The organism is Pseudooceanicola aestuarii (assembly GCF_010614805.1).
Lineage (GTDB): Bacteria > Pseudomonadota > Alphaproteobacteria > Rhodobacterales > Rhodobacteraceae > Pseudooceanicola > Pseudooceanicola aestuarii.
In genome coordinates this window covers 57,672-169,982 of the sequence record NZ_JAAFZC010000001.1, presented here as the reverse complement: position 1 = coordinate 169,982, position 112,311 = coordinate 57,672, and the positions used below count along the sequence as shown (strand labels likewise).

Genomic DNA, 112,311 nt, shown 5'->3' with positions numbered 1-112,311 from the left:
TCCCGCTGCTCTACGTGCTGTTGGGCGGCGCGGGCACTATGATCGGGCCGTTCCTGGGGACATTGTTCATGTTCTACCTGATCGACATCGGCACCGGCATCACCCAGGCCTACATGCTGCTGGCGGGCGTCGCGCTGGTGCTGCTGACCCTCTTTGCGCCGCAGGGCATCGCCGGAGAACTGCGCCGCCGGATCTGGAGCCGATTGCCATGAGCGTGATCCTCAGGACCGAGGGGCTGACCCGCGATTTCGACGGTCTGCGCGCGGTGGATCATGTCGATCTGGCGCTGGAAACCGGCGAGGTGCGTGCCCTGATCGGCCCCAATGGGGCCGGCAAGACGACGCTGGTGTCGATGCTGATCGGGCGGCTGGCTCCCGGCCAGGGGCGCATCCTGTTCGACGGCCGCGACATTACCGGCCTGCCCGCGCATCGGCGCGTGGGCCTGGGCATGGCCTACACGTTTCAGATCACCTCGGTCTTCGGGCGTCTGCCGGTGGCGGAGAACGTCGCCCTGGCGGCGCCGCCCAAGGCACCCGCCCGCGCCGTGCTCGACGCGCTGGAGCGGGTCGGCCTGGCCGATCAGGCGGAGCAGCTGGCCGGTGACTTGTCCTACGGGCACCAGCGCCTGCTGGAGATCGCCATGGGCCTGGTGCAGCGGCCACGCCTGCTGATCCTGGACGAGCCGACGCAAGGCCTGTCGGATGGGGAGATCGCCCGCTTCGGCGCGCTGGTCCGGGCGCTGCGGGAGGAGACCACGATCCTGCTGATCGAACATAACATGGCCGTGGTGATGGACCTGGCCACCCGCATCACCGTGCTGGAGGCCGGCGCCGTCCTGGCCGAGGGCACACCACGGGAGATCCGCGCCGATCCGGGGGTCCAGGCGGCCTACCTGGGTCGCCCGGCTCCGGGACCGACGGGGGGCGCGAATGCTCGGGATTGACGGATTGACCGCCGGCTACGGCCCCGCCCCGGTGCTGCGCGACATCGCGCTGGAGGCCGAACCGGGCCGCATCACCGCGATCATGGGGCGCAATGGCGCGGGCAAGACGACGCTGATGAAATCGGTGATCGGGCTGGTCCGGGCCAGTGCCGGGCGGATCGTGCTGGATGGCACCGACCTGGCCGCGCTGCCCGCCAACCGGGTGCCGGGGCAGGGGGTCGGCTACGTCCCGCAGGGGCGGCGGCTGTTCGGCGAACTCAGCGTGGCGCAGAACCTGAAAATCGGGTTGATGGCCGGCCCCGCCAAGGGCCGTGCTGCTGCGCGGGAGGACGCGCTGCGTCTGTTTCCACGCCTGCGCGAACGCCTGTCGCAGCGCGCCGGAACCCTGTCGGGCGGAGAGCAGCAGATGCTGGCCACCGCCCGCGCCCTGTGTCTGCGGCCCCGGCTGCTGTTGCTGGATGAACCGACGGAGGGGCTGCAACCCTCGATGATCGCGGCGATCCGGGAGGTGATGGAGAAAATGCGCGATCAGGGGCTGATCGTGCTGCTGGTCGAACAGCGCGTCGACGCGGTCACCGCCCTGGCCGACCGCGTCTTTGTCATGGAGAACGGCCGTATGGTGGACCGGATCGACCGCGCCGACCTGCCCGGTGCCGAGGCCCGCCTGATGTCCCGGCTGGGTATCTGAGCCGGCCCCACCTTGGGCTCAGGGGCGCACGACGTCCGCCCTTGGATGGGACATGCCGCCGCGTGGCGCGCCGCCTGGCACGGGCGGTCCCTTTGTCGGGCCACGACCGATGCGGTCCGCCGTTGCCGCCGCGAAGACCAGCCGGTGCATTTTCGGTCGCGGATCATTCCGCCAGGTCGCGGGTCTCCTGGATGGAGCGAAGGATCGCGGTCGCCAGTTCCAGGTCGGGGCAGGGCACGTCATGGGCGCGGGCCACGGCAATGGCGGCGCCAAAGATCGGTTCGATCTCCATCGGGCGGCCCTTTTCAAGGTCTTGCAAGGTCGAGGGTTTGAACCCGGTGTCGCGCATCCCCCATTTCAACCGCTCCTGCGTGGTCATGCGGATAGTGGCGCCGGTGGCGGCGGCGATGGCGCGGATCTCCTCCATGATGCCCCCGGCAAGACGGTAGAGCGGCGGATGTTGCAACGCCCGCGCCGTAGGAGCCTGGGCGATGGCAGCCACGGAGTTCATCGCGCAATTGCCCAGCATCTTGGACCAGAGCGCGTCCTGAAACGGCTCCGTTTCCCGGATCGTCCAGCCGCCATGGCGGAACAGATCGGCCACGCGGGTCACATCCGTGCGGTCCTCGCCGGGCAGGCGCCCCAGGTCCAGGTAGCCGTCGATCTGGATCGCGATATGTCCCGGCGCCGACACCGAGGCCCCGTAATAGGCGATGGCCCCGATGGCGCGCCGCGGCCCGATCTCGCGCCACAGGACGCCGTCGGGATCGACCTCCTGCGCACCGCGCATCTGCCCGTCCGCGCCGCGCAGCGGGTACCACCAGGGTACGCCGTTCACGATGGGCACCATTCGGCCATGCGGCGCCAGCAGGCGGGCCAGGGTCGCGGCCATGGGCGGGATCTGGTGACCCTTGAGCGCGGTGACCACGATGTCCTGCGGCGGCAGGCTGTCGGGGTCGTCGGTGGCGTCGATGCGCACGGTCTGCCCCTCCGGGTCGTCCGGAGTTGTCAGGCGCAGCCCGTCGCGGCGGATCGCTTCCAGGTGGGGCCCCCGCGCGATCAGCGTCACCTTGCCCAGCCCGGCGGGCGCGGACAGCGCCAGCCGCGCCGCGACGGACCCGCCGATGGCCCCGGCGCCGACGATGCAGATGTTCAGCGGACGATCGGGCAGGGCGGGCAATTCGGTGGTCGTCATGGCATGTCCTCGGGCGGTGTCGGGAAGGAGAGATCGCGCGCAACCTAGGCGCGGGGCCGGATGGGGGCAAGGCGGGGCGCCGCGCCCGCTGCCCCGGTGAGGCGCGAAAGCGGGGTTGACACCGGGGCGCAACCTGCCGACTTTACCCGCGCCGAGGTGCCCGACAGGCCGCGCCCGGCGGATAGGTTTCGGGGACGCGGCAGATGACCGGCAAGCGATGGCGCGAATGGCACTTGGGATGGCGATGGTGACGCTCACCGTCGCGTGACCCCTGTTCCGACCCTTCCCGACATGAGGCCGGCCCTACCGGCCCGATCCTGAAGAGACCTGACATGACCGATCTGACTTTCCTGACGCGGGGGGGCGTGACCGTCTCCCGCCGTTCGCGTTCCGCCGAATACCTGACCTCCTCCGAAGCATTGGCCGAACGGCTCGATTCCCAACGCGGGGTCCTGCTGTCGTCGAATTACGAATATCCCGGCCGCTATACCCGCTGGGAATTCGGATTTGCAGAACCGCCTCTGATGATCGAGGCGCAGGGCCGCGAAATGCGTCTGCGCGCGCTGAACGGCCGCGGAGAGGTGCTGTTGCAGATCATCGCCCCGGCATTGGCCGGGTTGGATGCCGTGGCCCGGATCGACTCGCAGGCGCAGGCCATTGCCCTGACGATCAAGGCCCCCGACCGGGTCTACAACGAAGAGGAACGCTCGCGCGCGCCCTCGGTCTTTTCCATTCTTCGGGCGATCGTGGATCTCTTCTTTTCTGAAGAGGACAGCCAATTGGGCCTGTATGGCGCCTTCGGATATGATCTGGCCTTTCAGTTCGAACCGATCGACCTGAAACTGGACCGTCCCGACGACCAGCGCGACCTGGTACTGTTCCTGGCCGACGAAATCCTGGTCTCGGACCATTATTCCGCCGCCGCGCAGGTGATTTCCTACGAATTCGAAAAGGACGGGCTTTCCACTGCCGGCATCACGGGCGGAACGGAGGCGGCGCCGTTTCAGGCCGGTCCCACGGATGTTCCGCGCGGCGATCACGCGCCCGGCGAATATGCCGAATTGGTGCGCAAGGCCAAGGACAGCTTTCGCCGGGGCGATCTGTTCGAAGTGGTGCCGGGCCAGGTATTCTACGAGCCCTGCCACGACAGCCCCTCGGCCATTTTCAAACGGCTGAAGAAGATCAATCCGGCGCCTTTCGGTTTCATCATGAACCTTGGCGACCAGGAATACCTGGTTGGCGCCAGCCCGGAAATGTTTGTCCGCGTCACTGGCCGCCGGGTGGAAACCTGTCCGATTTCCGGCACCATCAAACGCGGCCGCGATGCGCTGGAGGATAGTGAACAGATCCTGAAATTGCTGCAATCCAAGAAGGATGAAAGCGAATTGACGATGTGTTCCGATGTGGATCGCAATGACAAGAGCCGGGTGTGCGATCCCGGTTCGGTCCGGGTGATCGGCCGGCGGCAGATCGAGATGTATTCCCGTCTGATCCACACCGTCGATCATATCGAGGGACGTCTGCGTGCCGGGATGGATGCCTTTGACGCGTTCCTGTCGCACGCCTGGGCTGTGACCGTCACCGGGGCGCCGAAACTCTGGGCCATGCGGTTCATCGAAAATCACGAGAAATCAACCCGGTTCTGGTATGGTGGGGCCGTGGGGGCCATCGGGTTCGACGGCGACATGAACACCGGCCTGACCTTGCGCACCATTCGGATCAAGAACGGCGTGGCCGAAGTCCGGGCCGGGGCGACCCTGCTGAACGACAGCGATCCCGAGGACGAAGAAGCGGAAACGGAGTTGAAGGCCAGCGCCATGCGCGCGGCCATTCGCGGCGACGTGCGGATGAACGAGGATGGCGGCGATGAATGGCGTTTGCCAAGGGGGCAGGGCCGCCGCATTCTGCTTGTCGATCACGAAGACAGTTTCGTGCATACCCTGGCCAATTATTTCCGCCAGACCGGGGCCGAGGTTCTGACCACCCGCACCCCGGTGGCCGATGCCGTTCTGGACGAATTCGCACCTGACCTGGTGGTATTGTCGCCGGGCCCGGGCAATCCTTCGGATTTCGATTGCAGGGGAACGATCGGCAAGGTTCTCGGGCGGGAATTGCCATTGTTTGGCGTCTGCCTCGGGCTTCAGGCGATCGCCGATTTCCACGGCGCGCAATTGTTGCAGCTGGACGAACCGATGCATGGCAAACCCTCGCGGATTTCCATGGCGCCAGGTTCGCTGGTTTTCGCAGGGCTTGAGGATCCGATTACCATCGGGCGCTACCATTCCCTGCATGCGGATCGCGCGACCTTGCCCGATGATCTGGTGGTCACGGCCAGTACCGAGGACGGCGTGGTGATGGGATTGGAGCATACCAAGTTGCCGATCGCTGCGGTTCAATTCCATCCCGAATCAATAATGTCTCTGGGTCAGGATGCCGGGATGCGGATGATCGAAAACGTGGTCGAGAAGCTTCTCCGCCCACAGAAGTAGCGAATGTTCTCCGGATGACAGACACGTTATTCGGAAAGGCTGTGCCAAATTCCAGAGCGGGCCCGGTTAATGCCGGGCCCGTTTTGTCATGAAATACAGGGGTAAATCGGTTTCGCCGATCTGGATCTTTCCGGGTGTTTCGCCTATCGGAACGTGTCGAATTCACGATGACACAACTTTGCAGTTGAATCCCAGGCGCGTCATCCCACCTTTGGGGCGTGTTGTTGTGTCTGAAATATGGAAAATGAAAATGGTAACCCTTCTGGAAAGGAGTGACATGGCGGATATGGAACTCGACAATATGTCGCTTGCAGAACTCAAGAAGCTGCACGCGCAAGTCGGCACTGCAATCAAGACCTACGAGGATCGCAAGAAGAAGACCGCGCTTGCCGAATTGGAGGTGAAGGCGCAGGAAATGGGCTTCAGCCTGTCGGAACTGACCGGTGCCACCAGCCGCAAGGGCAAGGTGAACCCGCCGAAATACCGCAACCCGCAGGATTCCTCCATGACGTGGAGCGGCCGGGGCCGTCAGCCCGCCTGGATCAAGGAAGCGATCGAACGTGGCGACAATCTGGACGACTACCTGATCGCACGCTGAGGCGCTGCCGACCCAGTGCCCTGCCACTCCTGAACCGCGTCTGCCAACGCCGTGGGGGTGGCAGGAGACCGGCCCGTTTGCGCCGATACGGCCGGCAACGGGCGCCGCCCACGCAGGGCGGAACAGGCGCGAGTGTCAGGCAATGCTCCGGATCGGCCATCCCGTTCCGGACAGGGCCGTTTCCTTCCTGACAGGGCCTGTGGCGCCCGCATCGTCGGGGCGCCGCTTTGAGGGGATCCTCAGCTGCGCCAGCTGAGGAAATGTTTCTCCGCCCGGCCGATGACGAAATTCACCAACAGGCCCAGCATCGACAGCATCGCCACACCGGCGATCAGCTGATCGGTGGACATCAGGTTGCCCGCCAGCAGGACGTAGGCGCCGATGCCGTATTCCGCACCGATCATTTCGGCCGCGACCAGCAGGATGATGGAAATGGAGGCCGAAATCCGCATCCCCGACAGGATCGCGGGCAGGGCGGCGGGCAGCACGATCTTGCGGATGATGTCACTGCGCGACAGGCCGAAACTCTGGCCCATGCGGATCAGGGTCCGGTCCACGCTGTCGATGCCGCCATAGGTGGCGATCACGGTGGGAAAGAAGCTGCCGAACAGGATGGTGGCGACTTTCGATCCCTCGCCGATGCCGAACCAGATGATAAACAACGGCAGCAGCGCGATTTTCGGGATCGGGAAGATGGCAGAGACCAGAGGTGCCAGCCCCGCCCGCGCAAAAGAGCTGAGCCCGATGGCCGTGCCCACGATCAGCCCCAGCGTTGTGCCGGCGGCAAAGCCCAGGACCAGCCGTTGCAGCGATGCCTGGAGGTGCAGCACCAGGTTGCCGGAGCGGGCCAGGTCCATGAACGCCTCCAACGCCTCGGATGGGGCGGGCAGGACCAGCGCGGGGATGATCCCGGCGCGTGCGCCCAGTTCCCAGAAGGTGATCAGCACGACAAAGACCAGCGGCCCGACGAACCGGCGCGGACGCGGGCTGAAGCCGCCACCGCGGAACCGGACGGGACGGGCGGGTCCGCCCTCGGGCGTCGCGGATGTTGGGGATGTGGGGGCGGGATGGGCGGAAATATCGGTCATTTTGGGTTCCCCGGTTGGGCGGGCGCGGCGGGTCAGCCGGCGGCAAGTTCCATATCGGCGGTCTGCGCCTCGTCACGCATCATGTCCCACAGCTGTTGCTGGATCTCCCCGATACGGGGGTCGGACAGGCGGCGTTCGGCGATGGGGATATCGATCTCCACGACCTCCCGGATGCGGCCGGGGCGGCGGGACAGGACGACGACGCGGTGGCCCAGGCGCACGGCCTCCGCCAGGTTGTGGGTGATGTAGCAGGAGGTAAACGGCTCTCGCGTCCACAAGCCGATCAGATCGTCCATCAGCAATTCGCGGGTCTGGCTGTCCAGCGCGGACAGCGGCTCGTCCATCAGCAGGACGGCCGGATTCACGGCCAGGGCGCGGGCAATGGCCACGCGCTGCTTCATCCCGCCCGACAGCTGCTTGGGCACCGCCTTGGCGAAATCGGTCAGCCGGGTGCGGGCCAGCACGTCGGCGATGCGGGCGGCCTTCTCGTCTTTCGACAGGCCGTGCGCCTCCAGCACGAGGGAGACGTTGCCCTCCACGCTGCGCCAGGGCAGCAGGGCGAAGTCCTGGAATACGTAGGTCAGCGGGTTGAGAGAGCCGGCAGGCGGCTCTCCCAGTTGCAGGATCTGGCCGGAGGTCGGCTGTTCCAGCCCCCCCAGCATGCGCAGCAGGGTGGATTTACCGCAGCCGGACGGGCCGATCACGCAGACGATTTCCCCCTGACGGATGGTCAGGTCGATATCGCTCAGCACCTCCAGGTTGTCATAGCGGTGCGAAAGTTTGTCTACGTGCAGGTCCATCCGGCTTCCCCAGTCTGGCGGTCTTTGATCAGAAGGTTTCGACGAAGCTGTCGTCGACCAACTGGTCCACGGTCAGGTCGCTGTCCACCAGGCCTTCGTCCTTGAACCACTGCATCTGCGTGGCGACGTCGGTCTTGTTCAGGGCGGCGCCCTCGTTCAGGTACATCGCGCCACTCTGGATGGAGGGGGCGGCCTTCTCGTAGGGACGGTCGTTGTAGACATATTTGTGGATCATCTTCGTCAACTCTTCCTTTTCGCCCTCGGCACCTTCGCCGGCGAGGAAGACGCGATTCATGTCGGCGATCCCTTTGGAATAGGCGCGAATGAAGCGTTCGACCTTGTCACGCTCGTTCTCGATGTTGTCGACCGAGGTGATCATGGTGGAAATCTGGTATTCCGCGTACTCGTTCAGCCAGCCGATTTCCTTGGCGGAGCCGCCCTCGGCCAGCGCCTTGGCGATATGCGGGACCATGATCATGACGTCAACCTGCCCGGACTGGGTCGCGGCCACCATGGCGCCGACCTTTTGCAGCGGCACCATCTTCATGTCGGACATATCCCAGCCCTGCGCATCGGCGATCAGGTTGGTCATGTAATGAAAGGTCGAACCGACCTGCGTCATGGCAACCGATTTGCCCTTCATCCCGTCGATAGAGGTCAGGCCACCCTCGTAGGCCTGGTTGGAGGCCAGGACCATCATGCCGTCATAGCCCTTTTTCTCGTGCAGGACGCCGGCGACGATGCGCAGGGCGTCCTTCTCGGCGAGGTTCATCAGCCCGCCGGTCACGCCGGTGACGCCGAAATCCACGTCGCCCGATGCGATGGCAACGGCGATCGGCTGCGCAGCCTGGAAGAATTCGAAGCTGACGTCGAGGTCTTCTTCCTCGAAATAGCCCTTCTCGTAGGCGACGAAACCGGCGCCGTGGCTGGTAAAGCGCAGCGCGCCCAGCACAACGGAATCGGCGGCCTGCGCGGCAACACCGCCCATCGTCATCGCGGCACCGGCCAGCAGGCCGAGCCCGGACAGCCAGCGGCGGCGGGTCATGGAATTGGTCATCTTGTCCTCCCTCATAGACAGATCTTGACGGCAATAATGCCCGGGCTACGCGCCCGGTCGCGAACATGGACCAAGTGCGGGGGATAGGAAAGACCGCGATTGCATCACTTTGGCCAATCGGGATAGGGAAAGCCGCGCCGCGCGGACGTTGCGGCAAGGGAAGAGGGGCAGACCATGACAGTGACCGAACAACAGCGCCGCCTGATCGCCGCGGCTGCGGCGGCCGGGCAGGGGTTCGCCCTGTGGCGGGCGGGCGGAGCGAGCGCGTTCACCGCAATCGCCACCACTGGCGCGGCGCGGGTCCGGCCGGTGTTCGGGGGCGCGGGTCCGGGCTTTGCCATCTGTCCCTTCGTGACGGAGGACGGCGCCCAGGCCCAGGTTATCCCCGCCGATCTGCTGGCCGATGCCGGCGGCACCGTCTTTGCCGATGGCCAGGGCGGGACGCGGGACGCGCCGGTCACGCCCGAACAGACCCGACTGGTGGATGCGATGGCCGCCCTGCGGGAGGGCGCGCCGGTGCGTATCGCCGCCACCCGACCCGCGCCCCGTGCCACGGCCCAGGCGGATTACGAGGCTTTGGTGGCCCGCGCGGTTGCCCACATCCAGGGCGGGGCCTGCGAAAAGATCGTGCTGTCGCGCGCCGAGACCCGCGACCTGCCCGCCGATCATGATCTGATCGCCATGGTGGAGACAGCCGCCCGCGCCCACCCCCGCGCCTTCGTCGCGCTGGTCTTCACACCCCAGGCGGGGTGCTGGCTGATCGCCACGCCCGAGATCCTGGTGCAGCAGACAGACGATCAGGTGGTTTCCATGGCGCTGGCCGGCACGCAATGGCCGCAGGAGGGCACGGCGCTGGCCGATGTCACCTGGCCCGAAAAGATCGTGGTGGAACAGGGTCTGGTCAGCGACTACGTGCGCGATGCCTTTGCCGCCGCCGGGATTGCCGGCGTGGCGGAGACGCCGCCGCGCAGTGTGGAGGCCGGGCATCTCGTGCACCTGCGGTCGGATTTCACCGCCCCCCTTGCGGGCAATGATGCGACCGCGCTGAACGATCTGCTGCGCCGGTTGCACCCGACATCGGCCGTCTGCGGCATGCCCAAGGCGCCCGCGATGGATTTCCTGAGGTTCGAGGAAGGATATGACCGGGGCGCCTATACCGGCTACCTCGGACCTGTGGACGTGGCGGGGGAGACGGCGCTCTATGTCAATCTGCGCTCTGCCCTGGTGGGTGGGAACCAGATCCACCTGCATGTGGGCGGCGGCATCGTCGCGGCCTCGGATCCGGCGGTCGAATGGCAGGAAACGGTGGAGAAGACGCGCACCATCGCCGTCGTCCTCTGACCCGCGCGCCGTCGCCGCGCTGCGGTGACTTTCCCTGAAAACGGGTCCAAGGCCCCCGGTGATGCGCGTTTCGCGGGCAAAACCGGGGGAATTTCCTCATTTTTGCCAGTTTCAAAAATTTACCTTTTGATAAAAAAATTTTCTGTGCAACGCTCATGTGACGATTTGTCCAGCCAAGGCGGAGGCCCGCATGAGCAACACGAGTTTTACCCCCGGCATTCAATCCGGCCGCCTGTCGGCCGATACCATCGCGGAGAATTTCGGCGATCTGCATCCGCCGTTGGACCCGCACGAGGCCCACGTGGCCGCCGACCGTTGCTATTTCTGCCATGACGCCCCCTGCATGACGGCCTGCCCGACCTCCATCGACATCCCGCTGTTCATCCGCCAGATCGCCACCGGCACGGCCGAGGCGGCGGCCAGGACAATTCTGGACCAGAACATCCTGGGCGGCATGTGCGCCCGTGTCTGTCCCACCGAAACCTTGTGCGAAGAGGCCTGCGTGCGTGAAAAGGCCGAGGGCAAGCCGGTGGAGATCGGGCGCCTGCAACGCCACGCCACGGACAAGCTAATGGCGCGCAATTCGCATCCGTTCGAACGTGCCGCGCCCACTGGCAAGCGTGTCGCCGTCGTGGGGGCGGGGCCTGCGGGTCTGTCATGTGCGCACCGGCTGGCGATGAAGGGGCATGACGTCACCCTTTACGATGCCAGGCCCAAGCCCGGCGGGCTGAACGAATACGGTATCGCCGCCTACAAGAGCACCGAAGATTTCGCCGCCCGCGAAGCTGAATGGTTGATGGGCATCGGCGGTATCACCCTGGAGACCGGGCAGGCCCTGGGCGCCGGGTTGGAGCTGGACAGGCTGGCGGCGGATCACGACGCGGTCTTCCTGTCCATCGGGCTGGGCGGGGTCAACGCCCTGCGCGCAGAGGGAGAGGACCGGGACGGGGTTGCCGACGCCGTGTCCTTCATCGCGGATCTGCGCCAGGCGACCGATTTGCGTGCGCTGCCCGTGGGCCGCAACGTGGTTGTCATCGGCGGCGGCATGACGGCGGTCGATGCGGCGGTGCAGTCGAAATTGCTGGGGGCGGAAACCGTGACCATCGCCTATCGCCGGGGCGCCCACCGCATGGGCGCCTCGCAGTTCGAACGCGATCTGGCGGCGTCTCGGGGGGTGCGGATCCTGACCAACGTGATGCCCGTGGCCGTGCATGGCAACGGGACCGCCACGGAGATCGAACTGGAATACACCGCCGAAACCGATGGCAAGCTGGTCGGCACCGGAGAAACAATCCGCCTGCCCGCAGACCAGGTGTTCAAGGCCATCGGCCAGACCCTGACCGGCGCGCCGGAGGGGCTGGAGATCGCGGGCGGCAAGATCGCGGTAAACGGTCCGGGCCGGACCTCCCGCCCCGGAATCTGGGCGGGCGGCGATTGCGCCAGTGGCGGCGAGGATCTGACCGTCACGGCCGTGGCCGAGGGTCGCGATGCCGCCGAAGACATCCACACCGCGCTGATGGGCTGAGGCCCGGATCACAGGCATCTCAACAGGAGACACCCAAATGGCTGATCTGACGACGGAATTTCTGGGAATTTCTTCCCCCAACCCGTTCTGGCTGGCCTCGGCCCCGCCAACGGACAAGGAATACAACGTGCGCCGCGCCTTCGAGGCAGGCTGGGGCGGCGTGGTGTGGAAAACCCTCGGCTCCGAAGGACCGCCGGTGGTTAACGTGAATGGCCCCCGCTACGGCGCGATTCTGGGGGCGGACCGCCGTCTGCTGGGCCTGAACAATATCGAGCTGATCACCGATCGCGACCTCTATACCAATCTGGAGGAGATCGCCCGCGTCAAACGCGACTATCCCGACCGCGCGATCATCGTGTCGATCATGGTCCCCTGCGAGGAAGAGGCCTGGAAGGCCATCCTGCCGCTGGTGGAGGAAACCGGCGCCGACGGGATCGAACTGAACTTCGGCTGTCCGCATGGCATGGCCGAACGCGGCATGGGCTCTGCCGTGGGGCAGGTGCCGGAATACATCACCATGGTCGCCGAATGGTGCAAGAAGTACTATTCCAAGCCCGTGATCGTGAAGCTGACGCCCAATATCACCGATATCCGCCACCCCGCCCGCGCCGCCTTTGCCGGGAATGCCGATGCGGTCAGCTTGATCAACACGATCAACTCCATCACCTCGGTCGATCTGGATGCGATGGCGCCGCAACCCACGATTGATGGCAAGGGCACACACGGGGGGTATTGCGGTCCGGCGGTGAAACCCATCGCCCTGAACATGGTCGCCGAGATCGCCCGCGACCCCGAAACCGCCGGCCGACCGATTTCGGCCATCGGCGGCATCACCACCTGGCGCGATGCGGCGGAGTTCATGGTGCTGGGCGCCGGCAATGTGCAGGTCTGTACCGCTGCCATGACCTATGGCTTCAAGGTGGTTCAGGAGATGATCTCCGGCCTGTCGCAATGGATGGACGAAAAAGGATATTCCAGCACTTCGGACTTCATCGGGCAGGCCGTGCCCAATGTGACCGATTGGCAATACCTGAACCTGAACTACGTCACCAAGGCGGAGATTGACCAGGATCTGTGCATCCAGTGCGGCCGGTGCTATGCCGCTTGCGAGGATACTTCCCACCAGGCGATTGCCATGTCCGACGAACGTGTCTTCACGGTCAAGGACGAGGAATGCGTCGCTTGCAACCTTTGCGTGAATGTCTGCCCGGTGGCCGATTGCATCACCATGGTCGAGATGGACAAGGGCCAGACCGATCCGCGCACCGGCACCGTGGTCAGCGATTATTCCAACTGGACCACCCATCCCAACAATCCCGGCGCGGTGACAGCGGCGGAATAGCGCGATCTTGCGCGGCGGCGGGCTTCGTGCCAGACCGCCGCGCATGTCCGATCTGATCATCCTGGAAAACGTGCTGAGCGATCGCGGCTCCCGCTATGCGGTGGCGGGCGGTCCCGCCAGCAGCCGGGCCGAGGCCGACGCCCTGATCAAATCCCTCAAGCGCAAAAAGAAATTCGCCAGGGCCACGCATAATTCATGGGCTTTGCTGCTGCCGGACACGCCGGTCAAATCCGACGACGGAGAGGCCGGCGCCGGCATGGTCATCCTGCGGATGCTGGAGCGCGCCGAGTTGGAAAATCACCTGATCGTGGTCACCCGCTGGTTTGGCGGCACCCATCTGGGCGGCGACCGGTTCCGCCATATCCAGACCGCCACCCGCGCCTATTTCAACCACCTGGAGATCGACCCCGGCCACGGCTGACCGGGCCATGCGGCGCTTCGCATTTCCCGGATATGCCCGCGCCGGAGGCGGGTCATTCGCCGGGACGCAGCAGGCGGGTGAACAGGGTGGTCAGGTAGGTCTCTGCCTCGGGGAAAGGGTCCGCGTCGGGATCGCCCAGCACCGCGCGGACCTGCACGTCGAAATCGGCGTAATGCTGGGTCAGGGCCCAGATGGAAAAGATCAGGTGATGCGGATGCGAGGGCGCCAGTTGCCCGGCGGCCATCCAGCCGGCGATGACGCTTACCTTGTCCTCCACCAGGTCGCGCAGATCGGTGGTCAGCAGGTCCAGTACGTTGGGCGCACCCTGGATGATCTCATGCGCGAACAGGCGGCTTTCGCGCGGGTGGTCGCGGCTCATCTGCAATTTGCGGCGGACATAGGTCAGGATCTCGTCCAGCGGTTCGCCCTCAGGGTCGAGATCGCGCAGCGGATCCAGCCAGGTTTCCATCAGGGAGGACACCAGATGCGCGTGGATCGCCTCCTTTGAGGGGAAATAATACAGCAAATTCGGCTTGGAGAGATCGGCCTCCCGGGCGATCTGGTCCACCGTCGATCCGCGAAACCCATGCGCCGAGAATACCGACAATGCCGCCTCCGAGATGCGGGCAATGTTCTTTTTCTGGATCCGGGTCAGCACGACGGGCTGGTCCAATCTGGTCATGCGTTCGGTTCCGTCTTCGGTCGCGCGGGCGGCAGATCTGTGCAGGTGAATGTTCCCGGTGCCGCCCTCATTGTCCAGCCGTGATGCAATATTCATCACATATGCGGCGCCGCGGCATGGCGGCGGCGGGAATTTCCGATTTTCTTGACTGGTGTTAGCGCTCTGTTAGCGTGGGTTTGACCATGCGGTCAAAATCGCAGCCAACCAGCAGGGAGCCACCGATGCCATCACCCGGAGAGAACCTGAGGATCAACGCCGACCGTCTGTGGGATAGCCTGATGGACATGGCGCAGATCGGCCCCGGTGTGGCAGGGGGCAACAACCGGCAGACCCTGACCGATTCCGATGCCGAGGGTCGCGCCCTGTTCCAGTCCTGGTGCGAGGCGGCAGGCTGCACCATGGGGCTGGACAGCATGGGCAACATGTTCGCCCGGCGCGAGGGCACGGATCCCGACGCGCTGCCGGTCTATGTCGGCTCTCACCTCGATACGCAGCCGACGGGCGGGAAATATGACGGCGTGTTGGGGGTCCTGGGCGGGTTGGAGGTGATCCGCACCCTGAATGACCTGGACATGAAGACCCGTCATCCCATCGTCGTCACCAACTGGACCAACGAGGAGGGCACCCGCTACGCCCCCGCGATGCTGTCCTCCGGCGTGTTCGCCGGGGTCCATTCCGAGGAATGGGCCAAGGACCGCGTGGATGCGGAGGGCAAGCGGTTCGGGGATGAATTGTCGCGGATCGGCTGGGAGGGTGACGAGAAGGTCGGCGCCCGCAAGATGCATGCCTTTTTCGAATTGCACATCGAACAGGGCCCCATCCTGGAGGTCGAAGGCCGCGATATCGGCATCGTCACCCATGGACAGGGCCTTAGCTGGACACAGGTGACGGTCACCGGAAAGGATTCGCATACCGGATCCACGCCGATGCCGATGCGGCGCAACGCCGGGCTGGGTATGGCGAAGATCCTGCAAAAGGTCGACGAAATCGCATGGTCCCACGCGCCCCATGCGGTGGGGGCGGCGGGCCATATCGATGTGCATCCCAATTCGCGCAACGTGATTCCGGGCAAGGTGGTGTTCACCGTCGATTTCCGCTCTCCCGAACTGGAGGTGATCCAGGACATGGAGGCGCGTCTGCGCCACGACGGTCAGGCGATCTGCGACGAAATGGGGCTGGACGTCACCTTCGAGAAGGTCGGCGGCTTTGACCCCGTCGCCTTTGACGCGGGCTGCGTGGGCGCCTTGCGCAACGCCGCCGAGCGGTTGGGCTATTCGCATCAGGATATCATTTCGGGCGCCGGGCACGATGCCTGCTGGATCAATCAGGTGGCGCCGACCGCTATGGTGATGTGCCCCTGTGTCGACGGTTTGTCCCACAACGAGGCCGAAGAGATCACCCGCGACTGGGCCCGCGCCGGTGCTGACGTGCTGCTGCATGCGGTGGTCGAGACGGCCGGGATCGTGGCCTGATCCTTGCCGCGTTTTCCGGTCTTCGGATTCGGCGCCTGCGGGGGTAGGATGTCACCCACGGGACATTTTCCCGGACGGTGTCACGGGCCTGCGCCGGTGGTGCCGTCCAGCCGCCAGAGGAGGGTGGGCAGACATGATTTTGAAACAAGCGATTTTGGCAGCCGCATTGACGGGGCTGGTGGGCGGGTGCAGCCTGTTCCGGGCCAAGCCTGCGGAAAACCTCAGCTTTCGGGCTCCGCCGGCGGAAGCGGTGGACAGCCAGCCGATGAATGCGCCAGGCACCATCATCGAGGATGGCGCCGGCTGCTATCACCAGGCCGACGCGGGCGGCAAGATTCAGCCCCTGACCGGACCAGGCGGGCAGGTCTGCGACTGATCACCGGTCGCGCGCCTCACGGCGCGCCAAACGGATGGCCGCCCGTGCGCGGTCGGGCCCTGCCGGGGCCTGGCCCAGGCCGTGCCCCGGCAGGGCGACAGAATATTCATGCCGCGCGCAGTTTCGACTGCGAAGACGGCAGCAAGCGAACCGAACAGGAGGGTTGAGATGAGCAAGGTGATCAAGGGCGGCACGGTCGTGACCGCCGACCGCCAATGGAAGGCCGATGTCCTGATCGAAGGCGAAACCATCGCCGAGATCGGAGAGAACCTGAAGGGCGACGAGGTGATCGACGCCTCGGACGCCTATGTCATCCCCGGCGGTATCGACCCCCATACCCATCTGGAAATGCCCTTCATGGGCACCACGGCGGCCGAAACTTTCGAAACCGGCACCTGGGCTGCGGCCTGTGGCGGCACCACGATGCTGATCGATTTCTGCCTGCCGGGCGCCGATGGCAGCATCAAGAACGCGATCCAGGAATGGCACCGCAAATCCGCGCCGCAGATCTGTTCCGATATCGGCTACCACATGGCCGTCACCGGCTGGAACGAGAAGATCTTTGACGAGATGAAGGACGCCGTTGATGCCGGCGTGAACTCGTTCAAGCATTTCATGGCCTACAAGGGCGCGCTGATGGTAGAGGATGACGAGATGTTCGCCTCCTTCGCGCGCTGCGGCGAACTGGGTGCTCTGCCCATGGTCCATGCCGAAAACGGCGATCTGGTGGACCTGATGCAGAAGAAATTCCTGGCCGAGGGCAAGACCGGGCCGGAATGGCACGCCCGCTCCCGCCCGCCGGAATTCGAGGGCGAGGCCGCGAACCGCGCCATCACCATCGCCGATGCGGCGGGCGTTCCGCTTTATATCGTGCATGTCAGCTGCGAACAGGCGCATGAGGCCATCCGCCGGGCCCGGCAAAAGGGGATGCGCGTCTATGGAGAGCCGCTGGCGCAATTTCTGTGCCTGGATGCCGATGAATACCTCAGCGAAGATTGGCTGCATTCCGCCCGCCGAGTCATGTCTCCGCCCTTCCGGGGGAAGGAACATCAGGACGGGCTGTGGGCCGGTCTGCAATCGGGATCGCTTCAGGTGGTGGCGACGGACCACGCCGCCTTCAGCTCTGATCAGAAGAAGATGGGACTGGAAGATTTCACCAAGATCCCCAACGGCACCAACGGGTTGGAAGAACGTCTTGGTGTGCTCTGGACGCTTGGCGTGGAAACCGGGCGCCTGACGCCGGAGGAATTTGTCGCCGTGACCTCCTCCAACATTGCCAAGATCCTGAACATGTACCCGCAAAAAGGCGCCATCGTACCCGGCGCGGATGCCGACGTGGTGGTCTGGGATCCCTCGATCAAGAAGACGATCAGCGCGTCCAATCACCATTCCACCCTCGATTACAACGTGTTCGAGGGTTACGAGGTCACCGCCCAGCCGCGCTACACCCTGTCGCGGGGCGAAGTCATCTGGGCCTGGGGGCAGAATTCCCAGCCACAGCCCGGCCGGGGCCGGTTCGTGCCGCGCAAGCCCTTTGCCTCCGCCCACAAGGCGCTGACGAAATGGAAGGCGCTGAATTCGCCGCGTTCGGTGGCGCGCGATCCGTTGAACATTCCGGCGGGGATCTGAGCTTCGTGTCGCAAGTACCTGTTATCCGGGCCGAAGCACTGGACCTGACCTTTCAGACCAATGACGGCCCGGTCCATGCCCTGAAAGGCGTGGACCTGGACATCCACAAGGGCGATTTCGTCTCCTTCATCGGGCCGTCGGGCTGCGGCAAGACGACGTTCCTGCGCTGCATCGCGGCACTGGAAACCCCCACGGGCGGCAATCTCAGCGTCAATGGCATGTCCGCCGAAGAGGCCCGGCGCGCGCGGGCTTATGGCTATGTCTTTCAGGCTGCGGGCCTTTATCCGTGGCGCACGATCGCCGGCAACATCCGCCTGCCACTGGAGATCATGGGCTTCTCCAAGGCAGAGCAGAAGGAGCGGGTGGAAAAGACGCTGGATCTGGTGGATCTGGCCGGGTTCGGCGGGAAATTCCCCTGGCAATTGTCGGGCGGGATGCAGCAACGTGCCTCCATCGCGCGGGCGCTGGCCTTTGACGCCGATATTCTGCTGATGGACGAACCCTTCGGCGCTCTGGACGAGATCGTGCGCGATCACCTGAACGAGGAGCTGCTGAAGCTCTGGGCGCGGACGGGCAAGACGATTGCCTTTGTCACCCATTCGATCCCGGAGGCGGTCTACCTCTCCACCCGGATCGTGGTCATGTCGCCGCGCCCCGGCCGGATCACCGACGTGATCGAAAGCCCGTTGCCGCGCGACCGCCCGCTGGACATCCGCGACACGCCCGAATTCCTTGAAATTGCCCACCGCGTGCGGGAGGGGCTGCGCGCCGGTCATGCCTATGACTGAGATCCGTCGCGCAACACCGGGGGATGCGCCTGCCATGGCGGCGGTGCTGAACAGCTGGATCGACGGGACGGCATGGTTTCCACGCGTTCACGCGCCAGAGGTGCTGGAAGGGTTCATCCAAGAGGCGCTTCCCATCCGCGATATCTGGATCGCGGGGGAGCCGGTCTGCGCCTATCTCTCCCTCAACCCGGAGACGGATCAGGTTGCGGCGCTGTATTCCACACGGACGGGGCAGGGCGTCGGCAAGGCATTGCTGGATCGCGCCAAGCAGGGACGCCGGCGGCTCTGGCTGCATACTCATGTGCCCAACCGGATGGCACAGCGGTTCTACCGCCGCGAAGGGTTTCAGGAAGTCTCGCGCCACATGCCCGAACCGCCGGAGACGATAGAGGAAATACGCATGGAATGGACGCAATGAGAAGGGGCGTGACATGAGGTCGATTTTCCCCGTCCTGACCGTGGTCGCCGCGATCCTGGCCTTCTGGTATGTTGCCTGCGTGCCGATGAACATCCATGCGGCCCTGACCAATGCCGAACGCGGCGGGGCCGTGGTCACGCCAGAAGGCGCGGCCGCGCGGCGCGACATGGGCGCCATGGGGCTGGCCCTGTCCAACACCGCCCAATGGGGCGACACCTGGGCCCAGGCCAAGCCACGCCTGCCCGCGCCGCACCAGGTCGCTGTGGAGCTGTGGGAAACCACGGTGCAGAAAAAGATCACCTCCAAGCGCAGCCTGGTCTTTCACGGCTGGATCACCCTGTCGGCCACGCTGCTGGGCTTTGCCATCGGGTCGGTGGCGGGGATTCTGCTGGCCGTGGGGATCGTGCATTCGCGGGCCATGGACATGAGCGTCATGCCCTGGGCCATCGCCTCGCAGACCATTCCGATCCTGGCGATCGCACCGATGATCATCGTGGTGCTGAATTCCATCGGCATGCAGGGGCTGCTGCCCAAGGCGATCATCTCGGCCTATCTGTCGTTCTTTCCCGTGGTCGTCGGCATGGTCAAGGGGCTGCGCAGCCCCGATCAGATGCAGATCGACCAGATGCGAACCTGGAATGCCAGCCGGGGTCAGACGTTCTGGCGGCTGCGGCTGCCGTCCTCGGTGCCGTTCCTGTTTGCCTCTCTCAAGATCGGGATCGCGGCCTCTCTTGTCGGGGCCATCGTCGGCGAGTTGCCCACCGGTGCGATCCGGGGCCTGGGGGCGCGACTGCTGACCGGCAGCTATTACGGCCAGACGATCCAGATCTGGTCGGCGCTGTTTGCCACCGCGATCCTGGCCGCCGCGCTTGTCGCGATTGTCAGCATGCTGGAGCGGGGCACCCTGTTGCGCATGGGGTTCCGCCGATGAATGCGATTGTCTCTCTTCCCCGGCCGCAGAACGGAAAGGACGTCCCATGGGCCTCGTGATTGCTGCCATCGTGCTCTGGGCGCTGCTCTGGGTGCTGAACGTGCGGCTGGCCAATGGCCCTGCCGCGCATCGCCCGGCCGTGCGCTTGGGGATTCCGGTGATCTTTGGCCTGACCCTGCTGATCATGTGGGAGCTGATCGTGCATGGTCTGGACGTGCCGCAGGTGATCCTGCCTGCGCCCAGTTCCATCGCCGCGCGGATCGCCACCAGCCTGCCGATCCTGTGGCAGGATTTTATCCAGACCTTCGTCAAGGGGGCCCTGTCGGGCTATGTCATCGGCTGCGCGGCGGCCTTTGCCGTGGCGATCATCGCCGATCGCAGCGATTTCCTGCGCCGGGGGCTGTTGCCGGTGGGGTCGTTCATCGCGGCCCTGCCGATCGTCGGCACCGCACCGATCCTGGTGATGTGGTACGGGTTCGACTGGCAATCCAAGGCGGCCGTGGTCGTTGTCATGGTGTTCTTTCCCATGCTGGTGAACATCACCGCCGGGTTGCAGGAAACCACGCAGATGCAGCGCGACCAGATGAAGACCTGGGCGGCGGGTTATTGGTCCGGGCTTTGGAAGATGCGGTTGCCGGCGGCGATGCCGTTCATCTTCAACGGGCTGAAAATTTCATCGACCCTGGCCCTGATCGGCGCCATCGTGGCGGAGTTCTTCGGATCGCCCATTGTCGGGATGGGCTTTCGCATATCAACATCCGTGGGACAGCTGGCCCTCGACATGGTCTGGGCCGAGATCGTCGTCGCCGCCATCTCAGGATCGTTGTTCTACGGGATCGTGGCGCTGATTGAACGGCAGGTCACGTTCTGGCATCCCAGCCAGCGACATTGACGGGACATGAAAATGATAAAGTACCAACAAAACAGGGAGCTATCACAATGAAACACATTCTGACCGGCGCGGCCACCGCGCTTGCCCTCGCCCTGGGCGGTCCGGCCCTGGCCGAAAGCCACGGCGACAACTCGGTGACGCTGCAACTGAAATGGGTCACCCAGGCCCAGTTCGGCGGCTATTACGTGGCCCAGGACAAGGGCTTTTACGAGGAAGAGGGGCTGGATGTCGAAATCCTGCCCGGCGGTCCCGATATTGCGCCCGCACAGGTTCTCGCCGGTGGCGGTGCCGATGTCATCGTGGACTGGTTGCCCTCTGCCCTGTCGGCGCGCGAAAAGGGCCTGCCTCTGGTCAATATCGCGCAGCCGTTCAAGACCTCGGGCCTGATGCTGACCTGCTGGAAAGACAGCGGTATCACCGGGCCGGAAGATTTCCGCGGTCGGACCATCGGCGTCTGGTTCTTCGGCAATGAATATCCGTTCCTCAGCTGGATGAGCCAGGCCGAGATTCCCACCGATGGCGGGGATGATGGTATCACCGTGCTGAAACAGGGGTTCAACGTCGATCCGCTGATCCAGCGGCAGGCGGAATGCATCTCCACCATGACCTATAACGAATTCGGCCAGGTGCTGGACGCGGGCGTGACGGAAGAAGAGCTTTTGACCTTCAAATATGAGGATCAGGGCGTCGCCACGCAGGAAGACGGCCTGTATGTTTTGGAGGAGAACCTCGAAGACGAAGCCTTCCGCGCCAAGATGGTGAAATTCGTCCGGGCCTCCATGAAGGGCTGGAAATATGCCGAGGAAAACCCCGAAGAAGCGGCGGAAATCGTTCTGGATAACGACGAGACCGGCGCCCAGACCGAACATCACCAGATCCGCATGATGAAGGAAGTCGCCAAGCTGACCGCCGGTTCGACCGGTGCGCTGGACGAGGCGGACTACCAGCGGACCGTCGACACGCTGCTGGCCGGCGGCTCGGACCCGGTGATCACCAAGGTGCCCGAAGGGGCCTGGACCTCTGTCATCACGGACGAGGCGCTGAACTGATCCGACTTTTCGGGTAACGACAGGGACAGGCCGGGTTTGCCCGGCCTGTTCGCGTTTCGGGATGGTGCTGGGGATCCGCCTGCGCCTGGACGGCGGGGGGCGGGCCACAGGTAAGCTGGGGAATCAATACCGGCTAGGTGCCGCCATCGCCTCGGCTGCTGTCCCCGTCCGCGCCCTGCCGGGGCAGGGCGGCCATCTCGGCGGCAGAGGGGGCGCGGAACGGATCGACCAGGGTCGGCCAATGGCGGATCCAGCCGGCATGGGCGGGCGCATGTGCCGCTGCCACCAACCCGGCCAGCCCGTCCAGCGGATCTGCCTGACCATCCACCCGGAGCGACAGCGGCGGTGCCTCCCGGTGCAGCACCAGCAGCGCGGCAGAGGCCAGGTCGCCCGCTTCCCCCGCCAGCCCGACCCGCAGCGACGCGACCAGCCGGTCCACCAGCGCGCCCGGCGCCGTGGCAAAGACCTCAAGCACTGCCTCCATCACATGCTCGCCGCGCAGGTCGCAGCCGACCACCAGGGCGTCCGCCCCCTGCCGGTGCCCGCAGGCGCCCGGCGTCAGCGCCCCGGTAAAGGCAGCCGTCCGCCCGCGCTGATCCAGTGCGGCCAGTTGTCGGTGGTCGCGACCGTCATCCGCCGCGCTGACTGCGCCCAGGGCGGAAGTCGCGGTCTCGCCCTCGCGCATCCGTTGTAGCAATGCCTCGCCACACAGGGTGGACGGGATCGCGCCCTGGCTGGCGGAAAGGCCGCAATCGGCCCCGCCGCGCAGGCACCAGCCGCCAGCGAACAGCGCCCGAGAGACCACGGCGCCACCGATCTTCCCGGTCTCCCGCTCCCGGGCCAGCAGGGTCAGGGTCATGGGCGAACCCCGGTGCAGGGGGCGGGCAGGGGGGGCGGCGTGAGGGTGTCGCGGCATGGTCGGAATTGTGTCATCCGGCCAGATTGGGCCATGGCACCGCACGGGGCAAGTCGCAGGCGGCCCGGCCAGCCGCACGGTGCGCGGATCAAACTTCGTCGCGCAGCCCCTGGGCGGCCTGCGGCCCGTCGATCCGCGCCACCCGTTCCACCCAATCCTGGCCGTCCAGCCGCGCGGCGCGGGCGGTGTCGCGCAGCAGATCACGCAATTCGGCCGCGATGCGGGCGGGGACATCGGCCAGAACCTCCCGCCGGGCTATCAGCACGATCCGGCGCGACAGCGGCGCAAAGGGCAGTTCGTGTATATCGAGATCCGGCATCAGCCGCCGCGCCCGCAGCAGCGCCAGCGGTGGCAGGATCGTCCAGCCCGCCCCGCCGGAGACCAGCGCCAGGATGGCGTGGTAGCTGTCCAGCTCATAGCGGTGATCCAGCCGCAAGTTCTGTTGTTCCAGGTGAGTGGCGATCAGGCGGCCCATGTAATGACGGGTGGTGTACTGGATCATCGGCAGCGCCGTAAGCTGCGCCAGAAGATCGGCCTGTGGGTCGATCACCCCGCGCGCGGTGGCCACGACGAAACCTTCGGTCAGGATGGGGTGCGTCTCCGCCCAGTCCGATGTCTCGCCCATGTCTGCGGACAGGATGACATCCAGCGCCTGCGCGTCCAGCTGGTCCAGCAGGTGATGCGAGGCCCCGGTTTCCAGCAGGAACCGGCACCCGGTCAGCGCCTCGGCCAGGCGGGTCAGCAGGGCGGGGGTGACGTCGGCCTCCAGGTCTTCGATCATGCCCAGGCGCAGGGAGGACAGGGTGACCCGCCCGGCCACCGCGATTTCGGCGCGGGCCTGCGCTGCCTCGTTCAGGATGGTCTGAGCGCGCCGGCGAAAGCTCTCTCCTGCGGCGGTCAGCGTCACGGGCCGAGCCGACCGCACAAGCAGCGGCGCGCCGAGCGCGGTTTCCAGGTTGGTGATCTGCTGCGACACGGCAGAGGGGCTGGCCCCCAGGCGCCGCGCTGCCGCCGTGATGGAGCGTTCCTCCACCGTCGCCACGAAGACCTCCATCCCCCAGAGCGTGATACGACCGGGGCTTGCCGTCATCGCTTCAGCCGAGCTTGTTCAGCTTCTGTTGCAGCTCTGCCAACTGCTTCTTGATGGTTTCCAGGTTTTCGCCTTCCTCGGGCGCGGCGGTGGCGTCGTCCTGGCGGGACGGGCCGGTCCAATTGGCGCCGAACCCGCCAGTCATCGCCTTCATGAACGCCTCTTGCTGCGCTTGCATCGCCTCGAACCCGGGCATCTTGGCGATCGGGTTCACGGCGCCCATGTTTTCCATCATCTTGGATTGCCCGTCGCGCAACATCTCGAAAGACGCGGCCAGGAATTGCGGCACCACCGATTGCGCCTGCGTGGTGTAGCTGCGCACCAGGTCGGTCAGCACGCTCAGGGGCAGCACGTTTTCCCCCCGGCTTTCGTGTTCGGCGATGATTTGCAACAGGTATTGCCGGGTCAGGTCGTCGCCGGACTTCAGGTCGACGATTTGCACTTCGCGCCCATCGCGGATGAAACCTGAGATATCTTCAAGCGTCACGTAATCGCTGGTCTCGGTATTATAGAGTCTGCGGGATGCGTACCGCTTGATCAGGAGTGGTTTATCTGTTTCGGCCACGGCTCATCCCTCCTGACAACGACACTGCACCGCAGCGTAGAGCAGCGATTTTGAAAAAGAAAGTGTTGTAACGCTGTCGCGGCGGAAGGGCGTCGCTGGTGCGGAGGGGCCTATCGCCCCGCAAAGGCACGGCTGGAGACCTGAACGGAATTTCCCGCCGGATCCCTGGCATTGGCAAAAACGTAGCCATCGGCCTGGTGTAACGCGCCGAACCGAAGTCCGTTGTCGTGGCAGGCGGCACAGAAGGCCGGCACATCGGCCACGTCGAACACCAGTTTCACCAGTGCCTGCCCCTCCTTCTGTCGGGCGGAGGCAGGGTGCAGCAGCAGCGCGGCGCCGCCGCGTGTCGGGGTCAGTTCAACAATCCGGTCACCCTCGGTGCCGGTCACCGTATAGGCGAAATGCCGGGCGTAGAATGCCGCCATCTCGGGAATTTTCCGGGTGTAGATGATGATGCGCCCCAGGGGTGCCGCCATGGCCGTGACCTCCGTAGACCTGCCTCCCCAAGCCATAGCAGATCGGGTGGCCCGTTGTCCGCGCCGTCCGATGGCGGCGCGACATGACATCGCCGCCGCAGGTCCCTGCGGAGGCGGTCCGGGTGCGGTTCGCGTGGCAGGATGGTGCGCCCGGTCGTCGGACATGACGAAGGGGCTTGTCCAACGGACAGGCCCCTTCGACGTCGCGCACCCCTCAAGAGGGAGGGAGGAGAAGGACGCGCGAGGGAGTGGCGCTTACTTCGCGGCCGCGGTTTTCTTGGCGGCCGCGGTGGCGTCCTTGGTGGCCTTCTGAACGGCGACCGAGGCGTCTTCGGACATGTCCTTGCCGGCGGCCATCATCAGTTCGACGGTTTCGGTCTGAACTTTCTTGGCGATCTCTGCGAAGGCGGCCATGTGCTCTGCCGACATTTCGGCATAGGAGGACGCGAAATCGGTCATCGCCTTGGCGTAGTCGGTCGGCTCCGTACGGGCTTTGGACAGGTCGGTCATCTTGGACAGCGTGTCCTTGGCCCACTTGCTGGACAGGTCGGTCGACTGCTCGGCGGCGTCCAGCGCCACGGCGGAGAGTTTCTCGCCCAGGTCGGCCTGGGTCTTGAACGCGCCCTGCATGGCCGAGGTATCGACCGGGAATGCGCCCATCATGTCTTTCATCATCGCGGTGAAATCAGTTGCTTTAGCCATTGATCTAATCCTCTCTCTGGCAAGGCGGCGCCGATGTCTGATCCATCCGGCCCCGTATGTGTTTCGCTGAGAGGAATATGTATGCTGCACCGCAGAAAATCAAGTCATTTTTGCTGCGATGCAGAATATTCAGCGTTTTCCACGCCATGGCACCGGGATCATCCGGCGAGAGGTGCCGCCACGTAAGTGCCGGGGGCCGGGCCAAGAGCCGGATGGGTCGAATCGCCGGGCACGCGGGCGGGCACCATCTTGCCCGATCTGCTGGCCAGCCATTCCCCCCAACGCGGCCACCAGGAGCCGGGAGTGAACTCCGCCGCCGCCAGCCACGCATCCGCCGAGAGAGAGAAATCGTCATGGGTGTAATGCCCGTATTTCTTCTTTGACGGTGGATTGACGATCCCGGCGATATGGCCGCTTTCGGAGACGATGAAGGTCTTGTTCTTCGATCCGGCCTTGCGGAACCCGGCATAGGCGGCTTTCCACGCTGCGATGTGATCGGTCTGGCAGGTGATGGAACAGATCGGCAGCGTCACGTCACGGGCATGCAGAACCTCCCCCAGAAGCGGCAGGCCATCGGTGGCAAACAGGTTCTTCTGGCACAGGTTGCGCAGGTATTGTACCGCCATCCGGCCGGGCAGATTGGTGCCGTCACCGTTCCAGTACAGCAGATCGAAGGCCGGCGGCGCCTCGCCCAGCATGTAGGAGCGTATGGCCGGCCCGTAGACCAGATCGTTCGACCGCAAGAAGGAGAAGGTGCGCGCCATGATCGCACTTTTCAGGATGCCGTCCTGTTCCACCTGCGCGGTGATCGCGTCGATGAAATCGTCCTGAAGAAAGGGGGTGAAATCGCCCTGGTCGCCGAAATCGGTCAGGGTGGTAAAGAAGGTGGCGGATTTCACCGACCTGTCCTTGCGCTTTTTCAGCAGGGCCAGCGCCAGGTTCAGCGTGGTGCCGCCGATGCAATAGCCGATGCAGTTCACCTGTTTTTGCGCGGTGATCGCCTTGGCCTCGTTGATCGCGGCCAGGAACCCGTCTTCGATGTAATCTTCCAGCCCGACATCGCGGTAGGCGGCATCGGGATTGACCCAGGACACGACGAACAGGGTGAACCCCTGTTCCGTCACCCATTTCACGAATGAATTCTGTGCCTTCAGGTCGAGAATGTAGAACTTGTTGATCCAGGGTGGAAAGATGATCAGGGGGGTGGCATGCACCTTCTCGGTCCGGGGAGCGTATTGGATCAATTCGATCATGCGGTTGCGAAACACGACCTGGCCGTCGCTGGTGGCGATATTCTCCCCCAGGGTAAAGGCGCTGTCGTCGGACAGGCGCACCAGCAATTCGCCGTTGTTGTGTTCCAGGTCCATCACCAGGTTTTCCAGCCCGCGCACCAGGCTGTCGCCCTCGGTCGCGACGGCGCGTTCCAGGGCGTCGGGGTTGGTGGCCAGAAAATTGGTTGGCGCCATCATGTCCACGATCTGGGCCGAGAAGTAGCGCAGGCGCCGTTTCTCCGTCTCGGTCAGATCCTCGGCATCGTCGACCGCATCGGTGATCGCGCGGGCGTTCAGCATGTATTGCTGCTTGATGAAGTTGAAATAGGGATGGGTTTGCCACAGCGGATTGCGGAACCTCGGGTCGGGCGGTGTGTCATCGGGCGGCGCCGTCAAGCTGCCGGAGGCCAGCGCCTGCTGGGCCTCCATGAAGTGCTTCACCGACTTGCCCCAATATTCGACCTGGTGTTCGAAGATGCGCGCCGGGTTCTGCATCATCTCCGTCCAATATGCGCCCGCCGCGCGGGTGAAGACTTCGGGAGAGGGGGCATCAAGGCCGGGATGGGTCGCCGGTTTCTGCTGGATTGCAGCGACCAGCCGTTGCGTCAGCGCCTCCACCCGCGCAAGATTCTCTTGCAGTCTTTCAAGGTGTTCGCCGTCGGTGTTAACCTTCGAACCGCTGTTGTCAGTTGTCATGTTGACGATTCCCCCCTAGATTGCTGCTGTGCAGCATGCGCATGGATCGCGTTTCTCCTGAGGATAGGGCGATACGATCCCGGATCACGCGCCCGCAAAGGAGACGACGATGCGCCTTATGGCAAGCTACGACTTCATGGAGACGGTGCGCAACACCAACGAATGGTTGGGCGCCTCCGCACGGGCCTTTGCCTCCTATCCGGGCTTTGCGCTGATGGCGAACCCCGCCTTGCAGATGACCGCCGCCTGGGGCGAGGTCACGGAACGCGCATATTCGCGGATGATCGCCAAGCCGGACTGGGGCATCCACTCCGTCACCTGCGCCGATGGCCGTGATCACCTTGTTTCGGTCGAGAAACTGGTGAGCCGCCCGTTCGGCGACCTGATCCATTTCGAGGTCCAGGGCCGCGACCCGCAGCCCCGCCGCGTCTTGCTGGTGGCGCCGATGTCTGGCCATTACGCCACGCTGTTGCGGTCGACGGTGGTGTCGCTGCTGCCCGATTGCGAAGTCTACATCACCGATTGGCATAACGCGCGCGACATCCCGGTCAGCGAGGGCAAGTTCGATATCGAGGACTACACCCTCTACCTTGTCGATTTCATGAAGGAACTGGGCCCGGACATCAACGTCATCGCCGTCTGCCAGCCCGCCCCCCTGACCCTGGCCGCCACCGCCTATCTGGCGGAAATCGATCCCAAGGCGCAGCCGCAGACCCTGACCCTGATCGGTGGCCCCATCGACCCCGACGCCACCCCGACGGAGGTCACCGATTTCGGCAACCGCGTCACCATGGGCGTGCTGGAGGAGATGATGATCCAGCGCGTCGGCATGAAGCACAAGGGCATCGGCCGCCGCGTCTATCCCGGCCTGCTGCAATTGACGTCCTTCATCGCGATGAACGCCGACCGCCACGCGGCGGCATTTCAGGACCAGATCTTCCGCGTCGCGCGGGGGGAGGCGGGCGACCGCGACCCGCACAACCGGTTCTACGACGAATACCTGGCCGTGATGGACATGACGGCGGAATTCTACCTGACCACGGTGGAACGGATCTTCAAGAATTCCGAAATCGCTTCCAACTCCTTTACCGTGAACGGGCATCCGGTGGATATCGGTGCCATCACCGACGTTGCGGTGAAAACGGTCGAAGGGGAGAAGGACGACATCTCTGCCCCTGGCCAATGCGTTGCCGCGCTGGACCTGTGCACCGGGCTGGACGACGCGATGAAGGCCAGCCACCTGGAACCCGGCGCGGGCCATTACGGCATCTTCGCCGGCTCGTCCTGGCGAAACAACATTCGGCCATTGGTGCTGGAATTCATCGATCAGAACGCCGGGCGCACCCGCAAGGCCAAAGCCGCTGCCAAGCCCCAGGCCGCGCGACGTGGCGCCAAGCCTGCGTTGAAGGCGGTTCCCTGATCCGGAACTCCGCCGGTCCGGTCGCCCGAAGCGGCGCCTGCTCTTCCCGCTAGATCAACAGCCCTGCCGCGCCTTCGTGGCGCAGCAGAGCGACCTTGGTCTCTACCCCGCCTTCTCCAGAGAAGCCGCCAAGGCCGGTGGCGCCCAGAACCCTGTGGCAGGGGATGATCACCGGCATCGGGTTGCCCCCGCAGGCCTGCCCGATGGCTTGGGCCGGCACGCCCAGGGCGCGTGAGATGGCGCCATAGGTCGTCGTCTCGCCAAAGGGGATGGCGCGCATCGCGGCGCAGACGCGTTTTTGCAGGTCCGATCCCCGAACCTCCAGCGGCAGGTCGAAAGCGTGTCGGGTGCCGGCGAAATAGGCATCCAGCTGGATACGGGCCTGATCGAGCAGATCGGCCCCTTCCGTCACTGGCTGGGGGCGCCATGTTACCCGGGTGATCACCTCGCCCTCGGCGGTGACATAAAGCGGCCCGGTGGGCGTGGGGATGCAGGTGGTGGCCATGGCGCCACGATGCGCCGGGGGTGGCGCGCTGGCAAGGGCGACGGGTTGAGCGCCCGCGGAAGGCCGTCGAAGGGGAAGGGGGACGCTGTCCCCCTCTTGAACTGCGCTCAATTCACCCCCTGCGGTATTTCTGCCCGAAGAAGGCAAGTCGGGTATAGGGGGGAGCCGGGCCGCGGCGGATGCGCGGCCCGGTCGAAGGGTCAGCTCCGATCGCTGAGCGCGGCGTCGCAGCGGCCGCAGACGCCCGGATGCTGATGCAGGCCGACATCGGGCAGGATCTTCCAGCAGCGCTGGCATTTCTCTCCCTCCGCCTTCTCGAAGACCACGCCGATGCCGGGGATCTCCGGCAGGCGGTAGACCTCGGCCGGGGCGGGATCGCCGGTCAGTGCCAAGTCGGACGTGATGCAGATATCGGCAAAGCTGACCGATTGCAGCGCGGCCAGCGTCTCTGCATCGTCCAGATGCACCACAGGCGCGGCCTCCAACGAGGCGCCGATGACCTTTTCGCTGCGCTGAACTTCCAGCGCGGCGGTCACCACGCGGCGCGCGGCGCGTACCTTGGCCCATTTCGCTGCCAGCGCATCGTCGCGCCAGCTGGCGGGCGTCTCGGGCATGTCGACCAGGTGGACAGAGCTGTCGTCGCCGGGGAAGCGTTCCAGCCAGACTTCTTCCATGGTGAACACCAGGATCGGCGCCAGCCAGGTGGTCAGGCGATGGAACAGCAGGTCCAGCACCGTCCGCGCCGCGCGGGCGCGCAACGTATCGCCATCGCAATAGAGCGCATCCTTGCGGATGTCGAAATAGAAGGACGACAGGTCGATGGTGGCGAAGTTGAACACTGCCTGGAAGGTCGATTGGAAATCGAAGCCGCGGTAGCCGTCGCGGACCTTTTCGTCCAGCTCCGCCATGCGGTGCAGCACCCAGCGTTCGAGTTCGGGCATGTCCGCGGGCGCGACGCGGTCTTCCTCCCGGAAATCGGAGAGAGAGCCCAGCATGAACCGCATCGTGTTGCGCAGCCGCCGGTAGCTGTCGGCCACGCCTTTCAGGATCTCCGGCCCGATCCGCTGATCGGCGGTATAGTCGGTCTGGGCCACCCACAGGCGCAGGACATCGGCGCCGTATTGCTTGACCACCTCTTCCGGCAGGATCGTATTGCCGAGCGATTTGGACATCTTGTTGCCCTTCTCGTCCAGCGTGAAGCCATGGGTCACCACGTTGCGATAGGGCGCCCGGCCCAGCGTGCCGCAGGCCTGCAACATGGAGGAATGGAACCAGCCGCGATGCTGGTCGGTGCCTTCCATGTAGACATCGGCGATGCCGTCCTCGGTCCCGTCGGCGCGGTCACGCAGCACGAAGGCATGGGTGGAGCCGCTGTCGAACCACACGTCGAGGATGTCGAACACCTGTTCGTAGGCGTCGGGGTCGACCTCGCCCTCCAGGAACCGCTGCTTGGCGCCGTCCTTGTACCAGGCGTCGGCGCCTTCGGTTTCGAATGCCTCCGCGATGCGGGCATTGACCGTCTCGTTGCGCAGCAGGAAATCGGCATCGGTCGGCAGCGCGCCCTTCTTGACAAAACAGGTCAGCGGCACGCCCCAGGCGCGTTGCCGCGACAGCACCCAGTCGGGCCGCGCCTCGATCATCGAATACAGCCGGTTGCGCCCGGTCTGGGGCGTCCATTTGACCAGCTTGTCGATGGAGTTCAGCGCACGCTCGCGGATCGTGCGGCCCATGCTGTCATCACCACCCAGCGGGCGGTCGATGGCCGCGAACCATTGCGGCGTGTTGCGGAAGATCACCGGCGCCTTGGACCGCCAGGAATGCGGGTAGGAATGGGTCACCCGCCCCCGCGCCAGCAGGCCACCGGCGGCGACCAGCTTTTCGATCACGGCGGCGTTGGCCTTGCCTTCCTTGCCCTTGCGGTCAAAGACGGTCAGCCCGGCGAAGAAGGGCACATGGGGCAGGAATTCCGAGTCCTCGCCCACGTTGTGGGTCATCCGGTCCAGCCAGTTCCGCTTGACGAAGCATTCGTAATCGTCGGCACCATGGCTGGGCGCGGTATGGACAAAGCCGGTGCCGGCGTCATCGGTGACGTGGGCGCCGTCGATCATCGGCACGTCGTAATCCCAGAACCCGCCCGCGCCTTCGGCCCCGGCAAGGGGGTGCTCGCAGATCGCGCCCACGAATTCCGACGCCGCGACATCGCGCAGCCGGCGGTACATTCCCGGCTCCAGCCGTGCCTTGGCCAGCGTGTCCTCGGCCAGCGTATCGGCCAGCACATAGCGATCGCCGATCCGGGCCCAGCATTCTTCCGGCCGACCGGTGATCTCGTAAAGGCCATAGGCGATCTCTGGATTGAAGGCGATGGCCTTGTTGGACGGGATCGTCCAGGGCGTGGTGGTCCAGATCACCACTTTCGCCCCGGCCAGGTCACCCTGCACCAGGTCCTGGTTGGCGCCCTCGAAATCAGAGACTTCGCCGTCCATGTCCGGCATCTCGGCATGTCCGACGCGGCGGAACCGGAACGGCACCCAGATCGTGTGCGACTTGTGTTCGTGATATTCGATCTCGGCCTCGGCCAGGGCGGTCTTTTCCACCGGGGACCACATCACCGGCTTCGACCCCTGGTAGAGCGTACCGTTCATCAGGAATTTCATGAATTCCTCGGCGATCACCCGTTCGGCGTGGAAATCCATCGTCACGTAGGGATCGGCCCAGTTGCCGGTGATGCCCAGCCGCTTGAATTCCGAGCGCTGCACATCGATCCAGCCGGCGGCGAAGTCGCGGCATTGCTGGCGGAAGTCGATGACGGGCACGTCATCCTTGTTCTGGCCCTTCTTGCGATAGGCCTCCTCGATCTTCCATTCGATGGGCAGGCCGTGGCAATCCCAGCCGGGGATATAGCGCGCCTCGTGGCCCATCATCTGGTGCGAGCGGACGATCATGTCCTTGATCGTCTTGTTCAGCGCATGGCCGATATGCAGATGGCCGTTGGCATAGGGGGGACCGTCATGCAGGGTAAAGGGCGGGCGCCCCTCGGCCTTGTCGCGCAGGCGGTCGTAGATGCCGATCTTCTCCCATTTCTCCAGCCATTGCGGCTCCCGCTTGGGCAGGCCCGCGCGCATGGGGAAATCGGTCTTGGGAAGGTTCAGCGTGGATTTGTAATCAGGGGTCTCGGCGCACATGTGGGGCGCTCCGTCTGTCGGATGTGGGGGTGGGTTCGCTGCGGCGCGGGTGTCCAGACGCCTTGTCCCGGCGTCCAGTTCAGGCCGCCGGGCACGTAATTCGCGCAATGATGGCAAAGTGGTACATCATCATCATGGGGCGCTTATAGGCCTGCCGCCGGCGCGGGTCCAGTGGTCGCTGGCGCTGTGGGGCCCCCTTCGGGCCCAAATACCGCAGGGGGTGAATTGAGCGCGCCCCGCGCTCAAGCGGGGGACAGCGTCCCCCGGACCGGCGGCTACGCCTCGTCCGGGGCGGGCGTCGGGGTCTTGTCTTCCCGGTCGAACAGCCCGGTCAGCGACCGGCGGATGATCCCCGTGACGCGCGGGCGCGTCGCCTCGGCAAAGGGCATGGGGCGGCAGACTTCCATCGCGGCGACACCCACCCGTGCGGTCAGCGCGCCGTTCACGATCCCCTCGCCGAACCGGCGCGACAGGCGCGCCAGCAGGTTCCCCCCGAGGATGGAGCCGACCATATCGTCCGACACCGCCACCGCCCCCGTGGCCACCAGGTGGGTCATCACCGCCCGCGTCAGGCGCAGCGATCCCAGCGTGCCGGAGCGGCCGCCGTAGATTTCGGCGATGCGGCGGATCATGCGGATGTTGGAGGTCAGCGCCGCCGCCAGGTCGGCCAATGCCAGCGGCACCAGCGCGGTGACGGTGGCCACCTGGCGGGTCGCAGCCTCAACCTCGCGCAGGGCGGCGGCATCCAGTGGGCTCAGCAGGGTGCGCTCTGCCAGGTCCAGCAGGGCGGGGGCGTCGAATTGTTCGGCGCGCCGGTCCTCGAACCGTTGCAGGTGCCAGGTCAGGTCGGCGCGCCCCTGGTACAAGGTCACCAGCCGGTCGCCAAAGCCGCGCGCGCGGGCCAGGTCACCCAGGGCGGCGGCGGCTTCCGCCTCTGTGTGCAGGCGGTCCATGCGCGACAGCCGGGCAAAGGCCGAGACCTCGCGCGTGATGATGGCCGCGGCCACCAGCAGGAACAGGCCCAGCAGGCCGGCGACGGCCCAGCCCAGGAACGGATTGGCCGCGACCAGCCCGGTGACGGTGTTCCACGCCGCCGTAGAGACCGCCACGCCGATCAGCGCCGACAACAGCGCCCAGAACCAGCGGGCCAACCGGGAGGGTCGGCGGCTGGCCAGTACGGCGGCGGTCTGCATGGCGCGGCCGGTGGGGGGCGCGCGGTCGTCCATCAATGGATCCGGCACAGGCGGGGCCGTCGCCGGGCCGGGGGCATCGCCGGGGATGTCGTCCAGCTCGATCAGGACGGGGGAGTTGCGGGTCGGGTCAGCCATGGGCGGTCTCCCTTGCGGATCGCCAGGAAAAGAGGATGTCGGGCAGGCCTTCGTCATTCTCGCCCGCCGTGCGCCGTGCTTCGGCAAAGCCATGGCGGCGGTAGAACCGTTGCGCGGCGTCGTTGGCGACAAAGGTCCACAGGTCCAGTCGGGCGCATTCCGCCATCGCCCCGCGCAGCAACCGCGCGCCGATACCCGCCCCGCGCCAGCCCCGCGCCACGTAAAGCGCATGGATCTGCGCCCCTTCCCGCGCCAGGAATCCCCGGATGACGTCATCCACCAGGGCCAGCCGGGTCCAGCCCCGGTCGATCAGCAGCCCGGCATGGGCGATGTCTTCGGCCCGCGAATGCAAGCGTGGCAGCCAAGGGGTGTGATCGGTGTAATCCGACAGGATGGCCCCCACTGCGCCCGCATCCGTGGTCCGCGCCGGGCGCAGGGTCAGGTTGTCCAGTGCCGGAGAAGGAACCGGGGCCGCCGGGGGCGACGGCGACGCCGCCGGACCCGAGGGCGCGACCTGATTGGGGGACAGAGCGGAGGACGGGGGTGCCGCGCCCTCGGGATGGTCGGGTTTGTCCGCGCGGGCGTCCGTCACAGCCGATCCCCGATCAGGAATTGCGCGGCCTTGTCCAGGCGGATGTGCGGCGGACCTTCGCCCGGTTTCAGGCGCAGCTCGGCCGGGGCAAAGGACATGATGCGGTAATCGCCGTCCAGCCAGGCCTCCGCTCCCTGGCGGGCGGGGCGCAACAGGCGCATGGGATCGTCGGGCAGTTCGCCGGGATACATGGCGGCGGCGCGCCCGCTGTCCAGCAGCGTACCGCGCACGCAATCCAGATGACGGCCGTCATGCGGTACGCGTTCCTCCACCGTCGCCCGAAGGGAGGCGATCGACATCGCCTCGGTCTGCGCTCCGGCAAAAGCGGCGCGATCGGCGGCATCGCGCACCAACGCTTGCATGATGGCGGTCAGTCGCCCGTGCTGGGTGTGGTGCAGGTGATCGGCCTTGGTCGCGGCGAAGAGGATCTTCTCCACCCGGCGCCCCAGCAGCAGACGGGTCAGGAAGGCGTTCCGACCGGGGCGGAAGGCTTGCAGGATCAGGGACATGCCTTGGCGCATGTCCTCCACGGCCTCCGGTCCCTTGTGGATCGCACCCAGGGCATCGACCAGCACGACCTGCCGGTCGATACGGGAGAAATGGTTGCGGAAGAAGGGCGTGACGACGCGGGATTTATAGGCCTCGAACCGGCGTTCCATCTCGCGCCAGAGGCCCCGGCGCGGGGCGCGGTCCTCCGGCGGCAGCGGCGCGAAGGTCAGCACCGGAGAGCCCTCCATCTCCCCGGGGAGCAGGAACCGGCCGGGGGTGATGTCCGACAGGCCAGCGTCGCGCATGGCGTGCAGATAGGCGGTATAGGTCTCCGCCAGCTTGCGGATCTCCGTCTCTTCCCAGCTGTCGCGCCCGCTGGCGGCGCGGGCGGCGGCGGTTGTCGCCGCGCCAAAGCTGCGTCCCTCGGCGGCGCTCAGAACGGCGCTGGACCATTCCGCGTAGCTCTGCTCCATCAGGCCAAGGTCCAGCAGCCATTCGCCGGGGTAATCCACGATGTCCAGATGCACTGTGCGCGGCCCGGACATGCCGCCCAGCAACCCCGAGGGCCGCACCCGCAACGACAGCCGCAATTGCGAGATCGACCGCGTGCTGTCGGGCCAGTGCGGTCCGGCGCCGGTCAGCGCGGCAAGGTGGGTTTCATAATCGAACCGCGGCACCGTGTCGTCCGGCTGCGGCTGAAGGAATGCGGCCAGGATGCGGCTGTCGGCCTGCGCGACCAGCTGCGGCATCCGCCCCCGATCCAACAGGTTTGCCACCAGCGAGGTGATGAACACCGTCTTGCCCGACCGCGCCAGCCCGGTGACGCCGATGCGGATGACGGGTTCCAGGAAACTCTCGGATAAGGTGTCGCCCATGGACTCGATCTGGCGGGTCACGCCGTCGGCCAGGCCGCTGATGCCGAATGCCAATTTCTCTGCCCTGTTCGCCGGTTGCATGGGGGATAGATAGCGACGCAAGTGCGGTTCGGCTAGGGCAGGCGGCGGTTCGGCTGCCCCCGGACAGCAATCGGGCCCCCGGATGGGGGCCCGCAAGCTTTGGCGACCATGAAGGTGGCCCGAGATATGCGCGCAGAGGAAGGCGCGTTGTCGCCCACCCGCCGCCGGGGTCACTCCCAGCAGCTGACCAGCACGGTGATGTCATTGGCGCGGCGGGTGACGAATTCCGCCGGCATGGAGGCCGTGGCGCTTGCGGTGCGGGGTTGGATGCCGGCCTCCGCCAGCATGTCCAGAATCAGCCGGCCATCGACGGAAAAGGCGACGTCCTCGGGCAGGGTGCGGCCTGCGTCCTCACCCGATTGCAGCAGGCCGATCACCGCGCCTGCGGCGTCGAAGACGGGGCCGCCGGCATCGCCGGGCAGGGTGCGGATGGCCAACCGGTCCACGCCGTCCTCGCCGTTCAGGCCCCGGATGTCGGCCAGCGTGCCATGGGTCAGCGTCGGCGCGCCCAGCACCCCTTCGTAGGAATAGCCCGCGACGGAGATGTCCGACTGGATGCGCGGGATGGAGGCGGAGAATTCCGCCACCGCACGCGGCGCCATCGCGCCGGTGGCCCGCAACAGCACGACGCCCGCGCTGTCCAGACGGCGCGCGACCTGCGCCTCCTGTTCCCCTTCCAGGGTGATGCGGCCACAGCTGGCGACGGCGGCGGCGGTGGTCACCACGCTGCCCGCGCCATCCACGAAGAAGCCGGAGCGGGAGCGCAGAGGCCTGCGGATTTCCAGCCCCGACACCAGGTCGATCTGCTGATCCTGCGAGGCGCCCCGGCCGGGGTCCAGCGTGCCGGGCAGCCGGGCAAAGCTGCGCTGCATCTCGCCCAGAAGGCGCGTGCGACGTTCCTCGTCGCCGGCGGGCCAGACCAGCGTGAACCCCTTGATCTGCCCGTCTTTCAACGTGACCTCGGTATGGGAGACGATGCGCCGGTTTTCCCCCACCAGGGTAAAGGAATTGTTGCCCCGTTCGCGCGGCCCGTCGGGGGGCACGATCGCCAGCGTCTGCATGATGTCATACAACCCGTAAAGCGTATCCTGGTTGCCCGCCTGCGAGATCAGGATCACCCGCGCGTCTTCCGGCGTGCCGGTGGGGTCAAAATGGGCAAAGGGCGCCTCGTAGCGGTCAAAGGCCACGACCCCCAGCGGCAGGTCCATTTCGATGCCCGCGTCGCGATCCACATGGCGGCGCAGGTCCAGCCCTTCGAGAACGGCGTTGTATTGTCCGATCAGCTTCTCCCGCTGGCGCGTGGTCAGGACGCCGGTGGGTTCATGGCCGTTGTCGCGCTGCCACGACGCCATGGAGCCGCGCGTGCCCCGGCCAAAGGCGCCGTCGATCCCGGCGCTGTAATATCCCGCCCATTTCAGGGCGACTTGCAGGAACATCCGCTCGTCACGGCTGAGCAGGGCCTCGCTGCGCCGGGCTTCGGCGGGGGTTTCCTCGATCACGACGGGCTCTGGTTCGGGCTGCGGCTGGGGCTCCGGCTCAGGGGCCGGATCGGTCAGTTGCACGGTCCGGGCTGCGCCGCTGTCTGCACTGTCGGGGTCGTCCGCGCCAGGCCGGGCCGGGATGGCGGGGTTGGACAGGGTATTGTCGCCCACCGGGAAGAACTGCTGCTGGAAGGATGCGGGAAAGGCGATGTAGCTGTCGCGCGGGATCGACCGTTCCGCGCGCAGCACGTTCAGGACCTGGTTGGCATCCGCCCGGCTGTAGGGGCCAAGCGCGATGGCATACCAGCCGCCGCCCAGGGAAAAGCCGTTCACATCGTTCAGGTCACGGGAATAGCGGCGGATCGCCTCCTGTGCTTCCCGCAGGCTCGGATGAGCCTCCACCTGGACCCAGACGGGATCGCTGTCCTGCGCGACGGCGGGTCGCACCAGCACCAGGGTCAAAAGCACCAGGGTAAAAATTCTACGGATCATGACTAGCCTCTTGCCCATACGCCGCCGCTGTCCCCGCGGCTTTTCCATGCATTCCCTGTCGTTTTAGCAAATCGTCGCGCCCTTGCACCCAAATAATGGCATGGCGGGCAATTGACCCCCGCCATTGCGGCCCGTAATCAGCAGCCTGAGCAATTCCAAGGTTTCGGAGGGGCGGATGACCCAGACAGCACCGGACAGGCCCAAGAGCTTTCAGGAGATCATCCTGCGGCTGCAATCCTACTGGGCGACGAAGGGCTGCGCGATCATGCAGCCCTATGACATGGAGGTGGGCGCCGGTACCTTCCACCCCGCCACCACCCTGCGCAGCCTGGGCAGCCGCCCCTGGGCGGCGGCCTATGTGCAGCCCTCCCGCAGGCCGACCGATGGACGCTATGGCGAGAACCCGAACCGGTTGCAGCATTACTATCAGTATCAGGTGCTGATCAAACCCTCGCCGCCGGATCTTCAGGCGCTCTACCTCGGCTCGTTGGAGGCGATCGGCATCGACATGGAGATGCACGACATCCGCTTTGTCGAGGATGATTGGGAAAGCCCGACGCTGGGGGCCTGGGGGCTGGGCTGGGAAGTCTGGTGCGACGGCATGGAAGTCAGCCAGTTCACCTATTTCCAGCAGGTCGGCGGCCATGATTGCCGCCCCGTCTCCGGTGAGTTGACCTATGGGCTGGAACGGCTGGCGATGTATGTGCTGGGCATCGATCACGTCATGGACATGCCCTACAACGATCCCCAGGCGCCGATCGCGCTGTCCTATGGCGATGTCTTCCGGCAGACCGAACAGGAATATTCCCGCTGGAACTTCGATGTGGCCAATACCGATGTGCTGCTGAAGCATTTCGAGGAGGCGGAGGCCGAATGCGAGGCGATCCTGGCCCAGGACCATCTGGACCCCAAGACAGGCAAGCGCATCGTGATGGCCCATCCCGCCTATGACCAGTGCATCAAGGCCAGCCACCTGTTCAATCTGCTGGATGCGCGCGGTGTCATCTCCGTGACCGAACGGCAGGCCTATATCGGGCGGGTGCGGGCGCTGGCCAAGCAATGCGCCGATGCCTTCGTGATGACGGAGGCCGGTGGCTGGGAGCCGGAAACAGCGGCATGATGGGCAAGGTACTGGCAGGGGTCATCGTCGTGTCTGCATTGGTCGCCGGGATCGCGCTGTATTATTTCCAGGTTTATGCCTTTTACGACCGGGTGCAGGCCAACGGACAGGATGACGTGGTGCTGACGGCACTGGCCTCCGGCCAGGCGGAGCCGGTGCTTTACGATGATTTCACCGCCATTGACGCCGACAGCTCTCCGATCCGGTATCGCGCCTGCTTCACCACGCAGATGAGCCAGGCGATGCTGACCGAAACCTACGAGACCTACCCGCAGGCCGAACCGCGCGAGGCCCCCGGCTGGTTCGATTGCTTTGACGCCGATGACCTGGGTGTGGCGCTGGACAATGGCCGGGCGCTGGCCTTCCTGTCGCGACGCGACGTGCAATACGGTATCGACCGCGTTGTCGCCATCACCGAGGACGGTCGGGGCTATGCCTGGCATCAGATCAACCGCTGCGGCGAGGTCGTGTTCGACGGCCACGCTGCCCCCGAAGGCTGCGCCCCGCCGCCCGACGGCACCGCCCGCCAGTAACCACGTCCCGGCCGTCGCGCGCGCCCCGCGCCCGGCCGGATCCGCAATGCCCCGGTCCTGCTGGACCCTCCGACGGGGCCACTCGTATCAGCGCCGCACGATGTCCGCCCCGGCGCCAGAAGGACCAGACCGATGCCCGATCTGCTGATTGAACTGTTCTCCGAGGAAATTCCCGCCCGTATGCAGGCGCGTGCGGCGGAGGATCTGAAATCCCGGATGACCAACGGCCTGGTAGAGGCCGGTCTGACCTATGCGGGCGCCGCCGCCTTTCACACGCCGCGCCGGCTGGCGCTGGCCATCGACGGGTTGCTGGGCGAAAGCCCCACCTTGCGCGAAGAACGCAAGGGACCCCGCGTCGATGCGCCCGATAAGGCGATCGAGGGCTTTCTGCGCGGCGCCGGGCTGACCCGCGACCAGCTGGAGGAACGCGACGACAAGAAGGGCCGCGTCTTCTATGCGGTGATCGAGAAACCGGGCCGTCCCGCCCCCACCATCGTGGCGGAGGTGCTGGAGGACGTGATCCGGAATTTCCCCTGGCCCAAATCCATGCGCTGGGGCGCGGGCAGCCTGCGCTGGGTGCGGCCGCTGCATTCCATCCTGTGCATTCTCAGCGACGAGGCGGGCGCGGAGGTGGTGCCGCTGGAGGTTGACGGCATCATCGCCGGCAACACGACGGAGGGCCACCGCTTCATGGCGCCGGGGCGGATCAGCGTTACGGGGTTCGACGACTACGCCGCCCAGCTGAAACGCCGCTTCGTCCTTCTCGACCCGGCAGAGCGCGCGGATGCCATCTGGCAGGACGCCACCAACCAGGCCTTTGCACAGGGGCTGGACGTGGTCGAGGATCGCGGCCTGCTGGCCGAAGTGGCGGGGCTGGTCGAATGGCCCGTCGTGCTGATGGGCGAGATCGGCGCCGATTTCCTGGCTCTGCCGCCCGAGGTTCTGCAAACTTCCATGAAGGAGCATCAGAAATTCTTCTCGGTCCGCAATCCCAAGACGGGGCGGATCGAAAGGTTCATCACCGTGGCCAACCGCGAAACGCGCGACCATGGCGCGACCATCCTGGCCGGCAATCAGAAAGTTCTGGCCGCGCGCCTGTCCGATGCGCGGTTCTTCTGGGAAAATGACCTGCGCGTCGCGAAAACGGGGATGGAGGTCTGGACCGAACAGCTCTCCAACGTGACTTTCCACAACAAGCTGGGCAGCCAGGCCGCCCGGATCGACCGCATTGCTGCGCTGGCGCGGGACATCGCGCCGCAGCTGGGCGCCGATGCCGCGCTGGCCGAACAGGCCGCGCGGGTGGCCAAGGCCGATCTGTCCTCGGAGATGGTCTACGAATTTCCAGAACTTCAGGGCTTGATGGGGCGCTATTATGCCCAGGCCGCCGAATTGCCGCCGCAGGTCGCTGCCGCCTGTCAGGAGCATTACTCCCCCCTTGGCCCGTCCGACAGCGTGCCTTCGGCGCCCGTCTCCATCGCCGTGGCGCTGGCGGACAAGCTGGACACGCTGACCGGGTTCTGGGCCATCGACGAAAAGCCCACCGGCTCCAAGGATCCCTTTGCCCTGCGCCGCGCGGCCCTTGGGGTGATCCGGCTGGTGCTGGTGAACGGGCTGCGGTTGCCTTTGCAGCCGATCTTCGCCAGCGCGCTGGCCGCGCAGCCGGGGACGGCGGGGCAGGGGGCGGCGGAGGATCTCCTCTCCTTCTTCCATGACCGGCTGAAGGTCCATCTGCGCGACGAGGGGATCCGCCACGACGTGATCGACGCCTGCCTGGCGATGCCGGGCAATGACGACCTGCTGCAACTGGTCAACCGGGCCACTGCCCTGTCCGACGTGCTGAAGACCGATGATGGCGAGAATCTCGTGCAGGCGTTCAAACGCGCCAACAACATTCTGGCCCAGGCGGAGGAGAAGGACGGCGTGGCCTATGAATTCGGCGCCGACCCGAAATTTGCCGAAGCGGAGGAAGAGGTGACCCTCTTTACCGCGCTGGAAGACGCCAAGACCCCTGTCGCCAAAGCGCTGGAGACAGAGGACTTCGCCGGCGCCATGAACCGCGTCGCCGCCCTGCGTGCCCCCATCGACGCCTTTTTCGAGGCGGTACAGGTCAATGCGCAGAACGAGATCGTGCGCCGCAACCGCCTGAACCTGCTGTCGATGATCCGCACGACCTGCCTCCAGGTGGCCGATCTGACCCGGATCGAGGGCTAAGGCCCGATCCGGGCGGGCGGAATTCGTCCCCGCAGGGCTTGCCCTGTGCCGCGCGAGGCGTATCCTGCGCCGACCGACAGGAGCGCCGCAGTGCAGCAAGACAGCGCCTACATCATCAAGATCACGCCGGAGGCCCCCATCGCCGCCGTCACCCACGGCGGTCGGGCGAAATGCCTGCAACGGCTGGTGCGGCTGGATATTCCCGTCCCGCGCACCGTTGCGCTGTCCTTTGACGCCGTGCACGATATCGCAGCCGGCCGCCGGATGCCGGACATGGCGGCCCTGCTGGCGCCGTTTCAATCCGACCGGCTGCTGTGTGTGCGCCCGTCCTCCGAAGACCCGGATTGGGGCGGGCCCGGTGCGATCCTGAACATCGGGATGAACGACGCCCTTCATGCCGCCTTTTCCGCTGAAATCGGCGAAGACGCGGCGACGCGGCTCTATATCCGGTTCGTGCGCGCCTATGCGATCCATGTCGACCGGCTGGACCCCGACATGTTCGAGGATCACGAGGACGAAGGCCCCGACGGCCTGTCCCAGGCCCTGACCGCCTATGAGCAGGAGACGGAAGAGCCGTTCCCCCAGGATCCTGCCGTGCAGTTGGCCGCCGTGCTGCAATCCATGGCCCGCGCCTGGGAGGGCACCACCGCGCGTTTGCTGCGTCAGGCCAAGGGTGCGCCGGCCGATGCCGGGCTGGGGCTGGTGGTACAGGAAATGGCCCTGGGGCTGGGCCGTGGCGAATGCGGATCCGGGGTGATCCAGCTGGTGTCCTCGGCCACCGGGCGACCCAAGGTGACGGGCCGCTACCTGCGCCAGGGCCAGGGGCGGGACGCGTTGAAGAAGGGGGCGAAATCCGTCTTTCTCGAACGCGACGACAGGGGTGTCTCGCTGGAGGAGCTGGCGCCCGAAGCCTTTGAGAAACTGAAGGAATATACCCTTCTGATGCGGCAGCGCCTGCGCGAGGAGATGCAGACCGAATTCACCATCGTCGATGGCGAGGTCCATGTGCTGGACGGGGTACGCGTGCAGCGGTCCTCGCGCGCGGCTGTCCGGATCGCCGTGGCGCTGGCGCAGGACGGTATCATCCCCCGCCCCGAGGCCCTGTGCCGGGTTGAGCCGCGTGCCCTGACCGAGATGCTGCACCGCCAGGTCGACCCGGAGGCGCCGCGCGACCGCATCGGCCAGGGCATCGCCGCCAGCCCCGGCGCCGCCGTGGGCCGCATCGTCTTCTCCGCCGCCGATGCGCAGGCCATGGCCTCCCGGGGGGAGGCTTGCATCCTGGTGCGTCGGGAAACCGCGCCTGAGGATATTCGCGGAATGCATGCCGCCGTCGCCGTGATCACCGAACGCGGCGGTATCACCAGCCATGCCGCCGTGATCGGTCGCGGCCTGGGCCTGCCCTGCGTGGTCTCCGTCACCGGGCTGCGGTTCGAACTGGGCCGCGAACGCCTGATTGCCCCGGATGGTCGCGTGCTGACGGCGGGCGAGGTGATCACCGTCGACGGCACCCGCGGCGAGATCCTGGCCGGTGAGGTGCCCTTGCTGGAAACCGCGCAGGACGAGGCCTTTACCGCGCTGATGGCCTGGGCGGACGAGTATCGCGATATCGGCGTGCGCGCCAATGCCGACACTCCCGCCGACGCCCAGATCGCGCGCAGTTTCAACGCGCAGGGGATCGGGCTGTGCCGGACCGAGCACATGTTCTTCGAAACCGGCCGGCTGACAGTGATGCGCGAAATGATCTTTGCCGATACGGGAGAGGACCGCCGCGCCGCGCTGGATCGGTTGCTGCCAATGCAACGCACGGACTTCATAGAGCTTTTCCGCATCATGCAAGGTCTTCCCGTCTGTATCCGGCTCTTCGATCCGCCGCTGCACGAATTCCTGCCCGCAGACCGTGCGGGGATGCGCGAACTGGCCGCCGCCCTGTCATTGCCGCTGTCGGACGTGACGCGCCGGGTCGCGGCGCTGACCGAATACAACCCGATGCTGGGCCTGCGCGGTGTGCGCCTGGGCGTCACCCTGCCCGAGATCTACGAGATGCAGGCCCGCGCCATTTTCGAGGCCACCGTCGCCGCCAGCCGCGAGGGTGCGCAGGTGGTGCCGGAGATCATGATCCCCCTGGTCTCTGCCCGTCGCGAGGTCGAGCTGATCAAGACCCGTGTGGATGCCGTCGCCGCCGCCGTGCGCAACGAGAAGGGCCGCGATTTCACCTATCGGCTGGGCGTGATGGTCGAAACGCCGCGTGCCGCGCTGCGCGCGGGGGAAATCGCGCCCCATGCGGCCTTCATGTCGTTCGGAACCAATGACCTGACCCAGATGACCTACGGGCTGTCGCGCGATGATGCCGGCCGGTTCATGTCCACCTATGTGCAGCAGGGGGTTTTCCCCGAGGATCCCTTCCACATGCTGGACACGGATGGTGTGGGCGAATTGCTGCAAATCGGGGCCAGCCGGGGGCGTGCCGCGCGAAAGGATCTTGTGCTTTCGGTGTGCGGGGAACACGGCGGCAACCCCGAATCAATCGCCTTCTGCCGGGACGCCGGGTTCGATTACGTGTCTTGTTCACCGTTCCGGGTGCCAGTGGCGATCCTGGCGGCGGCGCAGCTGCGGATCCGCGCCGAGCTGCAGGATTCAACGTTGAGAATCAGATAGATCGACGATTTTTGACTTTCTTCGCAACGCTTAACCCTTTGGTCAGGTTCCGCCTGTTTACTGGCGGTCGGGGCCTCGGGCCTTGTTTATCGGGCCAAAACGCCATATCGGCCTGCTTTCGACGACGTGGGTAGAGACGAGGGACAGGAATGCGCGCATTGATTTCGCTGGCGGCGGGGCTGCTGATGGCAACTTCGGCACTGGCCGAGAACCCCTTGGCCGAAATCGTTCATCAGGAGCGTGCCGAACTCGCCTCCGTCTCCACACGCGGGTTGGCCGACCTTCTGAAGGCACCGCCGAAACCCGCCGCCGCTAAAAGGATTGAATACAGCCGCGACTGGCTGCGCACCCAGCCCGCCGGCAGCGGCGGTGACGATTTCGCCTGCCTGGCGGAGGCGCTGTATTTCGAAGCGCGCGGCGAAAGCGTGATGGGCCAATTCGCGGTCGCCGAGGTGATCATGAACCGTGTCGACAGCCCGGAATACCCCACCACCGTGTGCGGGGTGGTGAACCAGGGCACCGGTCGCCGCTACGCCTGCCAGTTCACCTATACCTGCGACGGCCATGACGAGGTGATCGCCGAACCCGCCGCCTATAACCGGGTGGCCAAGATCGCGGCGCTGATGGTCAATGATGCGCCGCGTCCGTTGACCCATGGGGCCACGCATTACCACACCAATGCCGTCTCTCCCCGCTGGGCCCGCCGGTTCCCGCGCACGGCCTCCATCGGGGTGCATTATTTCTACCGGATGCCCACCCGCGTCTCGTCCAACTGACGGCTCCCCGGTGCCAGGTTCGGCGGTGAGCGCATGACGGAAACGGGCCAGGCCTTCGACCATCCGCTGGCACGGTCGCTGGCCCTCTCCGGAGATGCGCCGGCCGATCGGATTTCCCTGCGCGACTATGTCAGGAAGGTCGAGATAGGTGCCTTCCAGGTCGAGCGTGGCGTCACCCAGACCCTGCGGTTCAACGTGGTGGTGGAAGTCGCCCCCCCCGACACCGGACCCGAGGATGATGTTGATCGCATCCTCTCCTACGACCGGGTGAGCGAAGCGATCGACAGCGCCCTGGCCGCCGGGCGGCTGAATCTGCTGGAAACCCTGGCGGAACATATCGCCACCCGCATCCTGGCCGAACCCCTGGCCGCGCGTGTCTTCGTTCGGATCGAGAAGCTGGATCGCGGCCCCTGGGTTCTGGGGGTGGAGATCATGCGCGACCGTCCCACCGCCGCTGCCACTGCCACTCCCCCCCCTGCGCCGCTGTTCCTGCACTTGGGAACTGACGCGCAGAAAGCGTCGCATCTGATCGGCTGGCTGGCCCAATGTAGCGCAGCGGCCCCGGTCGTGATCAGCGCGGCCCCGGCCACCGACAGGCCCCGCGCCGCGACCACCGCCGCCCAGCTGCGCATCGACCTGCTGGCAATGGAACAGGCGGCCTGGTCGCTGTCAGCGCTTGTGCCCGGCCTTGACGTCGTCGCCACGCGGACGGAACTGGATTGGGCGTTGCGCAGGGCGCGGGCCTGCCTCTGGGCGCCATCGAAACTGATCCTGGATACGCCAGCTGCGCCGATCACGGTGGGCGAAAGCGGTCTGGAGGTCGCCAATTGGCTGGCCCGCGACCTGCATTCGCCCCTCAGGCTGCTGGTCGCCGCCACCGGTGCGGCAGGCTGGGACCGGCACGATCCGACGGCGCCGCAACTGCCCGTGCCCTGATCGCCCCCCCTTGATCGCCCTCTTGCCAAATGCCCCCGCGCCGGGCCATCACCGGCGGCATGGATGACGTTTTTTACCGCCCCGTTCCGCTGCCCGCCGGCTTGATGCCCTGCGGCGCGCTGCCCCTGGCGGGCGGCCCGATCCAGTTCGACCGGGTGGAGGAGCTGCGCCCTGGAGGCCGCGCCCGCCTGCTGCCTGCGACCGCCCTGCCGGAAGCATGGCGCGACCGGCTTTGCGCGCCGCGCCCGGCAATCGCCGGGTTGACTTTGGATCGGGGGCGGATCATGGGCATCCTGAACGTGACACCGGACAGCTTTTCCGACGGCGGCCAATACCTTGACCCCGCGGCGGCGCGCCATCACGCCGCCCGGATGCTGACCGAGGGCGCCGACCTGGTCGACATCGGTGGCGAAAGCACCCGACCCGGCGCCGCCGAGGTTCCGCCGGAGGAGGAAATCCACCGCACCGCCCCGGTGATCGCCGCCATTGCGGGGTTGGGCGCGCCCATCTCCATCGACACGCGCAAGGCGGCTGTGGCGCACGCGGCCATCGAGGCGGGGGCGGGGCTGATCAACGATGTATCAGGGCTGGCGCATGACCCTGCGCTTGCCCCGCTGGTCGCCGACAGCGGCCTGCCGGTCTGCGTCATGCACATGCGCGGTACGCCCGCCGATATGCAGGATCATGCCGCCTATGAAGACGTGCTGCTGGAGGTCTACGCCGAACTCGATGCCCGCATTGCGTCGGTGGAAGCGCAGGGCATTCCGCGCGCTTGCATCCTGGCCGATCCGGGCATCGGGTTCGCCAAGACCGGCGCGCAGAACCTGGCGATCCTGAACCGGCTCTCGCTGTTTCACGGGCTGGGATGCCCGATCCTGCTGGGCGTCTCGCGAAAGCGGTTCATCGGAACCTATGGTGGGGCCGAAGTCGCGGCGGAACGGGTGCACGGCTCCGTCGCCGTGGCTCTTGGGGCATTGGATCAGGGGGTGCAAATGCTGCGCGTACATGACGTGGCCGCCACCCGCCAGGCCATGAATCTGCGCGAAGCGGTCCGCGCAGCATATTGACCCCAAACGCAAAAAGCCCCGGCACATGGCCGGGGCTTTCGCGTGTGGTCCCGGAAAGCGGGATCAGTTCTTGGCCTTGTCGACCATCTTCCCGGCGGAGATCCAGGGCATCATGTCGCGCAGCTTCTGGCCGACTTCCTCGATCTGGTGTTCGTCGTTCAGACGGCGCGTGCCTTTGAAATAGGGCTGGCCGGCGGCGTTTTCCTGCATGAAATCGCGGACGAACTTGCCGGTCTGGATGTCGCGCAGAACGGCCTTCATCTTCGCCTTGGTCTCGTCGTAGGGCAGGATCCGCGGCCCGGAGACATATTCGCCATATTCCGCGGTGTTGGAGATCGAATAGTTCATGTTCGCGATGCCGCCTTCGTAGATCAGGTCCACGATCAGCTTCACCTCGTGCAGACATTCGAAATAGGCCATCTCCGGCGCGTAGCCGGCTTCGACCAGCGTTTCAAAGCCCATGCGGATCAATTCCACCAGGCCACCACACAGAACGGCCTGCTCGCCGAACAGGTCGGTTTCGCATTCCTCGCGGAAGTTGGTTTCGATGATGCCGGAGCGGCCGCCACCGATGGCGGAACAATAGGACAGGCCGATTTCCAGCGCGCGGCCAGAGGCATCGTTGTTCACGGCCACCAGGCAGGGCACGCCGCCGCCCTTGACGTATTCGCCGCGCACCGTGTGGCCCGGACCCTTGGGCGCCATCATGATGACGTCGACGCCGGGCTTCGGCTCGATCAGGCCGAAATGCACGTTCAGCCCGTGGGCAAAGGCGATGGCGGCGCCGTCACGCAGGTTGTCATGCACGTATTTCTTGTAGGTTTCGGCCTGAAGTTCGTCGGGCATGGTGAACATGATCAGGTCGCACCAGGCGGCGGCCTCGGCGATGCCCATGACCTGAAGCCCTTCGCCTTCGGCTTTCTTGGCCGAGGGGGACCCTTCGCGCAGGGCCACGACGACGTTCTTGGCACCCGAATCGCGCAGGTTCAGCGCATGGGCGTGACCCTGGGAGCCGTAACCCAGGATGGCCACTTTCATGTCCTTGATCATGTTGATGTCGCAATCGCGGTCGTAGTAAACGCGCATCTTTCTCTCCTTTGTTTTCTGGTGGCAGAATAGCCGATCAGCAAGGAATTGGATTTCACGGATTGCGGTTTTGACGATGTTCATGAGATATCAATGCGTGGAAAGCGAGATTTATGAATGGCTGATACCGACGACACGGACCGGCGTATCCTGCGCCAGATGCAACATGCGCCCGCCGCCTCTGCCGCGGAAATAGCGGAGCGCGCGGGGCTGAACGCCGCCACCTGCTGGCGGCGTATCGAACGGATGCAGGCCGCCGGCGTGATCCGGGGCCAGCGCGCGATGATCGATTGGCGCGCCCTGGGCTATTCGGTGGAGGTGTCGTTGCGGGTGACGCTGGACAAGACGCAGCCGCGCGCCTTTGACGAATTCATCGCCGCCGCCCGGCAGATCCCCGAAGTTCTGGAGATCCAGACCTTCCTCGGTCAGGTCGATGCCCGCCTGTCGCTGATCGCGCGCGACATTGCGCATTATCAGGATATTTACCGGAACCGTGTGCTGACCCTGCCCCATATCGCCGATCTGGAGGCGCTGATGCATCTGTCGCGGATCAAGAATGACGAAAGCGTGCCGGTATGATTGAGTTGGACGCGCTTGACCGCCGCCTGCTGCGTCTACTGACCCAGGACGCCGGCCAGAAATCCGGTGAACTTGGCCGTCGCCTGGGCCTGTCGCAATCCGCCACCTGGCGTCGTTTGAAACGCCTGGAGGAAGCCGGCGCCATCGCCGGCCGCCGGGTGGAACTGGACCTGGCCGCTCTCGGCTTTGGTGTGACGGTGTTTCTGGGGGTGAAGCTGGCGCTGAAGGGACGGATGAACGTGCAGGATTTCGAACGTGCCGTCACCGCCATCCCCGAGGTCCAGACGGTGGAGCATGTCCTGGGCGTCTACGATTACCGCTTGCGGGTCACGGCGCGCGATATCTCTGATTTCGAACGGGTTTTGCGGCGCCGTGTGATGACGCTGCCGGGGGTGGGCAGTGTCGATGCCAATGTCCTGCTGTCCGAGGAACGGCTGCCCGGCCCGTTGGGCTGAGCCTCCCAAGGGGCTGAGCCTATTGTCGGCGGGCGCCCAGCCCCATGTCCATCAGCAAACGTCGCACGGGCGCGGCCGAATACAGGGCGTTCAGCCCGCCGGCACGGATGTCGCGCAAGGGGGGGGCGGCAACCTGACTGGCACGGTTCAGCATGTCGATCCCGGTGGCGCGCAGGCTTACGTCGCGGTGGCGCTCGCGGTGATAGCAGTCCAGCATCTGCGCATCGCCCAGCCGGTCGGGCGCGGCCATTGCCAGGTCGCGCAATTGCCGAAGATCGGCCAGGGACATGTTCAACCCCTGCGCCCCGATGGGCGGGACCACATGCGCGGCCTCTGCCATCAGGGCGATGCGCTGGCCCGCCATCCGCTCGGCCACCTGGGTGATGATCGGCCAGAGGCTGCGCCGGGTCACCGGCGTCAGCGGCCCGAACAGGTTGCAGGAGCGTTCCGCCAGCGCCTGTGCGAAGGTCTCATCGGGCATCCGCGCCAGGTCCAGCGCCCGGCGCCCATCTTCCATCCACACCACGGCAGAGCAGGGATGACCCTCGCGATCGGGCAGCGGAACCAGGGTAAACGGCCCGCCGGAACGGTGGATTTCCGTCGATACGTTCTCATGCGGGATCGGGTGGGTAACGGCAAAGGCCAGCGCCTTCTGGCCATAGCGCGTTGTTCGGACAGCGATCCCGGCGGCCTGCCGCATTGGCGATCCGCGCCCATCTGCCGCGATGACCAGCCTGGCGCGGATGCGGGTGCCGTCGGTCAGGCCCACGATGGCCTCCCGTTCGCGGGTCAGCAGGGTTGCGGTGCCCATGCCGGGGCGGAAAGTGACATTGGGCAGCTCAGCCATCCGGGCCAGCATTTCCCGGCGCATCAGCCAGTTCGGCAAATTCCAGCCAAAGGGCGCGTCCCCCAGTTCGGTCGAATTGAAATCGCGCACCAACCGCGCAACCCCGGCATCACCGCCCGCGTCGACGATGCGCATGATCCGCAAAGGAGCCGCCTGCGGCGCAAGGGCGGGCCACAGCCCCGCATCCTCCAGCAGGGCACGGGCCGGTTGCAGGAAGGCCGTGGTGCGCAGGTCGGCGCCCGGATCTGTGGCCTTCGTCACCGGCGGGGTCGGATCCACGCAGAGCACGCTGAAGCCCGCCGCGCCCATCACGCAGGCTGCCCCCAACCCGGCGACGCCCCCGCCGGAGATCACGATGTCAACTGCTTCGGCCATGTGCTGCCCCCGCTCTTCGATCAGAGATAATTCGACACGGTGCCGGGTCCACGTGACATCGCGTCGCCGTATGCACCGGCAGCGGTCAGATCAGCCGCCCCAGGAAATCGGTCAGGTCGGGCGTGTGATAATGCACATGGTCCGGCCGATCCGCGAGGGGTTCGGGGGCGACATGCACGCAGCGCAACCCCATCTCGTGCGGGACGCGCAGATTGCGGGGGTCGTCCTCGAACATCGCGGCGGTGGTGCCGGTCAGCCCGTCGGAGGTGAACACCGTCTCGAAGGCGGCGCGCTCCGGCTTGGGGCGGAAACCGGCATGTTCCACGCCGTAGACCGCATCGAACAACCCCGCCAGGCCCCGTGCTTCCAGCACCCGGAGGGCATAGGGGGCAGAGCCATTGGTGAAAACGATCCTCCGGCCCGGCAATTCCCGCAAATGCGACGCCAACAGGGCGTCGGCCCGAAGCACGGTGAAATCGATCTCGTGCACCTCTTCCAGATAGGGGCCGGGATCTACGCCGTGCAGGTCCATCAGCCCGGCCAGCGTGGTGCCGTAGGTCGCCCAATATTCGGTGCGCAGCCGGTTCGCTTCCTCCCGAGGGACGCGCAGTTCGCGCATCACCCAGTCGGTCATCCGTTGCTCGATCTGGTCGAACAGGCGGGCGGCGGGCGGATACAGGGTATTGTCCAGGTCAAAGACCCAGGTGCGAACATGTGAGAAATCAGCGCGTGCCATGGCGCAGCAATAGGCGGGCGCGACAATCGGCGCAAGTCGCCTGCTTGCCGCGCGGGTGGCGCCGGGGATAGGGTGACGCGACGCGGCCAGACCAAGGGAGACGCGCGATGAAAACGGCGCCAACGGATGCCTATTCCCTGATCCTGGAGGCGATCGACGTGGGCATCTATCGCCCAGGAGACCGGCTGGTGGAGAGTGAGCTGGCAGAGCGGTTCGGCGTCTCCCGGACCCCGGTCCGGGAGGCGTTGCAGCGGCTGGAAACCCAAAGCCTGCTGACCCGCGACGGGCGGTCGCTGATTGTCGCCTCGCTGGATCATAACCAATTGTCGGAACTCTATGTGGTTCGGGCAGAGCTGGAAGCGCTGGCCGCCCGTCTTGCCGCCCGCCACGCCACGCAAGAGGAAATCCGCGTCTTGCAGGATATGGTGGAGGAAGACCGCCAGATCATGGGCGACCCTGACGCCCTGTCGCGCGCGAACCGGCGGTTTCATCGACAAATTCACCTGGCATCGCACAACCTCTTCCTGGTGCAGCAGCTGAACCTTGTGCATCGGTCCATGGCGCTGCTGGCGACCACCTCCCTTGCCGCGGAGGGCCGTGGCGAGAAGGCGTTGGCCGAGCATCATCGCATCGTGCAGGCGCTGGCCAACCGTGACGCGGGCAGCGCGGCTGAGGCGTTGCGCGATCATATTTCCAAGGCCTTTGTCACCCGTCTGAAACTGGATTCGACCGCCGGCGAGATCTGAAGACCGGGGCCGCCGTGGCAACGGGCTGCTGCGTCCGGGCAGGGGGGGCAGGCGCGACGAGAGAATGGCCGTGGCTGGTCTTGTCCCAATAGAAGGGGCGCAGCACCAACTCGTAAAGCGCCTTGTAAGCGGCCAGGCAGCCCAGAGGGAAATAGAAATGCATCGTCGGCACCCAGGGCCACAGGAAACGGTGGCTGTCGCGCAAGGTCGCGGCGACGCCCAGGGTGATGTTCTGCAATTCCGCCAGCAGAAACAGCGCCGTCAGGATCACCAGCATGTCATGCGGCAACCAGGGTTCCAACGGGTGTGGCAGACCCAGCAGGAACAGCCAGAACGACAGCAGGAACGGCGCCAGGATAAAGGACGACAGCGCCGTGACGAAATGGGCGTTGAAGCCGATGAACCGCCATAGGCCAAGGTCGCGCAGCAATCGGCGCGGGCTGCGCATCTGGACGAAATAGGTGACGAGGTACCCTTTGAGCCAGCGCGACCGCTGCTTGACCCAGGGAACGAAATGGCAGGCCGCTTCTTCATGGGTGGTGGTGGCGATCATCTCCGTACGAAGGCCGTGACGCGCCAGGCGAAAGCCCAGGTCGGCGTCTTCTGTGACATTATGCGCGTCCCAGGCGCCGACCAGCTCCAGCGCGTCGCGCCGGAAGAAACAGGTGGTACCGCCCAGCGGCAGGGCAAATCCCAGCCGGGCCATGCCGGGCATCATCAGGCGGAACCAGGTGTTGTATTCAACGGTGAAGCAGCGCGCCAACCAATTCTGCCTTGGATTGTAGTAATCTAGGGCCCCTTGCAGGCAGGCCAGATCGGCGGGTCCTGCGGAAAAACGTGCCGCGACGCGCAGCAATTGATCGGCCTCTGGCGCGTCTTCAGCGTCGTAGATGCCTACGATGTCGCCAAAGCAGAAGTCCAGCGCGTAGTTCATCGCCCGCGGCTTGGTCCGTGGCGTACCGTCGGGTACCACGATGGCGCGGATCCAGGGCGGCAGGGCGTTACCGGCGATGGCCCGGCGGGTGATTTCGTCATGTTCTTCCAATACCAGCAGAATTTCCAGCCGGTCGCGGGGGTATTTCAACGCCTCAAGATGCCCGATCAGGGCGCTGGCGATGTCACGCTCCCGATAGAGGGGCACGAGGATGGAGATGCGCGGCAGGGCGCCCGGTGGCACGTGCGGCGGGCGGGCCGGGGCGGCGGGGGCCGTCAGGGTCGCCAGGGCTGCGGCAGCTTTCATCAGGACGGAGATCACCAGAGTGACCGCCGCGCCTGCCGTCAGCGCAAAGAGCGCCGCAGTGGGAAAGAAGGCCATCGCCAGGCCGATGCCAATCACGATCAGGGCGACCAGCAACACACGGTCCAGGGTGGAGGCCGTCCAGCTGCGAGAGCTTTGGTCTTCGGGGACGCGGGTCGCCATGGCGCGGGTCAGGGCGGCCCGGTGACGGGAGGAGACATGGGCCTGGATCTGCGCGCGGTCAGCCAGAACCGGGCGCTGCGCCACGATGGCCAGGTCCGCGACTTCCTGCCGGATCAATGGCAGGCTGGCGGCAAAGCTGTCGGGACGGTCGGCCGCGAAAATCACCTGTCCATCGGTAAAGGACCAGGGCACCAGCCCGTGGCGCAGGCAGAATTGCGGTGGCAGCAGCGAAGACAGCGTCGGATCCGGTGGAACCGCCCGCAGATCGACATGGCGAGTGCCGCGCAGACGGGCCATGACGTCCAATGCCCCGTCAGGCCCTGCGCCACCGGCAGCAGGCGACGCGAGGGGCATCATCGGCCCGGGGGCGAAAAGCGGGGGCGCCTCGGCCAACCAGGTGACGGGAACGGCATCCGCGCTGCCGTTCCGTTTCGCGCCATGCGAATCCCTGCTCATTCAACATCCCCTGCAACACCGGATTCCCCTTGGTGTCGCAGGGTGAAGTTAATCTGAGCCTAAGAAACCCTTAAGGAAGGGTTAAGGGATCACGCGTCGACCCTCTCCGCCGCGGCATTCATATGCGCGGCGAAGCGTTCGAACAGGTAGAAACTGTCCTGCGGGCCTGGGCTTGCCTCGGGGTGGTATTGCACCGAGAAGACCGGCCGCTCGGTCATCCTGATCCCGCAATTGGACCCGTCGAACAGGGACACATGGGTCTCCATCACGCCGTCGGGCAGGGATTGGCTGTCGACGGCAAAGCCATGGTTCATCGACGTTATTTCAACCTTCCCGGTCTCGATGTCCTTGACCGGGTGGTTGGCGCCATGGTGGCCGTGGTTCATCTTGACCGTGCGGGCGCCCAAGGCGCGGGCCAGCATCTGGTGGCCAAGGCAGATGCCGAAAACGGGCATCTCGGTCTTGTCCAGAATGTCGCGAATCATCGGCACCGCATAATCGCCCGTCGCCGCAGGATCACCCGGCCCGTTGGACAGGAAAAGTCCGTCGGGGGCATGGGCCAGAACCTCTTCCGCCGTGGCGGTGGCGGGCAGAACGGTGACGTCGCAACCGGCAGAGGCCAGGCAGCGCAGGATGTTGCGTTTGGCGCCATAATCGATCGCCACGACCTTGTGCCGGGCGGCCTGCTGGCGGGTATAGCCCTCGGGCCAGGCCCACCGCATTTCGTCCCAGCGGTAGCTTTGCGCACAGGTCACGTCGCGCGCCAGGTCCATGCCTTCCAGCCCGGCAAAGCCGCGGGCGCGTGCGACGAGAGCCTCGACATCGAAGTTGCCGTCGGGGTCATGGGCAAGCGCGGCATGCGGCGCGCCCTGAGCGCGGATCGCGCGGGTCAGACGCCGAGTGTCGATGCCGCCGATGGCGATCCGGCCGCGTGCGGCGAGCCAGGCGCCCAGCGTATCAGCGGCACGCCAGTTGGACGGATCGGTCGGATTCCAGCGCACCACCATGCCCGCCGCCACGGGGTCCTGGGTTTCGTCATCCTCGGGGTTCACGCCGACATTGCCGACATGGGGAAAGGTGAAGGTCACGATCTGCCCGGCATAGGACGGGTCAGTCATGATTTCCTGGTAGCCCGTCATCGCGGTATTGAAACACAGTTCAGCCTCGGTCACGCCGGTGGCGCCGAAGCCGCGTCCGTGAAACAGGGTCCCGTCAGCGAGCGCCAGGCAGGCGGTCGGTTTCTGGCCATGGGTCATCGGCATCGGCTACATCCTTCCGGGGGGCAAATCGGTGCGACATCTATGCCCGTGCGCGCAGGCGGTCAAGGGGAGGGAGGGGGATTGCTGCGCTGCGGCAGTCCCTTGTCTCAGCCTGCCGTGCGGCGTATAACCAGAGGCTTTGATGCTACCGGAAGGGATACCGGGATGGAATTGCGCGAACGCGTGAATGTTGCGCTGAAGCAGGCAATGAAGGACCGTGCGACGGACCGGCTGAGCACGCTGCGGCTGATCAATGCCGCGATCAAGGATCGGGACATCGCTGTCAGGGCAGAGGGACGCGAGGATGGCGTCGACGATGCAGAGGTGTTGGCGATTCTCGGCAAGATGGTCAAGCAGCGCCAGGAAAGCGCCCGCGCCTACGAGGAAGGCGGTCGTATCGACCTTGCGGAGCGGGAACAGGCCGAGATCGCGGTGATCGAGGAATACCTGCCTCGCCAATTATCCGACAAGGAAGTGGCCCAGGCCATCGACACGGCCATTGCCGAGATCGGCGCCTCCTCCATCAGGGACATGGGAAAGGTCATGGGCGCGTTGAAGCAGCGGTACACCGGGCAGATGGATTTCGGCAGCGTGGGCGGCCGGGTAAAGGATCGGCTGACGGGCTGACTCTCCGGCGCTCGCCTCCCCCCCCGAGACTGTCCGGCATGGGCACGTCGCCTGATCTCGGGGCCTTCCAGCGGGCGGTCGGCCTTCAGCCCCGCGCCTCGGCCAGCCTTTCGCTCAGATCTTGGTAAAGGGCTTTGCGTTCGCCCTCTGCCAGAAACGCCCCGATCTCCACCGCCCGACCATTGCCATGCAGGGTGATGTAGTGCGGCACCGGTCCACCGGTGGGGTGCAGCGTGACCTGTGCCCAGTAGGGGTTGCAGCGCCATTCCCGGTCTTCGCCGCGCGGATCGTGGCGGGTCAGCGTGATCTCTGCGGCCTCCAGGGTCAGCACTTCGCGCAAGGCGCCGTCGCGGTAGGATCGCCGCAGTCCCCACCACAGCGCCGCCACCGCACCCATAGCGAAGGGCAGCAGCCCCCAAAGCGCGGCGCGGCCCAGCACTCCCAGCAGGGGCAGGGTGATCAGGGCAAAGAACAGCCCGATCACCATGGCGAACCCTCGGGGCGGCAGGGACCGGTGCGGTTGCAAGACAAGGCGATGCGCGCTTTCCCATCTGTAACTCATTGCCAATGTCGCCTTTCCCGCTGTCGGGGCAGGGGGCGCCGGCCGGTCTCCTTCGGGCGGAAAATACCGCCGCCGGAGGCGGATCCACGCTTGCGCCACGCGCCTCCCCGGATCTCGGGGCACCGTCCCTGCACCCGTCCTGATAGCATCACGTCCGCCATGTCTGCTGCCATGTCTGCCGTCACGTCTGGGCCCGCGCGCCGGGCCAGGCACCCCGGCCCCGCCACGAAAAAGGGGCGCCATTGGCGCCCCTTTTCCTGATCTGAACGGATCGGATCAATGGGCGTGGCCCTTGTCCCAATCCTCCTGCTTCGGCAGGGTTTCGAACGTATGTTCCGGCGGCGGGGACGGCAGGGTCCATTCCAGCGTGTCGGCATATTCGTTCCAGTAATTGTTCTCCGTCACCTTGGCACCACGGGTCAGCGAATAGATCACCACCCCGAAGAAGAAGACAAAGCTGGCGAAGGACAGGAAGGCGCCGATCGACGACCAGTAGTTCCAGACGGCAAAGCCTTCGGGGTAGTCGATGTAACGGCGCGGCATCCCCTGACGGCCCAGGAAGTGCTGCGGGAAGAACGTCAGGTTGGCCCCGATGAACATCGCCCAGAAGTGCAGCTTGCCGGCCCATTCGGGATATTGGCGACCGGTCATCTTGCCGAAGTAGAAGTAGATACCGGCAAAGATGGCGAAGATCGCGCCCAGTGACATCACATAGTGGAAGTGCGCCACGACATAATAGGTGTCGTGATAGGCCCGGTCGACCGGCGCCTGTGCCAGCACCACGCCGGTCACGCCGCCCACGGTGAACAGGAACAGGAACCCGAACGCCCAGAGCATCGGCGTCTTGAATTCGACAGAGCCGCCCCACATCGTGGCGATCCAGCTGAACACCTTTACCCCCGTCGGTACTGCGATGACCATCGTGGCCAGCATGAAGTAGCTCTGCTGGGTCAGGGACATGCCCACGGTGTACATGTGGTGCGCCCAGACGACAAAGCCCAGCACGCCGATCGCGATGATGGCCAGGACCATCGGCAGGTAGCCGAAGATCGGCTTCCGGGAGAAGGTCGCGATGACATGGCTGATGATGCCGAAGCCGGGGAGGATGATGATATACACCTCCGGGTGGCCGAAGAACCACAGGATGTGCTGGTAGAGGATCGGGTCACCGCCGCCGGAGGGCTGGAAGAACGTCGTCCCGAAGTTCCGGTCGGTCAGCAGCATGGTGATGGCGCCGGCCAGAACGGGCAGGGCCAGCAGGATCAGCCATGCGGTGACGAAGATCGACCAGGAGAACAGGGGCACCTTGAACAGGGTCATGCCGGGGGCACGCATGTTCAGGAAGGTGGTGATCATGTTGATCGCGCCAAGGATGGAGGACGCCCCGGAGACGTGGACCGCGAAGATGGCCAGGTCCATGGAGAAGCCCGCCTCGGACGTGGACAGCGGCGGGTAGAGCACCCAGCCCACGCCGGAACCGAGCTGGTCATTGCCGCCCGGCGCCAGCAGGGAGGCGACGCCCAGGCCGACGCCCGCGACATACATCCAGAACGACAGGTTGTTCATCCGCGGGAACGCCATGTCCGGCGCGCCGATCTGCAACGGCATGAAGTAATTGCCGAACCCGCCGAAGAGGGCAGGGATCACGACGAAGAACATCATGAGGACACCGTGATAGGTGATCATCACGTTCCAGAGGTGCCCGTTTGGTGTACATGCCGCATCGGAGGCGAAGAAACGTGCGCCTTCCAGGCACATGAACTGAACGCCGGGATGCATCAGCTCCATGCGCATGTAGACGGTGAACATCACCGAGATCAGACCCGCGACTGCGGCGACGATCAGGTAGAGAATCCCGATGTCCTTGTGGTTCGTGGACATGAACCAACGGGTGAAGAACCCGCGATTGTCCTCATGCCCATGGCCGTGAATGGCTGCGTCCGCCATATCTCGCCTCCTGCTAGAATTGGCCGGAAGGCAGCCGAGGCCGCCCCTTTCCCGAATTATGCGTCTTCTAGGATGTCACAGGCCCGTGGGCAATGACAGGATTTGACGAACACCCACCAAATTTGTCGCACCCCACGTCGCGCCCCGCAAAGCGGGGTGCGACGCGCTCCCTGTATCCTTTGGGGTTGCCTAACGTCGCGCCCCGCAAAGCGGGGTGCGACGCGCATTCCAAATCCCGTTTCGTTCTCAAACGTCGCGCCCCACAAAGCGGGACGCGACGCGCGCCCGGAATGCCAGTTTTTCCCCTCACAGGTCGCCTCTCTCCCCACGGAGCGGAACGCGACAGGGCCATCCGGGCAGATCAGCCCCGGCCACGCGGCACCCCCGATCCCCTTGAAACACTGCTTCAGGGTCCGCTCTGACCGCAAGGATCAACGGCGGCCGAAGCTTTCGCCAGGCCACCGTTTCATCATCGTCTCAATTGCCGCGCCGCGCTCTGCGGCCGGAGCGGGGTCACTCGCTGGCCTGGGCATCCCGGGCCGTGTCCTCCATCGCGGGCGCGTCGGAGAAGGTCGCCAAGAAGGCGGCGACATCCTGGGAATTCTTGCGCATCTTGAAGGTCATCTTCGACTTGGCCGACGAATCGTCCAGATAGGCCCTGAGGAAGGCGCGCGGGTCTTCGGCGTATTCGGCAAGGTTCGTGGTGTCCCAGACCAGCCCGGCCGCACCCGCTGCGGCCAGATCGTTGCCATAGCGGAAATCGGTGCTGGCGGCCTGGCGTCCGATCACGCCATGCAGATTCGGACCGGTGCGCCCGCCCTTGACGAAGGTTTCGTCATCGGTGGCAATCTGGTGGCAGGATTTGCACTTGCGAAATTCCTTCTCGCCCTTGGCGGCGTCGCCGGTGGCGTGGCTCTCTGCCAGGGCGGGGGTGGCGAGGGCCAGAAGGGCTGCGGCGATGGATGCGAGGCGGGTCATGTGGCTTCCTTTTCGACGTCAGGGGGCTGCGGGCGCGAGATGTCCGTTGCGATGACGTTAACGCAGCCCCGCTGACCGCAACAGGGCGCGCGCGCTGGTGAATTGTCGCAGCCCTCAGCCGAAGACCCGGACAAAGCTGCGCTGCAACGCGGCGTCGAGATCCGCCATGCTGACAGGCAGGCCCAGGTCCACCAGGCTGGTCACGCCATGTTCGCGGATGCCGCAGGGCACGATGCCGGAGAAATGCTCCAGTTCCGGTTCGACATTGATGGAAATGCCGTGAAAGCTGACCCATTTGCGCAACCGGATGCCGATGGCGGCGATCTTGTCCTCGGCGGGGGTGCCGTCGGGCAGGGGCGGTCTGTCAGGCCGGGTTATCCAGACCCCGACGCGCCCTTCCCGAATTTCGCCGCGCAGCCCGAACTCGGCCAATGTTTCAATCACCCAGGCTTCCAGTTGCTGGACAAAAGCGCGCAGGTCGCGCCCGCGCCGCGTCAGGTCCAGCATCACGTAGACCACCCGCTGTCCGGGACCGTGATAGGTGTATTGCCCGCCGCGCCGCGCCTCGAAAACCGGGAACCGGCCCGGATCGGTCAGATCCTCCCGCCGGGCGGAGGTGCCGGCGGTATAAAGCGGCGGATGCTCCAGCAGCCAGACCAGTTCCCCGGCGGTCCCGGCGATGATGGCATCCACGCGGGCCTCCATCTGCGCCAACGCCGTGACGTAGTCTGTCAGACCGGGGGAATGATGCCATTCGGGCACGGGCGGGACCGGGGAAGCAGGGACTTCGGGGGGCGGGGAGACGGTCATGAGGGGGCTTTCCGACAAAATGACGCGAACCGGCGCCAAAACCGTTCCGCAGTGCGGGCGATTCGGGCTAGACTGATTCCCGGATTTGATTGCGAGTTTCGTCTATATTTCTACCCGGAGAGAAAGCCATGTTCAAAAAACCTGTTCACGTCGCCACCGCAGCGGTATTTCTGGCGACCAGCCCGGTCGCGGGCATGGCGGACAATATCGGGGCGGCCATCGTCGGCGGCATCATCGGCGGTGCGCTGATCAACGAGGCGGCGAAGAACCGGCGCGTCACCCGCTCCACCACCACCACGCGCAGCAGCAGCGGCGTCAGCTCTGCCACCCGGGCGCAGAATCGCGAGACGCAGACCGCGCTGAATTACTTCGGCTTTCCCGCCGGCACGCCTGACGGCGTGCTGGGCCGCCGCTCGCGGGAGGCGGTTTCGGGCTACCAGCACCACATGGGCTTTCCGGTCACCGGTCGCCTGCAACCGCATGAACGGGAGATGCTGGTCAGTTTCTACACCCGCGCCCAGTTGGGCGGCGCTGACGTGACCCGCGCCATTCAGCGCCATCCCGACGGGGTGCGCAGCCTGCTGGTCTCCTGGCGCGATGAACGGATGGGCGTGCGCACGCGCAGCGCCCATGGCGGCATGGGCTATCCGGGCCTGCCGCTTGAAGTGTCCGACGCCGTCGATGAAATCGCGCAAAGCACCGAACCCTCGCCGGAGCAGCTGTTGCAGCGCGCCGGGTTCATCCAGACGGCTGACCTGAATGGCGACGGCAAGAACGATTACGTCATCGACACCTCGGTCACCGGTTCGACCTTCTGGTGCGGTCAGACCGAATGCGCGACAATGCTGTTCACCTCCTCCGGGGGCGACAGCTACGAGCGTCACCAGTTCCAGTACAAGCGCAACGCCCAGCTGTCGAACAAGGTCGAAGTGGCGATGTTCGACTGCAATCGCACCCGGTGCGAATTGCTGGATCCGTTGACCCAGCCGGTGCCCGTGGCCGCCCCCGCGCCCCGGCCCGCCGCGCCCGCGCAGCCGCCGGTCTTTGCCGCGCAGCAGGCTCCCGCCGCCGGGCTGCCGGTCTTCGGCGCCGCCCCGGCGGCAACACCCTCGCTGGCCAGCCATTGCTCCAAGGTCAACCTGATGACCACCGGCAATGGCGGGTTCGTCACCGCGGCCAACCTGACCGATCCCTACCTGGCCCTGAACGAGCAATTCTGCCTGACCCGCACCTACGCCATCGCCCGCGGGGAGGAACGGGTGCGCGCCCTGCAAGGCGTCACCCAGGCGCAGGTGGACGCGCAATGCGACGGCTTTGGCCCGGCGCTGGCCGGCCAGGTGGCCCAGTTGGGCAGTACCCCGGCCCCCGCGATGCAGGGGGAATTGCGCAAGTTCGTCCTGACAACCAACATGTCGGTGGAGCAGATGCAGACGACCGGTGCGGTCTGCCTTTACTCCGGGTACCGCCGCGACAAGATGGAGGTCGCCCTGGGTGCTGCCCTGCTGCTGATCGGCGCGGGAGAGACGCCCTATGCGGAGCTGATCGCCCATCACCTTCAACAGGGCTTTGGCACCGCGCAATCGGCCGAGCTGGCCATGGGCTGGTATGACGTGGCGCTGACCGCGCTGGATGGCGGGGCCACGCCGGTCTTTGCCGTCGGCCAGTCCGACCGGGCCAGCCTGCTGCGCGCGGCTGTCTCCGGCGGGACCGCAGCCGGGGCCATGCAATCGGTGCCGGCATCGGCCAGCGGCGCATCGCTGCCGACCTTCTCGCTGGAGTGAACGGGCCAACGGCCGGTTTCGCGGGGCGCCTTCGGGCGCCCCGTTCGCTTTCGCCAGGACGCCCGTGTCGATGCCGGGGCGCGGGCACGGCGCGGCGCCCGCTGCGAAATTTCGCCGCTCGCCGGCCCGTTTTCCCCTTCACAACGGCGCCGCAGGGCGATATAGCCGCCCCCACCTGCTGGGTCACGTGCGGTCGTGGCGGAATGGTAGACGCGCAGCGTTGAGGTCGCTGTGGGGTAACACCCGTGGAAGTTCGAGTCTTCTCGACCGCACCAGGCAGGCAAAGCCGAACGGGCGCCGGCGATGCGCTCCGGCCTCGGTATTTCCGGTTTTCCGGCATCGCATGATTTCACCGTGATCGGGCAGTGCCCGCATCCCCGCAATCGTGCCCGTCTTCGCCGATTTCCCCCATTTCTCAGGTGGATGCGCCAGCAAGCCGATCGCCATGACACCTCCCCGGCTGCCCGGCCATTGCCACCGGGAGCCGCTACCGGAAGCGTCGCCTAGCCGGTGGTCACGAATTCGATCTCACCCCCGCCCAGCCGCACGGCGGACAGGCGGCCGGTCGCATAGGCGCCGGTGTCGATGGCGATGCGACCCTGCGTCGCCTCGGGGTGGTCGACGATGGTGTGCCCGTGCACTACCCATGTTCCGTCGCGGCGCGGTTGCCGGGCAAAGGCGCGATGCCCCCACAGCAGCGACCGCAGGTTCTGCTCTTCGATCGGAGTGCGGGGATCGGCGCCGGCATGGACAACGGCGACATTGCCGGTCAGCACGAAATGCGGCAGGCCGCGCAGCCAGGCGGTCAACACGGGGCCCATCGCCTCCAGCAGGTCATCGCGCACGCGGCGCAGCCCCTCGGCGGACATGGTCTGGCTGACACCCATGACCCCGAAACTGGCCAGGGTCTGCAAACCGCCATAGTTCAGCCAGCGCCCGCCGCCATCCTCCGGAGCGTCCAGGAACCGGATCATCATTTCCTCGTGGTTGCCCAGCAGGCACAACAGGTCCGGCCGCTCCAGCAGGTAGCGCAGGACATCGGCGCTGTTCTCCCCCCGATCCACGTAGTCGCCCACCAGCATCTTGGGCACATCGGGGTCTAGCCTGGCCAAAAGCTCCTCCAGCAGGTCGATGCGGCCATGCACATCGCCAATGGCGTAGAAGGCCTGCTCCGGTTCCGGGGGGGGCATTTTGTCCACGTCAGGGCGCGCACCATCGAATAACTTGTTCACCGTTTCCGTCGTCCTGATTCTGCGTCTGCCGCGCTGGAACGCGGCGGATTTAATGTCATTGTCACCGGTTCAGAGCCCACAATCTAGCGTCTCTGGCTGACAAGCTGAAGTCGTGCAGTAGCCCCCTGCGTGCCGGTGTTGCAAAGGAAAGCGTCGCATCTGGGCGGGTTCTTGCCATTTTGGTCCGTATTTTTCGCGATGCTTTGCAGTGGGTTGCGAGGCAGGGCGGCGAAACTCGCCGCGTTCCTTTGCAGCTTAACCCTTTGTTTCCATTTGCAGAGGATACTTTGCCGCCATGGCGCCTGGCCGTGCATTTTCCCCGGGTGCCCGGGGTTGGCGGGCGACAGGCCGGATTGTTGACTGCGCTGCGGAGATGGGCAGGTAAGAATGATGTGATCGACTGCAAAACGCGCGTTCTGGGGCCCGCTCCGGCCCTGACCGGGGGAGGGGCGGCGGGGCTTGCGGAATGCCTTTCCGCTTGCATTCCGTCAGGCAATGCGGATGTTTTCGCCAGATTGCGGTGCAGCTTCAGGAGATCCCCATGACCGACCCTTCCCCGAACTCCAAGCTGGAAGACACCCTGACCCCGATCCTGGATGTTGAGCGGATCGAGGAGGATTTCTACCGCGGCATCGCAACCCCGAACGGACGCGGGCGCAGCTTTGGCGGACAGGTGATCGCCCAGGCCTTGATGGCGGCGACCCACACGGTGGAGCCGGAGCGGGCGAACCATTCCCTGCATGCATATTTCATGCGTCCGGGCGATGCCTCGCAGCCGGTGCTCTACCAGGTGGAGCGTGACATGGATGGCCGCAGCTTTGCCACCCGCCGGGTTGTGGCGATCCAGAATGGCAAGCCGATCCTGAACATGGCGGCGTCCTTTCAGTTGCAACAGCAGGGACGCGGCCACCAGGACGATTTCCCCGCCGACGTGCCGGGTCCCGAGGGGCTGAAGAACGAACACCAGCTGGCGGAGGACCATGCCGACAAGCTACCCGAAGGGTACAAGGCCTTTCTCCGCTGGAATCGCCCGATCGAGATCCGGCCGGTGGGCACATTTCCGCCCTTTGACATGACTCCCCGCAAGGGAGAACACTATCGCTGGATCCGCGCCAAGGTGCACCTGCCTGACGATCCCGCCCTGCATCGTGCGGCGTTGGCCTATACCTCGGACATGGGGCTGCTGGGATCGGCTCTGGTGGCGCATGGGCTGGGCTTTGCCTCGAAGGAGGTCAAGGTCGCCTCGCTCGATCATGCGCTGTGGCTGCACGACGATTTCCGCATGGACGAATGGCTGCTCTATACTATGGAAAGCCCTTGGACCGGCGGCGGCCGGGGGATGACGCGGGGCAAGATCTTTACCCGTGATGGCCGCATGGTTGCCTCCGTCGCGCAGGAGGGGCTGCTGCGTATCGGCTGACAGCCGCCCCGCCCGGTTGCCTCCGCCCAGCGGCGGCGTCCCGCCCTCATCCCTCGCGCCGGGGGCGCCGTGTCGGGCGCTCCGATCAAGTGGCGCGGGTGGCGGTTTCGATCCCGTCGATGATCCGCGTGTTCAGCGCGGGGGGGATGTTGTGGCCCATGCCCTCGATCTCGATCAGTGTCGCGTGGGATATCTGCGCGGCAGTGTCGCGACCGCCGGTCACAGGAACCAGCGGATCGTCGACACCATGGATCACCGTGACCGGAATGGTCAGGCGCGACAGTTCTGCCCGGCGGTCGCGAGTGGCCAGGATCGCGGCATACTGGCGGGTAAAGCCGGTGGGATGCCAGGACCGGTCCAGATCGGCCGCCGCGCCGCGCCGCACGTCCTGCGCGGGCACGGGATACCCCGGCGAGCCGATGACCCCGTTCAACGCAACGATCGCATCCAGAAACCCGTCGCGGTCGCTCATCGGGTCGGGCTTGGGCCGGGTCAGGGCGGCGCGGGCCTCCGGCGTGCCGGCGGGCAGGTCGGCATTGCCGGTGTTGGAGAAGATGGAGGTCAGCGACAACACTCGCGCTGGGTGTTCGATGGCCACCAGCTGCGCGATCATCCCGCCCATCGAGGCACCCACCACATGGGCCTGCGCGATCCCCAATGCGTCGAGAAGTCCGACCACATCCGCCGCCATGTCAGACAGGGAATAGGGCAGGTCCTGGGGCAGGCCCTCGGCCTTGCGGCGCAGCACCTCGGCGAAGTCGGGTTCGCCATGTTCGGTGAACTTGGTGCTCAGCCCGATGTCGCGATTGTCCATGCGGATCACGCGGTAGCCGCGCCCGGCCAGCTCGGCGACAAAGGGATCGTACCAACGCGTCGACTGGGTGCCGACGCCCGAAATCAGCACCATGGGCGCGCCATCCTCCGGCCCGGTGATGTCGTGGTAGATTTCGATCCCGTTGGCGTTGATCGTCGGCATGTCGGTTCCTCTTGCACTGGGCGCGGCGGGCAGGGCCGCGCGGCGATCCTATACCGGATGGCGGTCGGGGCGGAAGTGGCTGCTCAGCCGCCCAGCGGATAGCGTGCCACCAGGTGGAACCGCCCGGCGTCGTCCTCGCCGACCAGGCACAGGCTGTCGATGCGGCAGGGCCCGGACAGCAGCGGTGTCAGAAACGGCTGCAACGTGTCGAGCAGGGTTTCCGCCTCCCCCTCTGTCAGCTTGCCGCTGAGGGTCAGGTGAAAGCGAAAGTCCTCCAGAACATAGGGATAGCCCCAGCGGATCAGCATCTCCTCCTGCCGGGCGGACAAGCCGGCGGCACGGCGGCGGGCCAGTTCCGCCATCGGGGCGGGGGCGCGGAAGGTGTCCAGACCCGTCACCATGCGCGCCGCGAGAGCGTTCAGCGCCGTGGTCTCTCCTCTGGGCACCAGCGCCAGGAACCGGCCCAACCGCGCGAGGGCCAACCCGTCCAGAACCACCGGCCTGGTCTCGGCGCACAGGGCGGCAATGGCGCGGTCCAGGGTGGCGGGATCCGTACCTTCGGTCAGGCGGAACGGCGGCTTTACCGTGCCGTGAAACCCGTATTTGCGCGGCGACGCTGTCAGGTCCGCCACCGGGCGGGGCAGGTCGGGGACCTCAGGGTGGCAACGCCCTTCACCCGCAACGGCGTCCCAACCCAGCCAGGCGGCCCCAAAATCGGCCAGCGGCCCCGGTTCGGGCATGTAGTATATGGCGTAGCGGTTGAATTCCGGCATTCGGGTAACTCCTGAGGCAGCACGGGGCCGCGTTTCGGTCGCGTTCCACCAGATAGGGCCAGCCATGTGGCGGCGCCATGACAACCTGTCCCGCGTGGTGGCCGCGTCTTTACAACTCCGGGTTTTCCGCCTCTATTCCCGGCAAATCAGGAGGACGGAATGGATATGAATTTTGGGATGCGGGAGGAAAACCGCAAGCTGCTGGACCGGGTCGCGGCAATGGTGCGTGACGAGATAGCGCCGCTGGCCGATGCCTACGCGGCCGAGGTCGCGAAGGGCGACCGCTGGACCTTTACCGACCGCCAGACCGAGATCCTGGAGGGGCTGAAAGCCAAGGCCAAGGCTGAAGGGCTGTGGAACTTCTGGCTGACCGACAGCGCGCGCGGCTTTGGCCTGTCAACGGTGGAATATGCCCATTTCGCCCAGGAGATGGGCAAGACCCCGCTGGGCGCGGAGGTGTTCAACTGCGCCGCTCCCGACACCGGCAACATGGAGGTGCTGGAACGCTACGGCACGGACAAGATGAAGGAGCAATGGCTGAAGCCGCTGCTCGCCGGGGAAATCCGGTCGGCCTATGTGATGACAGAGCCCAATGTCGCCTCCTCCGACGCGACGAATATCTCCATGTCCTGCGTGCGGGACGGCGATACCTATGTGCTGAACGGCGAAAAGTGGTGGATTTCCGGCGCCGGCGATCCGCGCTGCAAGATCTATATCGTCATGGTCAAGACCGGCGATGATGACGCGCCGCGGCACCAGCGGCATTCCCAGATCGTGGTCCCTGCCGGCACGCCGGGGATCGAGATCCTGCGCCCGATGCAGGTCTACGGCCATGACGACGCGCCGCATGGTCACATGCACATGCGGTTCACCGATGTGCGCGTCCCGGCGGAAAACCTGTTGCTGGGCGAGGGGCGCGGTTTCGAAATCAGCCAGGGGCGGCTTGGTCCGGGGCGGATCCACCATTGCATGCGCGCCATCGGCCAGGCCGAAGCGGCGCTGGAACTGCTGTGCCGCCGGTCGCTGGAAAAGGAGGCGTTCGGCAAGAAGCTGGCGCATCTGGGCCAGAACTACGACATCATTGCCGAATGCCGGATGGAGATCGAGCAGGCTCGCCTGTTGTGCCTCAAGGCTGCGTGGATGATGGACCAGGGCGATGCGCGCGCTGCCGCGCCGTGGATCTCGATGATCAAGACAGTGGCACCGCGCATGGCGCTGAAGGTGATCGACGAGGCGTCGCAGATGCATGGCGCCGAGGGGATCTCGCAGGATCAGCCGCTGGCGCATATGTGGACCCATGTGCGCACGCTGCGCCTGGCCGATGGTCCCGATGCGGTGCACCGCCGCCAGATCGCCCGGAACGAGCTGCGCAAGTACACGCAGGAAAAGGTCTGACCCCGGCTCAGGCTGGAATGTGTTGACAGACAGGGCGCCCTGCGGGGCGCCCTTTTTCCTTGGCGGAACGGCACGTCGCGACGGCGCGCGGGCCATCAAACTGGGTTGCCTGCCCTTGCAGCCGCCGGGGGGCGATACTAAGACTCTATGGACGCCTGGTCGTTGGGGACCGGGCGGGCAGCAAAAGGCAGGCGAACAATGCGCGATCCGGTGGAAACCTACATGAATCTCGTCCCCATGGTGGTGGAGCAGACCAGCCGCGGCGAACGGGCCTACGACATCTTCTCGCGCCTGCTGAAGGAGCGGATCATCTTCGTCTCCGGCCCGATCCATGACGGCATGTCCAGCCTGATCGTGGCCCAGCTTCTGCACCTGGAGGCGGAGAACCCGAAGAAAGAGATTTCGATGTATATCAACAGCCCCGGCGGTGTCGTGACCGCGGGCCTGTCGATCTACGACACGATGCAATACATCAAGCCCAAGGTCGCCACGCTGGTGATCGGTCAGGCGATGTCCATGGGCTCCCTCCTGCTGGCGGGCGGGGAACACGGCATGCGGTCCTCCCTGCCGAATTCGGAGGTGATGGTGCACCAGCCCTCCGGCGGGTATCAGGGTCAGGCGACGGACATCCTGATCCACGCCGAGCACACGATCAAGCTGAAGGAGCGGCTGAACCGCATCTACGTGCGCCATACCGGCCAGACCTACGAGGACGTGGTGGACGCGCTGGAGCGGGACCGCTTCATGACCCCCGAGGAAGCCCGTGACTGGGGTCTGATCGACCAGATCGTCGAGAACCGCGCCAAGGATGGCGGCGAGGAATGACCCCTCGGACCGGGCGCATTTCCGCGATTCATGACGCATTTTTGACGTTGTGACTGCGGTGGTGCTGCCCTAGTCTGGCGGGCAAGTCGGGGCTATCGGGCGTCCCGATGCAAGAAAGCGGCCCGTCAAGGGCGAAAGGTTGTGATATGGCGACGAATTCCGGCGGCGACAGCAAGAACACCCTCTATTGCAGCTTCTGCGGCAAAAGCCAGCACGAGGTTCGCAAGCTGATCGCCGGTCCCACCGTGTTCATCTGCGATGAATGCGTCGAATTGTGCATGGACATCATCCGGGAAGAGACGAAGAGCACCGGGTTGAAATCCTCCGAAGGGGTGCCGACCCCGCGGGAAATCTGCGATGTTCTGGATGATTACGTGATCGGTCAGGGCACTGCGAAACGCGTGCTGTCTGTGGCGGTGCACAACCATTACAAGCGCCTCAACCACGCCCAGAAGGGCGGGGATATCGAGCTGGCGAAATCGAATATCCTGCTGATCGGCCCGACCGGCTGCGGCAAGACGCTGCTGGCCCAGACGCTGGCGCGGATTCTGGATGTGCCATTCACCATGGCCGATGCGACCACGCTGACAGAGGCCGGTTACGTCGGGGAGGATGTGGAAAACATCATCCTGAAATTGCTTCAGGCCTCGGAATACAATGTCGAGCGCGCGCAGCGCGGCATCGTCTACATCGACGAGGTCGACAAGATCACCCGCAAGTCCGAGAACCCGTCGATCACCCGCGATGTCTCGGGCGAGGGTGTGCAACAGGCCCTGCTGAAGCTGATGGAGGGCACCGTCGCCTCTGTCCCGCCGCAGGGCGGGCGCAAGCATCCGCAGCAGGAATTCCTGCAAGTGGACACGACCAACATCCTGTTCATCTGCGGCGGCGCCTTTGCCGGGTTGGACAAGATCATCGCCGCGCGCGGCAAGGGCTCTGCCATGGGCTTTGGCGCCGATGTGCGGGACAATGACGACCGTGGCGTGGGCGAATTGTTCACCGAGCTTGAGCCCGAGGATCTGCTGAAATTCGGGCTGATCCCGGAATTCGTCGGTCGTCTGCCCGTTCTGGCCACGCTTGAGGATCTGGACGAAGATGCGCTGGTCACCATTCTGACCCAGCCCAAGAATGCGCTGGTCAAGCAATACCAGCGCCTGTTCGAGCTGGAAGACGTGCAACTGACCTTTACCGACGATGCACTGTCTGCCATCGCGGGTCGCGCGATCGAGCGGAAGACCGGCGCACGGGGCCTGCGCTCCATCCTGGAGGATATCCTGTTGAACACGATGTTCGATCTTCCGGGGATGGACGAGGTGGAGGAAGTCGTGGTCAACGAGGAGGCAGTTACCTCCGACGCGGCACCATTGATGATCTATACCGACGCCAAGAAAGACAGCGCCAGCGCCGGGTGACCCACCTGTCATGGCAAGGTTTCGGGGCCCGTGCGGAAACGCGCGGGCCTTTTTGCATGGCGGGGGTGGCTCCAGCCGCACGGATGGCGCAGGATCGCGACGACAGGGCAGGGAGGACAGACATGTCACATCAGCGCATCCGTTCGGGCGGGGAATTCGAGCCAAAGGCAGGCTATTGCCGCGCCGTCGTCACCGAGGACGGCTGGGTCCATGTCGCAGGGACTGTGGGGGTGGATCATGCCACCGGCCACCTGCCTGACGATGTGACCGAACAATGCGCCAATGCCCTGCGCATCATCGCGGTGGCGTTGGAACAGGCCGGCGCGCGCATGGCCGATGTGGTGCGGGTGCACTACATCCTGCCGGAACGGGCGGATTTCGAACCCTGCTGGCCGCAATTGCGCGCCGCCTTCGGCGATGCGCCGCCGGCCGCCACCATGATCCAGGCCGGCCTGCTGGACGCGGCCATGAAGATCGAGATCGAGGTGACGGCGAAGATCCCCGCGCAGGGTTGAACCGGTGCCCTTGGCACTGGACCTCGGCGTCCCGATACGCCATATCGGGGGAGGATTATCCGGAGGCGTCCATGGGCATTCTGAACACCCTTCTCAAGGCGGTCACCTGGTGGCACGGCGCAACGCTGAACACCCGTCTCTATACGTGGCGGCGCGGCGAGAAGGTCGGCGAGGATGAGAACGGCAACAGCTTCTACCGGTCCCGCGACGGGAAGCGGCGGTGGGTCATCTACAACGGCGAGGCCGAGGCCAGCCGGATCGGCCCCGATTGGCATGGCTGGCTGCACCACACCTACAGCGAATTGCCCAGCGAACGCCCGCTGGTCCACAAGACCTGGGAAAAGCCGCATCTGGCGAACCTGACCGGCACGCCTCTGGCCTATGCCCCGGCCGGATCCATCCGCCGGGAAGAGCCGGCGCCACGGGCCGATTACGAGGCCTGGAGCCCGGAGTAACCGCCGCGCGCCGGACCTTGAGCTTTGGCAGTCGGGGGTGATCCGGCGGGCGGGCGCCTTTGGGGAAATGCCTGCCGGTGTGCTGGCACGCGCCGGGGTGGAACCCGTTCCGAGGGGCTGACATGAACGCGGAAACAGCAAGCAGTCGAAAGGCGCAGGCAGATGTCGCATAGCAGCGCGGAAATCGTCACAGGTGGCGTGGTCCTGGCCATAGCCGCCGGGTTTCTCCTTTATGCCGGGCAGGTCACGGGCCTGTCGGGCGGAGGTAACAGCTATCCGCTGTCTGCCTCCTTCCGCTCAGCCGAAGGGGTCAGCGTCGGCACCGATGTGCGGCTGGCAGGCGTGAAGGTCGGCGCGGTCACCGGCATCGACCTGGACGCCGAAACCTTTCGCGCGCGCACCGCCTTTACCGTGCGGGACGGCGTGGACATCCCAGATGACAGCCAGGTTGTGATCTCTTCCGAAGGGCTGCTGGGCGGCAATTTCGTGGAGATCATGCCCGGCGGATCGCCCTTCAACTACGCCGCCGGTGACGAGGTTCTGGATACCCAGGGCGCGGTCAGCCTGATTTCGCTGATGTTGAAATTCGTCTCTGGCGGCAGCGAATGATCCGCGCCGCGTTCCTGTCCCTGCTGCTGGGCGCCGCCGCAGCCCCCCTGCCGGCGCAGGAGGACGTAAGCCTGGCGCCCGGTGCCACCCTGCGCGCGATGGACAAGATCAATGCCGAGACACAGGATTTCGACCTGATCGCCGGCGGTCTTGCCCGGATGGGCAATCTGGAAATCACCCTGCGCGAATGCCGCTTCCCAGAAGGGAACCCGGCCGGCGATGCCTATGCCTATCTCGATATCGTGGAGACGGGGCGGGGCGAGGGCGACAGCACCATCTTCAGTGGCTGGATGATCGCGTCGTCACCGGCGCTGAACGCGCTGGACCACTTCCGCTATGACGTCTGGGTTCTGCGCTGCAACACGCTGTGAACCGATTGCCGGATCGACGGGTCATTGAAATCCGCCGGACGGCGCAGCGCCTCCGCCAGGCGGGCGTGATATTCGGCGCGCCGGATCTCCACCGCGCCCAGTGAGGCCAGGTGCGAGGTGATGAACTGGGTATCGAACAGGCTGTAGCCGGCCTGCGCCAGCCGATCCACCAGCCAGGCCAGCGCGATCTTCGATGCGTCACGGCGGCGGGAGAACATGCTTTCCCCAAAAAACGCCCCGCCGATGGAAACCCCGTAGGCGCCGCCGATCAGGGCACCCTCCAGGTCCCGCACCTCGACCGAATGGGCATGACCGCTGTCGAACAGGGTCTGGTAGATGGTGGTGATCTCGTCGTTGATCCAGGTCTCTGCCCGGTCCGCGCAGCCGGTGATAACGGCGGCGAAATCACGATCCGTGGTCACGGTGTAATCCGGCCGCCGGATAGCACGTGCCAGCGACCGGGAAATGCGGAACCCCTCCAGTGGAAAGATTCCGCGGCGCCGGGGATCTACCCAGAAGATATTGGGGTCATCGCGGCTTTCGGCCATCGGGAAGATCCCGGTCATATACGCCTGAAGCATCAGCTCCGGCGACAGTCCGGGCTCCCGATCCTTCATCCCGGCGTCCCCCTTGCGGGCCGGAGATCTACCCGTAGGTGGTCTCCAGCCATTTTTCCAACCAGTGAATGTTGTATTGGCCAGCCCTGATATCCGGCTCTTCCAGCAGGGCGGAGAACAGCGGCAAGGTGTTTTCCACACCGTCGATGATCAATTCGCCCAGTGCGCGGTGCAGGCGGGCCAGCGCCTCGTCCCGATCCCGGCCATGCACGATCAGCTTGCCGATCATGCTGTCGTAATAGGGCGGGATCGCATAGCCGTCATACAGCGCGCTGTCCATCCGTACGCCCAGCCCGCCCGGGGCATGAAAGGCGGTGATGCGGCCGGGGCGGGGCGCGAAATCCGGCAGGCGTTCGGCATTGATCCGAACCTCGATCGCGTGGCCGTTGATTGTCAGGTCGTCCTGCGCAAAGGACAGTGGCAGCCCTTCGGCGATGCGGATCTGTTCGCGCACGAGGTCGACGCCGAAGATCGCCTCCGTCACCGGATGTTCGACCTGAAGGCGGGTGTTCATCTCGATGAAGTAGAATTCGCCATTCTCGTACAGGAATTCGATCGTGCCAGCGCCGGAATAGTTGATCCGGGCCACGGCATCGGCGCAGACCTTGCCGATCTGTGCGCGTTCCTCGGCAGTGATGGAGGGGCCGGGGGCCTCTTCCAGCACCTTCTGGTGGCGCCGTTGCAGGGAACAATCGCGTTCGCCCAGATGGACGGCATTGCCCTTGCCGTCGCCAAACACCTGAATTTCGATGTGGCGCGGCGTGGTCAGGTATTTCTCTATATAGACTTCATCGTTGCCGAATGCGGCCTTGGCCTCTGACCGGGCGGTCTGGAAGGCGCTGTCCATGTGGGCGGCGTCCTTGGCCACCTTCATGCCGCGCCCACCGCCGCCAGCGGTGGCCTTCACGATGACCGGATAGCCGATTTCCGCACCGATGCGGCGCGCGGCCTCCAGGTCGGGCACCCCGCCATCAGAACCGGGGACACAGGGCACGCCCAGGTCCTTCATGGTGTCCTTGGCGGTGATCTTGTCGCCCATGACGCGGATGTGTTCCGCCGTCGGGCCGATGAAGGTCAGGCCGTGATCCTCGACGATCTGCACGAAAGCGGCGTTTTCCGACAGGAAGCCGTAGCCGGGATGGATCGCCTGGGCGCCGGTGACTTCGCAGGCCGCGATGATGGAAGGGATGGACAGGTAGCTGTCCACGCCGGCGGGGGGGCCGATACAGACGCTTTCATCCGCCATCCGCACATGCATGGCATCGGCATCGGCGGTGGAATGCACCGCGACGCTGCGAATGCCCATCTCGCGCGCGGCGCGAATGACCCTCAGGGCGATTTCGCCACGGTTGGCGATCAGAATTTTTTCGAACATGCCAGGCCTATTCGATGATCATCAGCGGCGCGCCATATTCGACGGCGGCCTTGTCCTCGATCAGGATCCGCTTGACGGTGCCGGACCGGGGCGCGGGGATGTGGTTCATGGTCTTCATCGCCTCGACGATCAGCAGGGTGTCGCCTTCGGAGACCTGGCTGCCGACGGAGACGAAGCTGGGCGCGCCCGGTTCGGGTTGCAGGTAGACCGTGCCCACCATGGGCGAAGTAACCGCGCCCGGATGATCCGCGGGATCGTCCGAAGGGGCGGCGGCGGCGGCGGTCGGGGCCGCTGTGGGGGCGGCGAGGGCCGCGGGCGCTGCCGCCGGGGCGGGGGCCGCGATCTGAACGGCCGTCTCGCCCTTGCGGGCGACGCGGACATTCAGGCTGTCATCCTTGCCGTAGTCCCGTTTGACTTCCAGTTCCGTCAGATCGTTCTTGCGCAGAAGTTCTGCCAGTGCCTTGATAAAGGCGACGTCGGCGTCGTGCGTCTCGTTCGTCATGCTTGTCCTCTGGCTGCGATGGCGCGTCCGGGGCGCCCTGTCCGCTGTGTCGGGACGCTTATATGCGATGAGAGCAGGGGAGGGAAGGACTGTCCAGACGTCGCGCCCGAGGACGTGAAGCCTCCCCGCCTGCGGCGCAGCGGTCGGGTGCGGATTTCGGGTGCGGTTGGGTGGGGCGCGCGCGAAAATATCGCGGACAGGCCCGCGCTCTCTCAGGACGAACCTACGGAAACGGGCGTTCCACCGTCCACCGCCTTGCTGTGGGCGGGCTCCCGCCGACCCAGGGCGCGCAGCTGATCCGAGGTGTAGCCCGGCGCTTCCAGGTGGCTGTCGCGGCGTGACAATTCGGTCAACGGCAGCATCACCTGGCTTTCGCCAAAACCGAAGAAGCCGCCCACTCCGATCACCGCCATCACGTCGCCGTCAACCAAGACGATACGGTCGATCTCGCCGACCTCGGTGCCGCCGGAGGTGATCACATCCGTGCCGATCAGGTCAGCGGCGATGGTCGGCCGTTCGGACTGTTCCTCCCGGGTCTGCATCAGGTCGGGATGCGCGGGTATCATGCTGAACGGGATCTTGGATCGTGCCGGACTTGATTGTGCCGGCAGGCACAGAAGCGCAGCCGTCACCAGCCCGACCAGGATAGGGGGATTGGATCGGGGCAATGGCTCTCTCCTTCATCGGATCAGGGGTGCGGCGGGCTCGGCTTCGCTGCTCAACCCCGCGCCTGGGGGGGGGTTCCAGCGAATCCCGGGCCATGGCGGGGTTTCCTGCGGCGAACGTCACGTCAGTGCCGATTCCGGCCCGGAAGTGGCAAAAAGGGACCGGTTTTGACACCGATCCCCCGTTTTTCTTGACGTTGATCCGGGTCAGTCCCGATTCTGACGGTTCTCGATCAGCTCCTCCACCACCGAGGGATCGGCCAGGGTAGAGGTGTCACCCAACGCACCGTAGTCGTTCTCGGCGATCTTGCGCAGGATGCGGCGCATGATCTTGCCGGACCGCGTCTTGGGCAGGCCGGGGGCCCACTGGATCAGGTCGGGCTTGGCGATCGGGCCGATTTCCGTACGCACCCAGGTCTCCAGCTCCTTGCGCAGCTCCTCGCTGGGTTCGGCGTCGTTCATCAGGGTGACATAGGCGTAGATCCCCTGGCCCTTGACCTCGTGCGGGTAACCGACGACGGCCGCTTCGGCCACCTTGGCATGGGCGACCAGCGCGCTTTCGACCTCCGCCGTGCCCATGCGGTGGCCGGAGACGTTGATCACGTCATCGACCCGCCCGGTGATCCAGTAATAGCCATCCGCATCGCGGCGACAGCCATCCCCGGCGAAGTAATAGCCCTTGTAGTCGGAGAAATAGGTCTTCTCGAACCGCTCGTGATCGCCCCAGACGGTGCGCATCTGGCCCGGCCAGCTGTCGCGGATGGCCAGCACGCCCTCGGCCTTGGTCTCCGTGATCTCGGCGCCGGTCTGTGCATCCAGCACCACGGGTTGTACCCCGAAGAACGGCAGGGTGGCCGAGCCGGGTTTGGTGGCAATGGCGCCGGGCAGGGGGGTGATCATGTGACCGCCGGTTTCCGTCTGCCACCAGGTATCGACGATGGGCAGGCGGCCCTTGCCGATATTGTCGTTGTACCAGGTCCAGGCCTCGGGGTTGATCGGCTCCCCCACTGTGCCCAGCACTTTCAGCGTGGACAGGTCCGCCCCCTCAACAAAGGAAGTGCCCTGACCCATCAGCGCGCGGATGGCAGTGGGCGCGGTGTAGAACTGGTTCACCTTGTGCTTCTCGATCACCTGCCAGAACCGGCCGGCATCGGGATAGGTGGGCACGCCCTCGAACATCAGGGTCGTGGCGCCGTTCGCCAGCGGTCCGTAGATGATGTAGCTGTGGCCGGTGACCCAGCCGACATCGGCACCGCACCAGAACACGTCGCCGTCGTGGTAGTCGAAGGTCAGCTGCTGGGTGATCGCGGCATAAAGCAGGTAGCCGGCGGAGGAATGCACCACCCCCTTGGGCTTTCCGGTGGAGCCGGAAGTATAGAGGATGAACAGCGGATCTTCGGCGCCCATCGGACGGATCGGGCAATCGGGAGCGACCTCGGCCATCTGGGCCTTCACATCGACATCGCGCCCGTCGATCCAGGTGGTCTGGTCGCCGGTGTGTTTCACCACCAGGCAGCGCACTTTGTCCGAACAATGCAGCAGCGCCGCGTCGGTGTTGGATTTCAGCGCGGTGCGGCGGCCACCGCGTGGCGCTGTGTCGGCGGTGATCACTGCCTTGGCGCCGCAATCGTTGATCCGGTTGGCCAGCGCATCGGGGGAGAACCCGGCGAAGACGATGGAATGGATCGCGCCGATGCGGGCGCAGGCCAGCATGGCATAGGCGGCCTCCGGGATCATCGGCAGGTAGATCACCACCCGGTCGCCGCGCATCACGCCCTGGGCCAGCAGCACGTTGGCAAAGCGGCAGACCTTCTCGTGCAGCTCCGTGTAGGTGATGTGCAGCGCGGGGTCGCCCGGCTCATCCGGTTCCCAGATGATCGCGGTCTGATCGCCGCGAGTCGCCAGGTGGCGGTCGATGCAATTGTGGGCGACGTTCAGCACGCCGTCCTCGAACCACTTGATCGACACCTCACCGGGGGCAAAGCTGGTGTTCTTTACCTTGGTGAACGGTTCGATCCAATCCAGGCGGCTGTTCGCCTCCTCTTTCCAGAACGCGTCGGGATCCGAGACGGAGGCCGCGTAGCGGCGGCGGTATGTCTCGGCGTCCACATGGGCCGCGTCGGTGAAATCCTGTGCGGGCGGATAGGTCTGATCTGTCATGACAATCCCCTCCTTCATTGTCGCGATAATGGGTAGTGCGGTGCGACGCCTCCCGCAAGGGCAGGCGACGGTGCGTCGGGCAGACCTTGGTGGCAGACCCGGCGCGGCGCCGGGCCACGGCCTGCGGCTTCGACCCCGGTTTGCGTCGCGGGCCGGCCCCGATGCGCGGCCCGATCTGCGCCTGCCGGACGGTGGATCACCGGCGCGCAGGGGGCGGGTTGCGCTCAGATGGCCAGGTATTCGGCCCGCAGGTCGGCATTGCCCAGAACCTCCGCCGCCGATCCGTCGAACACGATGGAGCCGGTATCCAGAATGACCGACCGGTCCGCCAGTTCCAGCGCCCGCACCGCGTTCTGTTCGACCAGGATGGTCGTGATGCCCTGTTCCTTGATGATGCGCAGCGTCTTCTCGATCTCGTCGACGATCACCGGGGCCAGCCCTTCGTAAGGTTCGTCCAGCAGCAGCACCTTGATGTCGCGGGCCAGCGCGCGGGCGATGGACAGCATCTGCTGTTCGCCGCCCGACAGGGTGACGCCCTCCTGGCGGCGCCGTTCGCCCAGTCGCGGGAACAGCTCATAGAGCCGCTCCAGCGACCAGCCGATGGGCGGGGCGATCTGGGCCAGTTGCAGATTTTCCTCCACCGTCAGGCCGGGGATGATGCAACGGTCCTCGGGCACCAGCCCGATACCTGCCTGCGCCGCCTCGTGCGAGGCCATCTTGTGCAGCGGCTGGTGATCCAGCCAGATCTCGCCATGAGTCACCTGCGGATCGTTCATCCGCGCGATGGACCGCAGGGTCGATGTCTTGCCGGCACCGTTGCGGCCCAGCAGGGCCAGAATCTCCCCCTCGTGCACGTTGAAGGAGATGTTCTGCACGATGTAGCTTTCGCCGTAGTAGCTTTCCATGTTCCAGACGGACAGGAAGGCAGGCGCGGTTTCGGCGTGGTTCCGGCCCTTGGAGAAGTCGGGTTTGACGTTCATCTGATTGCTCCTTACGCGACCTGCGCCTCGCCCAGATACGCTTCGCGTACCTTGGGGTGGCCCTTGATGTTCTCCGGCACGTCTTCCACCAGCGGGGTGCCCTGGGCCAGAACGGTGATCCGTTCGGCCAGGGAGAACACGACATGCATGTCATGTTCGATGATCACCGTGGTGATGTCACGTTTGTCGCGGATCTCCTTCAGCAGGTCGATCGTGTTGTTGGTATCGGCCCGCGCCATCCCGGCGGTGGGTTCGTCCAGCAGCAGAAGTCGGGGTTCCTGCGCCAGACACATGGCGATTTCCAGCCGGCGTTTGTCCCCGCGGGACATGGAGGCGGCATGCATCTCCCGCTTGTCCAGCAGGCGCATGTCCTCCAGCACGGCCAGCGCCTGATCGCGGATATCGGCCTGTGACCCGATGGAACGGACGGGGTTCAACTCGAACGCGCCGTCGCGCTTGGCGAAACAGGGGATCATCATGTTTTCCATCACCGTCAGGTCACCGAAGATTTCCGGAGTCTGGAACACGCGCGAGATGCCCATCTGGTTGATCTCGTAGGGCTTGCGCCCCAAAACGGACTGGCCGTCGAACATGACCGACCCGGTGTCGGGGATCAGCTTGCCCACCAGGCAGTTCAGCAGGGTGGACTTGCCCGCCCCGTTCGGCCCGATGATGGCGTGAACGGAGTTTTCCTTGATCGACAGGTTCACGTCGGTCAGCGCCTTCAGCCCGCCGAACCGCTTGGCCACGTTCTTGACTTCAAGAATTCCCATCTTCGGTGTCCTTATTCAGCAGGTGACTTGCGGGTGGATTTGTCTGCGTCGCGCCGGGCTTTGCGCCCGCGTCCCGACAACAGCCGCCCGATGCGCTGTCCGCCCTCGACCAGCCCGCCGGGCAGGAAGGTGACGACCAGCATGAACAGCAGGCCCAGCGTCAGATGCCAGCCCGGACCCACGAAGTGCTCGGTAATCCAGACCATCGCGTTTTCCAGTCCTTCGGGAAGAAAGGAGAACCAGCCGTGCAATACGCTTTCGTTGATCTTGGAGAAGATGTTCTCGCAATACTTGATGAAGCCGGCGCCCAGGATCGGCCCGATCAGGGTGCCCGCGCCGCCCAGGATGGTCATCAGAACGACCTCGCCGGAAGCGGTCCATTGCATCCGCTCCGCCCCGGCCAGCGGATCCATGGAGGCCATCAGCCCCCCCGCCAGCCCGGCATACATGCCGGAGATGACAAAGGCCGCCAGGGTATAGGGCCGCGTGTTCAGCCCGGTGTAGTTCATCCGCGTCTGGTTCGACTTGATCGCCCGCAGCATCATCCCGAAGGGGGACCGGAAGATGCGGATCGCCAGGTAGAAGGCCAGCAGCATCACCACCGCGCTGAAGTAGTAGCCGGTGTTGATCTGGAATTCCCAGCCGCCGAAATGCATCGTGTCTGTCCCGCGCATCTCTGCCCCGAAAAAGTTGGTCACGGGGATGGAGCCGTCTTCCGTCGCGGTCTGGCCCAGCACGCGCGGATCGCTCAGCGTGATTTGCAGGCCTGTCTCGCCGTTGGTGATCGGCGTCAGCACCGAATAGGCCAGCCGGAACGACATCTCCGCAAAGGCCAGTGTCAGGATGGAGAAATAGATCCCCGTTCGCCGCAGGGAGATGTAGCCGATGACCAGCGCGAAGAGGCCCGACACCACGATCGCCAGCAGGATGGCCGGGATCACGTTCATCGACAGCAGTTTGAACATCCAGACGGCGGAATAGGATCCCACCCCCAGGAACGCGGCATGGCCGAAGGACAGGTATCCGGTCAGACCGAACAGGATGTTGAAGCCGATGGCGAAGATCCCGAAGATCACGAACCGTTGCATCAGGTCGGGATAGCCCGCGTTGAACTGCGCCATGGCGCTGTCGGAGGGGAACGGGTTCAGGATCACCGGCGCAAAGACCAGCAACCCGGCCACGACGAGGAAGGTAAGGAAATCTCTCTTGTTCAGACCCAGCATGGATTAGTCCTCCATCACGCCCTTGCGACCCAGAAGGCCGCGCGGACGGGCAAGCAGAATGACGATGGCGACGACGTAGATGATGATCTGGTCGATGCCGGGAATCAGGGCCTTGACCTCGTTCATGGAGGCAAAGCTTTCCAGGATGCCCAGCAGGAACCCGGCCGCCACGGCGCCGGGAAGCGACCCCATGCCACCCACGACCACCACGACGAAGCTGAGGACAAGGAAATCCATGCCCATGTGATAATTCGGCGAATTGATCGGCGTGTACATCACCCCCGCCAGCCCGGCGACGGCGGCGGCCAGGCCGAACATGATGGTGAACCGCCGGTCGATGTTGATGCCCAGCAGGCCCACCGTCTCGCGGTCCGCCATGCCGGCGCGCACGACCATGCCGAAGGTGGTGAATTGCAGGAAGGCGAAGACCCCGCCGATGACCACGGCGGCAAAGGCGAAATAGACCAGGCGCCAGTAGGGGTAGATGATCACGTTGGGATCAAAACCCAGCAGCTGGCCGAAATCGAACGACCCGCGGAACGCATCCGGCGCGGGGGTCTGGATCGGATTGGCGCCGTAGTAATGCTTGATCAGCTCTTGCAGCACGATGGCCAGGCCAAAGGTCACCAGGATCTGGTCGGCATGGGGACGGCGATAGAAATGCTTGATCAGCCCGCGTTCCATGATGAAGCCGATGGCGATCATGATCGGGATGGCGAACAGGATGGACAGGGGCACCGACCAGTCGATGATCGCCGCGCCCACCTCGGGACCGAACCATTTCTCCACATAGGGGGTGAGGATCTTCGTCGGATTGCCGAGAAAGTCCTTCTTGCTGGGATCGAGGGTCACAAAGCTGAGCGACAGCAGCTTGTTCACCGTGACAGCGCAGAAGGCACCGATCATGAACAGCGCGCCGTGGGCGAAATTGACCACCCCCAGCGTGCCGAAGATGAGTGTCAGGCCCAGAGCGATCAGCGCATAGGCCGACCCCTTGTCGAGCCCGTTCAGAATTTGAAGGATTATGGCGTCCATGGTCCCCACCTTGGGTTGTCGAAGGGATGCAATCCGCCCGGGGTGTCAGGACATGGCACCGGGGGGCGTGATGGGCTGCGCGATCTCTCGCGCAGCCCTTGCAAGAGAGGCAGAAGGCTCAGGCGCCGGGGTTGCACGACCCCAGCTGCCCGCCCGAGAACATCGGGTGATCAGGGGCATAGGTGACCTGTTCGGCCGGCGTGACCTCGACGATTTCCACCAGATCGAACTCGTTTTCCGGGTTCTCCTTGCCGCGCACGACGACAACGTCCTTGAAGCACTGGTGGTCGTCGGCCCGGTAGAGCGTCGGACCATTGCCCAGCCCGTCGAATTCGAACCCGGCCAGCGCCTCTGCCACGGCGCAGGGATTGAACGAACCCGCACGCTCCACCGCATCGGCATAAAGCAGCGTCTGCGCGTAGCAGGTATGCGCCGCCTGGCTGGGCGGGAAGCCGTATTTCTCCCCGAACGACTGGACGAAGGCATTTGTGCCCCGATAGCGATCGCCCATCTGGTTCTCCAGTTTCCAGTCCCAGTTCTGGGAGCCGGGGATGCCCTTGATGTTGGCGCCCGCGCCACGGGCCATAAGTTCGGAATACAGCGGCACGACGATCTCGAAGTTCTTGCCGTTGACCTCCTTGTCGCGCAGGCCGAACTGCACCGCGTTGGTCAGGGAGTTGACCATGTTCCCGCCGTAGTGGTTCAGGACCAGAACGTCGGCGCCGGAATTCAGGACCGGCGCGATGTAGGAGGAGAAGTCGGTCTGCGCCAGTGGCGTCAGCACGTTCTCCACCGTTTCCCAGCCCATCGCCTCGGAGGCGGCCTGGATGGATTCCTGCTGCGTCCAGCCCCAGGTGTAGTCGGCGGTCAGGTGATAGGCCTTGCGGTCCGCGCCATAAAGACTTTCGAGCACGGGGGCGAGGGCGGCGGCGGACATGTAGGCGTTGAAGAAGTGGCGGAAGCCGTTGGCCTTCTTGTCCTTGCCGGTGGTGTCGTTGGAATGGGTCAGCCCGGACATGAAGATCACGCCCGCCTCCTGGCAGAGCGATTGCACCGCCACGGCCACGCCCGAGGACGACCCGCCGGAGATCATCACCGCGCCGTCCTTCTCGATCATCGACTTGGCAGAGGCACGGGCGGCATCGGATTTCGTCTGCGTGTCGCCGGTGACGAATTCAACTTTCTTGCCCATGATGCCGTTGCCTTGCAGCTTCTGGCTGCTGAAGGTCTGCATCATGCCGCCATCGCCGCCGCCGTTCAGGTGCTCCACCGCCAGTTGGAAGGCGCGCAGCTCATCCGCGCCCTCGTCGGCATAGGGGCCGGTCTGCGGTACGTTGAAGCCCAGGGTCACGGTGTCGCCCTGCGGGGCGTTGGTGAATCCGGTGTGCGAAGCGGCCCAGACATTGCTGGTGAAGATCGTCGGCACGGCGAGGCCGGCACCGCCAATGGCACCGGTCTTCATCAATCCGCGACGGGTAAAATTGTTCTTTGACATAAAGGTTCCTCCCTTGATGGCAGCGTCCCGGACCTCCTCTGCCCAGGTTCGCAATGCACAGCTGTGCAAACGAATTATGGCAAGGGACAAGAAAATTGCGCAACAACTGCTTTCATCTGAACGATTTTTTTGTAAACAAATATACAGAAGATTTCGAAATTCTGTAAAAATGTTATTTTGCAGTGCAGAAACGTCTTGAAACTGCCGGGAAAAACCCAAATGGCGCGATCAACATTGACAGGCTCCCGCATTCGCGAACGGCGGATGGGGCAGGGGGTGCGGCAGGCGGATCTGGCGCGTCGGGTCGGGATTTCCCCTTCCTATCTCAATCTCATCGAACACAACCGGCGCAGAATCGGCGGAAAGCTGCTGTTGCTCATCGCCGCCGCGCTGGAGGTGGAGCCCGCCACCCTGTCCGAAGGCGCCGAAGAGGCGCTGATCGCCACCCTGCGCGACGCTGCCGCCGCCCGCCCCCGCGCCGGGGCCGAGGTGGCGCGGCTGGATGAATTCGCCGGACGGTTTCCGGGCTGGGCCCGGCTGTTGTCCGACGAACATTCCCGCGCCGAGGGGCTGGAACAGGAGGTGGAGGCACTGACCGACCGGCTGGCCCATGATCCGCATCTGGCGGCCTCCCTGCACGAGGTTCTGTCGACTGTTACCGCGATCCATTCCGCCGCCGAGATCCTGGTGGGCGAAGACGCGCTGGAACCCGAATGGCAGCACCGGTTTCACCGCAACATCACCGAGGACAGCCAGCGCCTGGCAGAGGGGGCGCAGCGCCTGGTGGCGGAGTTGGATATGGGCCAGACGCGGGAGACGGCGCAGGACTCCCCGCAGGAGGACGTCGCCCGGTATCTCGACCGCCGGGCCTATCACCTGGCAGCTCTTGAGGTGCCGGGCGCGGGCAAAGCGGCCATCGAGGCCCTGCTGTCCGAGACGGAGGGAGAGCTGGGCACCGCCGCCGCCCGCTTCATCCTGCGCCGCCACCTGCACCTCTACGCCGCCGATGCCGCGCGGTTGCCGCAGGCGGATTTGCTGGCGGCGCTGGATGCGGTGCCGGGGGCGGCGCGGGCCGGGGGCGGGCCGACAGGGCCGGACCCCGTGGCGCTGGCCCATGCGCTGGAGGCCGATATCGCCCGGGTAATGCGCCGCCTTGCCACCCTGCCGGCCGAGGCGCTTGCCGCCCGGGGACTGGGGCAGCTGGGGCTGGTGATCTGCGACGCGTCCGGCACCCTCACCTTTCGCAAGCCGCTGGCGGAATTCCCGCTGCCCCGGTTCGGGGCGGCCTGTCCGCTTTGGCCGCTGTTTCGGGCCCTGTCCCGCCCGATGACACCGCTGCGCGATCATCTGCGATTGGCGGGCCGGACCGAAGGGGTCTTTGCGGTGCATGCCATCGCCACGCCGCAGGGGCCGCCCGTCGCGGACCGCGCGCCCGATTTCGCCGCGCATATGCTGATCCGGGCCGCCAGCGGTCCGGTGGATCTGCCTGGCGCGGCCACCGCGGAGGCCGCGCAGCACGTTGGCGTGACCTGTCGGATCTGCCAGAAATCGACCTGTCCGGCCCGTCGGGAGCCGTCAATCCTGACGGATGGGTTTTGACTTGGCGCGGCGTTTCCGGCTTAAAGGTCGGGCGCCACGGGGGAGACGGCGCAGGGGAGGGGGATCTGCGTGTCCAAAACAGTCCTGTTGATCGAGGACGAACAGAACATTATCGAGGCCATCAGTTTCATCCTGTCGCGGGATGGCTGGCGGGTGGCCACGCATTCCAACGGCGTCGATGCGGTGGCGGCGGTGCAGGCGCGCCAGCCCGACCTGGTGATCCTGGACGTGATGCTGCCGGGGCGCTCGGGCTATGACATCCTGAAGGAACTGCGCGCCAGTGCCATGGCGCGGGATCTGCCGGTGCTGATGCTGACGGCGCGCGGGCAAAGCCGGGACCGCGACCTGGCCGTCGCCGCAGGGGCCAGCCGCTTCATGACCAAGCCGTTCTCCAATGCCGAGGTGCTGGAAGCCGTGAACGACCTGATCGGCGCTCGCGACGGCACCCCCGACGGGAGATGAGCAAGGCCCCCCACCGTCGCCTGTTCCTGGAACGCCGGTCCTACCGCGTGCGGCGTTTCATGGATGCGGCGCGGCTGCTGCCGATCCTCGGGGTTGCGCTGTGGGCGGTTCCGCTAATGTGGCCGCAACAGGGAGAGACGGCGCCGGGCACGGCCTTTGCCATGATCTACATCTTCGGGGTCTGGGCGGTGCTGTCCGGGGTGGCCGCGCTGCTGTCCCGCGTCCTGCCTGAGGAGGGCGAGGACGCTCCGCCGCTGGACCCGCCCCTTCCACCGCCACCGGTGGGGCCGCCTGCGGTGGCACCGTCGACCGCAGCGCCGTCCGCAGGGCCCCAAACTGCGCAATTGCCATCCGCAGAGGCCCCGCCCGCAGGTTCCCCGGCTGTCGTTGACATGCCCCCTGTTTCAGCCTTCGAAAATGCCCCGTCCGCCGTTGCACCTTCCGAGGTCGACCCGCGTGCGGAGCCGTTGCCCGCGCAACCTGTGGTTCCTGTCCCGGCTGGGGCAGGCGGCCCATCCGCGCCATCCGCCGCCGCCGCCCGCGTCGACCCCACATGTGCCGCTCCTGCCGCCCCCGCGCCCACTACTTCCGCTCCTGCCGCTGCGCGGGAATGCGGGTCCGCCGGTCCCAACTCCGCACGGCCGCATCTGTCCGGGAGCCGTGACTGATGGCGTCGCTCAACGTTTTGGTTGCGGTCTGCCTGGTCTATGTGGCGATCCTGTTCCTGGTCGCCTTCTGGGCCGAACGGGCGGCGCGGCGGGGGCAGGGCAGCTGGTTCCGCTCTCCGGCCGTCTACACGCTGTCGCTATCGATCTATTGTACGGCCTGGACGTTTTACGGCGCCGTCGGCTACGCGGCGCGGTCGGGGCTGGAATACCTGACGATCTACATCGGCCCGTCGCTGGTGATGATCGGCTGGTTCTGGGCCCTGCGCAAGATCGTCCGCATCGGCCGGTCCCAGCGGATCACCTCGGTCGCGGACCTGATCTCCTCGCGCTATGGCAAGAGCAACCTGCTCGCCGTTTTTGTCACCCTGATCGCGGTGGTCGGCACCACCCCCTATATCGCGCTTCAATTGCAATCGGTTACGCAAAGCTTTGCCATCTTCGCCGCCGCCGACCCGACCACCCCGGACCTGGAGAAATCGCAATTCTCAGCCTTCTGGGTGGCGACGGGGCTGGCGTTCTTCACCGTCATCTTCGGCACCCGGAACCTGGACGTGAACGAACGGCACAACGGTGTCGTCATGGCCATCGCGCTGGAGGCGGTGGTCAAGCTTTGCGCCCTGCTGGCGGTGGGGGTCTACGTCGTCTGGGGGCTGGGCGGCGGGGTCGCGGGCACTCTGGCGGCGATCGACGCCTCTCCACTGGGCACCTGGTCGATGCAGAATGACCGCTGGGCCGGGCTGATCCTGCTGTCGGCGGCGGCGTTCCTTTGCCTGCCGCGCATGTTCCAGGTTCTGGTGGTGGAAAACCAGGACGAACGCCACCTGCGCACCGCCTCCTGGGCCTTTCCCAGCTACGTCATGCTGATGAGCCTCTTCGTCATCCCCATCGCCGTGGCCGGGCTGTCGCGGTTGCCGACGGGGTCCAACCCGGACATGTTCGTCCTGACCGTCCCCCTGATGGAGGGCGAAACCCGGCTGGCCATGCTGTCGTTTCTGGGAGGCTTTTCCTCGGCCACCTCGATGGTGATCGTGGCGGCGATCGCGCTGTCGACCATGGTGTCGAACCATATCGTCATGCCGCTTTGGCTGCGGCGCAACGGGGTCGGGGCGATGGTGTCGGGCGATGTGCGCAGTGTGGTGCTGCTGGCGCGGCGGGCCTCCATCGTGGGGGTGCTGGGTTTGGGATACCTCTATTACCGGATCACCGGCGGGGGGGAGGCGCTGGCCGCCATCGGGTTGATTTCCTTTTCCGGGGTGGCGCAGTTCCTGCCGGCGCTGCTGGGCGGGATCTTCTGGCGCGGGGCGACGCGCAACGGCGCGCTGGCCGGGCTGGCGACCGGCTTTGCGATCTGGGTCTGGTGCCTGTTCCTGCCGTCCTTCGGCGCCGACGTGATCGTGCCGCGCGACGTGCTGGCGCAGGGGCCGTTCGGACTGGGCTGGCTGCGGCCGCGAGCGCTGTTCGGGATCGCGGGGCTGGATCCTCTGGTGCACGGTGTGCTGTGGTCGCTGATGCTGAATGCGGCGCTGTTCATCACCGTTTCGCTGTTTTCCTTTCCCTCGCCGATGGAGCGGTTGCAGGGCGCGCAATTCGTCAATGTCTATGCCCATTCCGGCACGCCGCGCGGCTGGACCGGGGGCGTCGCGCAAAGCGAGGACCTGATGATCATGGCGCAGCGCATCCTGGGCCCGGTGGAGGCGCAAACCCTGTTCCGGCGCGAGGCCGCGCGCCAGGGCGTGAGCGGCTACCTGCCCGATCCCACCGCCGACTTCCTGCAATCGCTGGAGCGGGAGCTGTCAGGCTCCGTCGGGGCGGCGGCGGCCCATGCCATGGTCGGCCAGATCGTCGGCGGGGCCTCCGTCTCTGTCGAGGATCTGATGGCCGTGGCGGACGAGACGGCGCAGATCATGGAATATTCCAACCAGCTGGAGGCCAAGTCGGACGAGCTTGCCCGCACCGCTCGGCAGCTGCGCAAGGCCAACGAGAAACTGACGGAGCTGTCGGTGCAGAAGGATGCCTTTCTCAGTCAGATCAGCCATGAGCTGCGCACGCCGATGACCTCCATCCGGTCCTTTTCGGAGATCCTGCGCGATGATGACCGCCTCAGCGCGCCGCAAAAGGCCCGATATGCCGCCATCATGCAAGAGGAGGCCGGCCGCCTGACGCGGTTGCTGGATGACCTTCTGGATTTGTCGGTGCTGGAAAATGCCCGCGTCAGCCTTGATATCCGCCGCACCTCCCTGCGGGTGATCCTGGACCGCGCTTTGGCCGCCGCCGGGCAGACGGACGTCCCGCTGCGCGTCATCCGTCAGCCCGAGGGCGAGGAGACGGAAATCGCAACCGATACCGACCGGCTGGCGCAGGTGTTCATCAACCTGATCGCCAATGCGCGCAAATATTGCACCGCGTCCGATCCTGAATTGCGGATCACCGCGCGGCGCGCGGGCGACATGCTGCTGGTCGATTTCATCGACAACGGCGCGGGTATCGCTACCGCGCAGCACAACCTGATCTTCGAGAAATTTTCCCGTATCGGAGAGCCGAAGGTCGGCGGTGCCGGGCTTGGCCTTGCCATCTGCCGGGAGATCATGGCCCGGCTGGGCGGATCCATCACCTACCTGCCGGGGCAGGGGGGGGCGGCGTTCCGGGTCAGCCTGCCGCTGCACCCGTCCCCGACGCTGCCCGGCGCCTAGCGTTGCAGTTTTACCGCCTCCGTCCGGGCGAGACGGATGAAATGGGCGATGTAGGGGGTCGCGGCCTGTCCCGCACGGGTGGCGGCATACATGCGGCGCGACAGGCCGGTGGGGCCCAGCGGGCGCGTGACGAATTCGCGGCTGGCGCGGGCGCCGCGCAGCACCCAGTCGGGCAGCACCGATACCCCGCGCCCGGAGGCAACCAGCATCAGGATCATTTCCGTCAGCTCCACCTGCCGCCAGCCCGCCGGGTCCAGCCCCGCCGGATCCAGTAGCAGCTTGGCCACGTCCAGCCGCCCCCGCTCCACCGGGTAGGTCAGCAGGGTCTGGTCCACCAGATCCTCGGCGGTGATGAAGCCGCGCGCGCCCAGCGGATGATCGGCCGCCGCGACAAAGGTCGGAGAATAGTCGAACAGTGGCGCGAAATCGCAATCCGGCCCGTCTTCCGGGTCGGAACTGATGACCAGGTCGACCTCCTCCCGGTGCAGGGCATCCAGCGCGGCAAAGGACAGGCCGGGCCGGATGTCGACGTCGATGTCGCCCCAGGCGCGGCGGAACAATTCCAGCACCGGGAACAGCCATTCATAGCAGGCATGGCATTCCAGCGCGATATGCAGCCTCCCGGCGCTGCCGTCGCGCAGATGGGCGAATTCGGCGGCCAGCGCCTCCACCTCGGGGAGGATCTTGCGGGCGGCCCGCAGCATCCGCTGGCCGGCGGCGGACAGGCGCATCGGCTTGGACCGGCGGACGAACAATTCCACCCCGGCCTGGTCCTCGATCCCGCGGATTTGATGGGACAGCGCCGATTGTGTTATGTTCAGAACATCCGCCGCACGGGCCAACCCGCCCGCCTCGTGGATGGCCTGAATTGTCCTGAGGTGCCGCAGCTCTATGTGCATCTTGAAGCTCAGCTCATGATCATGGTGAGGATTATGAGGTTGTTTCATGGACGTCGCCCTGCCACAAGGGCCTGAACGCGAGGGAGCTACCGCCATGACCACGCCTGACGTGTCGTTTGAATTCTTTCCGCCCCAGTCGCTGGAGGCGTCGTTCCGCCTGTGGGACACGGTGAATGTCCTTGCCCCGCTGGCGCCGCGCTTTGTCTCCGTGACCTATGGCGCGGGGGGCACGACGCGGGACCTGACCCGCGATGCCGTCGCCACCCTGCACAAGCACATGGGTCTGAACGTCGCCGCCCACCTGACCTGCGTGAATGCCACCAAGGACGAGACGCTGGCCATCGCCGACAGTTTCGCCGAGGCAGGCGTGACCGAGCTGGTGGCCCTGCGCGGCGACCCGCCCAAGGGGCAGGGCGCCTTTTCAGTGCATCCCGGCGGTTTCGCCAATTCGGTTGATCTGGTGCAGGCATTGGCCGAGCGTGGCAAATTCACCATCCGCGTCGGCGCCTATCCCGAGCCGCATCCCGATGCCGCCGACACCGCCGCCGATGTCGCATGGTTGAAGCGCAAATTCCAGGCCGGCGCGGACGAGGCCATCACCCAGTTCTTCTTTGAAACCGATACCTTCCTGCGGTTTCGCGACGCCTGTGACAAGGCCGGGATCGACAAGCCTGTGATCCCCGGCATCTTCCCGATCGAGAACTGGAAGGGCGCGCGCAATTTCGCCCTGCGCTGTGGCACTGATGTGCCCGCCTGGCTGGACGACGCCTTCGAGAAGGCCGCCCGCGACGGGCGTGAGGATCTGCTGGCCACCGCCCTGTGCACCGAGATGTGTTCCAAGCTGATCGCCGAAGGGGTGGAAACGCTGCATTTCTACACGCTCAACCGGCCGGAACTGACCCGCGATGTCTGCCATGCCCTGGGTGTCGCGCCCGATGTCACGCTGGAGAACGTGGCCTGAACGCCGCGTCCCCTCCGCTCTGCGGTTGATCCTTCCGCGTTGCGCAAATAGCCTGCGCAGGAGAGAGCGGAGGACACGGCAATGAGCGACAACCAGCTGCTGACAAAGGTGCCCCTGGGCAGCCCCGATATCAACGGGCTGGACTACATGCGCCAGATGCTGCCCGGGCAGGACGCGGAGTTCGACAAGAAGGGCATCGGCGCGCTTCTGGGCTATCGCCTGACCGAGGCGGAGGATGGTATGGTGGTCTTTTCCGGTGCGCCTACCGCGATGGCCGTGAACCCGATGGGCACAGTGCATGGCGGTTGGTACGGCACGCTGCTGGACAGCTGCATGGCCTGCGCGATCTGCACCCGGCTGCCGCCCGGCCACGCCTACACGACGCTGGAATACAAGATCAACATCCTGCGCTCTGTTCCGATCGGGAGGGAGGTCCGGGCGATCGGAACAGCCCAGCATGTCGGCCGCTCTACCGGTATCGCCATTGGTGAAATTCGCGGGGTGGAGGATGGGAAACTCTATGCCACCGGCTCCACCACCTGCATCGTGCTGAAGATGCCCGGTGCCGCGTAACCGGGCTACGCGGTGAAACCGCGTAATCTGCGCTGCGCGATGAATGCCCATGACCGGGGTTGCGCTGCCTGACCGGCACCCACTACCCGCGCCTGCGCCCGGTTGCGGGGGGACGGGGGGGGCTTGGCCGCTGGAACCCGCAGTGGCGGGGCGCTGTCACCATGCTGTGGCCCAGGCGCATGGCGCTGCCACGTCCGGCGCAACAAACATGTTCGCCCTGCTGGCCCAGGCGCCCCGCGCCGGCAAGCCGCATCGATCCTGACCGCGCGGCCGCACGCGGACCGGTCGGGCGCCGTTCTATCCGTAGACCGGCAGCGTGACGTGAAGGCCCCGTGTGACCGCGCTTTCGTGGAGGCGCTCCGAGGGGTCGCGCCCGACTTCCCGGCGGGCGCGCAGCAGGAACAGTTTGCTCCACCCTTGCCACATGCCGATCGACGGGGCCTCCGGGTCGCGGGGGAACCGGTCGCGCCAGCCCTGTGGCAGCGGCAGGCCGCGCACCTCTGCCTGGGTCAGCATCCAGACCAGCGGGATATTCGACAGGCCGCGCGCGGCCAGGTCGCCGCCCAGGAAGCCGCCGACATCGCCATGGCTGCCGGGGAACCACACCTGTTCCAGCCGCCCCTGCCAACCCTCCGTGCTTTCCCACATCACCGGGGCGTAGACCTGCCGGGTTTCTTCCAGCGCCAGGGCGTGGAACCCGGCGCGGACGCAATCGGACAGGGCGTGGTTGTGGAACGCGTGCTGGGCATCGGTGATCTGCGACAACAACGGCAGGCGCAGGCCCAGCGATTTCACCGTATCGAAGGCGCCGATCATCTCCACTCGGGTTTCGGGATGGGAATGGGCGGTGGCGAAACGTCGGGCGGCTTCCGCATCGGGGATGTCCTGATACAGGCGATAGGCCTGGCGCACGTTGCGTTCGGTCGCCGCCTCCGCCTTCAGCAGGCCGACCCGGTCGATCAGCCCGGCCAAGGAGCGCACGGCATAGGCGCCCCGCGAATACCCGAAGAAGAAGATCCGGTCACCGGGCCGATAGCGGGAGGCGAGGTAGCCATAGGCGCGGCGGATCTGCCGGTTCAATCCCCGGCCCATCAGCACCTCGTGGGTGCGGGACCAGCTGGTCCACTGAATGCCGGCCTCGTAATATAGGGACAGGTCATGACCGGAATGTTCGGCCAGCAACTTGTAGATCAGCCCGACGTTGGATTCCGTGCCCTCCTCCAGGGTGGACATGGTGCCATCCAGCACGACGACATGGGTGACCGGCCCGCGCCGGGCCTGGACACCGCCGCGCGATTTGCGTTGCAGCCACGGCCCGGCAAACAGCCGGGCCGCAAGGTCACTCAGCCGCCCGAGGAACATTTTGCAACATCGCCCAGACCCGCGACGGGGTGAAGGGCATGTCCGCCCGGCTCAGCCCGCGCCGCGACAGCGCATCCATCACGGCATTGGCCGTGGCGCCCATGGCGCCCACGGTTCCGGCCTCGCCGCAGCCTTTCATCCCCATGGGGTTGGAGGTGGAGGGCACCGCCTCCGTCGTGAAAACGAACATAGGCATGTCGGCGGCACGAGGCATGGCGTAATCCATGAAGCTGGCGGTGACCAACTGGCCGTCGGTGTCGTAATGGGCCAATTCCATCAGGGCTTGCCCGGCCCCCTGGGCGACGCCGCCATGCACCTGGCCCTCGGCCAGCAAGGGATTGATCAGGTTTCCGAAATCATCGACGACGGTGTATTTCTCCAGCGTTGTCCGGCCGGTTTCCGGGTCGACCTCCACTTCGGCGATATGCGCGCCGTTGGGATAGGACCGCGCCGGCAGCTTGGCGGTCTGTTCGTGGATCATCAGATCCTCGCGTCCGGCCTCCCGTGCCATCTCGGCCACGTCGATCAGGGTGGGCGCGGCGTTGGAGCCCTGGATGCGGAAGCTTTCGTCGTCAAAGCTGATGTCGGCGGGGTCGACCTCCATCTTCTCGGCCAGGAAGGTGGCGAAACTCTCCACCATGGTGCCGACCACAGCCAGCGTCGCGTTGCTCTGCGTGGTGACAGAGCGGGAGCCGCCGGTGCCGCCGCCCTTGGCGATGCGGTCGCTGTCCCCCTGGATGACGCGGATCATCTCCATCGGGATGCCGGTCTGGTCCGAAAGGAACCGGGCATAGACCGTCTCGTGACCCTGGCCGTTGGACTGGGTGCCGACGTAGATATTGACCGTGCCATCGGCGTTGAATTCCACCTTGGCGGTTTCCGACGGATCGCCCAGGATGCTTTCGATATAATAGCACAGGCCCAGACCGCGCAGGCGCCCCGTCGCTTCAGCCGTGGCGCGGCGACCGCCGAACCCGGCGACATCGGCGAAGTCGATGGCCCGGTCCAGCACCCGGTTGAAATCGCCCACGTCATAGGTTTCACCCGTCACGGTCGTGTAGGGGAAGGAGTCCACGGGGATGAAGCTTTTGCGGCGCAGCTCGAACGGGTCGATGCCCAGGTCGCGGGCGGCGTAATCCATCATCCGTTCCAGAAGGAAGATCGCTTCCGGCCGGCCGGCGCCGCGATAGGCATCGGTGGGCGCGGTGTTGGTGTAATACCCCTCCGCCTCCAGGAAGGCGCCCTGGCAATCGTAGACCCCCATCAGCACGCGGGCGAACAGGAAGGTCTGGATCATCTGGCCGAAGTTGGAATTGTAGGCGCCAAGGTTGTATTTCGTGCGGACGTGATAACCCGTCAGCCTGTAATCGACGTCAAAAGCCATGGAGACCTGGTGCGTCAGGTCGCGCGCGCCATTGTCGGTCAGCATTGATTCCATGCGATCGGCAAGCCAGCGCACGGGCTGCCCCAGCTTCATCGCCGCAAAGGCACAAAGCGCGTATTCCGCGAACAGCTTGGTCTTCAGCCCGAAACCGCCGCCGACATCTGGGATGGTGACGCGGATGTCGTCCTCCTCCAGGTCGAAAAGGCGGGCCAGCTCGCGCTTGGGAGCCCAGACCCCCTGGCCCCCCATGGCCAGGTGCAGGCGCGTGCCGTCCCATTCGGCGAAACAGCCGCGCGGCTCCATCGGGACGACCATGATGCGGTGATCGACCACGTCGGCGTGAACGACATGGGCCGCGTCATCGAACGCCGCCTTCATCGCGTCCTCGTTGCCGGTGGCGTAATCCACGGCACGGTTGCCGGGCGCCTCCGGATGCAGATCGGCGCCGGTTGCGCCCGGCGTGGCGACGGCAGGCAGGTCTTCGTAATCAAAGACGATCAACTCGGCGGCATCGCGGGCGGCCTCCGGGCTGTCGGCGACGATCAGGGCCAGCCCTTCGCCCGCGAACCGGACGATGCCGTCGGCCAGCAGCGGATGGCGCGGCTGCGCCCCCTTGCTGCCGTCGCGATTGGGCGCCGGGGTGGCGATCAGCCCCTTGGTCACTCCGGCCTCCGCCAGGTCGGGCGCGGCGATCACCATGTGGACGCCGGGCGCCTGGCGGGCGTCTTCCAGGTCAAGTTCGGTAATCCGGGCATTGGCCACCGGCGCGCGGTGGACATAGGCAAACAGCGCCCCCGCCGGGGTGGCATCGTCGATGTACCGGCCCTGACCGGTCACGAAACGCACATCCTCGATGCGTCGAACCGGCTGTGACTTCCCGAATTTTTCCATGCGATCCCCCAATGGTCTGCAAGGGGGGAGACTAGTCACGCACCGCCGACTGTCCAGAGGCCGGGCGCGGTTCTTTTGTCACAAATGCGGTTTCCCCCGGCTTCGACCGACCGCGTCCCGGCGCGCGTTGCCGATCAGAACCGCGCGACACTGACGGTGGGGCCGGGGCCGTAACCGTTGAACCCGGTGGCGATGGCGTGGCCGTAGGCGCCCATGCCGTCGAACAGCACGTAATCGTCCACCGCCAGATCCCCGGGCAGTTCCGGCATGCCGGGCAGTCGATCCACCGAATCGCAGGTCGGGCCGAAGATCACGCGCGGGCGGCGGGCGCCTGTGCGGGGCAGGCCTTCGGGGGTGATCACCCGTATCCGATCGGTGACTGCAATATCGCGCAACTCCGACAATCCGCCATAGAGCCCGTCGTTCAACACCACCGCGCCGCCGTCGCGCAGCGCCTTCACCCGCGTCGCCAGGCACACCGAAGAGGCCACCATCGCCCGCCCCGGCTCGCACACCAGCGCGGGCGCCTGCGGGCCGAACGCCGTGGCGCAGGCGGCGGCGATCCGGGTCAGGATCGCCTCAAGATCCGGGGCGGGGCCGGTGCGGTGGGCGGGAAATCCGCCGCCGACGTTCAGCCGCGCCAGTCGCACCCCGGCGGCCCGGGCGATGTCCGCCGCCGCGCGGATATAGCTTTCCCAAGCGGCGGCGTCTTCGCATTGGGTGCCGGGATGAAAGGTCAGCGCCGGGGTCAGCCCGCGCCGGCCGACCTCGGCCAGCAGGGCCACCGCCTGCTGCGGTTCGGCGCCGAATTTGGAACCGAAATCATAGGCCGCGCCCGTCACCGACAGCTTGAACCTGACCGCGACTTCGCAGCCCAGCGGCGCCACCGCCCGCAGCCCCGCGCCATCGTCTACCGAGGCGGAGGAGACGGCAAATTGCGCCGCCTGCCCGATCTCCGCCGCCGAGCGCACGGGATTGTTGTAATGCAGCGCCGCATCGGGCGCGGCCTGCCGCACCAGCCGCATCTCTACGGGGGAGGCCACGTCATAGGCGGTGATCCCGGCCGCCCGCAGATTGTCCAGCACCACCCGTTCGGGATTGGCTTTCACCGCATAGGTGACCAGCCCCGGAAACCCGGCCTGGAACCGCCGTGCCGTCGCTTGCAATTCGGCGGGGCAGAAATACGGGATCGGGTGATCGGGTCGGATTTGGGCCAGGTGGGCCTCCGGGTGGGACAGGGCGTGATGGCGGGTCATGGGGGCCTCCTGCGGATGCTGCGGCGCGGGTGGGCCGCGCGCAGGATCACGATTGCGCGGATTTCTGTCGCTTTCACGAAGCAGTTCGCCTAATCGATGGAAAAGTTCCGACGGATTGCCCGCATGACCGATCAGATCGACGAAACCGATGCCGCCATCCTGCGCCTGCTGGCGGATAACGCCCGCGCCCCCGTGGCCGATCTGGCGCGGCAATTGGGGTTGGCGCGATCCACGGTGCAGGCCCGGATCGCGCGGCTGGAACGGATCGGCGCCATTGCCGGCTATGCGCTGCGACTGGGCGGACGGGCGGCGCCGGCCCTGCGCGCCACGGTCCTGCTGACGCTGGAACCCCGCGCCGAACCTGCCGTGCTGGCCCGCCTGCGCGACATGGCAGAGGTCGACAGCGTGCACACGACTTCGGGCCGGTTCGATCTGAAGGTGCAGATTTCCGCCCCCACGACCGAAGCACTGGACGATACGCTGAACCGCATCACCGCCGCACGCGGGGTGCGGTCATCGGAAAGCCTGATCCATCTGTCCACCCGGATCGACAGGGGGTAACGGTCGCACGGGGCCAGCAGCACACGGGAACGGCCCCGGCAATCGCCACCGTACCCATCCCGGTAGCCCCATCGCCGCCGGTCGCGGCGGCCGACAAGGGGCGCGCCGGGATGGCGGTGCGCCCCGGCCGCCCGCCCGGCGGCGCGCGGCAGAAAACAGCCCCGGCCCGCGCAGCGCATGCGCCCCCGGGGCCGGAGACGGGCCTCCCGACGACCGGGCCGGACCCGGTCGGACGGGGTCAGCCCATGCGGTCAGCCCATGCCGAGGGCCTGTTTGTACATGTCCAGAACCGCCTCTTCCTCGGCGATGTCGTCGGGCTCCCGCTTGCGCAGGGCGATGACCTTGCGGATCACCTTGGTGTCGTAACCACGGCCCTTGGCCTCGGCCATGACTTCCTTCTGCTGATCGGCGATGTCCTTCTTTTCAACGTCCAGACGTTCGATCCGTTCGATGAACTGGCGCAGCTCGTCCGCCGTGACGCGATAGCTGGCCTCTGCCTCTTCGTTCATTCCTGCGCTCCTGTTGATCGGGGTCAGAGTGATCTGCTAGCGTCCGCGCGGCGTTGCCGCAAGCCCTTCCGGCCTTGCGTGGCGGCGGGACTTGGCTTAGGCGCGGAGCGCGCGGTCGCCGGGGTGGCGTCCGCGCCATCGCCTGTCACGGCACAGCAAGGGAGACACGCATGGAATGGTTGGTCTGGATCGGTGCGCTGATCTCTGTTCTGGGGCTGGCCGGGCTGGTCTGGTCGATCCTGACGGTGCTGCGCGCCCGCCGCACCGCCCAGAGCGACGAGGAACTGCGCGCCGCCGTCCAGCGTGCGATGCCCCTGAACATGGGCGCGCTGTTCCTGTCGGTGATCGGGCTGATGATGGTGATCCTGGGCATTTTCCTGGGCTGATCCGCCGGACGCCCGCCGGGGCGCAACGGGCAGGGTGCAAGGGGCAGTCTGCCCCTTTCCCGGTCAGACCCATCCCGGACGAGCCCATCGCCCGGACCGGTCCAGCTGTCAGACGGGAAGGTTGTCGAACCGCGCCTCCATCGCTTCATTCGTCAGATCCTCTTGCAGGCGGCGCAGCTGCGCGGGTACGCCGGTGCCGGTGCGGGCGTAATCGCTGACCAGCCGGTGCAGACGGTCCAGGTGACGATGCCGCCGTCCGGGCGCCTCGTCCGTGATCAGCGACGTGACGGAGGCCGCCTCGTGGTTCAGTTCCGTGATCCTGTCTGAAGTCATGGCATGCTCCCCTCTCTGTCGCGTTGCCCTGCCGTCCGAAAGCAGCTCTCGGCGATCCATCCGGCAGAATGGTGGCGGATGGTTAAGCATTGGTTGTCGGGCGGTGGGTGCGGCTCCTCCGATCCGCATGATGCAAGGTACGCCGGATCCGCGCCGCTGCCAACGGATGTTTCAGATTGTGTCAGCAGCGGCGACAGGTTGCCGTCCCCGGTGCGTGGTGCGCTGCCTCCGGACCAGTCCCGACAGATCGCGAATGACCCTACAAAAACCGGGGCTTGCATCACATTCAATAATCTTTATATGTTTCAGGCAACAGGAGGGACGCCATGACACCCGAAGTGACCGCCTTTTTCGACGAGGCCACGAACACCATTTCCTACGTCCTGCGTGATCCGGGGGGCAGCGCCTGCGCGGTGATCGATTCGGTGCTGGACTTCGATTATGCTTCGGGCCGGACCGACACGCGGTCGGCCGATGCCATCGTCGAATTCGTGCGCGACAAGGGGTGGCGTGTCGCCTGGCTGCTGGAAACCCATGTCCATGCCGATCACCTGTCCGCCGCGCCCTACTTGCAAGAGCGGCTGGGCGGGCGCATCGGCATCGGCGAACGGATCACCCAGGTGCAGGACACCTTTGGCAAGGTCTTCAACGAAGGGACGGAGTTCCAGCGCGACGGTTCCCAGTTCGATCAGCTGTTCGAGGATGGCGACAGCTTCACCATCGGCCAGCTGCGCGGCGATGTGGTGCACACGCCTGGCCATACACCGGCCTGCCTGACCTATGTGATCGGAGATGCCGCCTTTGTCGGGGATACGCTGTTCATGCCGGATTTCGGCACTGCGCGCTGCGATTTCCCCGGCGGCTCCTCCGCGCAGCTGTTCGCCTCGATCCAGAAGATCCTGGCCCTGCCCGAGGAGACGCGGATTTTCGTCGGCCACGATTACAAGGCGCCAGGTCGCGACGAATACGCGTGGGAAACCACTGTCGGCGCCCAGAAGGCCCGCAACGTGCATATCGGCGCGGGCCGTACGGCCGAAGAATTCGTTCAGATGCGCGACGCCCGCGACGCCACGCTGGCGATGCCCCGGCTGATCATCCCGTCGCTTCAAGTGAACATGCGGGCCGGACAGATGCCCGAACCGGACGCGCAGGGTGACGTCTTTCTGAAGGTGCCGGTGAACAAGCTTTGACACGCCTTGCCTGACCGCCCATCCCGGCGCACCGCCGGGCGGGCAGAGTCAGGTCGGGACAGATCGTTTGGAATGAACATGGAATCGAGTTGGATCATGGGGCTGGTCGGCGGGGTGCTGATCGGGACCGGCGGTGCCGTCTACCTGTTGGGGAATGGGCGCATCATGGGGGCCTCCGGCATCATCGGCGGGCTGGTGGACGGGTCGGGCCGCGACACGGCGGCCGAACGGCTGATCTTTCTTGCCGGGGTGGTTCTGATGCCGTTGCTGCTGCTGCCCTTTGTCGGGGATCCGCAGACGCGGGCGACATCGGAGCTGTGGGTGCTGGCGGCGGCGGGGCTATGCGTCGGATTAGGCACGCGGGTGGCCAATGGCTGCACCTCCGGACACGGGGTCTGCGGGATCTCGCGGCTGTCGCTGCGTGGGATCGTGGCGACCCTTTTCTACATTCTGGCGGGCGGGCTGACGGTGGTTCTGTTCCGGCACATCCTGGGGGTGATTTGATGCATCGACTGATCGCATTGGTCGCCGGCGGATTGTTCGGCACTGGCCTCTATCTGTCCGGCTTGACCGACACGACAAAGGTGCAGGGCTGGCTGGATGTGTTCGGTGACTGGGATCCCACCTTGGCTTTCGTGATGGGCGGGGCGATCCTGCCCATGGCGCTGGCCTGGGCGCTGATCCGGGCGCGCGCCGGGCGGCTGCGCCCGCTGGCGGGGGGCACCTTCCCGGCGCCGCCCCGGCCCGAGGTCGACCGTCGGCTGGTGGTCGGATCCGTCCTTTTCGGCCTGGGCTGGGGGCTGGCGGGGCTGTGCCCCGGACCGGCAGTGGCCTCGCTGTCCTTCGGCGGGTGGCAGGGAGTGGTCTTCCTGGGCTTCATGGTGCTGGGCATGGCGATCGCGCCGCGCCTGCGCGACAGGCTGGACAGGGCCGTTCCGGCGGACTAACCAAAGGCATGAACATCAGACCCCTGACCCCCCGCTATGCCGTCTCTCCCCAGATCGCGCCCGAGGATATGGCCGCGATCCGCGAGGCCGGGTTCACCACGGTGATCTGCAACCGCCCCGATGCCGAGAACCCGCCGGAATGGCAGGCCGACGCAATGGCCGGCGCGGCCAAGGCGGCCGGGCTGGATTTCGTGGTACTGCCGCTGACCCATCAGACCATGACGCCTGAGAATACCGCGATCCAGATGCAGACGGTGGAAGCCTCGGACGGGCCGGTGCTGGCCTATTGCGCCTCTGGCACGCGCTGTTCGGTGATCTGGTCGCTGGGCCAGGCAACGGCCGGAATGGCCCCGGAGGAGATCCTGACCACCACAGCCAGGGCCGGCTATGACCTGGCCGCGCTGCGCCCCCGTCTGGAAGAGCTGTCGGCGGGCTGAACGCGGGGCAGGGGCTGAATGCGGGGCAGGGGCTGAATGCGGGGCAGGAGCTGGGCGCGGGACGTGGCAAAGCAGTGGACCCAGCCTTGCCGCGACTTGCGGTGCCCCCCATGCTGCGGCGGCGTCAGCGGCGCGGCGACGAACCTGTCGACCCGACGTTGCAAAGGGTCGAGATGTGGCAGGGGGCGCTGCCCCCTCTTGAGCTGCGCTCAATTCACCCCCGCGGTATTTCGTCCCGAAGGGGGCGATCTCCGGCGCGGTCGGCGTTCGCCGGCACAGGCCCGCTGGCGTCCAGACGCCTTGGCAAACGCGGTCGCCGCGTCTATACGCGCGATCTGACACACAGGAGGCCCCAATGGTCGGTAGCGCCAATCTCAACATCATGATCAAGGCCGCCCGTAAGGCGGGCCGCTCCCTGGTGAAGGACTTCCGCGAGGTGGAGAACCTTCAGGTGTCGATGAAAGGCGCGGGCGATTTCGTCAGCCGGGCCGATATCGCCGCCGAGAAGATCCTGAAAGAAGAATTGATGACCGCCCGTCCGACCTATGGTTGGCTGGCCGAGGAGGGGGGCGAGGATGCCGGGCAGGATCCCACCCGCCGCTGGATCGTCGATCCGTTGGACGGCACCACGAATTTCCTGCACGGCCTTCCGCATTGGGCGATTTCCATCGGGCTGGAACACAAGGGTCAGATGGTCGCCGGCGTGATCTTTGACGCCGCCAAGAACGAGATGTTCTTTGCGGAGAAAGGCGAAGGCGCCTGGATGAACGAAAGCCGCATCCGCGCCTCCGGACGGACGCGGATGATCGAATCGATCTATGCTACGGGCCTGCCCTTTGGTGGGCGTTCCGACCTGCCGGCCACGATCCAGGACCTGGCGCGGCTGCTGCCCGCCTGTGCCGGGGTGCGGCGCTGGGGGGCGGCGGCGCTGGACATGGCCTATGTGGCGGCGGGCCGGTACGACGGCTTCTGGGAACGTCGCTTGAATTCCTGGGACATGGCCGCCGGGCTGGTGATCCTGCGCGAGGCCGGTGCGCTGGTGGAGCCGCTGCGCAAGGACGGTGATATCTTTGCCGATGGCGAGGTGATCACCGCCAACGAAGGGCTGTTCGACGCCTTTACCAAGGTCATTCGCAACACCTGAACCTGAAGCGGAGCCCAGAGGCACGACCGTGAGCGATGGGCTCCCCCCCGGGGGCGGCCCTTTCGTCATTTCGGGGGCAGGCGATCCTTGTTGGCGACCTAGGTTCGGCGCGGGCCACGGCGACAAGACAGGAAGGTTCGCTAGTGCGCATCGTCGTGAAGTCCCGAAAATTTTCCGTGAATTGTCGTGAGAAGACGTCATCGCCTTTTTCGAAACCGGGCAGAGCTACTGCCCGTATCTCCAGCAGCCTGACAGAAAATTGGGCGCTTCGGGAAGGTTCTCGAAGCCAACAGATGGAGAATGATGATGACGTTCAAGACCCTGATTACCGCCGCTGCGACCTCTGCCCTGCTGGCCGGGGGCGCCTTTGCCGAATCCCATGGCGGTAAGAACCCGATGGTGGGCGGCGCTGAAATGTTCGCTGACAAGACCATCGTGGAGAACGCCTCGCAGAGCGCAGACCACACCACGCTGGTTGCCGCCGTGAAGGCCGCAGGCCTGGTTGAAACGCTGAGCGGCGAAGGCCCGTTCACCGTGTTCGCCCCCACCAACGCCGCCTTCGAGAAACTGCCCGAAGGTACTGTCGAAGACCTGCTGAAGCCTGAAAACAAGGAACAGCTGACCAAGATCCTGACCTGCCACGTCGTCGCCGCCGATGCCATGTCGGACGCCATCCGTGGCATGATCGACGATGACGGTGGGGAGCACCCGGTACCCACCGTCGGCGGCTGCACCTTGCAGGCGACCTATGATGGCGACGCGATCATGATCGAAGACGAGCAGGGCAACGTCGCCAATGTCACCGTCGCCGATGTCGATCAGTCGAACGGCGTCGTGCACGTGATCGACACGGTGCTGATGCCCGCGATGTAATCCGGCGCGGCCGGGTCGCGTGATCCGGGCCGCACCGAACCTCACGGCCGCCCGCACCCCTCGCGGGCGGCCGATCTTTTTCCCTCCGATTCAATGCAAATTCTTCAAGACAAGACCCTTCCGAAAGGAGGCCCCCAGATGAAACGTCGTGTTTTCCTGACCACCGCGGCCGCCACGGCCAGCACCTTTGCCACAGGCCTTGCAAGGGGCCCCTTGAACGCCGCTTCCGGCAGTTTCGAGGTGCAGCGCAGCGTGCCGGAATGGAAGGCGATGCTGAGCGATCTGGAATACAAGGTCATGCGCGAAGACGGTACGGAACCTGCCTACAGTTCCAAGTTGCATGACCTGAAAGAAGATGGCACCTACCTGTGCCGGGGATGCGACCTGCCGATCTACTCTTCGGCGGACAAGTTCGATTCGGGCACCGGCTGGCCCAGCTTTACCCGGCCGATCGCGGATGATGCTGTCCGGACCAAGCCGGATCGCAGCCTGTTTGCCACGCGCACAGAGGTACATTGCCGCCGCTGCGGTTCGCATCTGGGTCATATCTTCGACGATGGTCCCGAACCCACCGGCAAGCGCCATTGCCTGAACGGCGTCAGCCTGAAGTTCACCCCAACCAATACCTGACCGCGCGGGGGCCACGCCCTGTTTCCGGCAAAGGGCCGGCCACGATCCTTGAGGGGTCAGGGCCGGCCTCTTCCAATTTCAGCTCAGAATGTTAGCCGCATTCCGCAAGGCAGGCCTCACTTGAAGTTGCGGCTGTCCTTGATCTGATCCCAGGCCCAGACCACCTGCTGCAATTGTTCTTCCTGGCTGCGATCGCCGCCGTTCATATCCGGGTGCAGCACCTTGATCAGCGCCTTGTAGGCCTTGCGGACCTCGGCCTTGGACCAATCATCGCGTGCCTCCAGGATCTCGATCGCCTGGCGTTCCGTGGGGGGCAGGCGCCGGCCAGCGGCCTGGCCGTTGCGGCCGGGGTTCTGTGTCGCGTTGGCGCCCAGAACCTGGTGCGCATCCTCGATCCCCAACCGCGCCCAGGCGCGCTGTTCGGGGTCGCCCATGGGTTTGGTCTGGCGGTCCCAGACCTTGTCCTTGGACATCTGAGCGTTCATTTCCGCTTCGGTTGTTCCGTCAAAGAAGTTCCACTTCAGATTGTATTCGCGAACGTGGTCCCGGCAAAACCATTTGAATTCGTCCAGAACGTCCGGCGCCTTGGGCGCGCGGTACTTTCCCGCCTCCTCGCAGCCCGGATGTTCGCACACGCGGGTCGATGTCTCGGATGCGCCGGACATACCGCGACGACCGCGGTTGGTTTTCTTTTTGGCCGAGGAAACCGACATATCAAAGCCGAATGGGTCAGGCTTGGGCATGAGTGCTCCTTTCCGAGTCAGGCGATGCAGTTTAGTCTGAGATGCGAGAGATTGAAGAGGCAGGAGAAGAAAAAATGTCCCGAACGGCAGAGATCCGCAGTGCGTTGGAGCGCAGTTTTACTCCGGAGCGGCTGGAAGTGCTGGACGAAAGCGAAAGCCATCGCGGCCATGCCGGGTACCAGGAGGGGGGGGAAAGTCATTTTCGCATCCGCATGAAGGCCGCCGCCTTCGAAGGGCAGTCCCGGATCGCCCGCCACCGCGCGGTTCACGCCGCCCTGGGGCCCGATCTGATCAGCCGCATCCACGCCCTGGCATTGGAACTGGAAGCATAGCCCCCCTTTGTCCGGCTGCTGCCGCGCGGCGCCCCATGCCGCAAGGATCCGGCGGGCCTCAGGGGCGGGCGTCGCGGAATTTCAGCGCCTCCGGCACCTCGGTCAGGTCGGCTTCGGCCTCGTCCTCCGTATCGGGATCGGCAGGGGGCGTGAAGTCGCCTGAGGAAGGGGCGTCCGGGGCTGTGTCGACAGGTGCTTCCGGGGGGGGGGGCGATGCCGGTGCGGGGTCCGGAGTGTCGCCGCCCATGGGGGCGTAGCGGTCGACCACGCGGAGGTTTTCGGGCAATCTGCGTCCTACAAGGCGCGGCGCGTCGACCACGGTGGCGTCGGGCGCTGGTTCACGGCTCGCGGCGTCGGGGCCGATTGCCGGCGCCGTCTCTACCTGCGTGACGGGGGTCTCGGTGGTGACATCCAGGGCGGAGCTCGGTCCGGTATCCGGGGCGGAGTTCAGCGCGGTCGCCTCGGCGCTGTCCTGCGGGACGAAGGCGGCGGCGATCACGCGGCCGGGCCCCCCGGCGGGGATCTCCGGTGTGCTGTCTTGCGGCGGAACGGGGGCGTCTTCGGGCGTGGCATTGGATCGGCGCGCGGCATCGATACCAGTCGCGCTGTCAGTTTCGTCCTCGACCGCCTCGTCCCCCTGATCGGCGGGGAAGGCGCTGTCCTCGGGCATGTCGGAGATCGCGTCGGCATCCTGCCGAAGGCCCCGGCTGTCATCGTTCCACGCACCGGAGAGGCGGGCGGCACGGCGGCGCAGCAGCTCGGCAAAGCCGTCGCTGGCAGTGACTTCCTGTGCGCCGTGTTCATCGTCTTCTTCCGGTGGGTCGCGGAAATCCTGCGCCGCTTCAGCCGCGGGCAGCAGGATCGGCGTCTCCTCCCGTTCGGGCGGTTCCAGCAACTCGGGCCGGAACGCGTCGGTACTGCCCGCCCGGCGCCGCCGAAAGATCAGCAGGTTGCGATAGGTCGTGGCGACGGAGGTCAGGCCGGAGCGTTCCTCCGATGGCAAGGTTTCCGCCCTCCAATATTCCCAACCGTCGCCGGCCATCTCGTTCATCAACGTCTCGATGGCATGGGCAAACCGCCCTTCGGGGCCCTTGGCGCCCCGCGCCCGCTTGCCCCGCTGGGGGGCGGGCACAACCCTGTACTCAAAAATGGTCATCTCGATCCAATTGATTTATCCGTGCCGGGCCGGACCAGGCCAAAGAATACCGCAAGATCCGAGCGAAAGATATGCATTGCCTTTGGGGCGATCCCGGACCGGAAATCTGGCATCGCCATGATCATTTCCGCAGACCCATCGGCGCGCCGACCCAATCGGGCACCGGCAGTGTGGCATGATCGGCGGCCATCGCGGCAATCTTTTCGTGGATCTCGGGCGGATAGGGTGCCACCCGGGGGCCGGATTGGTCGATATGCAGGCTGATGCCCTCGCCGGTGGCGGCGATCCAGCCGTCCTGGTGCTGGATCGTCTGGCAGAAATGAAAGCTCTTCGGCCCGTGATCCAGGATCCGAAGGGTCACCCTGACCTGTGCGCCCAGGTGCAATTCCCGCAGGTACCGGGTGCGGAATTCGGCGGAATAGGTCGTGTGGGCGGTGTTCCGCATGTAGCGTTCCGACAGGCCCAGCAATTCGAAGGCATCGTCGACGCCGGTATCGAACAGCACGTTGTAATAGGCCATGTTCAAGTGGCCGTTGAAATCGATCCACTCGGGCTTCAGCCCCATCGGTTCCGAAATGAATTCAGCCATCGCTCCCTCCTTCTGCCGTATCGGCGTAGCGGGGGGCGCGGCGAAGGTCCAGACCGGCCAGGCGATCCGATGCCGTGCTGTGGTTTGGGGATGACGCGGCCGGGATCGGGGGCGCCCGCGTCATGCGCTCCCCGGCTGCGTGGCGGGCGCAGCGGTTTGGAGCATGACCTGACCTAGAAGAGCATGGCCCGGCCCGGGGGGCAGGGTCCACAGGGATGGCTTGCGGACGCCGACAGGGGGCCACAGCCATGGTCTGAGCGATGCGCATGTCCCATCAAGGCCGGGGGCAAGCACGCTCCCGGCAGAGATGAGGGGGCGTGTCGCCGCACAGCAGGCGGTTCCGCAGGGAATACCCCCTTGCGGGTTGAGGGCGGGTTAAAGGCCCAGCTTGGCTTTCACCAGCTCATCCACCGCCTTGGGGTTGGCCTTGCCGCCGGTGGCCTTCATCACCTGGCCAACGAACCAGCCCGCAAGTTTCGGGTTCTGCTGCGCTTTTTCCACCTGTGCGGGATTTGCCGCGATGACCTCGTCCACGGCGGCCTCGATCGCGCCGGTGTCGGTGACCTGTTTCATGCCGCGCGCGGCGACGATCTCCGCCGGGTCGCCGCCCTCGGTATAGACGATTTCAAACAGATCCTTGGCAATTTTCCCGGAGATGTCGCCCTTGGTGATCAGAGCGATGATCCCGCCCAGCTGATCGGGGCTGACAGGGCTGTCGTCGATGCCCTTGTCATCCTTCTTCAGGCGGCCGAACAGCTCGTTGATGACCCAGTTGGCGGCGAGCTTGCCATCCCGCCCCTCGGCCACCTGTTCGAAATAGGCGGCATTCTCCGCCTCGGCCGTCAGGACGGAGGCGTCGTATTCCGACAGCCCGAAATCCCGGACGAACCGCGCCTTTTTCTCGTCCGGAAGTTCCGGCAGGCCTGCGGCGATATCGTCCACCCAACCTTGCTCGATCTCCAACGGCAGCAGGTCGGGATCGGGGAAGTACCGGTAGTCATGCGCTTCTTCCTTGGACCGCATCGACCGGGTCTCGTTCTTGTCGGGATCGTAGAGGCGGGTTTCCTGCACGATGTCGCCACCGGCCTCCAGGATGCCGATCTGGCGGCGCGCCTCGTAATCAATCGCGGCCTGGATAAAGCGCATGGAATTCATGTTCTTGATCTCGCAGCGGGTGCCGAGATGGTTGAAGTCCTGCGTCTCCTGGTATTTCTCGTATTGCCCCGGACGACAGACCGACACGTTCACATCGGCGCGCAGGTTGCCGTTCTGCATGTTGCCGTCGCAGGTGCCAAGGTAGCGCAGGATCTGCCGCATCTTGGTGATATAGGCGGCGGCCTCTTCCGGTCCGCGGATATCAGGGCGGGAGACGATCTCCATCAGGGCGACGCCGGTCCGGTTCAGGTCGACAAAGGACATCGCCGGATCCATGTCATGGATCGACTTGCCCGCGTCCTGTTCCAGGTGGATGCGTTCGATCCGCACCAGGCGCGCCACACCAGGCGCCATGTCCACCAGGATTTCGCCCTCGCCGACGATGGGGTGATACAGCTGGGAAATCTGGTAGCCCTGCGGCAGGTCGGGATAGAAATAATTCTTCCGATCGAAAGCGGAGCGCAGATTGATCTGCGCCTTCAGCCCCAGCCCGGTGCGCACGGCCTGGGCCACGCAGAACTCATTGATCACGGGCAGCATGCCGGGCATGGCCGCATCGACAAAGGCGACGTTGGAATTGGGTTCCGCACCGAACCGGGTGGACGCGCCGGAGAACAGCTTGGCCCGGGAGGACACCTGCGCGTGTACCTCCATCCCGATGACCAGTTCCCAATCGTGCTTCGCCCCGGCGATTACCTTGGGCTTGGGCGTTTCATATGTCAGGTCCAACATGCCTTGTCCTCTCCCGGAATGGCTTGAGCACGGGTTCTAGGGGAGCGGTGAGAAGGGGGCAAGGCCCCGTGCCCGGCCAATGCGGGTGCAAAGCGCGGCCGGGGATTGCGCGTGTAGGGCTGGGGATTTGCCCCGTTGGCGGGTGCGGGGCGGACGGGTCGGGGTCAAAGTCGCAGGGCGGAGCGGCCACCGGCCCCGCCCATGGGGGCCGGCGGAGGGGTGCCCAGGCGGCGGCAGGCCGATGTCAGCTCTCGCGCGCGGCGGCCGGCGCGTTCCCGCGCGGCCGCGTCGGGGGCGCCCCACCCGCATTCGGCGCGCTGAAACGGGTCAGCCCAGATGGCGGGGTGCAAGCCGGTCAGCTGTGTGGCGGCGATCTTCTGCCCCGCCTCCGCCAGCCGCCCACGCAGACGGCGGGCAGGCAGGGACAGATCGCCGGGGGCGGCGTCGGGGACCATGCCCACAAGACAAAATGCCGAAATCGCGTTGATCGTGTATTGGTCGGGGCGGCGGGCCAGGATGTCCTGCAAAGCCTTGTCCATCAGGTCGGCATCGCAGGATTCGGCGGCATAGGGATCATGGGCCAACGCCCCCATCCAGACCCAGCCATAGGCGCCCGCGCCCCAGATATCGGCCAGCCGCACGGCGGTTTCCCGCGCCTGGCGGTCCAGGTCGCCGGGGCCACCATGCCATCCGGGCAGCAGATCCCGGCCAAAGGCGCGCAGATGCGACGGATTGCCCGGATCCAGGTCGATCAGATCGGCGTAATCCTCCGCCAGGCGATTGATACCGTGGTCATCTGCGGCCAGCAGCCGGCATTGGGCGGCGGCCAGCAGGGGGCTGTTTTCCTCCACCGCGTGAAACCGATCGATCAGGTCGGCGGCGCGGCCGAAATGCGCGGCAAAGGCCGCGTCGGGGCGGATCGGACGGGATTGCGGCAAGCGCGGGCCAAGGTGGCTCCACCCGATGGCCATATGCGCCAGAGCGATGGTCACGGCGACGCCCCAGCAGGCTGCATTCGCATCGGCCATATCATCCAGTTCGGCGATAGCGGCGGGGCAGGGGGCATGGCCCTCCGCCTTGGCCTTGCGCGCGGCGAGTTCGATATCCGATCGCGCGCCTGCGGCCATGGCGACCGCCTGGCTGAATCCATCGGCGCCGATGTCGCGCGCCTGATCGGTGCGGCGGATCAGGTCGCCCAGAACCTCCCATCGGTCCTGCCGGGCAAGATCGCGGCCCTTGCGAAAAGCTGCTGCGCGGGCGGTGTCGGCGCGGGTCGCGGTGACCAGCGGCAGCGGCGCCCCCAGGCGGCGGCTGTGCAGCCCGGACCCGGAATTTGCCACCGGCCGGCCCTCGGGCAGAATGCCGGCACCGGCCTCCCCCGCCCGGTTGCGGGGCGCCAGAAGAGACAGCGGATTGAAGGGCGACAGGCGGCGCATCGAGAGGACTCCATACTCGTTTCATCCTTGGTGCCCGGGCAATCGGGCCGAAAAAAGGACGCAGGCAGGAGTTTGTGGGGCCGGTGTTGCCAAAACAAAAACAACCCCCGCGAAAACTGGTCGCGGGGGTCGTATTGTTGATCAAATTGCGAATATTCAGCGGCGATCAGGCCGCTTTTCGCTTGTGCTCGCCTTCTTCGATCTCCTCGATGATCTTGGCGCTGAACGCCTCCAGATCCTTCGGGCTGCGGGAGGTGATGATGCCGTTGTCGGTGACTACTTCAGCATCGGTCCAATTGGCGCCGGCATTGATCATGTCGGTCTTGATCGACGGGTAGGAGGTCGCGTCGCGCCCCTTCACCGCGCCTGCCTCGATCAGCAGCCAAGGGGCGTGGCAGATGGCAGCGACGGTCTTGCCGCCGTCGATCATGGCCCGGACGATGGACATGGCGTCCTCCTCCACGCGCAGCAGGTCGGGATTGATCTGGCCACCCGGCAGGACCAGCGCATCATAATCGCCGGGAGTGATGTCGGCGGCCTTCACATCGGCGGCGACTTCGCGGCCCCAATCGGTGTTGTCCCAGCCGCGGATCGCCTTGCCGTCCAGCGTGGCGACATGCACGGTGGCGCCGGCTTCTTTCAGCGTGGACAGGGGGTGTTCGAGTTCCGATTGCTCGAACCCGTGGGTTGCGAGGATCAGGATTTTCGCCTCGGTAATGGCTGGCATGGTCATCTCCTTCGTTGCGATGGATTTGCCCTTACAACACTGCCGCCCCCACCGCTGTTCCGTTCCCGTGGCGGCAGGCAGGCGAGCGCGCGGATCGTCGCCCGTGGTCGGCGTTCCGCCACGGTGGGCGCCGCTCGCCCCGCCCTGCGGCCATTCGTGCGCGCCGGCTGTTACCCCTCCAGAATGCGGGAAACCATTTCGTCGGTATCGCGCGACAACCCCGGCTTGGCCGCGATGCGCGACAGCGCCTCCCGGATCATTTGCTGCCGGTCCGCGTCATACCGGCGCCAGCTCTGGAATGCGGCGCACATCCGCGCGGTGGTCTGCGGGTTCAGGTCGTCGAGCGCGATCAGTTGATCGGCCAACAGATTGTAACCTGCGCCATCGGCCCGGTGGAACCCGGCCGCATGTCCGGCAAGGGCGCCAAAGACGGCGCGGAACCGGTTCGGATTGCGCCGATCGAACGCCGGGTGCCCGGCAAGACGTTCCGCCACGCGCGCCGCGTTTTGCGGCGCGGCAAAGGCCACCTGCAACATGAACCACTTGTCCATCACAAGCCGATCATCGGCCCATTGTGTCGCGAACCGGGCCAATGCGTCATCGGCCTTGTCCACGGAAAGCAGCGCCGACAGGGCGGCGATTTGCTGCGTCATGTTGTCGGCGGACGCGAATTGCGCCCGGGCCCGCGCACCGTCATCGCGCCGGGACAGCAGCATCAGTGCCCCGTTGGTCAGTGACCGTGCGGCCGCCGCATCGGCATCGGGACGAAAGGCGCCGGGCACCTGGTGGGCATCGTAGAGATCCGCCAGCACCTGCTCCATCTCCGCCGCCATGCTGTCGCGCATTGCCTCCCGCGCTGACCAGATCGCCTGCGGGTCGGGGATGATCCCGGTGTCATGCAAGGTCTGAGCCAGATCGTCCTCTGACGGCAGGGCCAACACCAGCGCGCGGAACGCCGGGTCCAGGGTCTCGTCAGTCGAGACGTTGCGCAGTGCGGCGATGAAGGCGCCATCCGGGGCCGCGCCGTCGGTGATCATGCGGATCAATGCGTCCTTGGCCAGGGCGCGCCCGGCCTCCCAACGGTTGAACGGGTCGCTGTCATGGGCCAGCAGGAACGCCCGTTCGGCGTTGTCGACCTCTCGCCGCAGGATCACGGGGGCGGAGAAGCCGCGCAATATGGACGGTATCGGACGGGCCGACAGACCGGGAAAGGTAAACCGCTGCTCCGCTTCCGTGACCTCCAGCAAGACACTGGGTTGAACTTCCGTGCCATCAGGGCCCAGCAGGCCAAGCGTTACGGGGATCACCTGCGGCAGCTTGTCGGGCTGGCCCGGGGTCGGTGGCGTGTGCTGGTGAAAGGTCAGTGCATATGTTCCGTTCTCCCATTCTTCCGTCACGTCCAGACGCGGGGTCCCGGCCTGGGAATACCAGCGTTTGAATTGCGACAGGTCGCGGCCGGTGGTGTCTTCGAATACCTTCAGCCAATCCTCGATCGTGCAGGCCTGTCCATCGTGCCGGTCGAAATAGAGATCCAGCGCCCGGGCATAGGCCACGTCGCCCACCAGCCGTTTCAGCATCCCGATGAGTTCCGCACCCTTTTCGTAGACCGTAGCCGTGTAGAAATTGTTAATTTCCTGAAAACTCTCCGGCCGCACCGGGTGGGCCAGGGGGCCGTTGTCCTCGCGGAACTGGCGGGCGCGCAGGTCGATCACGTCGGTGATCCGTTTCACCGGCTCCGAACGCATGTCAGCGGTGAACTGGGCGTCGCGAAAAACGGTCAGCCCTTCTTTCAGACAGAGCTGGAACCAATCGCGGCAAGTGATACGGTTCCCGGTCCAGTTGTGAAAGTACTCGTGAGCGATGATCGCCTCGATCCGTTCGAAATTTGCATCCGTCGCTGTTTCCGGCGAGGCAAGGACCGCGGCGGAATTGAAGATGTTCAGCCCCTTGTTTTCCATTGCACCCATGTTGAAATCATCCACTGCAACGATATTGAAGATGTCCAGGTCATATTCCCGGCCATAGATCCGCTCGTCCCAATCCATGGATCTTTTCAGCGCCTCCATCCCGAAGTCGCATTTCCCCTCGTCCCCGGGACGCACCCAAAGGTTGAGTTCGATGTCGCGGCCGGAGCGGGTGGTGAACGTATCGGACAGCGCGCGCAGGTCGCCGGCCACCAGCGCAAAAAGATAGGCCGGTTTGGGCCAGGGGTCATGCCAGATCGCATGACCGGGTACCTGTGCGCGCGGGTTGCCGTTGGACAGCAGAACCGGCAGGTCGCTGTCGATCCGCACGGTGAATATGGACATCACGTCGGGCCGATCGGGGTAGAACGTGATCTTGCGAAAGCCTTCGGCTTCGCACTGGGTGCAATACATGCCGTTGGACATGTAGAGCCCTTCGAGCGCGGTGTTTCGCGCCGGTGCGATTTCCACTTCCGCCTCCCACAGGAACGGGCGGTCGGGGACCGGGCAGGTCAGGCCCGCCCCGGTCTGCTCGGGGAGGATCGGGGTGCCGTCGATGGCCGCAGAAATCAGGCTGAGATCCTCTCCGTGCAGGAAAAAATCCTGTGCCGGCGCCTCCGGAGTGGGGGTGAACCGGATCCGGCTTTTGACCCGTGTGGCGTGGGGAGCCAGGACAAAGGTCAGATCGACGCTGTCGACTTTCCAGCCGAACGGGGTGTAGTCCTTCAGGTGAACGGTCCGGTCCGTCGGGGTCGCGCCTGCGTCTTTCATGGCTTCTGTCCTCTTGTCATGTGGCGCGAACCATCCGCGCGGCCGGGTGGAATTGCAACCCGGTTGAACCTGAGCGGGGCCTCGTGCGTTGATGTGGGGAATCCAGTTGGCCGATCCTGAAAGGAGCGTTTTCATGTCTGCACCCGACACCAATGTCGACCGCCAGGCCCGCCGCCATGGCGGCCCCGTCTGGGGCATTCTGCTGTCCGTCGCCGTGGGGCTGCTTATCGGTGTGGCGATCACCTTTACCGCGCTGAGCGGGGACGAGGAATCGCCTGTTGATGCACCCACCGCGG

Annotated in this window: 106 protein-coding genes and 1 tRNA gene (2 of these 107 running past the window's edge); 55 read left to right on the top strand and 52 right to left on the bottom strand. The window is 65.7% G+C overall.

What is annotated here, in order from left to right:
- The 3 genes in view from G5A46_RS00750 to G5A46_RS00740 are tightly spaced (each overlapping or abutting the next) and all read left to right on the top strand, a layout consistent with a single transcriptional unit that may run on beyond the window.
- Positions 1 to 212, top strand: partial view of a branched-chain amino acid ABC transporter permease gene (locus tag G5A46_RS00750; RefSeq protein WP_163846383.1) — the end only. It extends 727 nt beyond the left edge of the window; only the last 212 of its 939 coding nucleotides appear in the window; the start codon falls outside the window, past its left edge; it ends in the stop codon at positions 210 to 212.
- Entirely contained in the window at positions 209 to 943 is a 735-nt protein-coding gene (locus G5A46_RS00745; RefSeq protein WP_204318668.1) for an ABC transporter ATP-binding protein, read from the top strand. Before G5A46_RS00750 ends, G5A46_RS00745 begins: the two co-directional genes overlap by 4 nt.
- A complete protein-coding gene (locus tag G5A46_RS00740; protein WP_163846381.1) occupies positions 930 to 1,631 on the top strand; it encodes an ABC transporter ATP-binding protein in 702 nt (233 codons plus the stop codon). Before G5A46_RS00745 ends, G5A46_RS00740 begins: the two co-directional genes overlap by 14 nt.
- Before the next feature lie 163 nt (positions 1,632 to 1,794).
- On the opposite strand, the gene G5A46_RS00735 is transcribed toward G5A46_RS00740, so the two are convergent.
- Positions 1,795 to 2,826 (bottom strand): ketopantoate reductase family protein, encoded by a 1,032-nt coding sequence (locus G5A46_RS00735; RefSeq protein WP_163846380.1) that lies wholly within the window; start codon positions 2,824 to 2,826, stop codon positions 1,795 to 1,797.
- A gap of 332 nt (positions 2,827 to 3,158) precedes the next feature.
- Between G5A46_RS00735 and G5A46_RS00730 the strand changes: the two genes are divergently transcribed.
- Both G5A46_RS00730 and G5A46_RS00725 read left to right on the top strand, forming a co-directional pair.
- Positions 3,159 to 5,315 carry an anthranilate synthase gene (locus G5A46_RS00730; protein WP_163846378.1) on the top strand — a complete coding sequence of 719 codons (2,157 nt, stop codon included), beginning with the start codon at positions 3,159 to 3,161 and terminating at the stop codon, positions 5,313 to 5,315.
- A 250-nt stretch (positions 5,316 to 5,565) separates the two neighbouring features.
- Positions 5,566 to 5,913: an H-NS histone family protein gene (locus G5A46_RS00725; protein WP_239520548.1), complete on the top strand. Its 348-nt coding sequence runs from the start codon at positions 5,566 to 5,568 to the stop codon at positions 5,911 to 5,913.
- Positions 5,914 to 6,152: 239 nt separating this feature from the next.
- On the opposite strand, the gene G5A46_RS00720 is transcribed toward G5A46_RS00725, so the two are convergent.
- The 3 genes from G5A46_RS00720 to G5A46_RS00710 are packed head-to-tail and all read right to left on the bottom strand — an operon-like array spanning position 6,153 to position 8,858.
- On the bottom strand, positions 6,153 to 7,001 hold the full coding sequence (locus G5A46_RS00720; protein ID WP_163846376.1) for an ABC transporter permease: 849 nt from the start codon (positions 6,999 to 7,001) through the stop codon (positions 6,153 to 6,155).
- 32 nt (positions 7,002 to 7,033) lie between these two features.
- On the bottom strand, positions 7,034 to 7,801 hold the full coding sequence (locus G5A46_RS00715; RefSeq protein WP_163846374.1) for an ABC transporter ATP-binding protein: 768 nt from the start codon (positions 7,799 to 7,801) through the stop codon (positions 7,034 to 7,036).
- 28 nt (positions 7,802 to 7,829) lie between these two features.
- Positions 7,830 to 8,858 carry an ABC transporter substrate-binding protein gene (locus G5A46_RS00710; RefSeq protein ID WP_239520546.1) on the bottom strand — a complete coding sequence of 343 codons (1,029 nt, stop codon included), beginning with the start codon at positions 8,856 to 8,858 and terminating at the stop codon, positions 7,830 to 7,832.
- Positions 8,859 to 9,032: 174 nt separating this feature from the next.
- Here G5A46_RS00710 and G5A46_RS00705 point away from each other — a divergent pair, with 174 nt between their 5' ends.
- The 4 genes from G5A46_RS00705 (at position 9,033) to G5A46_RS00690 (ending at position 13,487) form a co-directional block, all read left to right on the top strand.
- Positions 9,033 to 10,199 carry an isochorismate synthase gene (locus G5A46_RS00705; RefSeq protein WP_163846372.1) on the top strand — a complete coding sequence of 389 codons (1,167 nt, stop codon included), beginning with the start codon at positions 9,033 to 9,035 and terminating at the stop codon, positions 10,197 to 10,199.
- 190 nt (positions 10,200 to 10,389) lie between these two features.
- A complete protein-coding gene (locus tag G5A46_RS00700) occupies positions 10,390 to 11,724 on the top strand; it encodes an NAD(P)-dependent oxidoreductase (protein ID WP_163846370.1) in 1,335 nt (444 codons plus the stop codon).
- Between the two features lie 37 nt (positions 11,725 to 11,761).
- The gene (gene preA / locus G5A46_RS00695; RefSeq protein ID WP_163846368.1) at positions 11,762 to 13,066 is read left to right on the top strand and encodes an NAD-dependent dihydropyrimidine dehydrogenase subunit PreA; all 1,305 of its coding nucleotides are present in this window, start codon (positions 11,762 to 11,764) and stop codon (positions 13,064 to 13,066) included.
- Positions 13,067 to 13,109: 43 nt separating this feature from the next.
- Complete coding sequence (locus G5A46_RS00690; RefSeq protein WP_420821340.1) at positions 13,110 to 13,487, top strand: YigZ family protein; 378 nt, start codon at positions 13,110 to 13,112, stop codon at positions 13,485 to 13,487.
- A gap of 52 nt (positions 13,488 to 13,539) precedes the next feature.
- Here G5A46_RS00690 and G5A46_RS00685 read toward each other — a convergent pair whose 3' ends face one another.
- Complete coding sequence (locus G5A46_RS00685) at positions 13,540 to 14,169, bottom strand: TetR family transcriptional regulator C-terminal domain-containing protein (protein WP_163846366.1); 630 nt, start codon at positions 14,167 to 14,169, stop codon at positions 13,540 to 13,542.
- A 221-nt stretch (positions 14,170 to 14,390) separates the two neighbouring features.
- On the opposite strand from G5A46_RS00685, the gene G5A46_RS00680 reads away from it, so the two are divergent.
- The 8 genes from G5A46_RS00680 (at position 14,391) to G5A46_RS00645 (ending at position 21,724) form a co-directional block, all read left to right on the top strand.
- A complete protein-coding gene (locus tag G5A46_RS00680) occupies positions 14,391 to 15,641 on the top strand; it encodes a Zn-dependent hydrolase (protein ID WP_163846364.1) in 1,251 nt (416 codons plus the stop codon).
- Positions 15,642 to 15,774: 133 nt separating this feature from the next.
- On the top strand, positions 15,775 to 16,017 hold the full coding sequence (locus G5A46_RS00675; protein ID WP_163846362.1) for a hypothetical protein: 243 nt from the start codon (positions 15,775 to 15,777) through the stop codon (positions 16,015 to 16,017).
- A 168-nt stretch (positions 16,018 to 16,185) separates the two neighbouring features.
- Complete coding sequence (hydA, locus tag G5A46_RS00670) at positions 16,186 to 17,646, top strand: dihydropyrimidinase (protein ID WP_163846360.1); 1,461 nt, start codon at positions 16,186 to 16,188, stop codon at positions 17,644 to 17,646.
- A complete protein-coding gene (locus G5A46_RS00665; protein ID WP_163846357.1) occupies positions 17,580 to 18,434 on the top strand; it encodes an ABC transporter ATP-binding protein in 855 nt (284 codons plus the stop codon). Before hydA ends, G5A46_RS00665 begins: the two co-directional genes overlap by 67 nt.
- On the top strand, positions 18,427 to 18,852 hold the full coding sequence (locus tag G5A46_RS00660) for a GNAT family N-acetyltransferase (RefSeq protein WP_163846354.1): 426 nt from the start codon (positions 18,427 to 18,429) through the stop codon (positions 18,850 to 18,852). The genes G5A46_RS00665 and G5A46_RS00660 overlap by 8 nt, the downstream gene beginning before the upstream one ends.
- 13 nt (positions 18,853 to 18,865) lie before the next feature.
- Entirely contained in the window at positions 18,866 to 19,783 is a 918-nt protein-coding gene (locus tag G5A46_RS00655) for an ABC transporter permease (protein ID WP_163846352.1), read from the top strand.
- 46 nt (positions 19,784 to 19,829) lie between these two features.
- Entirely contained in the window at positions 19,830 to 20,675 is an 846-nt protein-coding gene (locus tag G5A46_RS00650; protein ID WP_163846350.1) for an ABC transporter permease, read from the top strand.
- A gap of 47 nt (positions 20,676 to 20,722) precedes the next feature.
- Positions 20,723 to 21,724: an ABC transporter substrate-binding protein gene (locus G5A46_RS00645; RefSeq protein ID WP_163846348.1), complete on the top strand. Its 1,002-nt coding sequence runs from the start codon at positions 20,723 to 20,725 to the stop codon at positions 21,722 to 21,724.
- Positions 21,725 to 21,857: 133 nt separating this feature from the next.
- On the opposite strand, the gene G5A46_RS00640 is transcribed toward G5A46_RS00645, so the two are convergent.
- The 6 genes from G5A46_RS00640 to phaC all read right to left on the bottom strand — a co-directional run bounded on the left by G5A46_RS00640 (position 21,858) and on the right by phaC (position 27,440).
- The gene (locus G5A46_RS00640) at positions 21,858 to 22,583 is read right to left on the bottom strand and encodes a DUF1028 domain-containing protein (RefSeq protein WP_163846347.1); all 726 of its coding nucleotides are present in this window, start codon (positions 22,581 to 22,583) and stop codon (positions 21,858 to 21,860) included.
- Positions 22,584 to 22,728: 145 nt separating this feature from the next.
- On the bottom strand, positions 22,729 to 23,730 hold the full coding sequence (locus tag G5A46_RS00635) for a LysR family transcriptional regulator (RefSeq protein ID WP_163846345.1): 1,002 nt from the start codon (positions 23,728 to 23,730) through the stop codon (positions 22,729 to 22,731).
- Positions 23,731 to 23,734: 4 nt separating this feature from the next.
- Complete coding sequence (gene phaR / locus G5A46_RS00630; protein ID WP_163846343.1) at positions 23,735 to 24,295, bottom strand: polyhydroxyalkanoate synthesis repressor PhaR; 561 nt, start codon at positions 24,293 to 24,295, stop codon at positions 23,735 to 23,737.
- A 110-nt stretch (positions 24,296 to 24,405) separates the two neighbouring features.
- A complete protein-coding gene (locus tag G5A46_RS00625; protein WP_204318666.1) occupies positions 24,406 to 24,771 on the bottom strand; it encodes a VOC family protein in 366 nt (121 codons plus the stop codon).
- 255 nt (positions 24,772 to 25,026) lie between these two features.
- Entirely contained in the window at positions 25,027 to 25,473 is a 447-nt protein-coding gene (locus G5A46_RS00620; protein WP_163846341.1) for a phasin family protein, read from the bottom strand.
- Between the two features lie 158 nt (positions 25,474 to 25,631).
- Complete coding sequence (gene phaC, locus G5A46_RS00615; protein WP_163846339.1) at positions 25,632 to 27,440, bottom strand: class I poly(R)-hydroxyalkanoic acid synthase; 1,809 nt, start codon at positions 27,438 to 27,440, stop codon at positions 25,632 to 25,634.
- A 109-nt stretch (positions 27,441 to 27,549) separates the two neighbouring features.
- On the opposite strand from phaC, the gene phaZ reads away from it, so the two are divergent.
- On the top strand, positions 27,550 to 28,860 hold the full coding sequence (gene phaZ, locus G5A46_RS00610) for a polyhydroxyalkanoate depolymerase (RefSeq protein WP_163846337.1): 1,311 nt from the start codon (positions 27,550 to 27,552) through the stop codon (positions 28,858 to 28,860).
- A gap of 49 nt (positions 28,861 to 28,909) precedes the next feature.
- Here phaZ and G5A46_RS00605 read toward each other — a convergent pair whose 3' ends face one another.
- The 6 genes from G5A46_RS00605 to G5A46_RS00580 all read right to left on the bottom strand — a co-directional run bounded on the left by G5A46_RS00605 (position 28,910) and on the right by G5A46_RS00580 (position 37,885).
- Positions 28,910 to 29,365 (bottom strand): methylated-DNA--[protein]-cysteine S-methyltransferase, encoded by a 456-nt coding sequence (locus tag G5A46_RS00605; protein WP_163846335.1) that lies wholly within the window; start codon positions 29,363 to 29,365, stop codon positions 28,910 to 28,912.
- 200 nt (positions 29,366 to 29,565) lie between these two features.
- Positions 29,566 to 32,547 (bottom strand): isoleucine--tRNA ligase, encoded by a 2,982-nt coding sequence (ileS, locus tag G5A46_RS00600; protein ID WP_163846333.1) that lies wholly within the window; start codon positions 32,545 to 32,547, stop codon positions 29,566 to 29,568.
- 275 nt (positions 32,548 to 32,822) lie between these two features.
- Positions 32,823 to 33,875 carry a YcjF family protein gene (locus G5A46_RS00595; protein WP_163846331.1) on the bottom strand — a complete coding sequence of 351 codons (1,053 nt, stop codon included), beginning with the start codon at positions 33,873 to 33,875 and terminating at the stop codon, positions 32,823 to 32,825.
- A complete protein-coding gene (locus G5A46_RS00590; protein WP_239520544.1) occupies positions 33,868 to 34,467 on the bottom strand; it encodes a GNAT family N-acetyltransferase in 600 nt (199 codons plus the stop codon). Before G5A46_RS00590 ends, G5A46_RS00595 begins: the two co-directional genes overlap by 8 nt.
- Positions 34,464 to 35,831 (bottom strand): YcjX family GTP-binding protein, encoded by a 1,368-nt coding sequence (locus G5A46_RS00585; RefSeq protein ID WP_420821359.1) that lies wholly within the window; start codon positions 35,829 to 35,831, stop codon positions 34,464 to 34,466. The genes G5A46_RS00590 and G5A46_RS00585 overlap by 4 nt, the downstream gene beginning before the upstream one ends.
- Before the next feature lie 251 nt (positions 35,832 to 36,082).
- Entirely contained in the window at positions 36,083 to 37,885 is a 1,803-nt protein-coding gene (locus G5A46_RS00580) for a trypsin-like peptidase domain-containing protein (protein WP_163846328.1), read from the bottom strand.
- A 175-nt stretch (positions 37,886 to 38,060) separates the two neighbouring features.
- Here G5A46_RS00580 and G5A46_RS00575 point away from each other — a divergent pair, with 175 nt between their 5' ends.
- From G5A46_RS00575 to folP, 7 genes are all read left to right on the top strand, one after another.
- Positions 38,061 to 39,005, top strand: coding sequence for a glycine--tRNA ligase subunit alpha (locus G5A46_RS00575; RefSeq protein ID WP_163846326.1), 945 nt, complete (start codon positions 38,061 to 38,063; stop codon positions 39,003 to 39,005).
- Positions 39,005 to 39,538 carry a DUF6446 family protein gene (locus tag G5A46_RS00570; protein ID WP_163849809.1) on the top strand — a complete coding sequence of 178 codons (534 nt, stop codon included), beginning with the start codon at positions 39,005 to 39,007 and terminating at the stop codon, positions 39,536 to 39,538. Before G5A46_RS00575 ends, G5A46_RS00570 begins: the two co-directional genes overlap by 1 nt.
- Positions 39,539 to 39,670: 132 nt before the next feature.
- Positions 39,671 to 41,749, top strand: a complete 2,079-nt coding sequence (gene glyS / locus G5A46_RS00565) for a glycine--tRNA ligase subunit beta (protein WP_163846324.1) — start codon at positions 39,671 to 39,673, stop codon at positions 41,747 to 41,749.
- Between the two features lie 90 nt (positions 41,750 to 41,839).
- Entirely contained in the window at positions 41,840 to 44,404 is a 2,565-nt protein-coding gene (locus G5A46_RS00560) for a putative PEP-binding protein (RefSeq protein ID WP_163846322.1), read from the top strand.
- A 149-nt stretch (positions 44,405 to 44,553) separates the two neighbouring features.
- Positions 44,554 to 45,180, top strand: coding sequence for a cell wall hydrolase (locus G5A46_RS00555; RefSeq protein ID WP_163846320.1), 627 nt, complete (start codon positions 44,554 to 44,556; stop codon positions 45,178 to 45,180).
- A 33-nt stretch (positions 45,181 to 45,213) separates the two neighbouring features.
- Positions 45,214 to 46,116, top strand: coding sequence for a dihydroneopterin aldolase (locus G5A46_RS00550; protein ID WP_163846318.1), 903 nt, complete (start codon positions 45,214 to 45,216; stop codon positions 46,114 to 46,116).
- A gap of 59 nt (positions 46,117 to 46,175) precedes the next feature.
- The gene (gene folP / locus G5A46_RS00545; protein ID WP_163846316.1) at positions 46,176 to 47,183 is read left to right on the top strand and encodes a dihydropteroate synthase; all 1,008 of its coding nucleotides are present in this window, start codon (positions 46,176 to 46,178) and stop codon (positions 47,181 to 47,183) included.
- Positions 47,184 to 47,246: 63 nt separating this feature from the next.
- Here the strand turns inward: folP and ilvC are convergent, their stop codons facing one another.
- Positions 47,247 to 48,353 carry a ketol-acid reductoisomerase gene (gene ilvC, locus G5A46_RS00540; RefSeq protein ID WP_275585251.1) on the bottom strand — a complete coding sequence of 369 codons (1,107 nt, stop codon included), beginning with the start codon at positions 48,351 to 48,353 and terminating at the stop codon, positions 47,247 to 47,249.
- A 33-nt stretch (positions 48,354 to 48,386) separates the two neighbouring features.
- On the opposite strand from ilvC, the gene G5A46_RS00535 reads away from it, so the two are divergent.
- Entirely contained in the window at positions 48,387 to 48,848 is a 462-nt protein-coding gene (locus G5A46_RS00535; protein ID WP_163846313.1) for an Lrp/AsnC family transcriptional regulator, read from the top strand.
- Entirely contained in the window at positions 48,845 to 49,303 is a 459-nt protein-coding gene (locus tag G5A46_RS00530; RefSeq protein ID WP_163846311.1) for an Lrp/AsnC family transcriptional regulator, read from the top strand. Before G5A46_RS00535 ends, G5A46_RS00530 begins: the two co-directional genes overlap by 4 nt.
- Positions 49,304 to 49,322: 19 nt before the next feature.
- On the opposite strand, the gene G5A46_RS00525 is transcribed toward G5A46_RS00530, so the two are convergent.
- Positions 49,323 to 50,525 (bottom strand): UbiH/UbiF family hydroxylase, encoded by a 1,203-nt coding sequence (locus G5A46_RS00525; protein ID WP_163846309.1) that lies wholly within the window; start codon positions 50,523 to 50,525, stop codon positions 49,323 to 49,325.
- Between the two features lie 85 nt (positions 50,526 to 50,610).
- A complete protein-coding gene (locus tag G5A46_RS00520) occupies positions 50,611 to 51,261 on the bottom strand; it encodes a pyrimidine 5'-nucleotidase (RefSeq protein WP_163846307.1) in 651 nt (216 codons plus the stop codon).
- A 107-nt stretch (positions 51,262 to 51,368) separates the two neighbouring features.
- Here G5A46_RS00520 and G5A46_RS00515 point away from each other — a divergent pair, with 107 nt between their 5' ends.
- Entirely contained in the window at positions 51,369 to 52,007 is a 639-nt protein-coding gene (locus tag G5A46_RS00515) for a GntR family transcriptional regulator (protein WP_163846305.1), read from the top strand.
- On the opposite strand, the gene G5A46_RS00510 is transcribed toward G5A46_RS00515, so the two are convergent.
- Together G5A46_RS00510 and carA are read right to left on the bottom strand one after the other, a co-directional pair.
- Positions 51,967 to 53,883 carry a glycosyltransferase gene (locus tag G5A46_RS00510; RefSeq protein WP_163846304.1) on the bottom strand — a complete coding sequence of 639 codons (1,917 nt, stop codon included), beginning with the start codon at positions 53,881 to 53,883 and terminating at the stop codon, positions 51,967 to 51,969. The genes G5A46_RS00515 and G5A46_RS00510 overlap by 41 nt on opposite strands.
- Positions 53,884 to 53,972: 89 nt before the next feature.
- On the bottom strand, positions 53,973 to 55,145 hold the full coding sequence (carA, locus tag G5A46_RS00505; protein ID WP_163846302.1) for a glutamine-hydrolyzing carbamoyl-phosphate synthase small subunit: 1,173 nt from the start codon (positions 55,143 to 55,145) through the stop codon (positions 53,973 to 53,975).
- A 162-nt stretch (positions 55,146 to 55,307) separates the two neighbouring features.
- Between carA and G5A46_RS00500 the strand changes: the two genes are divergently transcribed.
- Positions 55,308 to 55,769 (top strand): GatB/YqeY domain-containing protein, encoded by a 462-nt coding sequence (locus tag G5A46_RS00500; RefSeq protein WP_163846299.1) that lies wholly within the window; start codon positions 55,308 to 55,310, stop codon positions 55,767 to 55,769.
- Between the two features lie 85 nt (positions 55,770 to 55,854).
- Here G5A46_RS00500 and G5A46_RS00495 read toward each other — a convergent pair whose 3' ends face one another.
- The 4 genes from G5A46_RS00495 to lipB all read right to left on the bottom strand — a co-directional run bounded on the left by G5A46_RS00495 (position 55,855) and on the right by lipB (position 60,066).
- Positions 55,855 to 56,331 (bottom strand): DUF2244 domain-containing protein, encoded by a 477-nt coding sequence (locus G5A46_RS00495; protein WP_163846297.1) that lies wholly within the window; start codon positions 56,329 to 56,331, stop codon positions 55,855 to 55,857.
- Positions 56,332 to 56,607: 276 nt separating this feature from the next.
- The gene (gene ctaD / locus G5A46_RS00490) at positions 56,608 to 58,278 is read right to left on the bottom strand and encodes a cytochrome c oxidase subunit I (RefSeq protein ID WP_163846295.1); all 1,671 of its coding nucleotides are present in this window, start codon (positions 58,276 to 58,278) and stop codon (positions 56,608 to 56,610) included.
- A 513-nt stretch (positions 58,279 to 58,791) separates the two neighbouring features.
- A complete protein-coding gene (locus G5A46_RS00485) occupies positions 58,792 to 59,256 on the bottom strand; it encodes a c-type cytochrome (RefSeq protein ID WP_163846293.1) in 465 nt (154 codons plus the stop codon).
- A gap of 114 nt (positions 59,257 to 59,370) precedes the next feature.
- Positions 59,371 to 60,066 carry a lipoyl(octanoyl) transferase LipB gene (lipB, locus tag G5A46_RS00480; RefSeq protein ID WP_163846291.1) on the bottom strand — a complete coding sequence of 232 codons (696 nt, stop codon included), beginning with the start codon at positions 60,064 to 60,066 and terminating at the stop codon, positions 59,371 to 59,373.
- A gap of 128 nt (positions 60,067 to 60,194) precedes the next feature.
- On the opposite strand from lipB, the gene G5A46_RS00475 reads away from it, so the two are divergent.
- Positions 60,195 to 61,847: a peptidoglycan-binding domain-containing protein gene (locus G5A46_RS00475; RefSeq protein ID WP_163846289.1), complete on the top strand. Its 1,653-nt coding sequence runs from the start codon at positions 60,195 to 60,197 to the stop codon at positions 61,845 to 61,847.
- Positions 61,848 to 62,036: 189 nt separating this feature from the next.
- Positions 62,037 to 62,122: transfer RNA gene (locus G5A46_RS00470), tRNA-Leu, on the top strand.
- A gap of 228 nt (positions 62,123 to 62,350) precedes the next feature.
- Here G5A46_RS00470 and G5A46_RS00465 read toward each other — a convergent pair.
- On the bottom strand, positions 62,351 to 63,037 hold the full coding sequence (locus G5A46_RS00465) for a metallophosphoesterase (RefSeq protein WP_163846287.1): 687 nt from the start codon (positions 63,035 to 63,037) through the stop codon (positions 62,351 to 62,353).
- A 583-nt stretch (positions 63,038 to 63,620) separates the two neighbouring features.
- Between G5A46_RS00465 and G5A46_RS00460 the strand changes: the two genes are divergently transcribed.
- Complete coding sequence (locus G5A46_RS00460) at positions 63,621 to 64,499, top strand: acyl-CoA thioesterase (protein WP_163846284.1); 879 nt, start codon at positions 63,621 to 63,623, stop codon at positions 64,497 to 64,499.
- A gap of 85 nt (positions 64,500 to 64,584) precedes the next feature.
- On the opposite strand, the gene G5A46_RS00455 is transcribed toward G5A46_RS00460, so the two are convergent.
- Together G5A46_RS00455 and G5A46_RS00450 are read right to left on the bottom strand one after the other, a co-directional pair.
- Complete coding sequence (locus tag G5A46_RS00455) at positions 64,585 to 65,475, bottom strand: alpha/beta fold hydrolase (protein WP_163846283.1); 891 nt, start codon at positions 65,473 to 65,475, stop codon at positions 64,585 to 64,587.
- 83 nt (positions 65,476 to 65,558) lie between these two features.
- Positions 65,559 to 66,248, bottom strand: coding sequence for a DUF1045 domain-containing protein (locus G5A46_RS00450; protein WP_163846281.1), 690 nt, complete (start codon positions 66,246 to 66,248; stop codon positions 65,559 to 65,561).
- Positions 66,249 to 66,407: 159 nt separating this feature from the next.
- Here G5A46_RS00450 and G5A46_RS00445 point away from each other — a divergent pair, with 159 nt between their 5' ends.
- The 7 genes from G5A46_RS00445 to G5A46_RS00415 all read left to right on the top strand — a co-directional run bounded on the left by G5A46_RS00445 (position 66,408) and on the right by G5A46_RS00415 (position 71,830).
- Entirely contained in the window at positions 66,408 to 67,643 is a 1,236-nt protein-coding gene (locus G5A46_RS00445; RefSeq protein WP_163846279.1) for an acyl-CoA dehydrogenase family protein, read from the top strand.
- Positions 67,644 to 67,841: 198 nt separating this feature from the next.
- Positions 67,842 to 68,468, top strand: coding sequence for an ATP-dependent Clp protease proteolytic subunit (locus G5A46_RS00440; RefSeq protein WP_163846277.1), 627 nt, complete (start codon positions 67,842 to 67,844; stop codon positions 68,466 to 68,468).
- 146 nt (positions 68,469 to 68,614) lie between these two features.
- The gene (clpX, locus tag G5A46_RS00435) at positions 68,615 to 69,880 is read left to right on the top strand and encodes an ATP-dependent Clp protease ATP-binding subunit ClpX (RefSeq protein WP_163846275.1); all 1,266 of its coding nucleotides are present in this window, start codon (positions 68,615 to 68,617) and stop codon (positions 69,878 to 69,880) included.
- Positions 69,881 to 70,002: 122 nt separating this feature from the next.
- Positions 70,003 to 70,395 (top strand): RidA family protein, encoded by a 393-nt coding sequence (locus tag G5A46_RS00430; RefSeq protein ID WP_163846273.1) that lies wholly within the window; start codon positions 70,003 to 70,005, stop codon positions 70,393 to 70,395.
- Between the two features lie 71 nt (positions 70,396 to 70,466).
- Positions 70,467 to 70,850, top strand: a complete 384-nt coding sequence (locus G5A46_RS00425) for an NADH:ubiquinone oxidoreductase subunit NDUFA12 (protein WP_163846271.1) — start codon at positions 70,467 to 70,469, stop codon at positions 70,848 to 70,850.
- A gap of 162 nt (positions 70,851 to 71,012) precedes the next feature.
- Positions 71,013 to 71,459 (top strand): outer membrane lipid asymmetry maintenance protein MlaD, encoded by a 447-nt coding sequence (gene mlaD, locus G5A46_RS00420; protein ID WP_163846269.1) that lies wholly within the window; start codon positions 71,013 to 71,015, stop codon positions 71,457 to 71,459.
- A complete protein-coding gene (locus G5A46_RS00415) occupies positions 71,456 to 71,830 on the top strand; it encodes a DUF2155 domain-containing protein (protein WP_163846267.1) in 375 nt (124 codons plus the stop codon). Before mlaD ends, G5A46_RS00415 begins: the two co-directional genes overlap by 4 nt.
- Here G5A46_RS00415 and aat read toward each other — a convergent pair.
- The 10 genes from aat to G5A46_RS00365 all read right to left on the bottom strand — a co-directional run bounded on the left by aat (position 71,794) and on the right by G5A46_RS00365 (position 82,655).
- The gene (aat, locus tag G5A46_RS00410) at positions 71,794 to 72,447 is read right to left on the bottom strand and encodes a leucyl/phenylalanyl-tRNA--protein transferase (RefSeq protein WP_163846265.1); all 654 of its coding nucleotides are present in this window, start codon (positions 72,445 to 72,447) and stop codon (positions 71,794 to 71,796) included. The genes G5A46_RS00415 and aat overlap by 37 nt on opposite strands.
- Before the next feature lie 28 nt (positions 72,448 to 72,475).
- On the bottom strand, positions 72,476 to 73,822 hold the full coding sequence (gene accC / locus G5A46_RS00405; protein WP_163846264.1) for an acetyl-CoA carboxylase biotin carboxylase subunit: 1,347 nt from the start codon (positions 73,820 to 73,822) through the stop codon (positions 72,476 to 72,478).
- 7 nt (positions 73,823 to 73,829) lie between these two features.
- Positions 73,830 to 74,324, bottom strand: a complete 495-nt coding sequence (gene accB / locus G5A46_RS00400) for an acetyl-CoA carboxylase biotin carboxyl carrier protein (RefSeq protein ID WP_163846262.1) — start codon at positions 74,322 to 74,324, stop codon at positions 73,830 to 73,832.
- A 212-nt stretch (positions 74,325 to 74,536) separates the two neighbouring features.
- Entirely contained in the window at positions 74,537 to 74,992 is a 456-nt protein-coding gene (locus tag G5A46_RS00395) for a PRC-barrel domain-containing protein (protein ID WP_163846260.1), read from the bottom strand.
- Positions 74,993 to 75,196: 204 nt separating this feature from the next.
- On the bottom strand, positions 75,197 to 77,149 hold the full coding sequence (acs, locus tag G5A46_RS00390; RefSeq protein WP_163846258.1) for an acetate--CoA ligase: 1,953 nt from the start codon (positions 77,147 to 77,149) through the stop codon (positions 75,197 to 75,199).
- A 224-nt stretch (positions 77,150 to 77,373) separates the two neighbouring features.
- On the bottom strand, positions 77,374 to 78,129 hold the full coding sequence (locus G5A46_RS00385; protein ID WP_163846257.1) for an ABC transporter ATP-binding protein: 756 nt from the start codon (positions 78,127 to 78,129) through the stop codon (positions 77,374 to 77,376).
- A gap of 11 nt (positions 78,130 to 78,140) precedes the next feature.
- Entirely contained in the window at positions 78,141 to 78,902 is a 762-nt protein-coding gene (locus G5A46_RS00380; RefSeq protein ID WP_163846255.1) for an ABC transporter ATP-binding protein, read from the bottom strand.
- 11 nt (positions 78,903 to 78,913) lie between these two features.
- Positions 78,914 to 80,125, bottom strand: coding sequence for a branched-chain amino acid ABC transporter permease (locus tag G5A46_RS00375; protein ID WP_163846253.1), 1,212 nt, complete (start codon positions 80,123 to 80,125; stop codon positions 78,914 to 78,916).
- Between the two features lie 3 nt (positions 80,126 to 80,128).
- A complete protein-coding gene (locus tag G5A46_RS00370) occupies positions 80,129 to 81,160 on the bottom strand; it encodes a branched-chain amino acid ABC transporter permease (protein WP_163846251.1) in 1,032 nt (343 codons plus the stop codon).
- A gap of 118 nt (positions 81,161 to 81,278) precedes the next feature.
- A complete protein-coding gene (locus tag G5A46_RS00365; RefSeq protein ID WP_163846248.1) occupies positions 81,279 to 82,655 on the bottom strand; it encodes a substrate-binding protein in 1,377 nt (458 codons plus the stop codon).
- Between the two features lie 219 nt (positions 82,656 to 82,874).
- Here G5A46_RS00365 and G5A46_RS00360 point away from each other — a divergent pair, with 219 nt between their 5' ends.
- The 3 genes from G5A46_RS00360 (at position 82,875) to G5A46_RS00350 (ending at position 88,074) form a co-directional block, all read left to right on the top strand.
- Entirely contained in the window at positions 82,875 to 84,254 is a 1,380-nt protein-coding gene (locus tag G5A46_RS00360) for a helix-turn-helix transcriptional regulator (RefSeq protein WP_163846246.1), read from the top strand.
- A gap of 69 nt (positions 84,255 to 84,323) precedes the next feature.
- Positions 84,324 to 84,716 (top strand): response regulator transcription factor, encoded by a 393-nt coding sequence (locus G5A46_RS00355; RefSeq protein ID WP_163846244.1) that lies wholly within the window; start codon positions 84,324 to 84,326, stop codon positions 84,714 to 84,716.
- Positions 84,717 to 85,383: 667 nt separating this feature from the next.
- Complete coding sequence (locus G5A46_RS00350) at positions 85,384 to 88,074, top strand: ATP-binding protein (protein ID WP_163846242.1); 2,691 nt, start codon at positions 85,384 to 85,386, stop codon at positions 88,072 to 88,074.
- On the opposite strand, the gene G5A46_RS00345 is transcribed toward G5A46_RS00350, so the two are convergent.
- Complete coding sequence (locus G5A46_RS00345; RefSeq protein WP_163849808.1) at positions 88,071 to 88,973, bottom strand: LysR family transcriptional regulator; 903 nt, start codon at positions 88,971 to 88,973, stop codon at positions 88,071 to 88,073. The two genes, G5A46_RS00350 and G5A46_RS00345, sit on opposite strands and share 4 nt — an antisense overlap.
- A 94-nt stretch (positions 88,974 to 89,067) precedes the next feature.
- Between G5A46_RS00345 and metF the strand changes: the two genes are divergently transcribed.
- Positions 89,068 to 89,934, top strand: a complete 867-nt coding sequence (gene metF / locus G5A46_RS00340; RefSeq protein ID WP_163846240.1) for a methylenetetrahydrofolate reductase [NAD(P)H] — start codon at positions 89,068 to 89,070, stop codon at positions 89,932 to 89,934.
- 81 nt (positions 89,935 to 90,015) lie between these two features.
- Positions 90,016 to 90,507 (top strand): PaaI family thioesterase, encoded by a 492-nt coding sequence (locus G5A46_RS00335; protein WP_163846238.1) that lies wholly within the window; start codon positions 90,016 to 90,018, stop codon positions 90,505 to 90,507.
- A 297-nt stretch (positions 90,508 to 90,804) separates the two neighbouring features.
- Here the strand turns inward: G5A46_RS00335 and G5A46_RS00330 are convergent, their stop codons facing one another.
- The 3 genes from G5A46_RS00330 to G5A46_RS00320 all read right to left on the bottom strand — a co-directional run bounded on the left by G5A46_RS00330 (position 90,805) and on the right by G5A46_RS00320 (position 95,400).
- Positions 90,805 to 91,869 carry a DUF2235 domain-containing protein gene (locus G5A46_RS00330; RefSeq protein WP_163846236.1) on the bottom strand — a complete coding sequence of 355 codons (1,065 nt, stop codon included), beginning with the start codon at positions 91,867 to 91,869 and terminating at the stop codon, positions 90,805 to 90,807.
- Entirely contained in the window at positions 91,847 to 94,144 is a 2,298-nt protein-coding gene (locus G5A46_RS00325; RefSeq protein ID WP_163846234.1) for a xanthine dehydrogenase family protein molybdopterin-binding subunit, read from the bottom strand. Before G5A46_RS00325 ends, G5A46_RS00330 begins: the two co-directional genes overlap by 23 nt.
- 134 nt (positions 94,145 to 94,278) lie before the next feature.
- Positions 94,279 to 95,400 carry a type III PLP-dependent enzyme domain-containing protein gene (locus G5A46_RS00320; protein WP_163846232.1) on the bottom strand — a complete coding sequence of 374 codons (1,122 nt, stop codon included), beginning with the start codon at positions 95,398 to 95,400 and terminating at the stop codon, positions 94,279 to 94,281.
- A 123-nt stretch (positions 95,401 to 95,523) separates the two neighbouring features.
- Here G5A46_RS00320 and G5A46_RS00315 point away from each other — a divergent pair, with 123 nt between their 5' ends.
- Complete coding sequence (locus G5A46_RS00315) at positions 95,524 to 95,961, top strand: Lrp/AsnC family transcriptional regulator (protein WP_163846230.1); 438 nt, start codon at positions 95,524 to 95,526, stop codon at positions 95,959 to 95,961.
- A 251-nt stretch (positions 95,962 to 96,212) separates the two neighbouring features.
- Here the strand turns inward: G5A46_RS00315 and G5A46_RS00310 are convergent, their stop codons facing one another.
- Positions 96,213 to 96,470, bottom strand: coding sequence for a DUF2312 domain-containing protein (locus tag G5A46_RS00310; RefSeq protein ID WP_163846228.1), 258 nt, complete (start codon positions 96,468 to 96,470; stop codon positions 96,213 to 96,215).
- Between the two features lie 170 nt (positions 96,471 to 96,640).
- On the opposite strand from G5A46_RS00310, the gene G5A46_RS00305 reads away from it, so the two are divergent.
- Complete coding sequence (locus tag G5A46_RS00305) at positions 96,641 to 96,856, top strand: hypothetical protein (protein ID WP_163846226.1); 216 nt, start codon at positions 96,641 to 96,643, stop codon at positions 96,854 to 96,856.
- A 108-nt stretch (positions 96,857 to 96,964) separates the two neighbouring features.
- On the opposite strand, the gene G5A46_RS00300 is transcribed toward G5A46_RS00305, so the two are convergent.
- On the bottom strand, positions 96,965 to 97,189 hold the full coding sequence (locus G5A46_RS00300) for a hypothetical protein (protein WP_163846224.1): 225 nt from the start codon (positions 97,187 to 97,189) through the stop codon (positions 96,965 to 96,967).
- Between the two features lie 326 nt (positions 97,190 to 97,515).
- Here G5A46_RS00300 and G5A46_RS00295 point away from each other — a divergent pair, with 326 nt between their 5' ends.
- The 7 genes from G5A46_RS00295 to msrB all read left to right on the top strand — a co-directional run bounded on the left by G5A46_RS00295 (position 97,516) and on the right by msrB (position 102,410).
- The gene (locus G5A46_RS00295; protein WP_163846222.1) at positions 97,516 to 98,379 is read left to right on the top strand and encodes an MBL fold metallo-hydrolase; all 864 of its coding nucleotides are present in this window, start codon (positions 97,516 to 97,518) and stop codon (positions 98,377 to 98,379) included.
- A 78-nt stretch (positions 98,380 to 98,457) separates the two neighbouring features.
- On the top strand, positions 98,458 to 98,883 hold the full coding sequence (locus G5A46_RS00290) for a YeeE/YedE family protein (RefSeq protein ID WP_163849807.1): 426 nt from the start codon (positions 98,458 to 98,460) through the stop codon (positions 98,881 to 98,883).
- A complete protein-coding gene (locus tag G5A46_RS00285) occupies positions 98,883 to 99,326 on the top strand; it encodes a DUF6691 family protein (protein WP_163846220.1) in 444 nt (147 codons plus the stop codon). Before G5A46_RS00290 ends, G5A46_RS00285 begins: the two co-directional genes overlap by 1 nt.
- A gap of 8 nt (positions 99,327 to 99,334) precedes the next feature.
- Positions 99,335 to 99,763 (top strand): protein tyrosine phosphatase family protein, encoded by a 429-nt coding sequence (locus tag G5A46_RS00280; protein ID WP_163846217.1) that lies wholly within the window; start codon positions 99,335 to 99,337, stop codon positions 99,761 to 99,763.
- Between the two features lie 355 nt (positions 99,764 to 100,118).
- Positions 100,119 to 100,907, top strand: coding sequence for an inositol monophosphatase family protein (locus G5A46_RS00275; protein ID WP_163846215.1), 789 nt, complete (start codon positions 100,119 to 100,121; stop codon positions 100,905 to 100,907).
- 306 nt (positions 100,908 to 101,213) lie between these two features.
- The gene (locus G5A46_RS00270; RefSeq protein ID WP_163846213.1) at positions 101,214 to 101,780 is read left to right on the top strand and encodes a fasciclin domain-containing protein; all 567 of its coding nucleotides are present in this window, start codon (positions 101,214 to 101,216) and stop codon (positions 101,778 to 101,780) included.
- Between the two features lie 138 nt (positions 101,781 to 101,918).
- Positions 101,919 to 102,410: a peptide-methionine (R)-S-oxide reductase MsrB gene (gene msrB, locus G5A46_RS00265; RefSeq protein ID WP_163846211.1), complete on the top strand. Its 492-nt coding sequence runs from the start codon at positions 101,919 to 101,921 to the stop codon at positions 102,408 to 102,410.
- Positions 102,411 to 102,526: 116 nt separating this feature from the next.
- Here the strand turns inward: msrB and G5A46_RS00260 are convergent, their stop codons facing one another.
- Complete coding sequence (locus G5A46_RS00260; protein ID WP_163846209.1) at positions 102,527 to 103,153, bottom strand: J domain-containing protein; 627 nt, start codon at positions 103,151 to 103,153, stop codon at positions 102,527 to 102,529.
- Positions 103,154 to 103,227: 74 nt separating this feature from the next.
- On the opposite strand from G5A46_RS00260, the gene G5A46_RS00255 reads away from it, so the two are divergent.
- Positions 103,228 to 103,485: a BolA family protein gene (locus tag G5A46_RS00255; protein ID WP_163846207.1), complete on the top strand. Its 258-nt coding sequence runs from the start codon at positions 103,228 to 103,230 to the stop codon at positions 103,483 to 103,485.
- 58 nt (positions 103,486 to 103,543) lie between these two features.
- On the opposite strand, the gene G5A46_RS19895 is transcribed toward G5A46_RS00255, so the two are convergent.
- From G5A46_RS19895 to pepN, 6 genes are all read right to left on the bottom strand, one after another.
- Positions 103,544 to 104,641, bottom strand: a complete 1,098-nt coding sequence (locus G5A46_RS19895) for a hypothetical protein (protein WP_163846205.1) — start codon at positions 104,639 to 104,641, stop codon at positions 103,544 to 103,546.
- Between the two features lie 121 nt (positions 104,642 to 104,762).
- Positions 104,763 to 105,230, bottom strand: a complete 468-nt coding sequence (locus G5A46_RS00245; RefSeq protein WP_163846203.1) for a thioesterase family protein — start codon at positions 105,228 to 105,230, stop codon at positions 104,763 to 104,765.
- Between the two features lie 375 nt (positions 105,231 to 105,605).
- Positions 105,606 to 107,117, bottom strand: coding sequence for an Asp-tRNA(Asn)/Glu-tRNA(Gln) amidotransferase subunit GatB (gatB, locus tag G5A46_RS00240; protein WP_163846201.1), 1,512 nt, complete (start codon positions 107,115 to 107,117; stop codon positions 105,606 to 105,608).
- A 164-nt stretch (positions 107,118 to 107,281) separates the two neighbouring features.
- Positions 107,282 to 108,553: a hypothetical protein gene (locus tag G5A46_RS00235; RefSeq protein ID WP_163846199.1), complete on the bottom strand. Its 1,272-nt coding sequence runs from the start codon at positions 108,551 to 108,553 to the stop codon at positions 107,282 to 107,284.
- A gap of 166 nt (positions 108,554 to 108,719) precedes the next feature.
- On the bottom strand, positions 108,720 to 109,280 hold the full coding sequence (locus G5A46_RS00230; RefSeq protein ID WP_163846197.1) for a type 1 glutamine amidotransferase domain-containing protein: 561 nt from the start codon (positions 109,278 to 109,280) through the stop codon (positions 108,720 to 108,722).
- A 170-nt stretch (positions 109,281 to 109,450) separates the two neighbouring features.
- Complete coding sequence (gene pepN / locus G5A46_RS00225; protein ID WP_163846195.1) at positions 109,451 to 112,015, bottom strand: aminopeptidase N; 2,565 nt, start codon at positions 112,013 to 112,015, stop codon at positions 109,451 to 109,453.
- 133 nt (positions 112,016 to 112,148) lie between these two features.
- Here pepN and G5A46_RS00220 point away from each other — a divergent pair, with 133 nt between their 5' ends.
- Positions 112,149 to 112,311 carry the 5' portion of a hypothetical protein gene (locus tag G5A46_RS00220; RefSeq protein WP_163846194.1) on the top strand. It continues 17 nt past the right edge of the window, so the window shows 163 of its 180 coding nt (coding positions 1-163); its start codon is at positions 112,149 to 112,151; its stop codon lies off the right edge, out of view.

Bases quoted from the DNA above. Each gene is read 5' to 3' on its own strand.
- G5A46_RS00745 (WP_204318668.1), top strand. From the start codon at position 209: ATGAGCGTGATCCTCAGGACCGAGGGGCTGACCCGCGATTTCGACGGT.
- G5A46_RS00740 (WP_163846381.1), top strand. From the start codon at position 930: ATGCTCGGGATTGACGGATTGACCGCCGGCTACGGCCCCGCCCCGGTG.
- G5A46_RS00735 (WP_163846380.1), bottom strand. From the start codon at position 2,826: ATGACGACCACCGAATTGCCCGCCCTGCCCGATCGTCCGCTGAACATC.
- G5A46_RS00730 (WP_163846378.1), top strand. From the start codon at position 3,159: ATGACCGATCTGACTTTCCTGACGCGGGGGGGCGTGACCGTCTCCCGC.
- G5A46_RS00725 (WP_239520548.1), top strand. From the start codon at position 5,566: ATGGTAACCCTTCTGGAAAGGAGTGACATGGCGGATATGGAACTCGAC.
- G5A46_RS00720 (WP_163846376.1), bottom strand. From the start codon at position 7,001: ATGACCGATATTTCCGCCCATCCCGCCCCCACATCCCCAACATCCGCG.
- G5A46_RS00715 (WP_163846374.1), bottom strand. From the start codon at position 7,801: ATGGACCTGCACGTAGACAAACTTTCGCACCGCTATGACAACCTGGAG.
- G5A46_RS00710 (WP_239520546.1), bottom strand. From the start codon at position 8,858: ATGACCAATTCCATGACCCGCCGCCGCTGGCTGTCCGGGCTCGGCCTG.
- G5A46_RS00705 (WP_163846372.1), top strand. From the start codon at position 9,033: ATGACAGTGACCGAACAACAGCGCCGCCTGATCGCCGCGGCTGCGGCG.
- G5A46_RS00700 (WP_163846370.1), top strand. From the start codon at position 10,390: ATGAGCAACACGAGTTTTACCCCCGGCATTCAATCCGGCCGCCTGTCG.
- preA (WP_163846368.1), top strand. From the start codon at position 11,762: ATGGCTGATCTGACGACGGAATTTCTGGGAATTTCTTCCCCCAACCCG.
- G5A46_RS00690 (WP_420821340.1), top strand. From the start codon at position 13,110: ATGTCCGATCTGATCATCCTGGAAAACGTGCTGAGCGATCGCGGCTCC.
- G5A46_RS00685 (WP_163846366.1), bottom strand. From the start codon at position 14,169: ATGACCAGATTGGACCAGCCCGTCGTGCTGACCCGGATCCAGAAAAAG.
- G5A46_RS00680 (WP_163846364.1), top strand. From the start codon at position 14,391: ATGCCATCACCCGGAGAGAACCTGAGGATCAACGCCGACCGTCTGTGG.
- G5A46_RS00675 (WP_163846362.1), top strand. From the start codon at position 15,775: ATGATTTTGAAACAAGCGATTTTGGCAGCCGCATTGACGGGGCTGGTG.
- hydA (WP_163846360.1), top strand. From the start codon at position 16,186: ATGAGCAAGGTGATCAAGGGCGGCACGGTCGTGACCGCCGACCGCCAA.
- G5A46_RS00665 (WP_163846357.1), top strand. From the start codon at position 17,580: ATGGAAGGCGCTGAATTCGCCGCGTTCGGTGGCGCGCGATCCGTTGAA.
- G5A46_RS00660 (WP_163846354.1), top strand. From the start codon at position 18,427: ATGACTGAGATCCGTCGCGCAACACCGGGGGATGCGCCTGCCATGGCG.
- G5A46_RS00655 (WP_163846352.1), top strand. From the start codon at position 18,866: ATGAGGTCGATTTTCCCCGTCCTGACCGTGGTCGCCGCGATCCTGGCC.
- G5A46_RS00650 (WP_163846350.1), top strand. From the start codon at position 19,830: ATGGGCCTCGTGATTGCTGCCATCGTGCTCTGGGCGCTGCTCTGGGTG.
- G5A46_RS00645 (WP_163846348.1), top strand. From the start codon at position 20,723: ATGAAACACATTCTGACCGGCGCGGCCACCGCGCTTGCCCTCGCCCTG.
- G5A46_RS00640 (WP_163846347.1), bottom strand. From the start codon at position 22,583: ATGACCCTGACCCTGCTGGCCCGGGAGCGGGAGACCGGGAAGATCGGT.
- G5A46_RS00635 (WP_163846345.1), bottom strand. From the start codon at position 23,730: ATGACGGCAAGCCCCGGTCGTATCACGCTCTGGGGGATGGAGGTCTTC.
- G5A46_RS00625 (WP_204318666.1), bottom strand. From the start codon at position 24,771: ATGGCGGCACCCCTGGGGCGCATCATCATCTACACCCGGAAAATTCCC.
- G5A46_RS00620 (WP_163846341.1), bottom strand. From the start codon at position 25,473: ATGGCTAAAGCAACTGATTTCACCGCGATGATGAAAGACATGATGGGC.
- phaC (WP_163846339.1), bottom strand. From the start codon at position 27,440: ATGACAACTGACAACAGCGGTTCGAAGGTTAACACCGACGGCGAACAC.
- phaZ (WP_163846337.1), top strand. From the start codon at position 27,550: ATGCGCCTTATGGCAAGCTACGACTTCATGGAGACGGTGCGCAACACC.
- G5A46_RS00605 (WP_163846335.1), bottom strand. From the start codon at position 29,365: ATGGCCACCACCTGCATCCCCACGCCCACCGGGCCGCTTTATGTCACC.
- ileS (WP_163846333.1), bottom strand. From the start codon at position 32,547: ATGTGCGCCGAGACCCCTGATTACAAATCCACGCTGAACCTTCCCAAG.
- G5A46_RS00595 (WP_163846331.1), bottom strand. From the start codon at position 33,875: ATGGCTGACCCGACCCGCAACTCCCCCGTCCTGATCGAGCTGGACGAC.
- G5A46_RS00585 (WP_420821359.1), bottom strand. From the start codon at position 35,831: ATGGGCGACACCTTATCCGAGAGTTTCCTGGAACCCGTCATCCGCATC.
- G5A46_RS00580 (WP_163846328.1), bottom strand. From the start codon at position 37,885: ATGATCCGTAGAATTTTTACCCTGGTGCTTTTGACCCTGGTGCTGGTG.
- G5A46_RS00575 (WP_163846326.1), top strand. From the start codon at position 38,061: ATGACCCAGACAGCACCGGACAGGCCCAAGAGCTTTCAGGAGATCATC.
- G5A46_RS00570 (WP_163849809.1), top strand. From the start codon at position 39,005: ATGGGCAAGGTACTGGCAGGGGTCATCGTCGTGTCTGCATTGGTCGCC.
- glyS (WP_163846324.1), top strand. From the start codon at position 39,671: ATGCCCGATCTGCTGATTGAACTGTTCTCCGAGGAAATTCCCGCCCGT.
- G5A46_RS00555 (WP_163846320.1), top strand. From the start codon at position 44,554: ATGCGCGCATTGATTTCGCTGGCGGCGGGGCTGCTGATGGCAACTTCG.
- G5A46_RS00550 (WP_163846318.1), top strand. From the start codon at position 45,214: ATGACGGAAACGGGCCAGGCCTTCGACCATCCGCTGGCACGGTCGCTG.
- folP (WP_163846316.1), top strand. From the start codon at position 46,176: ATGGATGACGTTTTTTACCGCCCCGTTCCGCTGCCCGCCGGCTTGATG.
- ilvC (WP_275585251.1), bottom strand. From the start codon at position 48,353: ATGAACATCGTCAAAACCGCAATCCGTGAAATCCAATTCCTTGCTGAT.
- G5A46_RS00535 (WP_163846313.1), top strand. From the start codon at position 48,387: ATGGCTGATACCGACGACACGGACCGGCGTATCCTGCGCCAGATGCAA.
- G5A46_RS00530 (WP_163846311.1), top strand. From the start codon at position 48,845: ATGATTGAGTTGGACGCGCTTGACCGCCGCCTGCTGCGTCTACTGACC.
- G5A46_RS00525 (WP_163846309.1), bottom strand. From the start codon at position 50,525: ATGGCCGAAGCAGTTGACATCGTGATCTCCGGCGGGGGCGTCGCCGGG.
- G5A46_RS00520 (WP_163846307.1), bottom strand. From the start codon at position 51,261: ATGGCACGCGCTGATTTCTCACATGTTCGCACCTGGGTCTTTGACCTG.
- G5A46_RS00515 (WP_163846305.1), top strand. From the start codon at position 51,369: ATGAAAACGGCGCCAACGGATGCCTATTCCCTGATCCTGGAGGCGATC.
- G5A46_RS00510 (WP_163846304.1), bottom strand. From the start codon at position 53,883: ATGAGCAGGGATTCGCATGGCGCGAAACGGAACGGCAGCGCGGATGCC.
- carA (WP_163846302.1), bottom strand. From the start codon at position 55,145: ATGCCGATGACCCATGGCCAGAAACCGACCGCCTGCCTGGCGCTCGCT.
- G5A46_RS00500 (WP_163846299.1), top strand. From the start codon at position 55,308: ATGGAATTGCGCGAACGCGTGAATGTTGCGCTGAAGCAGGCAATGAAG.
- G5A46_RS00495 (WP_163846297.1), bottom strand. From the start codon at position 56,331: ATGAGTTACAGATGGGAAAGCGCGCATCGCCTTGTCTTGCAACCGCAC.
- ctaD (WP_163846295.1), bottom strand. From the start codon at position 58,278: ATGGCGGACGCAGCCATTCACGGCCATGGGCATGAGGACAATCGCGGG.
- G5A46_RS00485 (WP_163846293.1), bottom strand. From the start codon at position 59,256: ATGACCCGCCTCGCATCCATCGCCGCAGCCCTTCTGGCCCTCGCCACC.
- lipB (WP_163846291.1), bottom strand. From the start codon at position 60,066: ATGACCGTCTCCCCGCCCCCCGAAGTCCCTGCTTCCCCGGTCCCGCCC.
- G5A46_RS00475 (WP_163846289.1), top strand. From the start codon at position 60,195: ATGTTCAAAAAACCTGTTCACGTCGCCACCGCAGCGGTATTTCTGGCG.
- G5A46_RS00465 (WP_163846287.1), bottom strand. From the start codon at position 63,037: ATGCCCCCCCCGGAACCGGAGCAGGCCTTCTACGCCATTGGCGATGTG.
- G5A46_RS00460 (WP_163846284.1), top strand. From the start codon at position 63,621: ATGACCGACCCTTCCCCGAACTCCAAGCTGGAAGACACCCTGACCCCG.
- G5A46_RS00455 (WP_163846283.1), bottom strand. From the start codon at position 65,475: ATGCCGACGATCAACGCCAACGGGATCGAAATCTACCACGACATCACC.
- G5A46_RS00450 (WP_163846281.1), bottom strand. From the start codon at position 66,248: ATGCCGGAATTCAACCGCTACGCCATATACTACATGCCCGAACCGGGG.
- G5A46_RS00445 (WP_163846279.1), top strand. From the start codon at position 66,408: ATGGATATGAATTTTGGGATGCGGGAGGAAAACCGCAAGCTGCTGGAC.
- G5A46_RS00440 (WP_163846277.1), top strand. From the start codon at position 67,842: ATGCGCGATCCGGTGGAAACCTACATGAATCTCGTCCCCATGGTGGTG.
- clpX (WP_163846275.1), top strand. From the start codon at position 68,615: ATGGCGACGAATTCCGGCGGCGACAGCAAGAACACCCTCTATTGCAGC.
- G5A46_RS00430 (WP_163846273.1), top strand. From the start codon at position 70,003: ATGTCACATCAGCGCATCCGTTCGGGCGGGGAATTCGAGCCAAAGGCA.
- G5A46_RS00425 (WP_163846271.1), top strand. From the start codon at position 70,467: ATGGGCATTCTGAACACCCTTCTCAAGGCGGTCACCTGGTGGCACGGC.
- mlaD (WP_163846269.1), top strand. From the start codon at position 71,013: ATGTCGCATAGCAGCGCGGAAATCGTCACAGGTGGCGTGGTCCTGGCC.
- G5A46_RS00415 (WP_163846267.1), top strand. From the start codon at position 71,456: ATGATCCGCGCCGCGTTCCTGTCCCTGCTGCTGGGCGCCGCCGCAGCC.
- aat (WP_163846265.1), bottom strand. From the start codon at position 72,447: ATGAAGGATCGGGAGCCCGGACTGTCGCCGGAGCTGATGCTTCAGGCG.
- accC (WP_163846264.1), bottom strand. From the start codon at position 73,822: ATGTTCGAAAAAATTCTGATCGCCAACCGTGGCGAAATCGCCCTGAGG.
- accB (WP_163846262.1), bottom strand. From the start codon at position 74,324: ATGACGAACGAGACGCACGACGCCGACGTCGCCTTTATCAAGGCACTG.
- acs (WP_163846258.1), bottom strand. From the start codon at position 77,149: ATGACAGATCAGACCTATCCGCCCGCACAGGATTTCACCGACGCGGCC.
- G5A46_RS00385 (WP_163846257.1), bottom strand. From the start codon at position 78,129: ATGAACGTCAAACCCGACTTCTCCAAGGGCCGGAACCACGCCGAAACC.
- G5A46_RS00380 (WP_163846255.1), bottom strand. From the start codon at position 78,902: ATGGGAATTCTTGAAGTCAAGAACGTGGCCAAGCGGTTCGGCGGGCTG.
- G5A46_RS00375 (WP_163846253.1), bottom strand. From the start codon at position 80,125: ATGCTGGGTCTGAACAAGAGAGATTTCCTTACCTTCCTCGTCGTGGCC.
- G5A46_RS00370 (WP_163846251.1), bottom strand. From the start codon at position 81,160: ATGGACGCCATAATCCTTCAAATTCTGAACGGGCTCGACAAGGGGTCG.
- G5A46_RS00365 (WP_163846248.1), bottom strand. From the start codon at position 82,655: ATGTCAAAGAACAATTTTACCCGTCGCGGATTGATGAAGACCGGTGCC.
- G5A46_RS00360 (WP_163846246.1), top strand. From the start codon at position 82,875: ATGGCGCGATCAACATTGACAGGCTCCCGCATTCGCGAACGGCGGATG.
- G5A46_RS00350 (WP_163846242.1), top strand. From the start codon at position 85,384: ATGGCGTCGCTCAACGTTTTGGTTGCGGTCTGCCTGGTCTATGTGGCG.
- G5A46_RS00345 (WP_163849808.1), bottom strand. From the start codon at position 88,973: ATGCACATAGAGCTGCGGCACCTCAGGACAATTCAGGCCATCCACGAG.
- metF (WP_163846240.1), top strand. From the start codon at position 89,068: ATGACCACGCCTGACGTGTCGTTTGAATTCTTTCCGCCCCAGTCGCTG.
- G5A46_RS00335 (WP_163846238.1), top strand. From the start codon at position 90,016: ATGAGCGACAACCAGCTGCTGACAAAGGTGCCCCTGGGCAGCCCCGAT.
- G5A46_RS00330 (WP_163846236.1), bottom strand. From the start codon at position 91,869: ATGTTCCTCGGGCGGCTGAGTGACCTTGCGGCCCGGCTGTTTGCCGGG.
- G5A46_RS00325 (WP_163846234.1), bottom strand. From the start codon at position 94,144: ATGGAAAAATTCGGGAAGTCACAGCCGGTTCGACGCATCGAGGATGTG.
- G5A46_RS00320 (WP_163846232.1), bottom strand. From the start codon at position 95,400: ATGACCCGCCATCACGCCCTGTCCCACCCGGAGGCCCACCTGGCCCAA.
- G5A46_RS00315 (WP_163846230.1), top strand. From the start codon at position 95,524: ATGACCGATCAGATCGACGAAACCGATGCCGCCATCCTGCGCCTGCTG.
- G5A46_RS00310 (WP_163846228.1), bottom strand. From the start codon at position 96,470: ATGAACGAAGAGGCAGAGGCCAGCTATCGCGTCACGGCGGACGAGCTG.
- G5A46_RS00305 (WP_163846226.1), top strand. From the start codon at position 96,641: ATGGAATGGTTGGTCTGGATCGGTGCGCTGATCTCTGTTCTGGGGCTG.
- G5A46_RS00300 (WP_163846224.1), bottom strand. From the start codon at position 97,189: ATGACTTCAGACAGGATCACGGAACTGAACCACGAGGCGGCCTCCGTC.
- G5A46_RS00295 (WP_163846222.1), top strand. From the start codon at position 97,516: ATGACACCCGAAGTGACCGCCTTTTTCGACGAGGCCACGAACACCATT.
- G5A46_RS00290 (WP_163849807.1), top strand. From the start codon at position 98,458: ATGGAATCGAGTTGGATCATGGGGCTGGTCGGCGGGGTGCTGATCGGG.
- G5A46_RS00285 (WP_163846220.1), top strand. From the start codon at position 98,883: ATGCATCGACTGATCGCATTGGTCGCCGGCGGATTGTTCGGCACTGGC.
- G5A46_RS00280 (WP_163846217.1), top strand. From the start codon at position 99,335: ATGAACATCAGACCCCTGACCCCCCGCTATGCCGTCTCTCCCCAGATC.
- G5A46_RS00275 (WP_163846215.1), top strand. From the start codon at position 100,119: ATGGTCGGTAGCGCCAATCTCAACATCATGATCAAGGCCGCCCGTAAG.
- G5A46_RS00270 (WP_163846213.1), top strand. From the start codon at position 101,214: ATGACGTTCAAGACCCTGATTACCGCCGCTGCGACCTCTGCCCTGCTG.
- msrB (WP_163846211.1), top strand. From the start codon at position 101,919: ATGAAACGTCGTGTTTTCCTGACCACCGCGGCCGCCACGGCCAGCACC.
- G5A46_RS00260 (WP_163846209.1), bottom strand. From the start codon at position 103,153: ATGCCCAAGCCTGACCCATTCGGCTTTGATATGTCGGTTTCCTCGGCC.
- G5A46_RS00255 (WP_163846207.1), top strand. From the start codon at position 103,228: ATGTCCCGAACGGCAGAGATCCGCAGTGCGTTGGAGCGCAGTTTTACT.
- G5A46_RS19895 (WP_163846205.1), bottom strand. From the start codon at position 104,641: ATGACCATTTTTGAGTACAGGGTTGTGCCCGCCCCCCAGCGGGGCAAG.
- G5A46_RS00245 (WP_163846203.1), bottom strand. From the start codon at position 105,230: ATGGCTGAATTCATTTCGGAACCGATGGGGCTGAAGCCCGAGTGGATC.
- gatB (WP_163846201.1), bottom strand. From the start codon at position 107,117: ATGTTGGACCTGACATATGAAACGCCCAAGCCCAAGGTAATCGCCGGG.
- G5A46_RS00235 (WP_163846199.1), bottom strand. From the start codon at position 108,553: ATGCGCCGCCTGTCGCCCTTCAATCCGCTGTCTCTTCTGGCGCCCCGC.
- G5A46_RS00230 (WP_163846197.1), bottom strand. From the start codon at position 109,280: ATGCCAGCCATTACCGAGGCGAAAATCCTGATCCTCGCAACCCACGGG.
- pepN (WP_163846195.1), bottom strand. From the start codon at position 112,015: ATGAAAGACGCAGGCGCGACCCCGACGGACCGGACCGTTCACCTGAAG.